Origin of the sequence: Vibrio sp. J2-3(2022), assembly GCF_021725735.1 — a bacterium.
Classification (GTDB): domain Bacteria; phylum Pseudomonadota; class Gammaproteobacteria; order Enterobacterales; family Vibrionaceae; genus Vibrio; species Vibrio diabolicus.
In genome coordinates this window covers 608,991-724,333 of the sequence record NZ_JAKKCK010000002.1, presented here as the reverse complement: position 1 = coordinate 724,333, position 115,343 = coordinate 608,991, and the positions used below count along the sequence as shown (strand labels likewise).

Annotated in this window: 108 protein-coding genes, 1 tRNA gene, 1 pseudogene, 2 riboswitches and 1 other annotated feature (1 of these 113 only partly in view); of the genes and pseudogenes, 76 read left to right on the top strand and 34 right to left on the bottom strand. The window is 44.5% G+C overall.

What is annotated here, in order from left to right:
* Nucleotides 1-97 precede the first annotated feature (97 nt).
* Nucleotides 98-187, bottom strand: a riboswitch (cyclic di-GMP riboswitch).
* Nucleotides 188-472: 285 nt separating this feature from the next.
* Together purR and torD are read right to left on the bottom strand one after the other, a co-directional pair.
* A complete protein-coding gene (gene purR, locus L3V27_RS11315; protein WP_005390722.1) occupies nt 473-1,477 on the bottom strand; it encodes an HTH-type transcriptional repressor PurR in 1,005 nt (334 codons plus the stop codon).
* A gap of 466 nt (nt 1,478-1,943) precedes the next feature.
* Nucleotides 1,944-2,591 (bottom strand): molecular chaperone TorD, encoded by a 648-nt coding sequence (gene torD, locus L3V27_RS11310; RefSeq protein WP_047008553.1) that lies wholly within the window; start codon nt 2,589-2,591, stop codon nt 1,944-1,946.
* 266 nt (nt 2,592-2,857) lie between these two features.
* Here torD and torR point away from each other — a divergent pair, with 266 nt between their 5' ends.
* Complete coding sequence (gene torR, locus L3V27_RS11305; RefSeq protein ID WP_005390726.1) at nt 2,858-3,568, top strand: two-component system response regulator TorR; 711 nt, start codon at nt 2,858-2,860, stop codon at nt 3,566-3,568.
* Nucleotides 3,569-3,640: 72 nt separating this feature from the next.
* On the opposite strand, the gene elyC is transcribed toward torR, so the two are convergent.
* Nucleotides 3,641-4,426 carry an envelope biogenesis factor ElyC gene (gene elyC, locus L3V27_RS11300; protein ID WP_006742121.1) on the bottom strand — a complete coding sequence of 262 codons (786 nt, stop codon included), beginning with the start codon at nt 4,424-4,426 and terminating at the stop codon, nt 3,641-3,643.
* 114 nt (nt 4,427-4,540) lie between these two features.
* Here elyC and cmoM point away from each other — a divergent pair, with 114 nt between their 5' ends.
* From cmoM to mukB, 4 genes are read left to right on the top strand one after another with little or no spacing between them, the layout of a single operon-like run.
* Nucleotides 4,541-5,332: a tRNA uridine 5-oxyacetic acid(34) methyltransferase CmoM gene (gene cmoM / locus L3V27_RS11295; RefSeq protein WP_012841987.1), complete on the top strand. Its 792-nt coding sequence runs from the start codon at nt 4,541-4,543 to the stop codon at nt 5,330-5,332.
* 2 nt (nt 5,333-5,334) lie between these two features.
* A complete protein-coding gene (gene mukF / locus L3V27_RS11290; protein ID WP_237311874.1) occupies nt 5,335-6,672 on the top strand; it encodes a chromosome partition protein MukF in 1,338 nt (445 codons plus the stop codon).
* Complete coding sequence (gene mukE / locus L3V27_RS11285) at nt 6,653-7,378, top strand: chromosome partition protein MukE (protein WP_005378379.1); 726 nt, start codon at nt 6,653-6,655, stop codon at nt 7,376-7,378. The genes mukF and mukE overlap by 20 nt, the downstream gene beginning before the upstream one ends.
* A 2-nt stretch (nt 7,379-7,380) precedes the next feature.
* Nucleotides 7,381-11,844: a chromosome partition protein MukB gene (gene mukB / locus L3V27_RS11280; protein WP_237311960.1), complete on the top strand. Its 4,464-nt coding sequence runs from the start codon at nt 7,381-7,383 to the stop codon at nt 11,842-11,844.
* 142 nt (nt 11,845-11,986) lie between these two features.
* Here mukB and L3V27_RS11275 read toward each other — a convergent pair whose 3' ends face one another.
* The 7 genes from L3V27_RS11275 to L3V27_RS11245 form a co-directional block, all read right to left on the bottom strand.
* Nucleotides 11,987-12,139 (bottom strand): hypothetical protein, encoded by a 153-nt coding sequence (locus L3V27_RS11275; RefSeq protein WP_005390736.1) that lies wholly within the window; start codon nt 12,137-12,139, stop codon nt 11,987-11,989.
* A 219-nt stretch (nt 12,140-12,358) separates the two neighbouring features.
* On the bottom strand, nt 12,359-13,327 hold the full coding sequence (locus L3V27_RS11270; protein WP_006742116.1) for an alpha-L-glutamate ligase-like protein: 969 nt from the start codon (nt 13,325-13,327) through the stop codon (nt 12,359-12,361).
* Between the two features lie 3 nt (nt 13,328-13,330).
* Nucleotides 13,331-14,836 (bottom strand): inactive transglutaminase family protein, encoded by a 1,506-nt coding sequence (locus tag L3V27_RS11265; RefSeq protein ID WP_005390741.1) that lies wholly within the window; start codon nt 14,834-14,836, stop codon nt 13,331-13,333.
* A gap of 11 nt (nt 14,837-14,847) precedes the next feature.
* Entirely contained in the window at nt 14,848-15,594 is a 747-nt protein-coding gene (locus L3V27_RS11260; RefSeq protein ID WP_012841986.1) for an ATP-dependent zinc protease, read from the bottom strand.
* A 276-nt stretch (nt 15,595-15,870) separates the two neighbouring features.
* Entirely contained in the window at nt 15,871-16,842 is a 972-nt protein-coding gene (gene cmoB / locus L3V27_RS11255; RefSeq protein ID WP_012841985.1) for a tRNA 5-methoxyuridine(34)/uridine 5-oxyacetic acid(34) synthase CmoB, read from the bottom strand.
* Between the two features lie 85 nt (nt 16,843-16,927).
* Nucleotides 16,928-17,665 carry a carboxy-S-adenosyl-L-methionine synthase CmoA gene (gene cmoA, locus L3V27_RS11250; protein WP_048626189.1) on the bottom strand — a complete coding sequence of 246 codons (738 nt, stop codon included), beginning with the start codon at nt 17,663-17,665 and terminating at the stop codon, nt 16,928-16,930.
* 93 nt (nt 17,666-17,758) lie between these two features.
* A complete protein-coding gene (locus tag L3V27_RS11245) occupies nt 17,759-18,592 on the bottom strand; it encodes a DUF72 domain-containing protein (protein ID WP_237311873.1) in 834 nt (277 codons plus the stop codon).
* Between the two features lie 306 nt (nt 18,593-18,898).
* Here L3V27_RS11245 and aspS point away from each other — a divergent pair, with 306 nt between their 5' ends.
* The 21 genes from aspS to L3V27_RS11140 all read left to right on the top strand — a co-directional run bounded on the left by aspS (nt 18,899) and on the right by L3V27_RS11140 (nt 37,911).
* Nucleotides 18,899-20,677, top strand: a complete 1,779-nt coding sequence (gene aspS / locus L3V27_RS11240; RefSeq protein ID WP_237311872.1) for an aspartate--tRNA ligase — start codon at nt 18,899-18,901, stop codon at nt 20,675-20,677.
* A 142-nt stretch (nt 20,678-20,819) separates the two neighbouring features.
* Nucleotides 20,820-21,566, top strand: coding sequence for a YebC/PmpR family DNA-binding transcriptional regulator (locus tag L3V27_RS11235; RefSeq protein ID WP_048626191.1), 747 nt, complete (start codon nt 20,820-20,822; stop codon nt 21,564-21,566).
* Between the two features lie 91 nt (nt 21,567-21,657).
* On the top strand, nt 21,658-22,179 hold the full coding sequence (gene ruvC / locus L3V27_RS11230) for a crossover junction endodeoxyribonuclease RuvC (protein WP_012841980.1): 522 nt from the start codon (nt 21,658-21,660) through the stop codon (nt 22,177-22,179).
* A 67-nt stretch (nt 22,180-22,246) separates the two neighbouring features.
* Nucleotides 22,247-22,861, top strand: coding sequence for a Holliday junction branch migration protein RuvA (ruvA, locus tag L3V27_RS11225; RefSeq protein ID WP_134646931.1), 615 nt, complete (start codon nt 22,247-22,249; stop codon nt 22,859-22,861).
* 286 nt (nt 22,862-23,147) lie between these two features.
* On the top strand, nt 23,148-24,152 hold the full coding sequence (gene ruvB / locus L3V27_RS11220; protein ID WP_031780162.1) for a Holliday junction branch migration DNA helicase RuvB: 1,005 nt from the start codon (nt 23,148-23,150) through the stop codon (nt 24,150-24,152).
* A gap of 461 nt (nt 24,153-24,613) precedes the next feature.
* Nucleotides 24,614-26,200, top strand: coding sequence for a cytochrome ubiquinol oxidase subunit I (cydA, locus tag L3V27_RS11215; RefSeq protein ID WP_104971476.1), 1,587 nt, complete (start codon nt 24,614-24,616; stop codon nt 26,198-26,200).
* Nucleotides 26,201-26,217: 17 nt separating this feature from the next.
* The gene (cydB, locus tag L3V27_RS11210) at nt 26,218-27,354 is read left to right on the top strand and encodes a cytochrome d ubiquinol oxidase subunit II (RefSeq protein WP_006742909.1); all 1,137 of its coding nucleotides are present in this window, start codon (nt 26,218-26,220) and stop codon (nt 27,352-27,354) included.
* A 12-nt stretch (nt 27,355-27,366) separates the two neighbouring features.
* On the top strand, nt 27,367-27,474 hold the full coding sequence (gene cydX / locus L3V27_RS11205; RefSeq protein ID WP_000270284.1) for a cytochrome bd-I oxidase subunit CydX: 108 nt from the start codon (nt 27,367-27,369) through the stop codon (nt 27,472-27,474).
* Complete coding sequence (ybgE, locus tag L3V27_RS11200; protein WP_237311870.1) at nt 27,467-27,769, top strand: cyd operon protein YbgE; 303 nt, start codon at nt 27,467-27,469, stop codon at nt 27,767-27,769. Before cydX ends, ybgE begins: the two co-directional genes overlap by 8 nt.
* A 172-nt stretch (nt 27,770-27,941) precedes the next feature.
* Complete coding sequence (gene ybgC, locus L3V27_RS11195; RefSeq protein ID WP_012841975.1) at nt 27,942-28,361, top strand: tol-pal system-associated acyl-CoA thioesterase; 420 nt, start codon at nt 27,942-27,944, stop codon at nt 28,359-28,361.
* Entirely contained in the window at nt 28,351-29,049 is a 699-nt protein-coding gene (tolQ, locus tag L3V27_RS11190) for a protein TolQ (RefSeq protein ID WP_005378301.1), read from the top strand. The genes ybgC and tolQ overlap by 11 nt, the downstream gene beginning before the upstream one ends.
* A 3-nt stretch (nt 29,050-29,052) precedes the next feature.
* Nucleotides 29,053-29,496, top strand: coding sequence for an ExbD/TolR family protein (locus tag L3V27_RS11185; protein ID WP_005378298.1), 444 nt, complete (start codon nt 29,053-29,055; stop codon nt 29,494-29,496).
* A 13-nt stretch (nt 29,497-29,509) separates the two neighbouring features.
* Nucleotides 29,510-30,577, top strand: a complete 1,068-nt coding sequence (gene tolA, locus L3V27_RS11180) for a cell envelope integrity protein TolA (RefSeq protein ID WP_053807177.1) — start codon at nt 29,510-29,512, stop codon at nt 30,575-30,577.
* Between the two features lie 12 nt (nt 30,578-30,589).
* Nucleotides 30,590-31,942 (top strand): Tol-Pal system beta propeller repeat protein TolB, encoded by a 1,353-nt coding sequence (gene tolB / locus L3V27_RS11175; protein ID WP_005390758.1) that lies wholly within the window; start codon nt 30,590-30,592, stop codon nt 31,940-31,942.
* Between the two features lie 30 nt (nt 31,943-31,972).
* A complete protein-coding gene (gene pal / locus L3V27_RS11170) occupies nt 31,973-32,497 on the top strand; it encodes a peptidoglycan-associated lipoprotein Pal (RefSeq protein ID WP_005378293.1) in 525 nt (174 codons plus the stop codon).
* Between the two features lie 15 nt (nt 32,498-32,512).
* Nucleotides 32,513-33,265 (top strand): tol-pal system protein YbgF, encoded by a 753-nt coding sequence (gene ybgF / locus L3V27_RS11165; protein WP_006742904.1) that lies wholly within the window; start codon nt 32,513-32,515, stop codon nt 33,263-33,265.
* Nucleotides 33,266-33,518: 253 nt separating this feature from the next.
* Complete coding sequence (nadA, locus tag L3V27_RS11160) at nt 33,519-34,580, top strand: quinolinate synthase NadA (RefSeq protein ID WP_005390762.1); 1,062 nt, start codon at nt 33,519-33,521, stop codon at nt 34,578-34,580.
* Between the two features lie 118 nt (nt 34,581-34,698).
* Nucleotides 34,699-35,742, top strand: a complete 1,044-nt coding sequence (locus L3V27_RS11155; protein ID WP_053807179.1) for a potassium channel family protein — start codon at nt 34,699-34,701, stop codon at nt 35,740-35,742.
* The gene (locus tag L3V27_RS11150) at nt 35,742-36,158 is read left to right on the top strand and encodes a DUF350 domain-containing protein (protein ID WP_005390766.1); all 417 of its coding nucleotides are present in this window, start codon (nt 35,742-35,744) and stop codon (nt 36,156-36,158) included. Before L3V27_RS11155 ends, L3V27_RS11150 begins: the two co-directional genes overlap by 1 nt.
* An 8-nt stretch (nt 36,159-36,166) precedes the next feature.
* Nucleotides 36,167-36,736 carry a DUF1190 domain-containing protein gene (locus L3V27_RS11145; RefSeq protein WP_237311869.1) on the top strand — a complete coding sequence of 190 codons (570 nt, stop codon included), beginning with the start codon at nt 36,167-36,169 and terminating at the stop codon, nt 36,734-36,736.
* 8 nt (nt 36,737-36,744) lie between these two features.
* On the top strand, nt 36,745-37,911 hold the full coding sequence (locus L3V27_RS11140; RefSeq protein ID WP_237311867.1) for a glutathionylspermidine synthase family protein: 1,167 nt from the start codon (nt 36,745-36,747) through the stop codon (nt 37,909-37,911).
* A gap of 73 nt (nt 37,912-37,984) precedes the next feature.
* Here the strand turns inward: L3V27_RS11140 and L3V27_RS11135 are convergent, their stop codons facing one another.
* Complete coding sequence (locus tag L3V27_RS11135) at nt 37,985-38,596, bottom strand: YecA family protein (protein ID WP_237311866.1); 612 nt, start codon at nt 38,594-38,596, stop codon at nt 37,985-37,987.
* Between the two features lie 53 nt (nt 38,597-38,649).
* Here L3V27_RS11135 and L3V27_RS11130 point away from each other — a divergent pair, with 53 nt between their 5' ends.
* From L3V27_RS11130 to L3V27_RS11100, 7 genes are all read left to right on the top strand, one after another.
* The gene (locus L3V27_RS11130) at nt 38,650-41,070 is read left to right on the top strand and encodes an ATP-binding protein (RefSeq protein WP_237311865.1); all 2,421 of its coding nucleotides are present in this window, start codon (nt 38,650-38,652) and stop codon (nt 41,068-41,070) included.
* A gap of 518 nt (nt 41,071-41,588) precedes the next feature.
* Nucleotides 41,589-42,038: an L-alanine exporter AlaE gene (locus tag L3V27_RS11125; protein ID WP_047008566.1), complete on the top strand. Its 450-nt coding sequence runs from the start codon at nt 41,589-41,591 to the stop codon at nt 42,036-42,038.
* A 143-nt stretch (nt 42,039-42,181) separates the two neighbouring features.
* Nucleotides 42,182-42,269 (top strand) — tRNA-Ser (locus L3V27_RS11120).
* Between the two features lie 358 nt (nt 42,270-42,627).
* Nucleotides 42,628-44,265 (top strand): methyl-accepting chemotaxis protein, encoded by a 1,638-nt coding sequence (locus tag L3V27_RS11115; protein WP_047008567.1) that lies wholly within the window; start codon nt 42,628-42,630, stop codon nt 44,263-44,265.
* Between the two features lie 462 nt (nt 44,266-44,727).
* A complete protein-coding gene (locus L3V27_RS11110; protein WP_053807186.1) occupies nt 44,728-45,867 on the top strand; it encodes an efflux RND transporter periplasmic adaptor subunit in 1,140 nt (379 codons plus the stop codon).
* 2 nt (nt 45,868-45,869) lie between these two features.
* Nucleotides 45,870-49,031, top strand: coding sequence for an efflux RND transporter permease subunit (locus tag L3V27_RS11105; protein WP_237311864.1), 3,162 nt, complete (start codon nt 45,870-45,872; stop codon nt 49,029-49,031).
* 192 nt (nt 49,032-49,223) lie between these two features.
* Nucleotides 49,224-49,679: a MarR family transcriptional regulator gene (locus L3V27_RS11100; protein ID WP_012841967.1), complete on the top strand. Its 456-nt coding sequence runs from the start codon at nt 49,224-49,226 to the stop codon at nt 49,677-49,679.
* Nucleotides 49,680-49,725: 46 nt separating this feature from the next.
* Here L3V27_RS11100 and L3V27_RS11095 read toward each other — a convergent pair whose 3' ends face one another.
* Nucleotides 49,726-50,682 (bottom strand): AEC family transporter, encoded by a 957-nt coding sequence (locus tag L3V27_RS11095; protein WP_237311863.1) that lies wholly within the window; start codon nt 50,680-50,682, stop codon nt 49,726-49,728.
* A 599-nt stretch (nt 50,683-51,281) separates the two neighbouring features.
* On the opposite strand from L3V27_RS11095, the gene trpS reads away from it, so the two are divergent.
* The gene (gene trpS / locus L3V27_RS11090; RefSeq protein ID WP_237311862.1) at nt 51,282-52,304 is read left to right on the top strand and encodes a tryptophan--tRNA ligase; all 1,023 of its coding nucleotides are present in this window, start codon (nt 51,282-51,284) and stop codon (nt 52,302-52,304) included.
* A 90-nt stretch (nt 52,305-52,394) separates the two neighbouring features.
* On the opposite strand, the gene L3V27_RS11085 is transcribed toward trpS, so the two are convergent.
* Both L3V27_RS11085 and L3V27_RS11080 read right to left on the bottom strand, forming a co-directional pair.
* Nucleotides 52,395-53,351, bottom strand: coding sequence for an ATP-dependent dsDNA exonuclease (locus L3V27_RS11085; protein WP_237311861.1), 957 nt, complete (start codon nt 53,349-53,351; stop codon nt 52,395-52,397).
* Nucleotides 53,348-54,676, bottom strand: coding sequence for a sphingomyelin phosphodiesterase (locus L3V27_RS11080; protein ID WP_085343592.1), 1,329 nt, complete (start codon nt 54,674-54,676; stop codon nt 53,348-53,350). Before L3V27_RS11080 ends, L3V27_RS11085 begins: the two co-directional genes overlap by 4 nt.
* A gap of 292 nt (nt 54,677-54,968) precedes the next feature.
* Here L3V27_RS11080 and L3V27_RS11075 point away from each other — a divergent pair, with 292 nt between their 5' ends.
* Entirely contained in the window at nt 54,969-55,235 is a 267-nt protein-coding gene (locus L3V27_RS11075) for a hypothetical protein (RefSeq protein ID WP_012841963.1), read from the top strand.
* Nucleotides 55,236-55,390: 155 nt separating this feature from the next.
* Entirely contained in the window at nt 55,391-57,019 is a 1,629-nt protein-coding gene (locus L3V27_RS11070; protein WP_005390805.1) for a methyl-accepting chemotaxis protein, read from the top strand.
* 129 nt (nt 57,020-57,148) lie between these two features.
* On the opposite strand, the gene L3V27_RS11065 is transcribed toward L3V27_RS11070, so the two are convergent.
* Together L3V27_RS11065 and L3V27_RS11060 are read right to left on the bottom strand one after the other, a co-directional pair.
* Entirely contained in the window at nt 57,149-57,919 is a 771-nt protein-coding gene (locus L3V27_RS11065; protein WP_005390807.1) for a tRNA isopentenyl-2-thiomethyl-A-37 hydroxylase MiaE, read from the bottom strand.
* Between the two features lie 97 nt (nt 57,920-58,016).
* Nucleotides 58,017-58,781 (bottom strand): hypothetical protein, encoded by a 765-nt coding sequence (locus tag L3V27_RS11060; RefSeq protein ID WP_005390808.1) that lies wholly within the window; start codon nt 58,779-58,781, stop codon nt 58,017-58,019.
* Nucleotides 58,782-59,094: 313 nt separating this feature from the next.
* Between L3V27_RS11060 and cysB the strand changes: the two genes are divergently transcribed.
* Nucleotides 59,095-60,069 (top strand): HTH-type transcriptional regulator CysB, encoded by a 975-nt coding sequence (gene cysB / locus L3V27_RS11055; RefSeq protein WP_006742885.1) that lies wholly within the window; start codon nt 59,095-59,097, stop codon nt 60,067-60,069.
* Nucleotides 60,070-60,122: 53 nt separating this feature from the next.
* Complete coding sequence (locus L3V27_RS11050) at nt 60,123-61,319, top strand: methyltransferase (RefSeq protein ID WP_193447976.1); 1,197 nt, start codon at nt 60,123-60,125, stop codon at nt 61,317-61,319.
* A 91-nt stretch (nt 61,320-61,410) separates the two neighbouring features.
* On the opposite strand, the gene ald is transcribed toward L3V27_RS11050, so the two are convergent.
* Nucleotides 61,411-62,535, bottom strand: a complete 1,125-nt coding sequence (gene ald, locus L3V27_RS11045; protein WP_005378241.1) for an alanine dehydrogenase — start codon at nt 62,533-62,535, stop codon at nt 61,411-61,413.
* A gap of 156 nt (nt 62,536-62,691) precedes the next feature.
* Between ald and lrp the strand changes: the two genes are divergently transcribed.
* From lrp to L3V27_RS11005, 8 genes and pseudogenes are all read left to right on the top strand, one after another.
* Nucleotides 62,692-63,186: a leucine-responsive transcriptional regulator Lrp gene (lrp, locus tag L3V27_RS11040; RefSeq protein WP_005378234.1), complete on the top strand. Its 495-nt coding sequence runs from the start codon at nt 62,692-62,694 to the stop codon at nt 63,184-63,186.
* Nucleotides 63,187-63,338: 152 nt separating this feature from the next.
* Entirely contained in the window at nt 63,339-66,383 is a 3,045-nt protein-coding gene (locus L3V27_RS11035; RefSeq protein ID WP_237311860.1) for a DNA translocase FtsK 4TM domain-containing protein, read from the top strand.
* A 74-nt stretch (nt 66,384-66,457) separates the two neighbouring features.
* On the top strand, nt 66,458-67,084 hold the full coding sequence (gene lolA, locus L3V27_RS11030) for an outer membrane lipoprotein chaperone LolA (RefSeq protein WP_012841960.1): 627 nt from the start codon (nt 66,458-66,460) through the stop codon (nt 67,082-67,084).
* Nucleotides 67,085-68,440, top strand: a complete 1,356-nt coding sequence (locus L3V27_RS11025; protein WP_267135714.1) for a replication-associated recombination protein A — start codon at nt 67,085-67,087, stop codon at nt 68,438-68,440.
* Between the two features lie 91 nt (nt 68,441-68,531).
* Nucleotides 68,532-69,839, top strand: a complete 1,308-nt coding sequence (serS, locus tag L3V27_RS11020) for a serine--tRNA ligase (protein ID WP_053807197.1) — start codon at nt 68,532-68,534, stop codon at nt 69,837-69,839.
* 206 nt (nt 69,840-70,045) lie between these two features.
* Nucleotides 70,046-70,777, top strand: a complete 732-nt coding sequence (locus L3V27_RS11015) for an ATPase (RefSeq protein WP_237311856.1) — start codon at nt 70,046-70,048, stop codon at nt 70,775-70,777.
* Nucleotides 70,771-71,211, top strand: coding sequence for a hypothetical protein (locus L3V27_RS11010; RefSeq protein WP_012841959.1), 441 nt, complete (start codon nt 70,771-70,773; stop codon nt 71,209-71,211). Before L3V27_RS11015 ends, L3V27_RS11010 begins: the two co-directional genes overlap by 7 nt.
* Nucleotides 71,212-71,349: 138 nt before the next feature.
* Nucleotides 71,350-71,616: pseudogene (locus tag L3V27_RS11005) on the top strand (DksA/TraR family C4-type zinc finger protein).
* A gap of 69 nt (nt 71,617-71,685) precedes the next feature.
* Here L3V27_RS11005 and bioA read toward each other — a convergent pair.
* Complete coding sequence (bioA, locus tag L3V27_RS11000; protein ID WP_237311855.1) at nt 71,686-72,966, bottom strand: adenosylmethionine--8-amino-7-oxononanoate transaminase; 1,281 nt, start codon at nt 72,964-72,966, stop codon at nt 71,686-71,688.
* Nucleotides 72,967-73,096: 130 nt separating this feature from the next.
* On the opposite strand from bioA, the gene bioB reads away from it, so the two are divergent.
* Genes bioB through bioD form a run of 4 tightly spaced genes read left to right on the top strand, consistent with a single transcriptional unit; the run spans nt 73,097 to nt 76,776 of the window.
* The gene (gene bioB / locus L3V27_RS10995; protein ID WP_005378222.1) at nt 73,097-74,149 is read left to right on the top strand and encodes a biotin synthase BioB; all 1,053 of its coding nucleotides are present in this window, start codon (nt 73,097-73,099) and stop codon (nt 74,147-74,149) included.
* The gene (bioF, locus tag L3V27_RS10990; protein WP_237311853.1) at nt 74,136-75,287 is read left to right on the top strand and encodes an 8-amino-7-oxononanoate synthase; all 1,152 of its coding nucleotides are present in this window, start codon (nt 74,136-74,138) and stop codon (nt 75,285-75,287) included. The genes bioB and bioF overlap by 14 nt, the downstream gene beginning before the upstream one ends.
* Nucleotides 75,287-76,093 (top strand): malonyl-ACP O-methyltransferase BioC, encoded by an 807-nt coding sequence (gene bioC, locus L3V27_RS10985; RefSeq protein WP_104971496.1) that lies wholly within the window; start codon nt 75,287-75,289, stop codon nt 76,091-76,093. The genes bioF and bioC overlap by 1 nt, the downstream gene beginning before the upstream one ends.
* Nucleotides 76,090-76,776 (top strand): dethiobiotin synthase, encoded by a 687-nt coding sequence (bioD, locus tag L3V27_RS10980; protein ID WP_005390831.1) that lies wholly within the window; start codon nt 76,090-76,092, stop codon nt 76,774-76,776. Before bioC ends, bioD begins: the two co-directional genes overlap by 4 nt.
* Before the next feature lie 75 nt (nt 76,777-76,851).
* Here the strand turns inward: bioD and L3V27_RS10975 are convergent, their stop codons facing one another.
* Entirely contained in the window at nt 76,852-77,055 is a 204-nt protein-coding gene (locus L3V27_RS10975) for a hypothetical protein (RefSeq protein ID WP_162860661.1), read from the bottom strand.
* A 472-nt stretch (nt 77,056-77,527) separates the two neighbouring features.
* On the opposite strand from L3V27_RS10975, the gene htpX reads away from it, so the two are divergent.
* The 9 genes from htpX (at nt 77,528) to L3V27_RS10930 (ending at nt 84,761) form a co-directional block, all read left to right on the top strand.
* The gene (htpX, locus tag L3V27_RS10970; protein ID WP_005390832.1) at nt 77,528-78,397 is read left to right on the top strand and encodes a protease HtpX; all 870 of its coding nucleotides are present in this window, start codon (nt 77,528-77,530) and stop codon (nt 78,395-78,397) included.
* A 224-nt stretch (nt 78,398-78,621) separates the two neighbouring features.
* Nucleotides 78,622-79,041 (top strand): nuclear transport factor 2 family protein, encoded by a 420-nt coding sequence (locus L3V27_RS10965; RefSeq protein WP_005390833.1) that lies wholly within the window; start codon nt 78,622-78,624, stop codon nt 79,039-79,041.
* Nucleotides 79,038-79,763 carry an SDR family oxidoreductase gene (locus L3V27_RS10960; RefSeq protein ID WP_237311851.1) on the top strand — a complete coding sequence of 242 codons (726 nt, stop codon included), beginning with the start codon at nt 79,038-79,040 and terminating at the stop codon, nt 79,761-79,763. Before L3V27_RS10965 ends, L3V27_RS10960 begins: the two co-directional genes overlap by 4 nt.
* Before the next feature lie 12 nt (nt 79,764-79,775).
* Nucleotides 79,776-81,086, top strand: a complete 1,311-nt coding sequence (locus L3V27_RS10955; RefSeq protein WP_074191108.1) for an NAD(P)/FAD-dependent oxidoreductase — start codon at nt 79,776-79,778, stop codon at nt 81,084-81,086.
* Nucleotide 81,087: 1 nt separating this feature from the next.
* On the top strand, nt 81,088-81,906 hold the full coding sequence (locus tag L3V27_RS10950; RefSeq protein ID WP_237311848.1) for a DUF1365 family protein: 819 nt from the start codon (nt 81,088-81,090) through the stop codon (nt 81,904-81,906).
* A complete protein-coding gene (locus tag L3V27_RS10945; protein WP_237311847.1) occupies nt 81,900-83,156 on the top strand; it encodes a cyclopropane-fatty-acyl-phospholipid synthase family protein in 1,257 nt (418 codons plus the stop codon). The genes L3V27_RS10950 and L3V27_RS10945 overlap by 7 nt, the downstream gene beginning before the upstream one ends.
* 6 nt (nt 83,157-83,162) lie before the next feature.
* On the top strand, nt 83,163-83,675 hold the full coding sequence (locus L3V27_RS10940) for a DUF2878 domain-containing protein (RefSeq protein WP_046874769.1): 513 nt from the start codon (nt 83,163-83,165) through the stop codon (nt 83,673-83,675).
* A complete protein-coding gene (locus L3V27_RS10935) occupies nt 83,635-84,228 on the top strand; it encodes a chalcone isomerase family protein (protein ID WP_237311845.1) in 594 nt (197 codons plus the stop codon). Before L3V27_RS10940 ends, L3V27_RS10935 begins: the two co-directional genes overlap by 41 nt.
* A gap of 11 nt (nt 84,229-84,239) precedes the next feature.
* Entirely contained in the window at nt 84,240-84,761 is a 522-nt protein-coding gene (locus tag L3V27_RS10930; protein WP_104975083.1) for a DUF3833 domain-containing protein, read from the top strand.
* 116 nt (nt 84,762-84,877) lie between these two features.
* Here the strand turns inward: L3V27_RS10930 and purB are convergent, their stop codons facing one another.
* From purB to mnmA, 3 genes are all read right to left on the bottom strand, one after another.
* Nucleotides 84,878-86,248, bottom strand: a complete 1,371-nt coding sequence (gene purB / locus L3V27_RS10925; protein WP_005390853.1) for an adenylosuccinate lyase — start codon at nt 86,246-86,248, stop codon at nt 84,878-84,880.
* Nucleotides 86,249-86,395: 147 nt separating this feature from the next.
* Entirely contained in the window at nt 86,396-87,013 is a 618-nt protein-coding gene (hflD, locus tag L3V27_RS10920) for a high frequency lysogenization protein HflD (protein ID WP_005390855.1), read from the bottom strand.
* A 10-nt stretch (nt 87,014-87,023) separates the two neighbouring features.
* The gene (mnmA, locus tag L3V27_RS10915) at nt 87,024-88,148 is read right to left on the bottom strand and encodes a tRNA 2-thiouridine(34) synthase MnmA (RefSeq protein WP_005390857.1); all 1,125 of its coding nucleotides are present in this window, start codon (nt 88,146-88,148) and stop codon (nt 87,024-87,026) included.
* A 188-nt stretch (nt 88,149-88,336) separates the two neighbouring features.
* Here mnmA and L3V27_RS10910 point away from each other — a divergent pair, with 188 nt between their 5' ends.
* A complete protein-coding gene (locus L3V27_RS10910) occupies nt 88,337-88,606 on the top strand; it encodes a hypothetical protein (protein ID WP_005390859.1) in 270 nt (89 codons plus the stop codon).
* Nucleotides 88,607-88,723: 117 nt separating this feature from the next.
* On the top strand, nt 88,724-90,028 hold the full coding sequence (locus tag L3V27_RS10905) for an inosine/guanosine kinase (RefSeq protein ID WP_005390861.1): 1,305 nt from the start codon (nt 88,724-88,726) through the stop codon (nt 90,026-90,028).
* A gap of 127 nt (nt 90,029-90,155) precedes the next feature.
* On the opposite strand, the gene L3V27_RS10900 is transcribed toward L3V27_RS10905, so the two are convergent.
* On the bottom strand, nt 90,156-90,563 hold the full coding sequence (locus L3V27_RS10900) for an H-NS family nucleoid-associated regulatory protein (protein ID WP_005390863.1): 408 nt from the start codon (nt 90,561-90,563) through the stop codon (nt 90,156-90,158).
* A 581-nt stretch (nt 90,564-91,144) separates the two neighbouring features.
* Nucleotides 91,145-91,327, top strand: a riboswitch (Lysine riboswitch).
* Nucleotides 91,328-91,436: 109 nt separating this feature from the next.
* On the opposite strand from L3V27_RS10900, the gene tet(35) reads away from it, so the two are divergent.
* On the top strand, nt 91,437-93,038 hold the full coding sequence (tet(35), locus tag L3V27_RS10895; RefSeq protein WP_046874775.1) for a tetracycline efflux Na+/H+ antiporter family transporter Tet(35): 1,602 nt from the start codon (nt 91,437-91,439) through the stop codon (nt 93,036-93,038).
* Nucleotides 93,039-93,364: 326 nt separating this feature from the next.
* Here the strand turns inward: tet(35) and L3V27_RS10890 are convergent, their stop codons facing one another.
* Nucleotides 93,365-94,318 (bottom strand): sigma-54 dependent transcriptional regulator, encoded by a 954-nt coding sequence (locus L3V27_RS10890; protein ID WP_005390867.1) that lies wholly within the window; start codon nt 94,316-94,318, stop codon nt 93,365-93,367.
* A 365-nt stretch (nt 94,319-94,683) separates the two neighbouring features.
* Nucleotides 94,684-94,821: a sequence feature (His leader region), on the top strand.
* Between the two features lie 53 nt (nt 94,822-94,874).
* Here L3V27_RS10890 and hisG point away from each other — a divergent pair.
* From hisG to hisIE, 8 genes are all read left to right on the top strand, one after another.
* Nucleotides 94,875-95,771, top strand: a complete 897-nt coding sequence (hisG, locus tag L3V27_RS10885) for an ATP phosphoribosyltransferase (RefSeq protein ID WP_005390869.1) — start codon at nt 94,875-94,877, stop codon at nt 95,769-95,771.
* Nucleotides 95,772-95,776: 5 nt separating this feature from the next.
* Complete coding sequence (hisD, locus tag L3V27_RS10880) at nt 95,777-97,069, top strand: histidinol dehydrogenase (RefSeq protein WP_005390871.1); 1,293 nt, start codon at nt 95,777-95,779, stop codon at nt 97,067-97,069.
* Nucleotides 97,070-97,087: 18 nt separating this feature from the next.
* Nucleotides 97,088-98,128: a histidinol-phosphate transaminase gene (hisC, locus tag L3V27_RS10875; protein WP_053807212.1), complete on the top strand. Its 1,041-nt coding sequence runs from the start codon at nt 97,088-97,090 to the stop codon at nt 98,126-98,128.
* A 65-nt stretch (nt 98,129-98,193) separates the two neighbouring features.
* A complete protein-coding gene (gene hisB, locus L3V27_RS10870; protein WP_109168490.1) occupies nt 98,194-99,267 on the top strand; it encodes a bifunctional histidinol-phosphatase/imidazoleglycerol-phosphate dehydratase HisB in 1,074 nt (357 codons plus the stop codon).
* A 26-nt stretch (nt 99,268-99,293) separates the two neighbouring features.
* A complete protein-coding gene (hisH, locus tag L3V27_RS10865) occupies nt 99,294-99,908 on the top strand; it encodes an imidazole glycerol phosphate synthase subunit HisH (protein ID WP_047008596.1) in 615 nt (204 codons plus the stop codon).
* A gap of 12 nt (nt 99,909-99,920) precedes the next feature.
* Nucleotides 99,921-100,658 (top strand): 1-(5-phosphoribosyl)-5-[(5-phosphoribosylamino)methylideneamino]imidazole-4-carboxamide isomerase, encoded by a 738-nt coding sequence (gene hisA, locus L3V27_RS10860; RefSeq protein WP_005470302.1) that lies wholly within the window; start codon nt 99,921-99,923, stop codon nt 100,656-100,658.
* The gene (gene hisF, locus L3V27_RS10855) at nt 100,640-101,413 is read left to right on the top strand and encodes an imidazole glycerol phosphate synthase subunit HisF (RefSeq protein ID WP_237311843.1); all 774 of its coding nucleotides are present in this window, start codon (nt 100,640-100,642) and stop codon (nt 101,411-101,413) included. Before hisA ends, hisF begins: the two co-directional genes overlap by 19 nt.
* Nucleotides 101,410-102,045 (top strand): bifunctional phosphoribosyl-AMP cyclohydrolase/phosphoribosyl-ATP diphosphatase HisIE, encoded by a 636-nt coding sequence (gene hisIE / locus L3V27_RS10850; RefSeq protein ID WP_048626222.1) that lies wholly within the window; start codon nt 101,410-101,412, stop codon nt 102,043-102,045. Before hisF ends, hisIE begins: the two co-directional genes overlap by 4 nt.
* A gap of 281 nt (nt 102,046-102,326) precedes the next feature.
* Here the strand turns inward: hisIE and L3V27_RS10845 are convergent, their stop codons facing one another.
* The 4 genes from L3V27_RS10845 to L3V27_RS10830 form a co-directional block, all read right to left on the bottom strand.
* Nucleotides 102,327-102,842 (bottom strand): YchJ family protein, encoded by a 516-nt coding sequence (locus L3V27_RS10845; RefSeq protein WP_237311841.1) that lies wholly within the window; start codon nt 102,840-102,842, stop codon nt 102,327-102,329.
* An 86-nt stretch (nt 102,843-102,928) separates the two neighbouring features.
* Entirely contained in the window at nt 102,929-104,143 is a 1,215-nt protein-coding gene (locus L3V27_RS10840; protein ID WP_005378158.1) for an EAL domain-containing protein, read from the bottom strand.
* A gap of 98 nt (nt 104,144-104,241) precedes the next feature.
* Nucleotides 104,242-104,979 (bottom strand): UDP-2,3-diacylglucosamine diphosphatase, encoded by a 738-nt coding sequence (gene lpxH, locus L3V27_RS10835; RefSeq protein ID WP_006743038.1) that lies wholly within the window; start codon nt 104,977-104,979, stop codon nt 104,242-104,244.
* A gap of 60 nt (nt 104,980-105,039) precedes the next feature.
* A complete protein-coding gene (locus L3V27_RS10830) occupies nt 105,040-105,534 on the bottom strand; it encodes a peptidylprolyl isomerase (RefSeq protein WP_005390900.1) in 495 nt (164 codons plus the stop codon).
* A gap of 203 nt (nt 105,535-105,737) precedes the next feature.
* On the opposite strand from L3V27_RS10830, the gene cysS reads away from it, so the two are divergent.
* Both cysS and L3V27_RS10820 read left to right on the top strand, forming a co-directional pair.
* Complete coding sequence (gene cysS / locus L3V27_RS10825) at nt 105,738-107,120, top strand: cysteine--tRNA ligase (protein ID WP_005390902.1); 1,383 nt, start codon at nt 105,738-105,740, stop codon at nt 107,118-107,120.
* A gap of 87 nt (nt 107,121-107,207) precedes the next feature.
* The gene (locus tag L3V27_RS10820; protein WP_005378154.1) at nt 107,208-107,786 is read left to right on the top strand and encodes a thymidine kinase; all 579 of its coding nucleotides are present in this window, start codon (nt 107,208-107,210) and stop codon (nt 107,784-107,786) included.
* 61 nt (nt 107,787-107,847) lie between these two features.
* On the opposite strand, the gene L3V27_RS10815 is transcribed toward L3V27_RS10820, so the two are convergent.
* Genes L3V27_RS10815 through L3V27_RS10805 form a run of 3 tightly spaced genes read right to left on the bottom strand, consistent with a single transcriptional unit; the run spans nt 107,848 to nt 110,211 of the window.
* Nucleotides 107,848-108,486, bottom strand: coding sequence for a YdcF family protein (locus tag L3V27_RS10815; RefSeq protein ID WP_005390904.1), 639 nt, complete (start codon nt 108,484-108,486; stop codon nt 107,848-107,850).
* Entirely contained in the window at nt 108,483-109,310 is an 828-nt protein-coding gene (locus tag L3V27_RS10810; protein WP_139059745.1) for an NAD-dependent epimerase/dehydratase family protein, read from the bottom strand. Before L3V27_RS10810 ends, L3V27_RS10815 begins: the two co-directional genes overlap by 4 nt.
* Before the next feature lie 22 nt (nt 109,311-109,332).
* Nucleotides 109,333-110,211 carry a LysR family transcriptional regulator gene (locus L3V27_RS10805; protein ID WP_104971509.1) on the bottom strand — a complete coding sequence of 293 codons (879 nt, stop codon included), beginning with the start codon at nt 110,209-110,211 and terminating at the stop codon, nt 109,333-109,335.
* Nucleotides 110,212-110,300: 89 nt separating this feature from the next.
* On the opposite strand from L3V27_RS10805, the gene L3V27_RS10800 reads away from it, so the two are divergent.
* Nucleotides 110,301-110,759: a PACE efflux transporter gene (locus L3V27_RS10800; RefSeq protein WP_237311839.1), complete on the top strand. Its 459-nt coding sequence runs from the start codon at nt 110,301-110,303 to the stop codon at nt 110,757-110,759.
* Between the two features lie 36 nt (nt 110,760-110,795).
* Here the strand turns inward: L3V27_RS10800 and L3V27_RS10795 are convergent, their stop codons facing one another.
* Nucleotides 110,796-111,029: a TIGR02647 family protein gene (locus tag L3V27_RS10795; protein ID WP_005378148.1), complete on the bottom strand. Its 234-nt coding sequence runs from the start codon at nt 111,027-111,029 to the stop codon at nt 110,796-110,798.
* Between the two features lie 299 nt (nt 111,030-111,328).
* Between L3V27_RS10795 and focA the strand changes: the two genes are divergently transcribed.
* The gene (gene focA, locus L3V27_RS10790) at nt 111,329-112,189 is read left to right on the top strand and encodes a formate transporter FocA (RefSeq protein ID WP_005393324.1); all 861 of its coding nucleotides are present in this window, start codon (nt 111,329-111,331) and stop codon (nt 112,187-112,189) included.
* Nucleotides 112,190-112,272: 83 nt separating this feature from the next.
* On the opposite strand, the gene L3V27_RS23330 is transcribed toward focA, so the two are convergent.
* Nucleotides 112,273-112,398, bottom strand: a complete 126-nt coding sequence (locus L3V27_RS23330) for a hypothetical protein (RefSeq protein WP_254903806.1) — start codon at nt 112,396-112,398, stop codon at nt 112,273-112,275.
* A gap of 366 nt (nt 112,399-112,764) precedes the next feature.
* The gene (locus L3V27_RS10785; RefSeq protein WP_065645351.1) at nt 112,765-113,577 is read right to left on the bottom strand and encodes an ABC transporter permease; all 813 of its coding nucleotides are present in this window, start codon (nt 113,575-113,577) and stop codon (nt 112,765-112,767) included.
* Between the two features lie 462 nt (nt 113,578-114,039).
* Between L3V27_RS10785 and torE the strand changes: the two genes are divergently transcribed.
* Both torE and torC read left to right on the top strand, forming a co-directional pair.
* Complete coding sequence (gene torE, locus L3V27_RS10780; RefSeq protein ID WP_005378141.1) at nt 114,040-114,219, top strand: trimethylamine N-oxide reductase system protein TorE; 180 nt, start codon at nt 114,040-114,042, stop codon at nt 114,217-114,219.
* A gap of 50 nt (nt 114,220-114,269) precedes the next feature.
* Nucleotides 114,270-115,343 carry the 5' portion of a pentaheme c-type cytochrome TorC gene (gene torC / locus L3V27_RS10775; RefSeq protein ID WP_006742852.1) on the top strand. It continues 111 nt past the right edge of the window, so only the first 1,074 of its 1,185 coding nucleotides appear in the window; the start codon lies at nt 114,270-114,272; the stop codon falls past the right edge of the window.

Below are 115,343 nucleotides of genomic sequence, written 5' to 3'. Positions count from 1 at the left end.
ATTAATATTACGCCACCAAAAGTCAGGTCCGAGAGAGTAGCAAACATGCGCAAAAGCAATGTCATTACAGGGTAAAGTCATCGCTTGCACACTTGCCATCGGTAACCCCGCTACCTTCCATATAGTACTATGGTTCAGGCCGGAGGCTTTGCGTCCCACCCTTTCGAATGGTTTGCCCTGTGCGTGACAGAATGAGCATACTTCGTATATTGAATTAACATCACGTTTTACCCGTAAAAGTGTGATTCTGGTTCAATAAAAAGTGTCGACAAGCGCATATTTGTGCATATTTGAGAATAAGGCGGGATGATCTCGAGGTTGTGAGGGAGTGTGATTTACCTACATATAAAACAGAGACTTAGAGATTCGAGATTTTTTGTCTAACAAACCTAAGTCAGGAAAAAGTTATTTAGAGATAAAAAATAAGCGCCCTTTTAGAGCGCTTATTTGACATCGTTATATTTGGCGAATTTTAGTTCATTTTCTTCACGGTGTTTCGAATTACAAGCTCAGGTTGCATTTCGAAAATTCGCTTTTCGTGTTCTTTATCTTTGATTCGCTCAAGTAAGATCTCGAACGCATTTTTACCCACACGACGTTTAGGTTGGTGGATAGTTGTTAACGGTGGAGAGAAGTATTCCGCAAGCTCGATGTTGTCGTAGCCGATCACTGAAATATCATCAGGAACTTTGATACCGTTTTGTTGTAGGCGGCTCATTAGGCCCAGAGCCATTGTGTCGTTAAAACAGAATACCGCTGTCGGACGTTTGTCCATTGCTGTAATTTTATCTGCGACTAATACGGCCGTATCACATTCAAAGTTACCTTCAAGGATCCAGTCCTCATTTACAGTTAGGTTCGCTTCGCTCATCGCGCGACGGAAACCTGCAATGCGCTCTTGGCAAGCAAGTTTTTCAAAATGACCGCTTAGACAAGCAATATCAGTATGGCCATTGTCGATCAGATGTTTGGTTGCGATGTAGCCACCTTCTTCTGAGTTATCCATGATCTTGTCCGCTTGTGAGCTTTCTGGACCCCAATCCATGACCACTTTAGGGATGTCGGCATGACGGTCAAGCATCTCTTTAAGCTCTTCGGTTAAGTCAGAACACATCACTAGGATGCCATCAACACGTTTTTCAGCCAGCATACGGATGTAATCGCGTTGTTTTTCGTAAATCCCACCCGTATTACACAGAATCAGAGTGTAGCCTTGGCGGTAACAGTAGCTCTCAACCCCGTCAATCACTTCTGAGAAGAATAGGTTGGTTGACTGCGTTACTAACATGCCAATCGTACGAGTTGAGTTGCACTTTAGGCTGCGTGCAACCGCACTTGGCGCGTAATTCAACTCGTCCACGGCTTTCATTACTTTTTCTTGCGTTGCTTCCGCAACGAAACGCGTTTTATTGATAACGTGCGAAACTGTCGTAGTGGAAACGCCGGCTAAGCGAGCAACGTCTTTTATAGTGGCCATAAATGGTGTCCTGTATCGAGCTACTGAAATATGTCGTGTTGGATGTACCTGATGCTCTAATGGTTTTACACCCAGCAATCTAAGGTTGGCGCTAAGTGTTTCGGCAGCGGTTGGTCCAAGTACGACAAAAGGGTACGTAGCAGCATCGGTCGATGAATTTTATCTTTTTTCTATCTGATGAGAAATTGCCATCAACCTGTTAAAAAACACAAAAACCGCTATATTTCAGCGGTTTACATATAAATCATATTTAATCGTTTGCGCTCACATTTTAGCCCTATGTGGACTGACTAGCAATGTTTTCAGCAAGAGATTTGTGTATTTGAAGTCACATTTTGACTGCTAAATAACCAAGCGTCTTTGAGCTAAGTTAAGGCAAACGAATAATATACCCAACTTACTTACATTCAGTTATTTCAGGTATACAGGAAGCCCGATAGGCGGGCTCCTTAAAAATAGGCGGCAATTATTCACCAAGAAGGTAAGCGCTGTCTAGTTTACAAAATGCAACTAATAGTTTCGCGACGCTCGAGTAGAACCCAAATTCGTCGAATTGTTTACATTTGTCTGCAAACTGAGGTAACCAAGACATTAACTGTTTCTGGATAAAGTCGTTTTGTTTAACGAAGGCTTCTTCCATGTGTTTTTCTTGCTCAAGTTCGTTTGAGCGGATAATCATGTTGCCGAGAAAGTCGAGTTCAACGGCTAAGTGGTCCGCAGGCTCTTTTAGATTTTCATCTACTTGAACGCCAAATTCTGCCATCAACTTTTCCATTTCCTCGGCTGGCTTGTCATTCAGCAAACCTGATTCACCGATGTACATCGATGCGTAAGGAAGAGCGCCGTATTTTTCTGTCTTCAAAAACAGTTCACAAAAGTCAGCAGCAAGCTCCAATTGAGCGTCTTCACGATCTTGCAATCGGTTTAGCGCATCAACGAGGCTATCAACGGCTGGTTTCAGCGACTCATTTTCACCTAAACCTGCTAGAAAACTGCGAATTTCAACACTGTGGTAGGCTTCCAGCTCTTTCTCTGTTAGCTCTTTTGCGAACAAGCTCGAAAACCACCAGTAAATTTCAGCGCGTTTTTCATTAAAAGCTTTCACTTCTTGCATTTTGGGCTCCTGAATGATGCTTTAAGTTGTGCATCACAAAGTCAATTAGGGATATCCCCTAAGTGTAATCAATTAAAATGAATAGCAGTAACTATAATTATTATGTTTTATGGTCAAAAATTAACGTTTATTAATAGCGATGGGTAAGCTTGTTTTGAATCAATAAAAACGCTAAATCTTGCTTTTTAATGTATCTATGACTAGAAATGTTACTAGTTATGAATAGAATACGTCTTGGATAATAAGAAGACAGAAAAGTGGTGTAAATGAGCTATCACGTATTAGTCGTAGAAGATGATGTTGTAACTCGCAGTAAGCTTGCGGGATATTTCCAAAATGAGGGTTACCAAGTCAGCGAAGCAGAGAGTGGCGCAGAAATGCGTGAGGTCCTGCAAGCGGGCGATGTAGACCTGATCATGCTGGATATCAACCTGCCGGGTGAAGACGGCCTGATGCTTACTCGTGAATTACGTAGCCAATCGGATATTGGTATCATATTAGTAACAGGACGCACGGATAGCATTGATAAAATCGTAGGCCTAGAAATGGGCGCTGACGATTATGTGACAAAACCTTTTGAACTGAGGGAATTGTTGGTTCGCGTTAAAAACTTGCTGTGGCGTATTTCAGCAGCGCGTAGCGGTAGCGCGAAAGCGAACGAAACCAGTGAAGAACATATTGTACGTTTTGGAGAGTGGACATTCGACATTCAACGTCGTGCGCTGAGCCGTAACGGCGAACCCGTAAAATTGACCAAAGCAGAATACGAACTTTTGGTGGCGTTATCGTCTTACCCTAACCAGGTGTTAAGTCGCGAGCGTATTTTGAATATGATCAGCCACCGAGTTGATGCTCCCAATGATCGTACTATTGATGTTCTTATTCGACGTATGCGCGCAAAAATGGAGTTTGATCCAAAGAACCCGCAAATTTTTGTGACGGTGCACGGCGAAGGCTATATGTTTGCTGGTGATTAAACTGAACAAACCTAAGTCTTAAAAAGAAAAAGGAGAGCTTCGGCTCTCCTTTTTTGTGGTTTCAAGATAGTACTACTTTGCTTCAACCATTGGTGTTTGGCCGACAGTATCACGCAATCTTTGCCAAATGCTGCCCAAGTACTCATGCCAATAAAGCTCCGTTTGTTCTAAGTAACGCGCTTTAGGTGAGTATTTATCCCAAGGTTGACTGATTTCGCTAATAGCTAAGAAGTTGGTCGGGGCTGGGATTGGTTTAATGCCTGCTGCGTTGAACTCATACAATGCACGGCTCATGTGGCTCGCAGAAGTGACTAACACAATCTCCTTTTGTTGAACGAATGCAGCCGCTTGACGCGCCTCTTCCCACGTATCTTTCGCATCTTCTAATAAAATGATATCGGATTTCGCGACTCCCAACGCAAGGGCAACGTTCGCCATCATTCTCGCATGGCTAATTTCAGAACCGCCAGCATAGCCAGACAAAATTAATTTAGCACCTGGATACATTCTTAAAATACGAATGCCTTCAGTTAAGCGCATTAATGCTGCACGGCTTAACTGCGAGGTGGGTGGAATTTCGTCATCGATAACATGACCATTCCCTAAAACCATCACGTAGTCGATGGTGCCAGAAACTGGCAAAAAGGCTTTATGCTCTCGCTCTAATGGCATAAGAAGCTTGGTTGAAACAGGTTGGAAGGCAACAAGAAAAATGCCAACAAAAGAGAATAGAACAACGAAGCAGCCAGTTTTACGTTTTGTGGTAAAACTAATGAGAGCAAGACCCAACAAGCCTATCAGCAGCAATGCCGGAAGTGGCATAAGCAAGGCTGACACTACTTTTTTCAGCTCAAACATACATAAATAGTCCGAAAAAACATCAATTGATAATAAAAATGAGGGTACCCCTCTTTATTCCTGCTTTCCTTGTGCCAGAATAGCGGCACAATCCGTTATGATAACTCAGCAGAAGTGACAGAAGACCGCAATTTCGACGATATCGCCCACAAATTTGCAAAAAATATTTACGGCTCCGACAAAGGGGAGATCCGCCAAATCATTGTGTGGGAAGATTTTCTACAGATTCTAAGTGAATTAGATGCTGACCAGCAACCCCTAGAGGTGTTGGATGCTGGTGGTGGTTTGGCACAAATGTCGCAAAAGCTTGCTAAGCTCGGACATCGAATCGCTTTATGTGATCTATCTTCGGAAATGCTGCAGTTGGCTAAGCAGGATATTGAAAAAAACGGTTTGCTTGAGCAGTATCGCCTGATTCATTCGCCTGTCCAATCCATTGGTGAGCATATGGATGAACAGGTGGATCTTGTTATGTTTCACGCCGTCATGGAGTGGTTGGTCGATCCTAAGGCCGCACTTGAAACGGTACTAGAACAAGTAAAACCGGGAGGCATCGCATCAGTGATGTTCTATAACCACCATGGTTTAGTCTATAAAAACGTGGTTTGTGGCAACATTCCTCATATATTAGACGGCATGCCTCACCGAAAAAGATTTAAACTACAGCCGCAAAAAGGCTTAAAACCTGAAGAAGTCTACCAATGGATAGAAGATTCAGGCTTTAGTATTTGTGGCAAATCTGGTATCCGCTCATTTAGTGATTACATAGGTAATATGCAATACATGGGCGATTACGAGTTTGAAGATGTGTTGGCGCTAGAAAAACAACTTTGTCGACAAGAGCCATACCTCTCATTAGGCCGCTACATTCATGTGTGGGCTAAAAAGAACGATAAACAGGAATAACAATGAGTGAGATGACTCTCAATGCTGCAGAGCAACCAATCGATGAGTTGGTTGGCTGGGTTAAGCAGCACGATTTCTCGTTGAACCTGACCACAGAGCGATTGGCATTCTTGATAGCCATTGCCGTACTGAGTAATGAAAGGTTCGATGAAGAATTGGGTGAAGGTGAATTGCATGATGCGTTTGCCATCGTCACTCGATTATTTGATGAGACTGGCGAAGCCTCCGCTTTTCGTGCGAACAACGCCATCAACGAGATGGTCAAGCAGCGCCTTATTAGCCGTTTTGTCAGTGAGATTACCGACGGAGCGAGCATTTACCGCTTGTCGCCTTTAGCGATAGGAATTACCGATTACTATGTGCGTCATCGTGAGTTCTCGAAACTGCGCCTTTCTATTCAACTGTCTATGGTGGCAGATGAAATGGCGAAAGCGATTGAGGCAGCACAAAAAGGTGGCACTCCGGGCCACTGGAAGAAAAACGTATACGGAGTTTTAAAATATTCTGTAGGCGAGATCTTCGATCAAATCGATCTTAACCAGCGTGTGATGGATGAGCAGCAGCAATCTGTAAAACAACAAATTGCCGACCTGCTAAATAAAGACTGGCGCGAAGCGATCAACAACTGTGAAGCGCTACTGTCAGAAACGTCGAGCACGTTGCGTGAACTTCAAGATACGCTGCAAGCCGCCAGTGATGAACTGCAAACTCAGATCCTAGATATTCAAGAAATTGTTTACGGCGATCCTGAGCTTGAGTTCATCGAAGAAGCGTTGTTTGGTCTGCAAATGAAGCTGGACCGAATCACAAGCTGGGGCCAGCAAGCGATCGACCTTTGGATTGGTTACGACCGACATGTGCACAAGTTCATCCGTACTGCAATTGATATGGATAAGAACCGTGCGTTTAGCTCACGTTTACGCCAATCAATTAAAGAGTATTTCGATATGCCTTGGTATCTGACTTATGCAGATGCGGAAAGGCTTTCTGACCTTCGTGATGAGGCGTTGGTGCTACGTGATGACGAAGTGACCGGCCAAGTTCCGATGGAAGTAGAGTATGAAGAATTTCAACAAGTCAATGATGAGTTGTCTGAACGAATTTGTGACATGCTAAAAGCGCATAAAGATCAAGGCACGCCAATCGACTTGAGTGTGGTATTGCGAGATTACCTTGCACAGCATCCTTACACTCATCATTTTGATTTAGCTCGCATTATCGTTGATCAAGCCGTACGTCTGGGGTATTCAGAATCGGATTACCAAGCGATTCAACCGGACTGGAAAGCAATCAACGAATTTGGGGCAAAGGTACAAGCGAATGTCATCGACCGATACTAATGAATACATGTCAGAGAATCTGGCAAAAGCAATTTCTAACCCTCTGTTCCCAGCGCTAGACAGCATGCTTCGAGCAGGGCGTCATATCTCAAGTGAAGATCTAGACAACCACGCGTTGCTGTCAGATTTCGAACTTGAGCTTTCTTCTTTCTACCAACGCTACAACACCGAATTGGTGAAAGCGCCAGAAGGTTTCTTCTACCTTCGTCCTCGTTCAACGTCTCTGATTGGCCGCAGTGTGCTTTCTGAGCTGGATATGCTGGTGGGTAAGGTACTGTGTTTCCTTTACCTAAGCCCAGAGCGTCTTGCGCACGAAGGCATCTTCACTAACCAAGAGTTGTACGACGAGCTACTTGCTCTGGCTGATGAAAACAAGCTGATGAAGCTAGTGACGAACCGTGCTACCGGTTCTGACCTTGATAAAGAGAAGCTGTTTGAAAAAGTACGTACGTCACTTCGTCGTCTACGCCGCCTAGGCATGATCATCAACATCGGTGAGACCGGTAAATTCAGCATCAGTGAAGCGGTATTCCGCTTTGGTGCCGATGTACGTATTGGCGATGATATGCGTGAAGCGCAGCTACGTCTGATCCGTGATGGTGAAGCGGTAGTGCACACCAAAGAGCCAAGCCAAGGCAGCCTATTGTCTGAAGAAGATCAAGACGACCAAGCCCAAGAAGAAACAACAGAAGAGGGTGAAGCATGAGCATGATTGAACGCGGTAAATACCAATCGCTGACCATGGTCAACTGGAACGGCTTCTTTGCCCGTACGTTTGACATCGATGGTCTGGTCACCACGCTATCAGGTGGTAACGGTGCAGGTAAATCAACCACAATGGCGGCGTTCATCACCGCATTGATTCCTGACCAAACGCTACTGCACTTCCGTAACACAACCGAAGCGGGCAGCAGCCAATCGTCTCGCGATAAAGGTTTATACGGTAAGCTGCAGCCGGGCGCATGTTATGCGGCGCTAGATGTGGTGAACTCACGTAACCAACGCCTACTGTTTGCAGTAAAAATGCAGCAAGTTGCGGGTCGTGATAAGAAAGTAGACATCAAACCGTTTGTTATCCAAGGTCTTCCTAGCCATGTGAAACCAACGGATATCTTGGTTGAAAGCGTATCTGCGACTCAAGCTCGTGTACGTCAAATCAACGAAGTAAAAGAATCGATCGCGGAATTTGAAGGCGTTCAGTTCAAAGCGTTCTCTTCTATCGTGGATTACCACGCACAAATGTTTGAATTCGGTGTGATTCCGAAGAAACTGCGCAACTCTGGTGACCGCTCTAAATTCTACCGCCTGATCGAAGCATCGCTTTACGGTGGTATTTCAAGTGCGATTACGCGCTCGCTACGTGACTACCTTCTGCCACAAAACGGCGGCGTGAAGAAAGCGTTCCAAGATATGGAATCGGCGCTGCGTGAAAACCGCATGACGCTAGAAGCGATCAAAACTACGCAAGCAGACCGTGACTTGTTCAAACACTTGATTACAGAGTCGACCAACTACGTGGCAGCAGACTATATGCGCCATGCCAACGAGCGTCGTAAAAAACTAGAACAGACACTGTCTTTGCGTTCAGAGTTATTTGGTTCTCGCGAGACCTTGATTGAGCAAAACAACCTGCTTAACCGCGTTCAAGAAGAGCTGGAACTGCTGATCGAATCAGAATCTTCTTTAGAGCAAGACTACCAAGCGGCTTCGGATCACTTGCAACTGGTGCAAAACGCGCTGCGTCAGCAAGAGAAGATAGAACGCTACCAAGAAGATCTTGAAGAGCTGAGCGAGCGTCTTGAAGAACAAATGATGGTAGTGGAAGAAGCGCAAGAACGCGTGATGATGGCTGAAGAGCAAGCGACCGTTGCAGAAGAAGAGGTGGACAGCCTTAAGACGCAACTTGCTGATTATCAGCAAGCTCTTGACGTTCAGCAAACTCGCGCGCTTCAATACCAACAAGCCGTTCAAGCGCTGGAGAAAGCGAAGCAGCTACTTGGCGATGACAGCCTAACGGCAGAATCCGCACAAGCGTTAGTGGCGGAGCTGAAAAACAAAGAGTCGGAAAATACCAATACGTTGTTGTCTGTGAAACATAAGCTCGATATGTTATCAGCTGCGGCAGAGCAGTTTGATACTGCATTGAAGCTTGTACAGAGCATCGTTGGCCCTGTTGAGCGCAAAGAAGCCTCTGAGCACGCAAAATTGGCAATCGCTAAAGCTCGAGAATCACAGCAAATTGCACAAAACGAACAGCAATGGCGAGCACAACACCGTGATCTCGAACGCAGCCTTAACCAGCAGCGTCAAGCACGTGAGCTGGTTGCTGAGTACAAAAAGCAATATCACGTTGAGCTAACCGATGAAGTTACGTTTGAACAAGAACGTGAACGTCATGCGATGCAAATCGAATCACTAGAGATAGCTCAAGAAGAAGTTCGTGATCAGCGTGGTGAACAGCGCCGTCTAGAGCAAAACGCGGCGGCAGAAATCAGTAAACTTGAAGCGATAGCGCCAGCTTGGATTGCGGCTAATGATGCGCTAGAGAAACTGAGAGAGCAGAGCGGGGCAGACCTTGAGGATCGCCATGCGGTAATGAACCACATGCAGGTTGTTCTTGAGCAAGAAAGGGAGCTGTCCTTAGCTAAAGATAAACTTGCTGAGCGTCGCAGTCAGCTTGACACTGAGATTGAACGTCTTGCTTCTCCTGGTGGTTCAAACGACCCTCGCCTGAAAGGTTTGGCTGATACTTTAGGAGGCGTATTACTGTCTGAGATCTACGATGACATCACGATTGATGACGCGCCTTACTTCAGTGCGATGTACGGTCCGGCTCGTCACGCTATCGTTGTTTCTGACCTGTCAGGCATCGAAGAGAAACTGGTAGAGCTAGACGACTGTCCAGAAGACTTATACATCATTGAAGGCGACATCGATGCCTTTGATGACAGCTCGTTCGATGCAGAAGAGTTAGAGGGCGCGGTTTGTGTTCGCATGAACGATCGCCAAATGCGTTACTCTCGCTTGCCTGAGATCCCATTGTTTGGTCGTGCGGCACGTGAGCAGCGTTTAGAGTTGCTGCGTAACGAACGAGAAGAAGTGGTAGAGAAGCACGCAAAAGCGGCGTTTGATTCTCAGAAAATGCAGCGTTTGTACCAAGCATTTAACCAATTTGTGTCTAACCATATTCAAGTGGCTTTTGATGCCGATCCAGAACAAGCGCTCGCAACCATTCGTGATAAGCGTAACCAAATCGCTCGCGTGCTGGCGGATCTGGATGCAAAAGAGCAGCAGCAACGCTCTCAGCTTCAAACTAGTAAGCAAGCACTGTCTTCTCTGGACAAGCTAGCATCACACATGGTGCTTGTTGAAGATGAATCATTGCAAGCGCGTTTTGATGAGCTAGAAGAGAAAATCGCTCAGCTTGCAGAGGCGAAAAACTTCTTAAACAATCATGCAAAAGCCGTCGCGCAACTAGAGAATATTGCGTCTGCGCTTGATGCTGACCCAGAGCAATTTGATGCACTAGAAGCAGAATACAAAGCGGCAGATGAACAGTTACAAGATCTTAAGAAGCAAATCTTTGCACTCTCGGATCTGGTTGAACGTCGTCACTACTTCGCTTACTCAGACTCGGTTGATCTTCTGAACAAAAGTAGCGAACTGAGTGAGCAGCTAAAAGCGAAGTTGGTTCAAGCTGAACAGACTCGTACTCGTTCTCGTGAAGAGTTGAAGCAAGCACAAGGACAAATGAACCAATACAACCAAGTATTGGCGTCTTTGAAGAGTTCGCATCAAGCTAAGCAAGAAACCGTACAAGAGTTCAAACAAGAGCTGCAAGAGTATGGCGTAAATGCCGACGAAGGTGCGGAAGAGCGTGCAATGCGCCGTCGTGACGAGCTGCACGAACGCTTACATACTTCACGTAGTCGTAAGAGTGAATACGAGCGCACGATAACGTCGACCGAGCTTGAGATGAAAGGCTTAGCGAAACGTCTGAAGAAAGTGCAGAAAGAATACGCAGAGCTGCGCAAATTTGTCGTTGCAGCGAAAGCGGGTTGGTGTTCAGTACTTCGCTTAGCGCGTGAAAACGATGTTGAGCGTCGTCTACACAAGCGCGAACTGGCTTACATGTCGGCGGATGAATTGCGTTCGATGTCGGATAAATCATTGGGTGCGCTGCGTCTTGCTGTTGCAAACAATGATGACTTGCGTGATGCACTCCGTTTGTCTGAAGACAACGCACGTCCAGAGCGTAAAGTTCTGTTCTACATTGCTGTATACCAACATCTTCGTGAGCGTATTCGTCAGGATATCATCCGTACTGATGACCCAGTTGAAGCAATCGAAGAGATGGAAGTCGAGCTGGCGCGTCTAACGGAAGAGCTAACGCAGCGTGAAAACCGTCTAGCGATCAGCTCTGAGTCGGTAGCGAGCATCATCAAGAAGACGATTCAGCGTGAGCAAAACCGTATTCGTATGTTGAACCAAGGCTTGTCGAACATCTCGTTTGGTCAGGTGAAGGGCGTACGTCTAAACGTGAAAATTCGTGAAAGTCACGAAGTGTTACTGAACGGTCTAGCGACACAGCAAGAGCAGCACAAAGACCTGTTTGAATCGACTCGCTTTACCTTCTCTGAAGCAATGGCGAAACTGTTCCAACGCGTGAACCCACACATCGATATGGGCCAACGTTCACCGCAAGTTCTGGGTGAAGAGCTACTGGATTACCGTAACTACCTAGAGCTAAGTGTAGAAGTGAACCGTGGTACAGACGGTTGGCTACAGGCTGAGTCTGGCGCGCTATCAACAGGTGAAGCGATCGGTACCGGTCAGTCAATTCTATTGATGGTCGTGCAAAGCTGGGAAGAAGAGTCTCGTCGTCTACGCAGCAAAGACATTGTGCCTTGTCGTTTGCTCTTCTTGGATGAAGCAGCGCGTCTGGATGCGAAATCGATCGCGACATTGTTCGAATTGTGTGACCGTCTAGATATGCAGCTTCTTATCGCGGCACCAGAAAACATCAGCCCAGAGAAGGGTACTACCTACAAGTTGGTGCGTAAGGTGTTTAAAGACCATGAGCACGTACACGTAGTTGGTCTACGAGGTTTTGGTCAAACGGATAAGCCTAAGACCGAAGCGCAAGAGATGATCGAAGAGTTTGAATCGTAAACTCCGAATCTAGTAAAACGCCCGCATTTATTGCGGGCGTTTTTGTATTCGTTAGCTGGAGGCTTCAAAGCGTATAAAATAAGCCGAGACTGTAGGACGACAGTCTCGGCTTATTAATAGAACTTAGCGGGGAGGCTAAGTTTTATTCCTCTGAAATATCGTCTCTGATATCGATCATTTCAGCAAGCTCTTCAAGTGCTTGGACAGAAAGCTCAGACAAGCGTTGTAAATGCTGGTCTAAGCTCTCTTGTTCTTCAAGCTCTGGTTCATCGTTATCTGTTTCTTTTGTTAGCATTTCTCAACCTCTCAAGTTGAGTAAGGGGAGACCTCATCATACTCAAAAGTTAAAGGAGAAAAGAAACGATCTATGTTGATTCTGTTAGCTCGATCATTGATTCAAGTTATAGGTGAGATGGGTTTGTTTAATAAGATGAGTAGGTAGACGGTTTTGGAAACGGAAACAAAAACGCCAGCAATCCGAACAATTACTGGCGAATGATATTGTGATTGGCGATTAGAACTGTGGTTTTACCCCAAACTGCTCTGCTGCGTAGGCGACACGTTCAATCGGCTTTGGATACTCGGCAGGTGTGCCGAGGCTCTCTATGTGTTTCAAACGAGGAAGCAAGCCTGCACCATTGGCGATTTGGATTGCCAAGCCAGGACGAGCGTTGAGCTCTAAAACCATAGGTCCTTCCTCTTTATCCAGCACCATATCCGTACCCATGTATCCCAACCCTGTCATCTCCCACGCACTAGACGCAAGCTCAAGCAAGCGCTCCCAGTGCGGGACTTGGAGGGTAGAAAGGTCTTTGCCTGTATCCGGATGGTGGGTGACTGGATGGTCGAATTGCACCGCTCGGATTGCTTTACCTGTGGCGATATCAATGCCCACGCCCACAGCGCCTTGGTGAAGGTTTGCTTTACCGTCCGACGCCGCCGTAGAACAGCGCATCATTGCCATAACAGGGTAGCCTTTAAATACGATGATTCGAACATCAGGCACACCTTCATAACTGAAGCCATCGAAACAATCATCAAACTTAATCAGGTTCTCAACGACTGCGACGTCGTTTTTACCACCAAGAGAGAAAAGGCCTGCAAGCGCATTACTGATATGACGTTCAACTTCGTCCTTACCAATTGTAGAGCCGGAAGGTTTGGTATAGACCCCATCTTTATGCGAGGTAATAACCAAAATACCCTTACCACCACTACCTTGAGCGGGCTTGATAACAAAACCAGGCCAATCTTGCACCATTCTATGGATTGTCTTTACTTCTGCTTGGTTATGAATAACGCCGATCAGGGCAGGGACTGTCGCCCCTGCAGCCTGCGCAATGATTTTAGTCTTGAGCTTGTCATCAACTAATGGGTACTTAGAACGATCATTGTAACGGCCGATATAACTGTGGTTACGTTTGTTCATCCCCATAATGCCTTTATGGCGAAGCTTAGCTGGCGAAGTAAAACTTTCGAACATCGTTTAGTCCTCCGCTAGTGGTTTGAAACGACGTAACTCAGTTAGACGGTAACCTGTGTAAGTACCTAGCAATAGAATACCGGCCAGAACAATCAACTGTAGACCTATGAAATTAAAGGTTAGGTGCTGAATGTATGAGTTCGTCATTGCTAAGTAAACCAATACTGCGGTGAGCAGTGAGCCCCCACCTTGCAAAGCGACTTCTTTCGCGCCTTCTTCTTCCCATAGGATAGACATACGTTCAATTGTCCAAGACAAGATGATCATAGGGAAGAACGTAATTGTTAAGCCTTCCGTTAAGCCCATCTTAAATGCGACTACTGTGAACACCGAAATGATCATAATAACGGTAATAATGACCGCTGATATCCGTGCTACAAGTAGTAAGTTCAACCTCGATAAGTAACTTCGAATAATCAAGCCTGTGCCAACGATTAGTAAGAAACCGACAATACCCGTTAATAGCTGGGTTTGAACAAACGCAACAGCAATCAGTACTGGCATGAAAGTACCGGATGTTTTTAGACCGATAATCACGCGCAAGAACACCACAATAAGGGCACCGATAGGGATCAGCATGATGGTCTTAAACATTGCTTGTTCTTCAAGAGGCAAGCTATGAATTGAAATATTCAGCAGCCCATCAGCTTCTATCTTGTTGTTTGTTGCTTGCTGTGGAGTCATTTCTTGCTTGATCATTGAGAAATGAACTTGGCTATTTTTACCACCAACAAGATCAAGCAGGGATACATTCGACTCATCCCAAACTAATAAGTTTGGTTTCACGGCTTTCTGTTCGGAATTTGGTGAGAACAGCACCCAATCTTTACCTGACCAAACTTGAACCATTGGTTGAATGGTTTGGCGTCGACGGCCATCTTCTAGTTCGATAACACCGACGGTTTTGCTCTGTATACCTGCGGTAAGCAAAATATTATGTAGTGCATCAGTACGGCTGAAGTCATTCAGTAGTAGCGATGAGTTTTGACTGTCTGGGTCATTAAGCGCTTTGATGAGTTCACGAGTAAAGGTCACATTGTCGGCAGAACGACTCATCGCACGCTCAACAAGGGCATTTGCCGCCGCAGCTTGTGGCGCTGATAGAGTTGGTGGCGTAATGTCTTCAGTTGGTGGTAGAGGCGTAACTTTAGCCTGAGGGTCCACTAAGAACTGCGCTTTGTAGTAAATGGTTTGAGGACCTTTGGCCTGACGAATTGACCACTCGGCACGACGTCCAGAATCAGAATTAATGTAGGAAACGCCATAACCAGAAGAGGAAGCGGATTCACCGATAAGCGTATAACCACTTTGTGTATGAGGTGCTGCGAGTGAAGCTTTGACTTCATTGCCGTTAGCATTGAACTCAATACGTGCCTCTACATCCCATACCTGACGAGTTTCGCCTGGTGTCCAAGGCACGCCGTAGTTTTCATGTCTGAAAACACTCAAAGCAATGCCCGCAATCACCAATAAGATGATTGAAAGGTAAAACGGTATTTTTGACGTCATAATCTACCTTATTATTTTTTATCTTCGTCCGTTTGGATATAGGTACGACTTACATCGACAAGTGCGATGTCGCGCATAAATTCTCTACCCAGTAAAATAGGATGGTTCATATGCGAGCGATCTGCCAACGTAAATTGCGCTTTTTCATGAATTTTTCCAACGCGCACCCAAAGTTCTACTACAGCGCGACGTTCCAGTTCTTCACTGGTAACTTGGCGAATTTTTACGTAACGAATGACAGGCGCTTCAATCCAAGTATTTTTTTCTTCTTCGGATTTACTGGTATCTGCCAGGTGGAATCGAACCCAGTTTTTGCCGTTTCTTTCGAACTCTTCAATATCAACTGCATTTAAAGATGAGGTTGCGGCACCGGTGTCGACACGTGCATCAAAAGTCTGCTTAATGGAGTCAATAGTGACCTTTTCAATTGAGCCAAGGACAATATCATGAGTTGGTGTTGGTTCCACAGGAGCAGGAGATTGGACAATAATCGGCTCTTTTGGCTTTTTCACTTCTGCCATTGCTTCATCACGAAATGTCAGAAGTTCAACCTGTAGTTTATCGACTTGTTCTTCAAGGCTGTCGATATAGTCCGATTGGTTGCTGAGCTGAAGCTCTAAGTTAGTAATGCGATTATTGACATTCGCTTCTGAAGTTTGAATAGCCGCTAACGTTTCTTGGTGGTACTGTTCGCCTTTGGTTAGTGAGCATCCAGATAGTAAGGCGATGGCAACAATCGGGGTCAATCGTAATAACATTGAAAACCTTGGGATTGGATTAAGTTGTTTATTTTTTAGGAGTTTAGCTCATATCGATAAAGCCTCACAAGTAAGAATGTTTCTCTATTACTTATTGTTTGAGGAATAGTGATGAAAAGCTAAAAATCAAGGACATAAAAGCGCATCCTTATTTAGAGCGTGCTTATGTTTTGATGTAACAAATGGACTCGAAAAACAAACACGCTCAGTACGAGGAAAGAGGGTAATGTCTTAACTCGTAAAATGAGTTAAGACAATGTCAGGAATCTCAGCGAATTATGGTTTGCGAGCGACAAGAACCGCGCGGCGAGGGGCAGGGTAACCTTCTACAGTCTTGCTTGGGTCGTTCGGATCTAGATAGTCTGGCAGAGAGTTATGCGTCATCCAATCTGTGGTACGTTGTTCATCAACCGAAGTGACGTTTTCATCAACGATGCGTACATCTTCAAATCCTACCAACTCTAACCACACTTTCAGCGCTTTTGCTGAAGGGAAGAAATAGACATTGCGCATTTGTGCGTAACGAGAAGTTGGAACCAACACTGAATTCTCATCACCTTCAATCACTAGTGTTTCTAGTACGAGTTCACCACCGGACACTAATTGATCTTTTAGCTGCACCAAGTGATCCAGTGGAGAGCGACGGTGGTAAAGCACGCCCATGCTGAATACCGTGTCGAACGCTTCTAACTTAGGTAGTTGTTCAATACCCAACGGCAGTAGGTGCGCACGTTGGTCATCTCCCATGAGTTTACGAATTGCTTCGAACTGAATTAGGAACAGGTGAGATGGATCGATACCGACGGTTAAGCGTGCACCTTCACCCAGCATACGCCACATGTGGTAGCCGTTACCACAACCAACATCGAGTACGCTGCGGTTCTTTAATGGAGAAATATGCGGAAGCACGCGGTCCCATTTCCAATCACTGCGCCACTCAGTATCAATATGAATGCCGTGTACGTGGTATGGCCCTTTGCGCCATGGGTGGAATGTACGAAGTAAGTTCTCTAATTTCTTCAGCTCACCTTCATGGAAAGGAGTGTCGTTGCTGATGGTCACGGAATTCTTGATGTCAATTTGATCCGGTGAGCCTTCTGGAATCTTGTTCAGTGCTTTCAACCAGCGACCAAAGTCACCGTGCTCTGCATTTTGCCAATCCGTTAGCTGTTGTGGTAGCACATTGAGCCAAGGTTGAAGACGTGTGTCTTGGGCAATCAATTGGTAGAAGTTTGCAAAGTTAAACATAGTTAGTTAATCGCTGAGTTGATGGTATTAAAATTATTAAATAACAGCCTAAATCGGCGTGATTCAGGGCATTTATATGCAAGGTTTATTTAATTGCGAACATAGAGCCAAAGTTAAAGCATTGGAACCAAACATCGTAGCTAGAAAAGCCAATTTTAGCGAAACGCTCTTTATGCTCTTTCTTTGAATCTGGGCGCATTACGTTTTCTATCGCGCTGCGCTTTTGGCTGATTTCTAGTTCGCTATAACCATTTGCACGTTTAAAGTCGTGGTGAAGGTCAATTAATAGCTCGTTTGACACTTCATCTTCGAAGACGAATTTCTCCGACAAAATCAAAATTCCGCCTGGACGTAGACCCGCGTAGATTCGTTCAAGCAGGGCGTAACGATCGTCTGGAGAAAGAAATTGCAGAGTAAAGTTCAGTACGACAACCGATGCGTTTTCAATATCGATATTACGGATATCCGCTTCAACCACATCTACAGGAGTATCGCTTCGGTACGCGTTTACATGTAATTTGCAACGCTCAACCATTGCAGGTGAATTGTCGACCGCAATGATTTTACAGCCTTCTTGTTTGATATGACGACGCATAGACAGCGTAGCAGCGCCCAAAGAGCAACCTAGGTCGTAGATGTTTGAGTGAGGTTTTACAAAACGTTCTGCCAGCATACCAATTGCAGAAATAATGTTGCTGTAACCCGGCACCGATCGTTGAATCATGTCAGGAAATACTTCCGCTACGCGTTCATCGAACGTGAAATCCCCAATTTTATCGATTGGAGCCGAAAAAATAGTATCTGGATTGCTCTTAGGGTTCATAACCAAGTCTCTGCATACAAGCCGCCTGAAAACGTCAGGCACCAAAAAAGGCGCGTATTTTATGGGAATTTCACGCCTCTGTCATGTGTTGCGTTAGAACATCTGCAACTGCGAGTTGCCATCGTTAGCCGGGAAAGAGGCTAAGTCAGGAAGTGTTATACGCTTTTGTATGTCTTTATACAGATTGGCTGCCAACTCCGGCGCAATTATATTGTCCGCAGTATGGATCATGACATACGGCTGTTTACCTTCTGCAATCCATTGCGGCAACTTGCTGAGCCATGGTGTAAAAAACTCGTAATTTTGCTGTTCTTCTGGATGACCAATAAAGCGAATCAAAGGGTGTGAAGCGGTAGCAATGGCGTGGACTGGTACTCTTGGTTTTTTCATTTGCGCATCAATGATCGCTTCATTGTTTGGCTTAGCGGCAAAGACAGGGCGGCTATCCATAATAATGCGGTCAATGTTATTTTCTACTAACCATTGGTTAAGCGCTCGCTCTTCTTCACCTTTGGAGAAAAATGCCATATGACGAACCTCAACACCAAGAGGGAAGTTAGGTGGAAAGCTCGCACAGAACTTTTTCAATCGATCAAGGTGCTCAGGACCAAAAGCGGCTGGCAATTGAATTGTCCATTGCCCCACACGGTCATGCAACGGCTCCATAACTTTCATGAAGTCTCTCAGTTGTTCGCTGCAACCTCTTAGCATTTGCTCATGAGTGATGGCTTTAGGAAGTTTGAAAGTAAAGCGAAAATCATCGTGGGTTGCTGCTCTCCAGTTTTGCACCGTGTTGAGCGTCGGCGTGGCATAAAATGTCGTGTTGCCTTCCACGGTATGGAACACCTGTGCATACTTTTCTAAACGTTCAGCGGGCTTTGTCCCGCTGCCGTAAAAGCTTTGTTGCCATTGATTGTGCGACCACATAGTCAATCCAAGTCGAAGAGGTAAGTTATCCATTATTCTTTACTGCTTGCTACTCGTGTGAATACTTTACGAGAGTTTTGCTGAAATAGGTAATTTCACGCTATAATCCCCACCAATTTTTTCGCTTTGGTGCGCTTTTGAACATTTGTTGTACTAAAAAGCACCAGTGAATGATAAAACACAATTAATTGTATGTTGAGTAGTCGATTTTCGTGGACATTCAGCGTATAACTGAATCTTTACTCTGCTTGGCAATGAGGCTGACAGAGCGTAGTTAACAACATTTGAGAGATTGGGAATTTCATTATGCGTACCCATTACTGTGGTCACCTGAACAAGTCCCTTGCAGGACAAACTGTAGAACTTTGCGGCTGGGTTAACCGTCGTCGTGATTTAGGCGGTCTTATTTTTATTGATATGCGAGATCGCGAAGGTATCGTTCAGGTAGTTGTTGATCCAGATATGGCGGATGCGTATGAAGTGGCTAACACACTTCGTAATGAATTCTGTATCAAACTAACGGGTGAAGTACGCGTTCGTCCAGAAAGCCAAGCAAACAAAGACATGGCAACAGGTGAAGTTGAGATCCTTGCGACAGGTCTTGAAATCATCAACCGCAGTGACGTTTTGCCTCTAGATTTCAACCAAAAGAACTCTGAAGAGCAACGTCTGAAGTACCGTTACTTAGACCTTCGTCGTCCTGAAATGAGTGACCGCATCAAGCTACGTGCTAAAGCATCTAGCTTTGTTCGTCGTTTCCTAGATGACAACGGCTTCCTAGATATCGAAACACCAGTACTAACGAAAGCGACACCAGAAGGCGCGCGTGACTACCTAGTACCTAGCCGTGTTCACAAAGGCAGCTTCTACGCGCTTCCTCAGTCTCCACAGCTATTCAAACAGCTTCTAATGATGTCTGGTTTTGACCGTTACTACCAAATCGTTAAGTGTTTCCGTGATGAAGACTTACGCGCTGACCGTCAACCAGAATTCACTCAAATCGATATCGAAACGTCATTCATGACGGCTGAGCAAGTACGTGAAGTGACGGAAAACATGGTTCGCGATATGTGGCAAGAGCTACTAAACGTAGACCTAGGTCAGTTCCCAGTAATGCCATTCAGCGAAGCGATTCGCCGTTTCGGTTCTGACAAGCCAGACCTACGTAACCCACTAGAGCTAGTAGACGTTGCTGACCTAGTGAAAGACGTTGAGTTCAAAGTATTCTCTGGCCCAGCAAACGACGAGAAAGGCCGCGTTGCCGTTATTCGCGTTCCAGGTGGTGCATCTTTGACTCGTAAGCAAATTGATGGCTACGGTGAATTCGTTGGTATCTACGGTGCGAAAGGTCTAGCTTGGATGAAGGTTAACGACCGTGCTGCAGGCATGGAAGGTATCCAATCTCCAGTAGCTAAATTCCTAAACGAAGACGTGATCAACGGCATCCTAGATCGCACTCAAGCGGAATCTGGCGATATCATCCTATTTGGCGCTGATAAAGCGGGCATCGTTGCAGAAGCTATGGGCGCACTGCGTCTGAAGCTAGGTAAAGATCTAGAGCTAACTGACGAATCAGCATGGGCTCCACTATGGGTTGTTGACTTCCCAATGTTCGAAGAAGATGACGAAGGCAACCTACACGCGATGCACCACCCATTCACGTCACCTCTAGGTGTGACTGCGGAAGAGTTAAAAGCGAACCCAGCTGCGGCAAACTCTAACGCTTACGATATGGTTCTAAATGGTTACGAAGTTGGCGGCGGTTCTGTTCGTATCCACAACGCAGATATGCAAGAAGCCGTATTTGATATTCTAGGCATCACACCTGAAGAGCAACAGCTTAAGTTTGGCTTCCTGCTTGATGCACTGAAATTCGGTACGCCTCCACACGCTGGTCTTGCATTCGGTCTTGACCGTCTAGTGATGCTACTATGTGGTACCGAGAACATCCGTGATGTTATTGCATTCCCGAAAACAACAGCAGCGGCGTGTCTACTAACAGACGCTCCAAGCATTGCGAATCCAGCAGCGCTAGAAGAGCTAGCAATCGCAGTGACTGCAGCGAAAGAAAAAGACGCAGAATAAGCGCACAACATGTGAAGAAAACTCCCGCAACTGCGGGAGTTTTTGTTTAAATAAACCCAAGAAACTTCCAAAGCAATTTCCCAAGCAACGCTTTTTAGATCATGTTTGCTATTAAGCGTCAAAATACATTAAAAGGTGAATTATGGCAGGTCATAGTAAATGGGCGAATATTCGTCACCGTAAAGCAGCGCAAGATGCGAAGCGCGGCAAAATCTTTACCAAATTAATCCGTGAAATCGTTGTTGCGGCAAAAGAGGGAGGCGGTGAGCCAGAAAATAACCCACGTTTGCGAGCTGCAATTGATAAAGCGTTGTCTAACAACATGACGCGTGACACTGTCAACCGCGCTGTCAGCCGAGGTGCTGGTGGTGAAGGCGATGACAATATGGAAACCGTAATCTATGAAGGTTATGGTCCGGGTGGCACTGCGGTCATGGTCGAATGTATGACGGATAACCGAAATCGCACAGTATCTGGCGTACGCCATGCGTTCTCGAAGTCAGGAGGCAATCTGGGTACGGATGGTAGTGTAAACTATCTTTTCGACAAGAAAGGCGTGATCTCATACGCCCCAGGTTTAGATGAAGATGCGGTGATGGAAGTGGCGTTAGAAAGTGGCGCTGATGACATCGAAACATCAGAAGATGGCTCGATTGATGTTTACACCGCGCCAAGCGATTTTGGACTCGTAAAAGATGCCCTTGATGCTGCAGGTTTTGAGGCGGAGAACGCCGAAGTGTCGCTTATCCCTTCAACGAAAGCAGAACTGGATGTGGGCACTGCGCCAAAACTGCTTCGTTTGATTGACGCTTTAGAAGATCTGGACGATGTTCAGGAGGTTTATCACAACGGTGACATCTCTGACGACGTTGCAGCCTCTCTAGAGTAAACTCAATGTGCAGTGAGCGGTATTCGCTCCGAAATTAGAAAGTAATAATAAGAAATTGAGGCCGCATTCGGCCTCATTTTTAGGAACATTCATGTCAATTATTTTGGGCATTGACCCAGGTTCACGCATTACCGGTTATGGGGTCATTCGTCAAAATGGACGCCATTTGCAATACCTTGGTAGTGGCTGTATTCGTACTTCAGAAAAAGAACTTCCGGGCCGTCTTAAGCAGATTTACGCTGGCGTCACGGAAATCATAACTCAGTTTCAACCGGACGTATTTGCGATTGAACAAGTGTTTATGGCTAAAAATGCGGATTCAGCATTAAAGCTTGGCCAGGCTCGTGGCAGCGCAATTGTTGCTGCTGTAAATGCAGAGTTGCCGGTATACGAATACGCCGCGCGTCTTATTAAGCAAGCAGTAGTCGGTACTGGTGGCGCGGACAAAGCGCAAGTTCAGCATATGGTTCAGCAGATGCTTAAACTGCCCGCCAAGCCTCAAGCGGATGCAGCCGATGCTTTAGGTGTGGCGATTTGTCATGCCAATACGAACAAAACCCTCGTTGCCTTAGCGGGCAAAGCAACCAGTGCCAGAAAAGGGCGCTACCGATAAAATTAACTGGATGTCTATCCAGTTCTTTATTATCCTGTCGCAAATTCATTTCCAAAGAGTATTTATAGTGATTGGACGTCTTCGTGGCACACTGATTGAAAAACAACCACCTGAAGTATTAATTGAAGTTAATGGCATTGGTTATGAAGTCCAGATGCCAATGAGCTGTTTTTACGAGCTGCCAAATGTTGGCGAAGAAGCCATTATTTATACTCACTTTGTCGTCCGTGAAGATGCGCAATTGCTATACGGTTTCAACACAGTAAAAGAACGGGCACTTTTCCGTGAAGTGATCAAAGCCAATGGCGTTGGTCCTAAACTCGGTCTTGGTATTCTCTCTGGTATGACAGCAAGCCAATTTGTTACTTGTGTGGAACATGAAGACGTTTCTACCCTAGTTAAGCTTCCAGGCGTTGGTAAGAAAACCGCAGAGCGTTTGGTTGTTGAAATGAAAGACCGCTTGAAAGGGTGGGGGGCTGGTGACTTGTTTACACCATTTACGGACGCGGCTCCTGCAGACTCTCGTGCGTCTGACTCAAACAGCGCTGAAGAAGAGGCAATCAGTGCGTTGCTTGCTTTGGGGTACAAGCCTACTCAGGCATCGAAAGTGGTGTCTCAAATTGCTAAACCGGACATGAGCAGTGAGCAAATGATCCGTGAAGCTCTAAAATCAATGGTGTAACGCTGGTTTCACAGTGAGCATTTGTTCAAGATAACTCATTCTCTAAGGTTAATGCCAATCGCTTAACGATGTTTTTTGTGTCATTCCAGCGAGCCTAGCGAGACTGGGAATCTAATAGCAGCACGCTGAGCGGTTAATGAAACAATTTGACCATAAACCGCTCGGATAGAAGATCCTATATCACGCTCCTTCGTCGCTGTACAGGATGACGAGATATAGAAATATGCCACTTGTTGTTAAACGAGCGGCATTATTCTCTCAGGTAACCATTTTTCAAGGTAAAAAGATGATTGAAGCCGATCGTTTAATCGCTCCAGAAAACCCTGCCTTTCGTGATGAAGATGTCATTGACCGTGCTATTCGACCAAAGAAGTTGGCGGATTACCAAGGTCAGGACCACGTTCGTGACCAAATGGAGATTTTCATCAAAGCCGCTCAGTTACGTAGTGAAGCTCTTGATCACCTTTTGATTTTTGGTCCTCCGGGTTTGGGTAAAACCACGCTAGCAAATATTGTCGCCAACGAGATGGAAGTAAACATCCGTACTACTTCAGGGCCAGTTCTTGAAAAAGCAGGCGATTTAGCCGCGTTACTAACCAACCTAGAAGAAAATGACGTTCTATTTATTGACGAAATTCACCGCTTAAGCCCGATGGTTGAAGAGGTTCTGTATCCGGCGATGGAAGATTATCAACTGGATATTATGATCGGTGAAGGTCCGGCCGCTCGTTCTATTAAGATCGATTTGCCACCGTTTACTTTGATTGGTGCAACGACCCGAGCTGGCTCTTTAACGTCACCATTACGCGATCGTTTTGGTATTACTCAGCGTCTTGAGTTTTATAAGATAAAAGACCTACAAGATATTGTGCAGCGCAGCGCGGATTGTTTAGGTTTGTCAATGGAACCTGAAGGCGCCTTGGAAGTGGCAAGACGTGCACGTGGCACACCACGTATTGCTAACCGTCTACTACGTCGTGTTCGCGATTATGCGGAAGTGAAAGGAAATGGTCACATTTGTGCAGAGGTTGCCGACAAAGCGCTGAATATGCTTGATGTGGATGCCGAAGGTTTCGATTATATGGACCGCAAACTGCTACTCGCAATTATGGAGAAATTTGGTGGTGGTCCGGTCGGACTCGATAACATGGCGGCAGCGATTGGTGAAGAAAAGGATACTATCGAAGACGTTCTTGAGCCTTATCTTATTCAGCAAGGTTATTTGCAACGCACTCCGCGTGGAAGAATCGCGACAGATCGTGCGTATTTGCATTTCGGAATTGAAAAATAAGATTCCCTCGCTGGGCCTTTGCTGCCCAGCGCTTCATTAAAGTTGACCAAACTCACATTTTTTGAATTTCTTCTCATACCAGTTTAGTAAGTAAAAAGCATTGATTGTTAACTCTATGTTTGCTCGCAACTGGTTAATTTCTCTCCTGATTACTCTCTCTTAACATCCGTATCTAATACTGGTTGATCTGGATCAATGTGATGGATTTTTGTGCAAATTCCGCGCATAAACATTGATGTATATCAAAGCGCATTCCGGCTATAAACCTTTTGAAACAATCTGTTTTTACAAGTAATATTAGCCCTGGCTATATTAGCTGATGCTTAACAATTAACTAACCAATGAAGCACATTTTTGCAACAATGAGTTGTGATAATTCAACATTTTTCAAGTGTAAATAACACTTGAATATGGATTGCAATATGTAGAGAGTGTCATTCAGCCGACACATAGGAGTTACCATGATTGACGTAGTTGATCTATCGCGGTTGCAGTTTGCACTGACAGCGATGTATCACTTCCTATTCGTACCATTGACCCTTGGTATGGCCTTCCTTCTGGCCATTATGGAATCGATGTACGTAATGACGAACAAGCAAATCTACAAGGACATGACCAAGTTCTGGGGTAAGCTATTCGGTATTAACTTTGCACTTGGTGTGGCGACAGGCCTTACCATGGAATTCCAGTTTGGTACGAACTGGTCTTACTACTCCCACTATGTAGGTGACATCTTCGGTGCGCCGCTAGCGATCGAAGCCCTTGTCGCATTCTTCCTGGAGTCAACTTTTGTTGGTCTATTCTTCTTTGGGTGGGATCGTCTATCTAAACGTCAGCACTTAGCGGTTACTTGGCTTGTGGCGCTGGGCTCTAACTTCTCTGCACTTTGGATTCTTATCGCAAACGGCTGGATGCAAAACCCAGTAGGCGCGGACTTCAACTTCGAAACTATGCGAATGGAAATGGTGAGCTTCTCTGAGGTTGTACTAAACCCAGTAGCTCAGGTTAAGTTCGTGCATACGGTTGCTTCTGGTTACACTTGTGGCGCAATGTTTATTCTAGGCATCAGTTCATACTACCTATTAAAAGGTCGTGACATTGCGTTTGCTCGTCGTTCATTTGCTATCGCTGCATCTTTCGGTATTGCAGCTATCTTATCTACCATCGTTCTTGGTGACGAATCTGGCTACGAGCTTGGTGAAGTTCAAAAAGTGAAGCTTGCTGCAATTGAAGCAGAATGGCACACAGAGCCAGCTCCAGCAGCGTTTACGTTGTTTGGTGTTCCTAACCAAGAAACCATGCACACAGATTACGCAATCAAGATCCCTTACGTAATGGGTATCATCGCGACACGTTCTTTTGATGAGCAAGTAACAGGTCTTCGTGACCTACGTGATGAGCACGTCGATCGTATTCGTGACGGTATGTACGCGTATGAACTTCTAGAGAAGCTTCGCGCAGGTGACAAGTCAGAAGAAAACATGACTGCGTTTGATGAAGTGAAGGGTGACCTAGGTTACGGTCTACTTCTAAAACGCTACACAGACAATGTTGTTGATGCGACAGAAGAGCAAATCCAAGCAGCTGCGGACGATTCAATCCCAACAGTATGGCCGCTATTCTGGTCATTCCGTATCATGGTTGCTTGTGGTTTCATCATGCTATTCGTTTTCGGTGCGGCATTTGTTCAAACGTGTCGTCAGAAGATCGAACAAAAACAATGGATTCTTAAAGCTGCACTATTCAGCATCCCACTACCGTGGATTGCGATTGAAGCGGGGTGGTTCGTCGCTGAGTACGGCCGTCAGCCTTGGGCTGTAGGTGAAATTTTACCAGTGCATGTTGCAGCTTCTGCACTAACTGCTGGCGAAATCTGGACTTCACTATTCGCAATTCTGGCGCTATACACGGTATTCCTGGTTGCAGAAGTTTACCTAATGTTGAAATTCGCTCGTAAAGGCCCAAGTAGCCTGAAAACGGGTCGCTACCACTTCGAGCAAAATGCTGACTCTGTTGAAGACAAAGTTAGTCGCCAAGTAGAAGCGTAAGGTAAGGAGATAACAAGATGTTTGATTACGAAATCTTGCGACTCATCTGGTGGGTACTAATCGGTGTTCTACTAGTTGGTTTTGCAGTAACAGACGGTTTCGATATGGGTGTAGGCGCGCTTGTACCTATTATCGGTAAAAACGACACGCAACGTCGCGTCATGATTAACTCAATTGCCCCTCACTGGGATGGTAACCAAGTTTGGCTTATCACTGCTGGTGGTGCATTGTTTGCAGCTTGGCCTTTGGTTTACGCAACGTCATTTTCAGGCTTCTACTTAGCGATGATTTTGACACTAGCAGCGCTATGGCTTCGTCCTCTGGGCCTAGACTACCGCTCTAAAATCGAAGATCCAAAGTGGCGGAATACCTGGGATATCTGTATCTCAATCAGTGGTTTTGTTCCACCAATCATCTTTGGTGTAGCGTTTGGCAACCTACTACAGGGTGTACCATTCCAATTGAGTGAGTTCTTGATGCCAACATACCATGGCTCATTCTTTGGTCTTCTAAACCCATTTGCACTGCTGTGTGGCCTAGTTAGCTTGTTCATGATTTTGATGCAAGGTTCGACTTGGCTACAAATGAAAACAACGGGCGAAGTGCATGTGCGTGCTCGCAACGTTGCTCAGTTGGCAGGTTTACTGACGGTTGCAGCGTTTGTAGCAGCTGGTTTCTGGATCCAAAATATCGATGGTTACGTCATTGTTGGCGGTATCGACACTAATGCAGCTTCTAACCCTCTAAACAAAGAGGTAATCCGTGAAGCTGGTGCGTGGATGAAGAATTTTGAAAACTACCCACTACTATGGGCTGCTCCTGTACTAGGTGTCGCAATGCCGCTTCTTGCCGTATTGGCATCTCGTCTTGAAAAATGTGCGATTTCGTTCATTACTTCAAGCTTGGGTGTTGCTGGCGTTATCTTTACTGCAGGTTTTGCGATGTTCCCATTCATCATGCCTTCAGACTTAATGCCAAGCCACAGCTTAACAATGTGGGATGCAACGTCATCTGAACTGACTCTGAACCTAATGACAGGCGTTGCGTTTGTTATGGTACCAATCATCCTTGGTTACACGTCTTGGACTTACTACAAGATGTTTGGTCGCCTTGATGATCAGTACATTGAAGACAACAAAAACTCACTTTACTAAGGAGCATTTACTATGTGGTATTTCGCATGGATTCTAGGTGTACTACTTGCTTGTGCATTCGGTATCATCAACGCTCTTTGGTTAGAGCACTCAGAAATGATGGACAAAGACAGTGAGTAATCTCGCTGATAAGGTAGCGCAACTTCACGCTCCGATGGATAAGACTCTGTTAAGAGTCTTATCTCTCATCCTTGGCTTTATGCATGTAGGATTGGTGATGTGGGATCCTGAAGCTTACCATCAAGCAATTGGTGGTTTTAACTCAATCATCGCACCAGCACTGATTTGGTCTGTATGCTCAAGCATGGTTTACGGTGTGGGCTTCAAACCGAGAAACTGGTACTGGCAAGTTTTGTTTAGTCCCTACTTTTCGTTAGCTATCTTAATTTATTTAACGGCACTTTATTTCTTATAGGCTGAAATACGCTGTAATAAAGTCGGTTACTAAATCATCGAATAAAAGCTAGGTATTTCGCCTAGCTTTTATTTTTTCTACAAATTTCAAAAATATTCCCTTAGCTCGGTACCAATTGCTGTCGCTTCAGTTATAGTAATTACTTTAAAGAATTGAATATATTGGGACTCCCTTGCAAGGCACATCAAATCTCTTTCGCTGGCCGATCACCGTGTACTATGAAGACACCGATGCGGGCGGCGTTGTATATCATTCTAATTATCTAAAATTCTTTGAGCGCGCGCGGACAGAAATGTTACGTGCCAAAGGCATTTCTCAACATGTGTTACTGGAACAAAATATCGGCTTTGTTGTCCGACACATGGATATTGATTTCAACCAAGGGGCAAGGCTGGACGAGCATTTGACAGTATTAACCCGAGTGTCAGAAATAAAACGTGCTTCCCTGCAATTCTGTCAAGAGTTGGTCAATGATCAAGGCAAGATATTGTGCAAGGCCTCTGTTAAGGTAGCATGTATCGATAATAAGAAAATGAAACCAATAGCTATTCCAACCTTTATAAATTCGGAGCTAACAAATAGTGACTGCTGATATTTCCATTTTAGATCTCTTTCTTCAGGCCAGTCTGTTGGTAAAGCTTGTGATGCTGACGTTGCTTGGCATGTCAATTGTGTCATGGGCAATGATCATCAAGCGCAGCAAAGTGCTTTCTCAAGCGTCAAAGAATGCAGAGCAGTTTGAAGACAAATTCTGGTCGGGTACTGATCTTTCTCAGCTTTACCAAAAAGTAAAAGCGCGTAAAGACGAAATTGAAGGCACAGAAGAAATTTTTTACGCAGGTTTCACGGAGTTTGCTCGTCTACGTAAGAGCAACGCAAACTCACCAGCGTACATCATGGAAGGCACTGGCCGCGCAATGCGCGTTGCTGTCTCTCGTGAAGTTGATGAACTAGAAACAAGCTTACCGTTCTTAGCGACAGTCGGTTCTATCAGTCCTTACATCGGCCTATTTGGTACCGTTTGGGGCATCATGCACGCTTTTATTGCGTTGGGTGAAGTAAAACAAGCTACGCTGTCTATGGTTGCACCGGGTATCGCCGAGGCATTGATCGCGACAGCGATGGGTCTATTTGCGGCTATCCCGGCTGTAATGGCCTACAACCGCCTAAGCAATAAAGTGAGCAAACTAGAGCACACTTACGCAACATTTTCTGAAGAATTCCACAGCATCCTTCATCGTCAAGCGATGGCTGGCCGAGACAGCGCGGATAAGGAATAAAGCATGGCGGGTTATCAACCTAAAAAGCGAAAAATGACAGCGGAGATCAACGTTGTTCCGTATATCGACGTAATGCTCGTACTGTTGATCATTTTTATGGCGACCGCTCCATTTGTGACTCAAGGCGTCGATGTTGATCTTCCGAAAACATCGACCGCTGAATCTATGCAAGACCTTGCTGGCGAAACTGACAGTAGTTTTATCATCATCGAAATTGATAGCGAGGGTAATTTAGGCCTAAGCGTAAACGATGAAGAAGTTCAACGAGGTTTGTCGTTGCAAGATGTTATTGTGCGAGTGAAAGCGGAGCGAGAGGTTAAGCCAGATTCACCAGTTGCGGTAGGTGGCGACGCGGCAACACCATATGCCGATGTTGTCCTATTACTGGATGAACTAAGTCGAGCTGGTATCCCTAAGGTAGGTCTAATGACCGATATCAGGGAATAGACATCAATTATCTATGAAAGATCACAAGAAGAAACCCAACCAATACGCCAAACCGATAGCAATATCGGTTGGTTTGCATGCAATTCTCGTTGCAGCCCTGCTTTGGGGGACGGACTTCAACATGTCTAAACCAGAGCCTACAGGGCAAATGGTTCAAGCTGTTGTCATCGATCCAAAACTTGTGCAGCAACAAGCGAAAGAAATTCGCCAGCAACGTGAAAAGGCAGCAAAAAAAGAACAAGAGCGTCTTGATAAATTGAGACGCGAAGCAGAGCAGCTAGAAAAAAACCGTAAAGCTGAAGAAGAGCAAATTCGCAAGTTGAAAGAACAGCAAGCGAAAGATGCTCAAGCGGCACGAGAAGCAGAAGCTGCACGTAAGAAAAAAGAACAAGAGCGCAAGCAGGAAGAAGAACGTGTTCGCAAAGAAAAAGAGCGAGCTGCTAAGCTAGAGAAAGAGCGTAAGGCAAAAGAAGAAGCTGTGCGTAAAGCTGAGCAGGAGCGTTTAGCGAAAGAAGCGGCTATAGCAAAAGCTGAGCAAGAACGTCTAGCTCGTGAAAAGGCGGCAAAAGAAGCGGAAGAAAAAGCACGTCGTGAGCGTGAAGCCGCTGAAAAAGCTGAACAAGAGCGCATCGCAAAAGAGAAAGCGGCAAAAGAGGCGGCAGAGCGAGAGCGCAAAGCGAGAGAAGCTGCGGAACGTGCAGAGCGCGAGCGTAAAGCGCAAGAAGCCGCGCTAGATGATATTTTTGCAGGCCTTGAGGATGAGGTTAGTAAAAATAGTGCTGCTCGAAATCAATTTATTGACGACGAACTTTCTCGAATGTCATCCATCTATACTCAAAATATTCAGCAAAAGTTGATTAAGGATGACTACTTGCTGGGAAAGGAGTGTAGGGTAAACATCAAATTGATTCCGACAGGAACTGATATGATGGTCTCTGGTGTTACCGTTTTGAGTGGCGATACTCGAGTATGTGCAGCGGCGAAGCGAGCGATAGCTCAGGTAGGGACGTTCCCTAAATCTTCAGAAGCTGCGGTAAACGAAAGACTAAAAGACATCAACATAACTGTTGCTTTGGACTAAAAGGAATAAGACGTGATTAGACGCCTTTTACTAGGAATGTTTGTACTGTTTAGCAGTATGACAAATGTGGCGAATGCCGCATTAGAGTTGGTCATTACCGATGGTATTGATTCAGCACGACCAATTGCTGTTGTTCCGTTTAAGTGGGAGGGCACTCAAGCGCTTCCAACGGATATTTCTGCTGTTATTGCCTCGGATTTGCAACGCAGTGGTAAGTTCAGCCCCGTTCCAACGAGCAAGATGCCACAAACTCCGTTCAGCGAATCAGAAGTCAATTTTGACGCCTGGACGAATTTAGGTGTAGATGCTCTGCTGACTGGCTCAATCAAACAAAACGCTCAAGGTGATTACGTTATCAACTATCAACTTGTTGATATTGTGCGTGGCCAGCTAACGGGTGGAAAAAGTAAAGCGCTTGGTAGCGATGGCGAATTAGTACTGTCAAAAGATCATGTGCTGTTCAATAAGGTCGCGACCGTTCAAGGCCCTCGCATGCGTGAGTACGCTCACCGCATCTCTGATTTGGTGTATGAGCAGTTAACGGGTGATCGTGGCGCCTTCATGACCCGTATTGCATACGTGGTGGTGAATGATAAAGACCGTTTCCCTTACCAACTTCGTGTGGCTGATTACGATGGTTACAACGAGCGCTTGGTTTTACGTTCTAAGCAACCATTAATGTCACCAGCATGGTCGCCAGATGGTAAAAAGCTTGCGTATGTTAGCTTCCAAAATGGTCAAGCAGAAATCTTTATCATGAACATCTACACCGGTGAGCGTGAGAAGATCACTTCATACCCACGTCATAATGGTGCGCCAAGATTTTCGCCTGACGGCAATAAGTTAGCGATTGTTCTCTCTAAAACAGGCTCGCTTCATGTTTACACGTTCGATCTTAACACTCGCAAGCTGACGCAAATTACGCGTGGCAGATCAAATAATACTGAACCGTTCTGGCATCCAGATGGAAAATCGTTGATTTTCACATCGGATAGGGGTGGTAAACCACAGATTTATCAAGTAAATTTGGGCAGCGGTTCTATTGACCGTTTGACTTGGCAAGGCAGCCAAAATTTGGGTGGCCAGATTACTCCTGATGGGCGATTCCTAGTAATGGTGAACCGCAGCAACGCAGGATTTAACTTGGCGAAACAAGATTTGGAAACTGGTGCTCTTCAAGTCTTAACTAAGACCTTGCTTGATGAGTCTCCTAGTATTGCCCCAAACGGTGGCATGGTTGTGTATAGCTCGATTTACAACAAGAAAAACGTACTATCGATGGTGTCAATTGATGGTCGATTCAAAGCTAGATTACCGGCAACAAATGGGCGTGTTAGAGCGCCTGCATGGTCACCGTTTTTGTAGTAATAAGTTTGATTAATAAAGGAAAATAAGATGCAACTGAACAAGGTTCTAAAAGGGCTACTAATCGCGCTTCCTGTAATGGCTGTTACAGCGTGTAGTTCAAGCGACGACGCTGCTTCTAACACTGGTGCAGCAACAAACAACAATGGCGCAGTTGAAACAACAGTAGCTACGCCAATTGATCAAAGCGGTCAGCTAACAGAGCAAGAGCTAAAAGAGCAAGCGCTACGTGAAACTCAAACAATCTACTTTGCTTTTGATAACTCAACAATTGCAGCAGATTACGAAGAGATGCTTGCAGCTCATGCTTCTTACTTAAGCAAGAACCCAGCTCTTAACGTAACTATCGAAGGTCACGCTGATGAGCGTGGTACTCCTGAGTACAACATCGCTCTTGGTGAGCGTCGTGCACAAGCAGTAGCGAACTACCTGCAAGCACTAGGTGTTCAAGCTGACCAAATCTCAATCGTTAGCTACGGTGAAGAGAAGCCACTTCTTCTAGGTCAATCAGATGAAGTTTACGCTAAGAACCGTCGCGCGGTTCTAGTATACTAATTCGAGGTAATCCTCATGTTCAGTAACACTAAGCGCGCTGTTGCGCTTACGTTACTGGCAAGTGCAGCGAACTTTGCGTTCGCTGCACCAGCTCCAGTATCCGATCTCAACAGCACATCATCCGTCTCTAAGAGCCGTTCATCTGAAACGGAAGTAGAGCGTCTAGAACGTTTGCTCCAAAACCGCAATCGCGTTCAGCTCCAAATGCAACAGCAAATTGACCAAATGTCACAAGAGATCAGTGAATTGCGTGGTCAATTAGAGCGAAATAGCTACGAAATGAAACAAATGTTGCAACGTCAACGTGAGTTGTTTGTCGAGCTAGATCGTGTGCGTGGAGAAATCAAATCCGCGCCTGCGCAAGAAGCGAAACCGGCTAAAACAGGTGGTCAGTACACACCAAATGTTGATGAGCAAACGGCATACCAAAATGCAGTCGACCTCATCCTCAAGAAACGTGACTACACTGGCGCAATTGCAGCGTTCCAGCAGTTCCAGAAAGATTATCCTGACTCCACATACTCAGCGAATTCTCACTATTGGCTAGGCCAATTGTACTTCGCTAAGAAGCAGGACAAAGATGCTGTAAAGAGCTTTGCTGCGGTGGTGTCTTATAAAGACTCCAATAAGCGAGCCGATGCTTTGCTCAAGTTAGGTGAAATCGCTGAGCGTAATAACAATGCAGCTCAAGCGAAAAAGTACTACCAACAAGTGGTTGATGAATACCCAGGTAGTGCATCTGCAAAACTTGCCAGCTCTAAGCTGTAAGACGTTATGTTTTAAAAAGGAAGCTTCGGCTTCCTTTTTCTTTTCCGTTTCTTTATCGGTGTTGATCGAATAAATCGAGAGGAATGGCATCGAGCCTTTTACCCCCATCTTGCAACGGATTCTTTCAATCAGAAATGCTACCTGTAACAAAGATATACGGCTAGATAGCTAGAAATCCCCGCGACAAGTTGGTTTTTGAAAATTAACGAGGTTACAATACTCGGATTAAAGGAAGTTGCGTAGAGCAAGAGCAATGAGCCATATATTAGATAAAATCGACACTGTTTACCCATTCCCACCGAAGCCAGTTCCATTAAGCGAAGAAGAAAAAGCGTCTTACATTGAGCGCATTAAAAAGCTGCTAAAAGAAAAGGATGCGGTACTTATCGCACACTATTATACCGATCCTGAGATTCAAGCCCTAGCGGAAGAAACGGGTGGTTTTGTTGGTGACTCGTTGGAAATGGCGAAGTTTGGTAATCGTCATCCTGCAAGCACACTGATCATTGGCGGTGTTCGCTTTATGGGCGAGTCGGCCAAAATCTTAACACCAGAAAAGCGAATTCTAATGCCAACGTTGGAAGCGGAATGTTCGCTCGATCTTGGCTGTCCAGCGGATAAGTTCAGTGAGTTCTGTGATGCTCACCCTGATCACACGGTTGTGGTTTATGCAAATACGTCTGCCGCAGTTAAAGCTCGTGCCGATTGGGTCGTTACATCAAGCATTGCGCTTGAAATCGTGGAACACTTAGACGCTGAAGACAAGCCAATCATCTGGGGACCAGACCGTCACCTAGGGTCGTACATCGCTAATAAAACTGGCGCAGACATGCTGCTATGGCAAGGTGAGTGTGTGGTTCATGATGAGTTTTCTGCTGATGCACTACGCAAAATGAAGAGCGTGTATCCAGATGCGGCTATTTTGGTTCACCCTGAATCACCAGCAAGTGTCGTAGAACTTGCCGATGCCGTTGGCTCGACGAGTCAGTTGATCAAAGCAGCGAAAGCGCTTCCTCATAAACAAATGATCGTTGCGACAGACAAAGGCATTTTCTTTAAAATGCAGCAACTTGTGCCAGAGAAAGAACTTATCGAAGCGCCAACCGCAGGTGCTGGCGCAACATGCCGTAGCTGCGCACACTGCCCTTGGATGGCAATGAACGGTTTGAAAGCGATAGAGAAAGCGCTTAGTGAAGGCGGTGAAGAACACGAGATCTTTGTTGATGAAGAATTGCGTGTTAAATCGCTCATTCCGTTAAATCGTATGTTGGACTTTGCTGAGCAGCTAAATATGCAAGTGAAAGGTAATGCTTAAAAAGTAGGCGTAACTGAAAGTAAATCTCAAAAACCAGCCGAATATGGCTGGTTTTTTTGTGTCTTACTATCAATGAGTTACTATTGATGCAATCAATGAATGTCGAGGTTATAAATTTATGGCGGTGTGGTTAGTAGTTAAAAAGTGGCTTAGTTCACACCTTTTTAAATTGAGCAACCGAAGTCTTCTCATCTTTAGTGGCTTATATGTGAGCCTTTCATGGGGACTGCTCGTTCTCGCTGGTGAAACCGCATTAACAGACAGCTTCTCTAACTTTATCTATTACCTTATGGTTACGGCGAGTACGGTTGGCTATGGTGATCATTCTCCAGTGACAGATTTGGGTAAATGGGTTGTTGTACTGTTTGTGATCCCAGGCGGCTTGAGCCTATTCGCTGCATTATTGGGACGTGTCGCTGGAGCAGCGATGGATTACTGGCGAGCGGGTATTTTAGGAAAACGGAGAGTAAGAGTGGAAAACCATATTGTATTGTTGGGTTGGAATGGATCGAGAACGATGCACCTTATTCGCATGTTACAACATGAAGAAGAGGGGAAGCGTCCGATTGTTTTATGCAGCCGTTCAGAAATAGAAAACCCGTTGCCAGGCGAGATCAGTTTTATCAAAGTGACCAGCTACACGGATTCACAAGAGATGAAAAACGCCAATATTGCTGAAGCAGCTTGCGTTATTGTTGATAACCTCTCGGACGATATCACGCTGTCAGCCGCGCTGTACTGTGCTTCTGTGAATCCTTCCGCACATTTGGTCGCTTACTTTAAAGATGAGGCGTTAGGCCGTCTTTTAAGTCAACACTGTCCTAAAGCGGAATGCATACCTGCAGTTGGCGCAGAAATGCTGGCAAAAGCGGCGGTAGATCCAGGCTCAAGTGCACTTCACCAAGAGCTATTAGCTTCAACACGGGGTATGACTCAATACTCGGTCATTTATCCTGAAAGGCTGCCAGTAACTACTGTTGAGAGTCTCTTCGTTTTTCTCAAAAGACGTCATCATGCCACGCTAATTGCTTTTGACATTGGCCATGGTATCCAACTCAACCCAGATTTAGATGCAGAAGTACCACCGAGTACCAAGCTGTTTTACATTGCAGATGAACGTATTGAAGATTTTGCATGGAAAGAAATGAACAAGGAACAATAATGCACATGATTGCTGACCTGTTAGCAGGTTTTCCCAATTTTTTACTCTATTTTTCTGTTTCTATTATTTTCGTTTTGGCGTTTAAGTTCATCTACGTCAAGCTTACGCCTTACGATGAATGGCACCTGATCAAAGAAAAGCAAAATACAGCGGCAGCGATTGCACTAAGTGGCGCATTTCTTGGTTATTGTATTGCGATTTCGGGGGCTGCAAAAAACTCAGTCAACATTGTCGATTTTATGGTGTGGGGCGTTGTTGCAATGCTGGCGCAGATCATTGCATTTGCGATTGTACGTTTTGTTTTACTTCCAAAAGTGACTGAGCGTATCGAAAAAGATGAGCTGCCTGCCGGTATTGTATTAGCGGCTGTTTCTATATCGGTCGGTGTATTAAATGCCGCTTGTATGACGTACTAGGAGGGACGATGAAGCGGAGTGCTAACGTTAAACGTTCTTCCATGGACAAAAGTTTAAAGCTTGGGAAAATTATTCCCTTTGCTGCTTTTGGCGGTATTTTCTTCTTTGCGACACAAGAATCGAAAACCGAAGGCTACATTTTTTCTGACGCTGATGAATGCAAATCAAACTCGCCAGAGTTCAGTGAGCAGTGTGACATTGCTTATCAAGAAGCTTTGGCTCGCGCCGAACGAAATGCCCCTCGCTACAACAATGAGTTCGAATGTGAAAATGATTTTTACGAAGACGATTGTTACTACAGTTCCAGTTCCCGAGCTTATGTGCCTCACTTTGGAGGCTTCTTTTACAGTCGAGCACTGAGCGGTTTGAAAGGTTACAACAAGAGCTATTACTCTGAACCAATGTATCGCTATAAATCCAAATTCTATAATGGTGCCGGACAATTTTTTGGTTCCTATCGTAATCAGCCGACGAAGGTTGCGACCAGTAACCTAAATAAACGTGGTGGCGGAACTATTGGTAGAGCAATGTCTCGAGGCGGGTTTGGTAAAGCGGTATCGGTCAGCCGAGGCGGTTAATAAGCACTATGTTTCGACGAGAAATACAAGAACGAGAAAACTGGCGTGATTTAGCACGCCAGTTTGGTTTTGGCTTCCATTCCATGTATGACCAACCGTATTGGGATGAGAGTGCTTACTATCAATTCACGCTTGAGCAAATAGAGAACGATATTGAAGCGCCCACTGAAGAGCTGCATCAGATGTGTCTGGCTATTGTGGATGAAGTAGTTCGGAGTGAGAGGTTGCTGACGCAATGTGCGATCCCTGAATTTATGTGGGAGCAGGTTGCTTCTTCGTGGCACCGAAATGAACCCTCACTCTATTCGCGTCTGGATTTTGCATACAACGGAACTTCGCCAGCTAAGTTATTGGAGAACAATGCGGATACGCCGACCAGCCTGTTTGAAACGGGTTTTTGGCAGTGGGTGTGGTTAGAGGATGTTGTAAATAAAGGTCTAATTCACCAGAGCGCGGATCAATTCAACATTCTTCAAGACTTTTTGATTGAGCGTTTTTCCGAGATAGCCAAATATCAACCCGGGCAAACCCTTCACTTTAGCTGCTGCAAATACACTGAAGAAGATAAAGGGACTGTCCAGTATTTAGAAGATTGCGCGCGCGAAGCTGGGTTAGCGACGGCGTTTGTTTATGTCGAAGATATTGGTGCGACGGAAGATGGTCAGTTCGTGGATGCAGATGACAGAGCGATTCGTTGGATGTTCAAGCTTTATCCGTGGGAGTTTATGTTTGAAGAGGAATATGCGAAATACTTAGCGACCGCGAAAGTGAATTGGTTAGAACCCATGTGGAAGTCGATTCTATCCAACAAAGCACTTTTACCGTTATTGTGGGAGCGCTTTCCGAATCATCCTAATCTTTTACCTGCCTATTTTGCTAACAATTCAAAAGCGAACGGTTTGAAAGACTATGTAATCAAACCACTATTCTCTCGAGAAGGCGCAAATATTGAGATCGTCAAAGGTGGGAAACGCATACTCAAAACGGCAGGGCCTTATGAATCTAAATTCAATATCGTCCAGCAGTATCGTCCGTTACCCAAGTTTGGGCAAAGCCATACGTTAATTGGCAGTTGGCTAGTCAACGATAGAGCCGCTGGGATTTCGATTCGGGAAGACACTAGCTTAGTCACGCAAGATATGGCGCGATATATTCCACATGTGATTTTAACATGATCAAAAAAGCTCTCCATCCAGAGAGCTTTTGTCTATTCAGCGGTTCAATCTTGATGGTCGACAGCGTTGTGTCTTATTGTTCTTCAGCTAATGAAACACCGCGCTGAGTAAGACCACATAGCATCACTGGCATGGCATTGAAGATCTCTTCAAACTGTTCTAAGCCTTCCATGCCTTGTTCTGCCAACGTTTCAATGGTCGTTTCTGGATCGTAAAGCATCGTAAGAGAAAGCAAAACACCGCCGAGCAGAGCATTATCTTCGCTGTCCTCTGGCATTAGCGTTTCCCAGTCATCACGAGCAAGTTGCCAACCTTGTAATACACCTTCACAGAAATCACGGGTCTGGCTTGTTACAATATCTTGTTCATCTAACGCGCATCCTTCAGGCCACTGCCAAGATCCTTCTAGAAGAGCAGGACGAGTTTGGTTCCACATTTGTACAATCTCATCAATGTATTGCTCTAATTGCTCACCGTCAGTAAATGGCGCTGTTTCTTCACCACCCCATAAGAATGGCAACCACTCTTGAGGCATTAATACGTTTGGCGCAGCAGCCATCGCTGTTACAAAGCCTTGAGTTTTTGCTAGGTTTAGTAGTTTACCGTCAAGTTCTGGGAGAGAAAGGATGTCTTGTAGTTTCAAAATAGAATACCATTTGTTAATGGGCTGGTTGATTGCGCTCATCTTACCAATCAATTTGTGATAAATCGATATTAGGGAATGATTCACAGACATCTATGGAAATTCGCTCATCACTTAGAAAAAAAAGCATTCTCGCCCTGACACTGTACCTGTGTTTCTTTATTGCAACGATTGGTTCTGTTGCCTATTTGGTTGTCGAGCCTCCGGTTAGGCAAAAGCTAGAGCAAAACCTAGAGTTACGCACCCAACTGCTTGCACTTGAGATTAAAGAGCCTCTCCTTAGCTCTACTGGTGTATTGAGCAGCCTAGCAGGACTCGCACAGGGGACTGAAAAAATTCAATCTCTCAACACGACAATTCCGCATATTCTCCAATTGAGTGATGAGATGCTCGTCAGTGGTGGCGTATGGCCTAAACCAGAACTCAAAGCTGAACAATGGCGATATAAAAGCCTATTCTTCAATAAAAACAGTGATGGCGGTATTGACCAAATTCACTCCTACAATAATCCTGAATCTGGCGGTTATGACAATGAACCATGGTATAAGGCAGCAGCTGACGCGCCAGTTGGTTCTGTGAGTTGGTCTACGGTTTATATCGACACTTTTACTCAGGTTCAGATGATTACTGCGTCTTCCCCATATTATCAAAACGGTCAATTCGCTGGCGTTGTAACGGTAGACTTATCACTTGATGCACTTTTTCAGTTTATTCGAGAGCACACGAACCTGCATTCTTTAGGTGTGGTGGTTCGCGATGCTGACTCGAACGTGATTATTGAGCACAACTTCCAACTAACAGACGAAATTTATGTCAGTGAGCTTGATTTTGGAGAGTTCGATTGGCGCATGGAAGTTGTCAACGCGAAAGCTAAAGTAGCCGATCAAGTGTTTGAACAAGTCATGAGTGTTGAGGGGAGGATCATTCCATTCTTACTCTTGTGTGTACTGGTCGGGTATTACTTGCTGAATCGTTACATTGTCGAACCGATTGTCCGTATTGCCGCTAAGATTGATGACTCGAAAACTGGCGGGATCATAGACATTGATTACGATAGCGAAGATGAAATTGGACAGCTCATCGAGAAGTTCAATGAAAAAACCATCTATCTAGAGCAAGAGAGAATAAAAGCCCAGGCTTCGACGAACGCTAAAACGGCATTTTTAGCCACATTATCCCATGAGATTCGTACGCCAATGAACGGTGTATTAGGAACCGCTCAGATATTGTTAAAAACACCACTCACCGATGATCAACGTAAGCACCTGAGAACACTTTATGACTCAGGTGATCATATGATGACGTTACTTAATGAGATTTTAGATTACTCAAAAATTGAGCAAGGGCATGTTGAATTCGAAAATACGCCTTTCCCAATTGAGTCGATCATCGGCAGCATAAAAAGTGTTTATCAAACACTATGTTCAGAAAAAGGCCTTCGTTTTAGAGTCGTGTCTCATTTACCAACAGGGCGCTGGTACAACAATGACAAAGCCCGTCTGCGCCAAGTATTGTTTAACCTACTAAACAACGCTGTCAAGTTCACCGACCGAGGCATCGTAGAGGTAGAGCTGACCGAGAAATCGAACAAGGCAGGTACCAAGCTTATTCTCGCGGTGAAAGATACGGGTATCGGTATTTCTCAAGAAGCGCAAAAACGCATTTTCCGTCCTTTTGAACAAGCGGAGTCCTCGACGACGAGGCGGTTTGGTGGGACAGGGCTTGGTTTAGCGATAGTAAAAGAAATTGCCGAGCATATGGGAGGGCATGTGATTGTGCAGAGTCAAGAGAATGTCGGGACAACCTTTACCGTCGAGATCGCGCTTACGCCTTGTGAGCCTGGGAAAGTGGAAGCAGTCAATGCACATAAGCTGAATTGCAAAGGTTTGAAAGCGCTCATTGTCGAAGACAACCGAACAAATGCGATCATTATGGAAACTTTCCTAAGAGCCAAAGGCTTTGAGTGCACAAGTGTTGAAAATGGTCAGCTTGCCGTCGATGAGGTGGCCGTTCAGTCATTTGATTTGATATTAATGGACAATCATATGCCTGTTCTTGATGGTGTTGGGGCGATATCAGCCATTCGAGCGATGAGTTCGCCTGTAAAGTCGGTACTGATCTTTGGCTGCACAGCGGATGTATTCAAAGAAACACAAGAGCGCATGATAAATGTAGGAGCCGACCACATAATTGCGAAACCAATTGTGGAGTCTGAATTAAATGATGCGTTGTATCTCCATGCAGCACGGTTATACCAATACCAGTCGGACTTTGGTGATAATACAACGGATATCCTTGATGCGGAAAAGTGGCTACTAAACTTCTATGTTGCTCTAGATAATGGTCATCTCAACGAAGCGTTAGAGGCTATTTCAGCGATTATTGCTCAAGTCACCCCTGATGCTAATAAAGACGTTTCTTTAGTTGCCGAGCGAATAAGGCGTAACTTAAAGCGTCAGCAGTCTCCAAACCAAGATGATATCGACACCTTAACGCTCTTGCTCGCATCATCATAGCTTAATCCATATAGCGCGATTCAACGCAATCATGAATTGTCTTTACGCTTCATACCTAACCTTAGCTGAATCGTCTATTTTTTCCTTACTTTCAATGAGCTTAGCTCTGCTGTTGGATCCTGTCATAAGAGAAACTGTGCGGCTCTCAGTTGCGCTCACATCGGGAATACTCTGAATTTTTACAACTCAGTAGCATAAGTTATTAGAATGATCGTTTATTCCCCGAACTTTATCCTAACCCTACATCCAAACAATCACTTATCCCACTTTTTGTGTAAGTTAAATCCGTATTTTTCTACCATTTTTACGTCATTTTAAGCGTGTTTAGTTGTTAGTGGTGAAAAAAACTACTTTCATTTTAAAAAATGGTTATAAATTTACAACTTGATTTCAAATACAGTGCCATGCGCTGCTTTTTATGTGATTTAATTGTCTTATTAACTGGTCATGTATTTGTTTGATGGTTGATAGTTTTATTTTGTTTATTGTTGGTAGTATTTAATTTTAGGGGTTAGTTAATGAAGTCTCGTGGACCATTTTGTATTCGTCACGCCGCAGCGGATACCTTTGCTATGGTTGTTTTTTGCTTTATCACAGGGATGATTGTCGAGATTTTGATTTCAGGGATGACGTTTGAGCAATCTTTAGCATCACGTACACTATCTATTCCAGTGAATATTGCTATTGCTTGGCCGTATGGCGTTTTTCGTGATTGGGTGCTACGTCAGGGCAACAAGGTATCGCCGTCTTCATTTATGAAAAACGTATCTGATCTGGTCGCTTATGTGCTATTTCAGTCTCCAGTTTATGCAGGAATTTTATTCGCAGTTGGTGCGTCTACAGACCAAATAGTGACCGCGGTGACAAGTAACGCCATTATTTCTTGCGGTATGGGTGTGTTGTATGGGTACTTCTTGGACATGTGCCGCCGTTGGTTCCGTGTTCCCGGCTATTCTCAAGGCATCTAAATGACCCAGTTTTGCTCAATTTAGTTACTTAGTGAGCAATCGAGTGGAAAAGGGCGCTTTTTTTTATGTTTAGCCTTGACCATCAGGCACATAATCATTAAATTAGCGCCTCGTTAGCCAATGATGCTAACAAAAATTGATTCGGTGAGTTGTCCGAGTGGCTGAAGGAGCACGCCTGGAAAGTGTGTATACGGCAACGTATCGAGAGTTCGAATCTCTCACTCACCGCCACATTTGAGCCCTAGCAGAAATGCTGGGGCTTTTTCGTATTACGCGACAAGTTCAATCCCAGAGCTGTATATCGTATTGATTCTCAATTACTCATTGAGTCGGCAAGCCCTTCAAAAAGCCTCCTTTTTATTCATCTTTTGTTACACATTTTCCGTGCAGGTCGTGCGTTTTTATTCGCATGTTGTGATGAGCGTTCCTTATTAAATTTTCCACAAAATCAATTAATTGTTGAAATTAGAACGCTTGTCAAAAAGTCATCAGATATCATGTTTAATAGAGTCTTTTACCTAATGGGATACTCTATTTGTTTGATATAATTTCTGGCAGTTTGTATACCATAATTAAAGAGAGTCTATTCATGTTCCAGAACTTAACGATCAAGCAGAAGATAGTGATTCCGCTGTCACTGATTATTGGATTGTTTATTGTGAGCTCTGTATTAAACGTTATGACAAGTTGGAAACAATCTGAGTTGAGTGAAACACTTAACGAACAGATAGTGCCGAACTTATTAACGATTGAGGATGCTTACCGCGATCTTTACCAAGCTACATCTGCAATTCAAGGTGTTGCTCTTTCTGATACTCAAACCGATATTGACCACCACATCGGTGAATACAAAGACAACGCATACAAAGCGCTGCCACGTATGGAGAAAATGATTGAGCTATCGCAAGCTGGCGTGATGCCTTCTTCACACGGTAATGAAGTGAGAAAGCTTGTCTCCCTAGGTGAAAAATGGTTGGCGAGTTATGAAGCGATGTTGCGTTTACCTCAATCACAATGGCTTGGTTACTACAACGAACACAAACACACCTTTGAAAATCAGTTTATCGAGGTAAGAGCGCAACTTAATGTTGTGAAAGATGTGATAGAAGAAAAACAAAGCTTATTGAAAGATGAAATCTCAGCAGCTGCATCAAGAGCAGAGTTAATTCTTGAAGCGGGCATTGTGATTGTTATTCTGGCCGCTATTGCGATGGCATTTTTGTTGTTGCAAACCGTCGTGAAGCCTATCAACGATATCAAAAATGCGATGACAGAAATTGCTTCTGGTGAAGGTGATTTAAGCCAGCGAATCGATGTGAAAACACAAGACGAAATTGGCAATTTAGCGAACGCGTTTAATCAGTTTGTGTCTAAAATCCAAGCGACAGTTTCTCAAGTAATTGAAAGTTCGAATACCTTGCGTAATGAGATGGAAAATCTTAGCTCGTTGACCACGACCATCGCGAACTCGACCGTTTCACAGCAAAAAGACAGCGAGGCGGTAGCGGCGGCAGTGCATGAAATGCAAGTCACCAGCAGAAATGTCAGCGATAGCGCTAACGAAGCTGCGGTTGCGAGCCAAACAGCAAATGATGAACTTACCAATACCAATATTATTTTGGATCAAACCGTTAGCTCAATTCGTAGCCTCGCAAGTGAAATCGAAAGTGCAAGCCACGTCATTAACACATTGGATCATGATGTGAGTAACATTGCTTCTGTATTGGATGTCATTCGTGGTATCGCAGAGCAAACGAACTTATTGGCGCTTAACGCAGCGATTGAAGCGGCTCGTGCAGGAGAACAAGGGCGAGGCTTTGCTGTTGTCGCAGATGAGGTCCGCTCGTTAGCCAGTCGCACACAACAGAGCACGGGTGAAATCCAAACCATGATTGAAAAGCTACAATCTGGTGCAGGACAAGCCGTAGAAGTGATGCGTGGTAGCCAAAATAGCAGTGATGAAACAATTCAATCGGCAGGGAGAGCGAGTCAATCCCTTTCTGAAATCTTGAACGCGATTTCACGTATGAACGAGATGAACACACACATTGCAACGGCTGCAAGCCAGCAAAGTACGGTAAGTGACGAAGTAAATAGCAACGTACAAGGCATTGCAGATAGCAGTACATCTATTGTGGAAATCGTCAACCAAGCGCAAGCATCTTTAGCCATGTTATCAGAGCAAACCCAGCGCTTAGATCATCAGGTTAGTCAGTTCAAAGTATAAGCTGAGAACTGCAGTCTCACTGACGAAATAACCCGCTTCTTAGCGGGTTATTTTTTAGATAAGGGTCGAACCTGATTTGTGAAGGCTCGACTATATTTACATTCCTCTTTTACTTAACTTTGTATACCAGAGGGGTAAATAATCCTAGACAGCGGTGACAAACTCTGTACAGCGTGATGATGCTTTTATCATCACTTTTGCTGCTTTTTAACCATTGCAATTGCTCACAGGAAAGTGTGATTTCCAACCCAAAATCTTCAAATTTGAGAACTTCATTACACCTTTACCATAAACGTTTTTCGTAAGCGTATAGAACTGTAAATTTTGTTGTATGTACAACACTGGGTAATTATCATCCTAATTAATTTGTTCTGGATATACATCCGTTAGTCATCATTAAGTCATTCTAGAAGTTTTTAGCAAGGAATCTTGAAGGCTTGTAGGTAAAAGAGAGAAAAATTCATGAGACGTAAAACCACGCTATCTCTGCTGATTGCGTCGAGCCTTTTTGTGGTTGGATGTCAACCTAGCGAAGAAGGATCGAGCCAAGGTAGTGGTCCTGCGCCCGCAACCGAAGTTGAAGTGTTAACGGTGGAGCCAACTCGCCAAGCGTTAACTGTCGAGTTGCCAGGTCGTAGCCGTGCATTCAAAGAAGCGGAAGTTCGTCCGCAAGTTACAGGCATTATTTCAGAGCGAAATTTTGTTGAAGGCGGCCTTGTTGAACAAGGACAGTCCCTATATCAAATTGATGATTCATCATTTCAAGCGGATTTGCTGAGCGCTGAAGCGGAATTAATCCGAGCTCAAGCAGCGGCAGAATCGACCCATGCCACAGTGAAGCGTTACAGAACCTTGATCACCAAAAAGTCCATCAGCCAACAAGATTTGGATGAAGCAGAAGCAGCATACAAGGAAGCGCAAGCACAGGTCCTAGTCGCAAAAGCTAAGATCAATACGGCAAAAATCAATTTAGATTACACGCAAGTGAAAGCTCCGATTAGCGGTGTGATCGGTAAATCGAGTGTGACGGCGGGTGCGTTGGTTACGGCTAACCAAGCAGCCAAATTAGCGACCATTCAGCAGCTTGATCCTATCAACGTTGATATTGTGCAATCATCCGCGCAACTGCTGCGTTTAAAAGCGGCTCTTTCCCAAGGTCATATGCAAGAAGATGACTCTGCGCAAGTTACATTGATGCTTGAAGATGGCAGCACGTACGAACATAAAGGCACGATGAAATTTACCGAGGTTAATGTGAACGAAAGTACGGGTAGCGTGACGCTTCGTGCTGAATTCCCAAACCCTGACGGTTTGTTACTACCAGGAATGTTTGTTCGTGCGACGGTTATTACTGGTGTTGACCCTGACGCGATTCTGATACCACAAAATACCGTTTCTCGTGATGCGACAGGCAAAGCAACAGTGATGATGGTGAATGGTGAGAACAAAGTGGAAGCGAGACCAGTGAAGACAGCTGAAGCGATCAATAATCAATGGCGTATTATTGATGGTTTAAACGCAGGCGATAAAGTCATTACTGCTGGGTTACAAAAGGTAGGTCCAGGCAGCCCTGTAACTATCCAAAACGGTGAGCAGGAGTAATCATGGCACGATTTTTTATCGATCGTCCGGTATTTGCTTGGGTTCTCGCGATTCTAACGATGTTGGCGGGGGTAATGTCATTATTCAATTTACCCGTCTCGCAATACCCAACGATTTCACCGACAACGATCACCATCAGTGCACGTTATCCAGGTGCATCAGCGAAAACCGTTGAAGACTCGGTAACGCAGGTTATCGAGCAAAATATGACGGGATTAGATTATCTTCGCTACCTATCATCGAGCAGTGATGCATTCGGTAATGCGACAATTACCCTGACGTTTGATAGCGAAGCTGATCCTGATATCGCGCAAGTACAGGTGCAGAACAAGCTGCAATTGGCATTGACATCATTGCCGATGGAAGTACAAAACCAAGGTATCGTCGTGAATAAATCCAACACGGCGTTTCTCATGGTGGTGGCAGTTTATTCTGAAGATCCTGACTTTACAGAAAACGATATCGGCGACTTTGTTGTAACGAATATTCAAGACCCGATAAGTCGTGTAACTGGCGTAGGACAAGTGCAGGCGTTTGGTGCGCAGTATGCGATGCGAGTCTGGCTGGACCCATTTAAGCTTACGCAGTTCAACTTGACCGCAATCGACGTAGCAAATGCGATCAGTGAACAGAACGCGCAAGTTTCTTCTGGTCAACTTGGTGCAGCACCTGCGCAGGAAGGCCAGCTGTTGAATGCAACGATTTCGTCTGCAAGTCGTTTGAGCAGTGTAGAAGAGTTCCAAGACATCATTCTTAAGTCTGACGCCAGCGGTTCGAATGTTTATTTGAAAGATGTGGCTCGTGTTGAACGTGGTGCAGAAAGTTATGACATTCGAGGCCAATATAATGGCTTCCCAGCATCGGGTTTAGGTATTTCATTAGGTACTGGTGCAAACGCGCTTGAGACAGCCAATGCGGTGAAAGAGCGTTTAGAACAACTGAGTGCTACGTTCCCAGAAGGGTTACAGATTGCTTACCCATTTGAAACGACGCCATTCGTCAAAGCCTCGATTCAAGAAGTGGTTAAAACGCTATTAGAAGCCATTCTTCTTGTGTTCTTAATCATGTATCTGTTCTTGCAGAACTTCCGTGCGACGATCATTCCAACGATCGCAGTGCCTGTCGTACTGCTCGGCACCTTCGCTATTTTGTACGCGACTGGATTTAGCGTAAACACGTTAACCATGTTCGCGATGGTTCTGGCTATCGGTTTGCTGGTGGACGATGCCATCGTTGTGGTGGAAAACGTCGAGCGTGTGATGCATGAGGATGGGTTAGAGCCCAAAGAAGCGACCAAAAAATCGATGGGGCAGATCACTGGTGCTCTGATTGGTGTAGGTCTGACGCTTTCTGCGGTATTCGTCCCTATGGCGTTTATGTCTGGTTCTACCGGGGTTATTTACCGTCAGTTCTCGATAACGATTGTGGCGGCGATGACACTTTCAGTTTTGGTGGCGATAATTCTGACTCCAGCATTATGTGCAACATTACTGAAAAAAGGCGATGCTGAGCTTCTAGAAAAGAAAGGCTTCTTTGGCTGGTTTAACCGCAAGTTTGATGCGATGACAGCTGGCTATGAAACCGGCGTTGCTAAACTCCTCAAGCGCACAGGTCGAATGTTGGTTGTATTTTTGGCAATGAGTGCAGGTGCGGGCTGGCTGTTTATGAACCTTCCGACGTCATTCTTGCCGGATGAAGACCAAGGCACGGTATTCTCAATGGCCATTTTGCCGCCTAACTCAACGCAAGAGCAGACGGAAAAAACACTTGAGAAAATGCGCGACTTTTACCTTGTGGATGAGAAAGACAACGTGAAATCCGTCTTCTCCGTTGCGGGCTTTAGTTTTGCAGGCCAAGGCCAAAACATGGGGATGGCCTTTATCGGTCTGAAAGATTGGTCAGAGCGTGAAGCGCCGGGTGCTGATGCAGCTTCCATTACGGGTCGAGCGATGGGGTACTTCTCAACCATCAAAGAAGCACTGGTGTTTGCATTTGCACCTCCTGCGATTCAAGAATTGGGTAACTCGACAGGCTTTGATTTCTATCTTCAAGATTCGTTGAACAAAGGTCACGACGCATTAGTCGCTGCGCAAGGTCAACTGCTTGGCATGGCTGCACAAAACCCGAAACTTGTCGGTGTTCGTCCGAACGGTCAAGCAGATGCGCCAATGTACAAAGTGAACATTGACCACGTTAAACTGCGTGCTCTGGATGTTAGCATTAATGATGTCAACCAAATCCTGTCAGCGGCATGGGGCGGAGCGTACATTAACGACTATATTGATCGCGGTCGAGTGAAAAAAGTCATGATGCAAAGTGATGCGGAATACCGTATGCAGCCAAAAGACTTCGATTCATGGTACGTGCGCAACTCAAAAGGTGAGATGGTGCCTTTCTCTGCCTTTGCGAGCGGAGAGTGGACGTATGGTTCACCTCTTTTGCAGCGTTTTGATGGTTTGCCAGCGATGAATATCCAAGGCGGCGCAGCTCCTGGCGTCAGTACTGGTGAAGCTATGGCAGAAATTGAAGCAATGGTAGAAAAGCTACCAGAAGGCTTCACGGTGAACTGGAATGGTATTTCGTATGAAGAGCGCCTTTCCGGAAACCAAGCGCCAATGTTATATGCGCTGTCTATCCTCGTCGTATTCTTAGTTCTCGCCGCTTTGTATGAAAGTTGGTCAGTACCTTTCGCCGTGGTGTTAGTTGTGCCTCTTGGTGTGCTTGGTGCTGTGCTCGCGGTAATGACGCGAAGTATGGACAACGATGTATTCTTCCAGGTGAGTTTATTAACGACGGTTGGCTTGGCAACTAAAAACGCCATTCTGATTGTTGAGTTTGCGAAAGATTACTACGAGAAAGGCGCTGGCCTTATCGAAGCAACCCTGCATGCCGTTCGTGTTCGTCTGCGCCCAATTATTATGACATCGCTTGCCTTTGGTCTAGGTGTAGTACCGCTTGCTATCAGCTCTGGCGTGGGCTCAGCAGGTCAAAATGCGGTAGGTACTGGTGTACTTGGTGGCATGATCAGTGCAACGATCTTAGGTATATTCTTTGTGCCAATCTTCTTTGTGGTGGTTGAGCGATTGTTTGATCGACGTGCGAGAAAAGAATCGGAGGCAGAGTTGTCTGAGATTAATCCTAAACCAGCTCAGCAAAGCGAGTAAGACTTGGTTGCTGTAACTAAGTTATACTGGTGAGAATAAACACGATAAAAGGGCGCTTCGGCGCTCTTTATTTTATGTTTTCACTTGGTGGTCACCGTCTTTGACGCAAACTTGAAGGGGGAGCGTTTTGCCTTATGCAGAATCTGTTTATTCCTTCCGACCGAATGAAAGCCTAAAGAAGAACAAACGACGATGAAAGATCAGAAAATCTCCCCAATTTCCGTTTTGGATCAAAGCCCTATGTTTGTCTGCGGTGTGATGCAGCGAATGTACCGCAATCGTGCTCAAGCCGAGCTCTCTCGGCAAAATTTAATGACACTCGAGATGGCAAGTGCACTGGCCGCTTTGGAAGAGTTTCAACCCATGAGTCAGCAAGCGTTGGCTGACGCGGTTCGAACTGAGCGAAGTGTAGCAAAGCGAATGGTGGATAATTTGGAAAAGCGAGGGTTTGTTCAAGTTTCTAAAAGCAAATCGAATCAGCGTCTTAAAATGCTCAGCATGACAAAAGAGGGGGCAAACGCTTTAAAGCAAGTGCATCAAATCATGACGAATTTACAGAAAGAATTTTTTGCTTGTTTGTCTGAATCAGAAGCGAGTGAGTTTTTTCGTCTGGTAAGAAAACTCACTTTTGCGAATCACGACCAGTAGCTTATCTTAATGCTATCTAGCGCGCCTTTACTTTATCGCTGGCCAATTATATTAAGTCGTAAAACTTAAGAAATAGAATGCCCAACGTACACGTGACGGTAGAAAGCACCGTAGTGAGTGCGATGATATTTGCGGCTAATGTGGCATTGCCTCCCATCGAACGTGCCATGACATAACTGGCTGCTGCCACTGGGGAAGCGTTCATAAAGAAAAGAATACCTAACTCAATTCCTCGAAAACCTACTAAGTAAGCACCAATAGTGATCATTACGGGTGCCACGATGAGCTTGTAACTGCTTGCAAACCAAGATGGACCTTTCTCTTTTCTCATCAAGCTAAAATCGAGTGAGCCGCCCGTACACAACAGCGCTAAAGGTAATGTCATTTTGGACAAGTAGTCCCCTGCATCAATAACAACATTCGGTACTGGAATAGAGAGCAAATAGAAAGCCATCCCTAGGACGATTGAGATTATCAGTGGATTCCTCGTCAGTGTTCGGCCCATCATTTTTGCGGCTTGTGGGACAGAAGTTGCGCCTTTGGGAGATAAGCAAATTACCGCTTGGACGTTGTAAATAAACGTGGTAACCGCGACATAAAGCGCTGCTAACGCCACACCTTGAGAACCATACGCATTGGCAACGTAAGCGATGCCAATAATACCTGTGTTTGCTCGGAACCCGCCTTGGATAAGAACACCTTGGTCAGGCGATGCTTTGAACAGAAGCTTGACCGAAAGGTAGGTGAAAATAAAAAAAGAAACACTAGCGATAACGCCGAAATTGACAAAGCCACTTGCCGCTGAAAAATCGTGTTCTGAAGCCACAATACTGACAAATAACATCGCAGGTAGCGTAACTTGAAACACCAGTTTGGAGCCCACTTCGATAAAATTATCGTTGATCAGCCCTATGCGTTTGAACATCACGCCAAGTATTAACATTAAGCAGATAGGGCCGGTTATCGACAAAGAGAATTGCAACTGATGTAGAACAGCTTCCATGTAAGTACCCGCAGCAAAAGAAAATATTCCTGCTGTCTATTAAGCCATAAACTCTGGGAGACAGGATAGAAAAGTGATGAAATTTTCCTCTTTTGTTGTTTCCAGAACCATTTGCATTCCAAGTTATGGACGAGGTCCCAGTTTAACAAAGCTGCACTGGTTCTATGCGCGATATGTTGGTTTACTACTTATCGTGATGCATCCACATGCGTATTAAATAAAAGGGTTGGTCATTGTGGTTATGGATAGGAGTTCATCGATGAAAAGGAAACACAACAAAACCGTACTTTGTGCATTTGTCTCAGGTTCGGTGTTTGGTGCAGCTTTAGTCATTGCGATGTCTTTACCAATGTAATCGTTTCTGTAGGCTCTTTGAATACTCACGCTAATTCAATACAAAAACAGATTGAGTTCAGCTTGATGTACTGTTAGTTTGAAAACATGAAAATACACGTTAGCCCTTCATCAACAACCTTCTTTTGGTGGCGCTCTAAATAGAGCGGCACGGAATAGTCACATTCTTAAGCTGCTGGATGGTAGCTAAGAGTGTTTGATCTTTTTATCTCCAGTAGCGATCTATTAAATACTTGGAGATAAATATGAACACCATTCAAAGTACATCGCAGCGCGAAATTATCCTTACCGGCGATCGAGCGACAGGTCCATTACATCTAGGGCACTATATTGGTTCATTGCAACAACGAGTCAAATTGCAAACGGAGCACGAGCAAACGATCTTAGTCGCAGACATGCAAGGTTTGACGGATAACGCCCACAACCCATCAAAGGTATCCTCCAATATTCTCAATGTCGTTGCGGATTATCTGGCCGTTGGTATCGACCCCACACAAACCACGATCACGTTGCAATCTCAAATACCAGCGTTAGCTGAGTTAACGATGTATTACAGCAATCTTGTCTCTATTGCGCGTTTAGAGCGTAATCCCACGGTTAAAAATGAGATTCAAAGTAAAGGCTTTGAACGCTCTATTCCCGCTGGTTTTTTAACGTATCCAATTTCTCAAGCTGCCGATATTACGGGGTTCCACGCGACGTTGCTTCCGGTAGGTGATGACCAACTGCCGATGTTGGAGCAAACTAATGAAATCGTAAGAAAAATAAACCACCTGGGTGGAAAAGATATTCTTAAAGAGTGCCGTCCATTACTTAGTGATGCCCCTCGTTTGCCGAGTACTGATGGCAAAAATAAGATGTCTAAAAGCATGGGGAATGCAATCAACCTAGGGGCGTCTGAAAAGGAGATTTCTGCGGCGGTGAAATCTATGTATACCGACCCCAATCACCTGAAAATTGAGGACCCTGGCCAAGTCGAAGGGAATATTGTATTTACCTACCTCGATGCTTTTCATCCTGATAAAAACTATGTCGAACAGCTAAAAGACCATTATCGACGAGGTGGGTTAGGTGATGGTTTGACCAAGAAAGTGTTAGAAGAATGCCTACAAGAGATGCTTCGCCCTATTCGAGAAAAGCGCGCTATGTATTTGAATGATAAAGCACAACTGATTGATATTTTAAAACATGGTAGTGAGCGTTCTCGCGAGAAAACCGAAAAAGTGCTATTTGATGTGAAAGATGTATTTGGTTTGAATTTGTTCTGAATTAAAAAACAAGGTTCTGAATAAAAGGCACGGCTGTTTATTCGTAACGTGCCTTTTGGACTTTCAATTCCCATCAATGAAAGCTGACATTTAAGAAGAAAAGAACTCGCGGCGAAAATCCGCTATTTCTTGTTGGTAATAACTGTGCCATTCCGGTTCTGATAAACTAGCATGGCTGGTGGCTCTCTCTTTTCTGAGTCTGGACTCAAGTTGTTGCAATGCTTGTTGGTAATCTCTGACTTGCTCTTTTTGCTGGGCAATTTGTTGCTGACGATCGTGAATCTCTTCGCTTTCGTCCTTCGTTAAGTAAGTTTTTTGCAGCTCTGCGATGATGGTTTGGCGATCTGGAAAGCTCATGCTATTGGGTATTAGGGCGACTGCACGCTCATATTTTGCTTGGTCGTTTGTAAGCCCGATAGCCTCTGCATTTTCTTGCCAGTCTATGATGAGTTGCTCGAAAGCTTGCAAAAAGCTTTCTGGACTTTGCGTGTTGAGCTGTTGGGCCTCTAAATTGAAATCGTATAGGGCGAACTCATCCGCGAAAATAACATCAGCCAACTCGCCCCAAATGCCTCTCGCCTCGGCTTTAAGTTGTGCAATACGTGAGGCTAGTGGTTGTTGCTCATCAAACAACAAATTACCCACACTTTCTTGCCATTGACTGTTGAGTTGATGGTAGCTCGCCAAAAGTTGAAATCGTGCTGAAGATAAATAAGGCTCGAGCAAGGCTAACTGTTCCTCACAGTCGCGGTTCGACATGCACTCATGCCAAAATGACTCAAGCTCTGCGACTAGTTCTCTCCCTTTGAGCAGAGTTAGTCTCTCAGTCGTTATTTGAGTCGCAGAAGGGAGCTCTGCGGTCTGTGGTGAAGCCTCTGCACTGGGAGCGATATTGCTTGTTTTTAGTGATGTACTGGGGACGTTCTTATTTTTTGTCTTTGGAGCAGAAGCGGACACGGCTGCTTCTTGCTGCCCATCTTGACTGAAAGTTAAAAACATCATGCCCGCCATAATGGCGGACATGATTATCAACGCGATTTTCTTCATGGCTTGATTGTTGCGCTAACTGGGAAATGGTCAGAAAGGTTGTAGTGTTTCCATAAACTTTCTGAAGTTGTACGCGGCACGTCCACACGGTTGTCATTGAATGATTTCACACCGTATTCGCTACTCACCATGACATAGTCAAGGTATTCCACGTTTTCGCCGCCTGATAACGCCTCACCTGCGAAGTTATTGATACGGGGATCAAAGGTTGACTCCGTGTAACCAGAATACTGAGGCTCTATGGCGCTTAAGTTAGCGATCATTTGTTGGTAGTCACCAGGGAACTTTCTTTTGTTTACGTTAAAGTCGCCGCTGTATACCACAGTTTCGCTTGAAGGAATGTTGAGAGATTTAGCGAGTGCGCGGATTTGTTTGAACTGGCGCTGACGATACTCGCGAGCGGTGTCTGTATCGAAAGATGCGGTATGGGTAGCAAATACATGGTAAGCCTGACCACCTTTAATAATTTCCGCATAATTCACGCCTTTGTCGGCAAAGCAGTCTGTGCCAGAGCAGTCGGGGAAGACATATTGCGCTTCATTCACGATAGGATAGCGACTGACAATGATCACCCCACCATCATGAATATTAACGCCTTCTTTATCTAACATTTTAGTTTGGTACGGATATTCCTTAGCTAACTCACGTAGGAATGCTTCACGACCGCTTGCAAACACTTCTTGCAGCGCTAATACATCATAACCTTTGACGTATTGAGGAATCAGTTCGTAACGATCACCGATGTGCGATGCAATAGCCGTAAGAGCCCAGATGTTGTATGTCATCAACTTAAGGTTTTGTTCTTCGTTATCGACAGATTCATTTACTTTGCTTGGTGTGATGGTGTAATAAAGATCGTCGTATCGAGCGGTACTGTCTGACTTAAATGCCAGTTCGGTTTCTCGGATGCCAAAAGCGTTAGTGTTGGCACGATGAATATTACGATCATCTTTAAGAGATAAATCTACATCGGCCGCCGATAAGCCATATTCAATGGTTGAATTATACCAATGACCTTCCATGACCTGATTGAGTGTTATGCTTTCACCTTTAGGGCTAGAAACCACAGTTTCAAAACGGTAAGTTTGGTTGGATTTCACGCCTTCCCAACGATTGAAGCTCAATACAGGTTTGGTTTCCCACGGACCAAGTACTTGTACATGTTGCTGCCACTCTTCTCCGTATTGAAGTAAATCACTGCCTTCGTGCTTTACTTGAATAGTTAAAGGCTGATCAGAGTTATTGGTTAGATAAACATCTGTATCTGCAATGCTTGGCAATGCCACCAAGCCACTTAATAAAAGACCCCACTGCGATAATTTCATCTTATTTTTCCATCATTTGAACTAGAGCAATCATTCTTGTTTATAAATATTACTTGCACGTTAAATATGGATGACATCGAAGCCAGTACTGAAAATTGTTATCAGAATGTGATCTTTATTCAATGGTGCGGAGTCGGGGTAGAGAGTTACTGGCTGCTTAAGCGGCTGTAAATAATAGCGATGGTTAACGAATCGTACTCACTGCAATCAAGTTGTCATCTTCGCTCTATAAGTTGTGCGGCGTCATTCATCCAGCCACATGGCTAGAACTTAAATTGATAGATGGAGCACCATGGCTAGAGCAGTAAATCCAATCGATGAAACCATCATTAAATTACTACAAGACCAAGGTTTGATTAGAAGCGAAGCAGAAGCTCGTTTAAAGAAAGAGGTATACCGCTTGCAGCCTAATGAGATTGAAAAAGTCAAAAATTATGCCCAGCACTTTGGCATCAACGCTAAAGAAAAACTCATCGATGAGATCTTAGAGTTGCGCCGGGAAGCGCTCATAAAAAAATGTAGACACAATACGGAGCATGCGAGCCTATCTCTAAAATAGCACGTGATAAAAATATCAATTACTGGTCAAGATTTGATCTCTCAGGCCGATGTATATAAGAGCGATCAATGATATCGAGCGCAAAAAACAGTGTGTTTTAGAGGTTAAGCTTTCACTTAAGTGAGAGGTTTGGAAAGGCTGCAGGGAGAAAGTGCATGCGTATTAAAGACTTAAGTGTCGTAAAGAAAATATCGGTTAGTTATTTAACCGTTTTTGCCGTGTTTGGTTTAGTGTCAGTAATGTTGGTACAAGGTTTGTTAACACTGAATAAAGACATCTCAGTGCTAACGGATAAAAGCTTACCTTCTGTTGCGATTTTGAAAGGTATCCAAGTTGATATTACTAAAGTGCGCAAAGATGAGTTCTCTTTATTGCCAAACGCAAATCATCCCAAAATTGGTGAGTGGTTAAAAGGCCTCGACCAATGGCGTTCTGATGTGCAGGCTGGTATTGCAGAATACGAAAAGCTCGACCTTAATCAGCGTGAAACGCAGTCTTTTAACGTTTTTAAAGAAACCTGGAATCAATACATCAAAGAAACGAAGACTTACAACGCACTGCTAAGCCAAGGTGATGCTGAAAGTGCAAATGATGTGATTTTATCGAGTTTCGATACTTACTCAAAAGCGTTGAGCAGCTTGGATGATACCCTCGCGTTGAACGATGAGTTGGTGAATTTGATTGGCGAAGAAGTACAAAATGAAGCGGCGTTTACACAATACAGCGCTGCTGTTGGTGCGCTTGTCGTCGCATTGGTCATGGTAATGTCTGCCATGTTGCTTTCTCGAGTCATTTGCGGGCCTGTTGATCGAGCATTGGAATTCGCTTCTAAAATCGCCAAGGGTCAATTGAATAATCAAATCGACGAAAGTGAATTGAGCAAAGACGAGTTAGGAACGTTGCTCAAAGAGCTTGTCGGTATGCAAACAAACTTACATTCGCTGGTTTCTGAGATTAATGACTCAACGATTCAGCTAACGGCAGCAGTAGAGGAAGTGAGTGCTATTTCTTCTCAGACCGCTTCTGGTATGCAAAATCAACAAATTGAACTTAGCTCGGTGGCTTCTGCGATGACAGAAATGCAAGCTGCTGTAAGTGAAGTGGCACAAAATACCGAAGTTGGCGCGACCTCTGCTTACTCGGCAACGGAAGTGGCTAAACAAGGAACGGCGACGTTACAACAAACTATCGCAGTAATTGAGCGTGTATCACATACGATCCAAGAGTCAGATGAACTGGCACGTGAGCTTGAATCTAGCTCAAACAATATCAATGTGGTCGTAGATGTGATCCGCGGGATTGCGGAGCAAACAAACTTGTTAGCACTGAACGCCGCAATTGAAGCTGCTCGGGCTGGTGAACAAGGACGTGGGTTTGCTGTTGTGGCAGATGAGGTTCGTTCTCTGGCGCAACGCACTCAAGACTCCACTTCACAAATTGTGGAAATTGTTAATCAACTACAAGAGAGCAGCAGCAAAATAGGGCATTCAAGCCGTGATTGTCAGGAGGGGATTTCTCAGTGTGTTGAGCAAGTCAATGACGCTGATAGCCAGATAAAAGAAATTGAACATTCTGTCGATAACATAGCGCAAATGAGCACACAAATCGCAACGGCGTGCAGCGAGCAGAATTCTGTATCCGAAGAACTGAATCGAAGTGTGGAGCATATTAATAGTGCTTCAACAGAGATGGCTGAGGGAGCTTCGCAAACGGCTGTAGCTTGCCAGCAGATCAGTAGCCTAGCGCACAACTTGAAAACTCGAATGGGTTCATTCCAGCTCTAGTTGTTGTGTTTCAGCTTTATTCCTAACCTCATTGCTACAAAAAATAAGCCGGACGAAATGTCCGGCTTATTTATTCTCTGTCTATATAAATAAGTTCAGAGCATGCTCAATCTTGGGAGAATATGCTCGCTAGGCTGGAATACCACTATGGAACTTAAAATCTGTATCTGGCGTAGAAATTAAATCCGCCTCAACTCGACCAAAATAGGCTATGCGTTCGCTGATGTCTTTGCCCGCGATTTGCTCTGCCAATACAAGATAATCTTGATAGTGGCGTGCTTCTGAGCGCAGTAAAGAAACGTAGAATTTTGCGATATCGTCATCCATATGTGGTGCTAGTTTGGCAAAACGCTCACAAGATCGGGCTTCGATGTACGCACCAATGATGAGCTTATCGATCAGCGTTTCCGGTTCATGAGTCTTCATATGCGAAATGAGCCCTTTAGCATAGCGACTTGCTGGAATATTTTTATACTCAATTCCACGACTTTCCATGATCTCTAAAACTTGATAAAAGTGGTGTAACTCCTCTTTAATCAAAAGCACCATTTTATCGATCAAATCTTGGCTGTACGGTGAGTTTGACTTAGCCATGATCGCTTTGGAAATATTGCTCTTACCTTTTAAAGTTTCTAGTGAGCCTACATTGCGATAAGCAAAATCTTCATAGGGTTTAAACCAGTCAAGCAGAGCATGTGAACTGGATTGGTCAACGGCATACTTACGAATTAAAAACATCGCAGATTGGCCAGCTTTTAGCTCACACATTAGGTGGTCTAATAAAATGGTTTGAAGGTTTTCTGGTTTCTTTGCTTCCTCTACCCATTCATCAGGTGTGCTGCATTGCAGAAATTGGTTAATGGGAGCAAGAAGATCTTGATAGGCGTCTAGATTCATCATTTTAGTTTTAGTACTTCACATTCTAATTGGGCATATCCGCTATCTTACGGATAGAAAAAAGGCTGCGATTGCAGCCTTTATTGACCTTAAGTGAATGTTACCACTTTTTCTTCTCGCCGAAGAGTGCTTCCATGTCATTGTCGCGCTCTTTATCGGCGATCTGCTGCATTTCGGCATCACTTTTATCTTGGCGTTTTTTATCTAGGTCGCCCAACATGTCTTCAAGCTTCTGTTTCGCTTGAATCGAGTAGGGATCGCTCTTTGTACTCAATGCATCGATACCTTTGCGTAGCAGTTGAAGTGCTGTGCCAGGTTGACCTCGAGCGATTGAGTCATTTGCTCTTTTAATGACGTTTTCGATGTTGATACGAATCTGCATCGTTTCTAAACGCGCATTTTCAGCGACATAAGTCTGGGTGTCGATACGGCCTTTATTGTGTTCGTTACGGATAGTATCGCGAAGGCGCTTCACCAACTTAAGCATGACGATGGCTTGTTTATCACTGCTTGGCATTTTGAACGTGGTACTCTCGCCAGTGGGACCATTCTCTTTCAGTTGATCAATCTGTTGCTTCATGTTTTCGATACGTTGAGCAAGCTGCTTATTCTTCGGGTCAAGCTCATGCATGCTTTCTAGCGCGTCAAGAATACGATTGTTTAGACATAGCAACAGCTCCTTGCTAAAAGGGATATGGTGCGCATGACCAATCAACTCTTCAGTGCCATCAATCAAGGCAACATAGCGTGCGGACTCCTGTCTTTTCGCAGTCTCTACCTTGACCTTATACTGCAACATAATGTTATAGCCTAGGATCAACACCAGTAGGATGGCTACCAAAGCGATTATTAAACCAATATTCATATCTTTGCGTCTGCTTTACTTTTCTACGGCTAGCGTTAAAGAATACATGAATCTTATCTTACTCGGCACCCTATTTGTTTGATTATTTTGTCTCTCCCACGTTTTAGCTACTGATAGAAGTCACATCATAGAACTTCAGTCATTTATTGGCTCAACTTTGTGCATATTGTTTCTATGTTGAGGATTATCAGTATGTGATTGAGGTATAAGTTAGAAATTACTGTTCATTTCGATTTGAACGCGTTATAACTAATTATTATATCGCTCGTCCGAGTGGCCAATAAATTATCTCATGAACAAGTAAGGGATTACGATGAAACTGCAGCAGCTGAAGTATATTGTTGAGGTTGTAAACCATAATCTGAATGTATCCGCGACGGCAGAAAGCTTGTATACCTCTCAGCCAGGTATCAGTAAGCAGGTTCGGTTGCTGGAAGATGAGTTAGGCATTCAGATTTTTGAACGTAGCGGTAAGCACTTAACACAGGTGACACCTGCTGGTGAAGAAATTGTACGTATCTCTCAAGAAATTCTCGCTCGTGTAGAAAGTATCAAAGCTGTAGCAGGGGAGCACACCCACCCAGAAATGGGGACGCTGAATATCACCACGACACATACGCAAGCGCGTTATGCTTTGCCGGATGTCATCAAAGGTTTCACTTCTCGCTACCCAAAAGTGTCATTACACATGCATCAAGGTACGCCGTCACAAATGTCTGAGGCAATTGCTAAAGGTACGGCGAACTTTGCGATTGCGACAGAAGCGCTTCACTTATATCAAGATGCCATCATGCTGCCTTGTTATCACTGGAACCGTTCAATTGTCGTGCCTAAAGATCATCCATTAGCGAAGAAAGATAAGGTAACGATCAGCGATCTTGCCGCTTATCCATTGGTCACTTATGTGTTTGGTTTTACGGGCCGTTCAGAGTTAGATACCGCATTTAATCGTGAAGGTTTAACCCCGAGAGTGGTGTTCACTGCAACTGATGCGGACGTTATTAAAACGTATGTTCGCATGGGTATTGGTGTTGGTGTGATTGCGAGCATGGCTGTGGATGAAGAGCAGGACAGCGATTTAGTCGCAATAGATGCGAGCCATTTATTCGGGGCTAGTACGACAAGTATTGGCTTCCGTCGCGGCACATTCCTGCGCTCATACATGTTCGATTTTATGGAACGCTTTGCTCCTCATTTAACTCGCCCAGTGGTAGAGCAGGCGATTTCGTTGAAATCTAATGCAGAAATCGAAGAGATGTTTAAAGACATCGAGCTCCCGGTGAGATAACACTTCATTGATGTTTCGATTCCCTCTACAATGCGCTCGTTGTAGGGGGAGTTATGAAAACGCAATTTCAATTTATTAATGACTGCTTATTGGAAAACGAATCGCTATGGCGGTTTGAACCATTTAAAAGTAGCATCCACATCTCATTACCTTGGCAAGAGCAACACCCTCAGTTGTGCCAGTGGTTAGTGTCTCTTTCTCCCTCTCAAATCGAAGAGTATAAAGCGGAACCTGAACTCGCCTTAAAAGCGATAAGCGCGTTCGTGCCTCAACTCGAACAACTCGCTTATCACACGCGTTTAGAGTCTTTAACCTTAAATGGTTTGGCACTCGCTCGTGGCTTAGACAACGGCATTCCCGGACGTAAGCTGGAGCAAATCAGTTCGATGGGTGAAGCTGCAATTCAACAACACTGTGGCGAAGAATGGTTAGAGTGGTGTTCAGGGAAAGGTTATTTAGGACGAATCCTGGCAACACAAACCGATCAGCCTGTGACCAGTTTCGAATATCAACAAGCACTGTGTGATTCAGGGCAACAAGCGGCGAATGAACACCATTGGAAGATGACGTTTATTCAAGGCGATGCGTTCGATAGCAAAGCGAGAGCGGTGTTTAAACCGACGCAACACGCGGTGGCACTGCATGCGTGTGGTGACCTCCATGTTCGTCTAATGCAGTACGGCAGTGAGAATGGGATTGCTGCGATGACCATCTCACCTTGTTGTTATCACTTGATTCAGTCGGAACAATACCAGCCGATGTCGAAACCGGGGAGGGCTTCTTCTCTCTCATTGTCTAAGCAAGAACTGCGTATCCCGTTACAGCAAACGGTGACAGGGGGAGAGCGTGTACGTCGCCATCGTCAGCAGGAAATGGTGTTTCGTCTTGGCTTCGATTTGATTACTCGACGAGCGTTAGGCATGGCAGAGTACCAACCTGTCCCCAGTATTCGGAAGTCGCAATTAAGTGAAGGCTTTGAATCTTTGTGTCGCTGGGCGGCGGAGCAGAAAGGTATCGTTCTTTCTCAAGAAATCGATTTCGATCATTTTGAAAAGTTAAGCGAACAACGCTTCTGGCAAATGGAGAGAATGAGCTTAGTGCAACTGGTTTTTCAACGTCCATTGGAGATCTGGCTCGCATTGGACAAAGCACTTTATCTTGAAGAACGTGGTTATCGTGTTAGATTGTCAGAGTTTTGCCCTAAATCAGTTACACCTAGAAATATTTTAATTTGCGCATATAAGAATTAGTTATTTTTTATAGCTAAACGCTCTATATGAAAAGCCCACTTATGCGTGGGCTTTTGTAAACAAAACGTGACAAATTGGTTTTATTTTGTCATTAATTGAACATAGCGATAGCTTGAGTTGGTTCAACGTATTCCAAGTCAAAGCTTTCTGCTACTTCTTTACATGTTACTTTTCCGTGAATAACGTTTAGACCTTCAAGGAAGCCTTTGTCTTCTAGAAGTGCCTCACGGTAGCCTTTGTTTGCGAGTTTCACAATGTAAGGGAGTGTTGCATTGTTCAATGCGAAAGTTGAAGTACGTGCAACCGCACCAGGCATATTTGCTACGCAGTAGTGAACCACTTCATCCACGATGTAAGTTGGATCTGCGTGGGTTGTTGCGTGAGATGTCTCGAAACAGCCACCTTGGTCAATAGCCACGTCAACCACTGCCGCACCAGGTTTCATCTTAGCAATGTGCTCTTTTGTTACCAGCTTAGGCGCTGCTGCTCCAGGAATTAGAACTGCACCGATAACAAGGTCAGCTTCTAGAACATGCTTCTCGATAGCGTCTTCAGTAGAATAAACCACTTTAGCGCGACCTTGGAATTCTTCGTCAAGCTTACGAAGTGTATCTACGTTGCGGTCTAGAATGGTTACGTCAGCGCGAAGACCAACAGCCATACGAGCTGCGTTTGCACCAACAACACCACCACCAACGATGACGACTTTCGCTGGCTCAACACCAGGTACGCCGCCTAGGAGCAGACCACGACCGCCGTGTGATTTTTCCAATGTTTGCGCGCCAGCTTGGATAGACATCCGACCTGCCACTTCTGACATTGGTGCTAACAGTGGCAAACGACCCATATTATCTGTTACAGTCTCATAGGCTATACAGACAGCTTTGCTCTTGATTAGCTCATCAGTTTGTGGAAAATCTGGTGCTAGGTGTAAATAAGTAAATAAAATTTGCCCTTCGCGGAGCATTGCTCTCTCTACTGCTTGGGGTTCTTTTACTTTTACAATCATGTCTGCTTGCGCGAATACGTCTGCAGCATGAGGGAGAATGGATGCGCCGACAGCGATGTAATCATCGTCTGAAAAACCAATGCCGGCACCTGCATTGGTCTCAACTAAAACTTGGTGACCATGTGAGATGAGTTCTCTCACGCTTGCTGGGATCATACCAACACGATATTCGTGGTTCTTGATTTCCTTAGGTACGCCAATGATCATCCTGTATCCTCTTTCTATAATGGTTGTATTAACTGTTTGTAGGGTGTTATTGTCGAATTAATAACTAGTATAGTTATAGATTTGTAAAATTTGGCACCAAATATTAAAAAGTTGTAGTATATTTTTTTGCAAGGAAGTAATAAGGTGGAATAAAAAATGGCAGACAACTATAAAAAGCCGTCCAAGGAACTAGACCGTATCGACCGCAACATTCTTAATGAACTGCAGAAAGACGGTCGTATTTCAAACGTTGAGCTTTCAAAACGTGTGGGACTTTCTCCAACGCCATGTTTGGAGCGTGTACGTCGCTTAGAGCGTCAGGGTTACATCACAGGATACACTGCATTATTGAATCCGCAGTTCCTGGATGCGTCACTATTAGTATTCGTTGAGATTACACTAAACCGTGGTGCGCCGGATGTATTTGAGCAGTTTAACTCAGCTGTTCAAAAGCTAGACGACATACAAGAGTGTCATCTTGTATCAGGTGACTTTGACTATCTTCTTAAAACCCGTGTATCAGATATGGGTGCTTACCGCCGACTATTGGGCGATACGTTACTACGTCTACCTGGCGTAAATGACACTCGCACATACGTTGTAATGGAAGAAGTGAAACAATCTAACCAGCTTGTGATCAAAACTCGTTAATTTCTTGCAAAGAAAGCGGTATATGCTTCCGCTTTCGCCAGAGAGTAATTGGGTTTTTCTCTTTGATATGGTTAAATCAATTTACCGAGCGGCTTGATGCCGCTCGGAATGTTTTGCAAATTCCTATTTCATTTCCATATTCAAGTTGATTTATGTTCAAAGAGAACGCAAAGAAAGTCGAAACCATTATCAAAACCAGTGAAGAGCCCCAGTCTTCACGCTTAAATGGCTTCCAACGCTTAAAAGAGTGCTGCTTTATCGTTGGCGTTCTTAGCTCGGTATTGCTTGCGGTTGCACTATTTACCTTCAGTCCGGCCGATCCTTCCTGGTCCCAAACCGCATGGGGAGGGGAGATCGATAATGCTGGTGGCCTTTTCGGCGCTTGGCTTGCGGACACACTATTCTTCACATTTGGCTCTCTCGCTTATCCCATCCCTTTCTTGCTAGCTGCGGCTGCATGGGTGATTTGCCGTAAACGAGGAGAAGATGAGCCAATTGATTTCATGTTATGGGGTACGAGGTTACTCGGCCTTGTCGTCCTTATAATGACTAGCTGTGGTCTAGCCGATATTAATTTTGATGATATTTGGTATTTCTCGTCCGGTGGTGTCGTCGGGGACGTGTTGTCTAGCCTAGCTTTACCTACATTGAATGTACTTGGCACGACATTGGTACTGCTGTTCTTATGGGGAGCGGGTTTTACTCTCTTTACTGGCATCTCATGGCTTAACATCGTTGAGTGGCTTGGAGATCGTGCATTAGCGCTAATTGCGGCGCTTGCAAATAAGATAAGAGGCTCTGAGCAAGAAGTTTTAGAACCTCAGCTAGATGAGTTCGTGGAAGATAAAGTCTCTACGCCTAGACATAACGTAGACCATGACATTGATGATGAGCCGCTTCCTCATTTAACGGCGTTCGATGTCGATGAGCCGAAAGAATCGGCGCCTGCACATGAGTATCCTATTTATATGCCGCAAGCTAAACCTGAGAAGCCAGCGGAACAAATGATGGTGGAACCAACGCCACCACAACGCAAGGCTACGGTTAATGCTGCGCCAGTTTATGCTCAACCTGAGCACCAAACGCAACCTGTCCATGCGGTGAATACTGATAACGTTGACCCGCTTCTGGAGCGTACCAAGCAGCTGAATGTCACGATAGAAGAGCTTGAAGCTGCAGCGCAACAAGCAGATGACTGGGGAACTGAAGAACAGGTAGCCCCATCATTTGCAGATACTTACTCTTCCTATGTAGAGCAACATACAGCTACAGAAGAACCGATCAGTGTTGAACCAGATTATGCAGAGTACGAACAATTTGAAGCAGAGCAAGTACAGCAGCCAAGTATTGAGCATCCTGTGCATGAAGAGCCTGTAATTGATTCCGCTGCGCTAGATAGCATCACGGAGCAAACAGAATCGAGTCAACACATTGAACCTACGATCTCTGATTTTGACGTGTTAGACGATGAAGACGAAGTGGAGTCACAGTCTGTACAACAAGTACAGCCAGCTCCAGCAACACCTCATCAGCAAGTGGCAACACCTTCAACAACATTTGAACCTGCACTTCAAAAAGCGGAGGTTCAAGACGGTGACGAAGATGTAGCGGCATTCCAAGACATGGTTTCTAGTGCGCAAGCCAAAGTAGCAGCGACACAGAACCCATTCTTGGTACAGAAAGAAGAAAACTTGCCTGTTCCAGAAGAGCCACTTCCAACGCTCGAGTTGCTTTACCATCCAGAAAAACGCGAAAACTTTATCGACCGAGATGCTCTAGAGCAGGTCGCTCGATTGGTTGAGAGCAAGCTAGCGGACTACAAAATCAAAGCCGACGTGGTGGGGATTTATCCTGGTCCAGTGATCACTCGCTTCGAGCTTGATTTGGCTCCGGGGGTAAAAGTAAGCCGTATTTCTGGTCTTTCAACTGACTTAGCGCGTGCATTGTCTGCAATGGCTGTACGTGTTGTAGAAGTAATCCCTGGCAAGCCTTACATCGGTTTGGAACTGCCAAACATGAGTCGTCAGACGGTCTATTTATCTGATGTAATCAGTAGTCCTCAGTTTGAGCAAGCAACGTCACCAACAACGGTTGTGTTAGGTCAAGACATTGCGGGCGAAGCTGTTGTGGCCGATCTCGCGAAGATGCCTCACGTGCTAGTAGCAGGTACAACTGGCTCTGGTAAGTCGGTGGGTGTGAACGTGATGATTTTGAGCATGCTATATAAAGCAGGTCCAGAAGATGTGCGCTTCATCATGATTGACCCGAAAATGCTAGAGCTTTCTATTTACGAAGGTATCCCTCATCTTCTTTCTGAAGTTGTGACTGATATGAAAGACGCATCAAACGCTCTACGTTGGTGTGTGGGTGAGATGGAACGTCGTTATAAGTTGATGTCGGCATTGGGCGTTCGTAATGTGAAAGGCTTTAACGAGAAGTTGAAGATGGCAGCAGAAGCAGGCCACCCAATTCATGACCCATTCTGGCAAGAAGGCGACAGTATGGATACGGAACCGCCATTGCTAGAAAAACTGCCGTATATCGTTGTTGTTGTCGATGAATTTGCTGACCTGATGATGGTGGTGGGTAAGAAGGTAGAAGAACTGATTGCACGCTTGGCACAAAAGGCGCGTGCGGCAGGTATTCATCTAATTCTTGCGACTCAACGTCCATCGGTGGATGTTATCACGGGTCTGATTAAAGCGAATATTCCAACTCGTGTTGCGTTTACGGTATCGACTAAAACGGACTCTCGTACAATCCTAGATCAAGGCGGTGCAGAATCACTGCTTGGTATGGGTGACATGTTGTACTTACCACCAGGCTCTAGCCATACGACCCGTGTTCATGGTGCGTTTGCATCAGATGACGATGTTCATGCGGTTGTAAACAACTGGAAAGCGCGTGGTAAACCGAACTACATTGAAGAGATCATCAGCGGAGATCAAAGTCCAGAAAGCTTATTGCCAGGTGAGCAAATGGAAGCGGATGAAGATGTGGATCCACTCTTCGATCAAGTCGTTGAGCACGTAGTTCAGTCACGTCGAGGCTCTGTTTCTGGCGTACAGCGTCGATTTAAGATCGGTTACAACCGTGCCGCCCGTATTGTTGAGCAACTCGAAGCGCAAGGTATCGTGAGTGCACCGGGTCACAACGGTAACCGCGAAGTTTTAGCTCCTGCGCCGCCAAAAGATTAATGAACTTGTTTTACTCACTTCAGTCCAACTGAGGTGAGTAACTTTAGGTCTTTGACCCTCTGATAGGTATCTGAATGAAAAAACGATTTTCAGCGAAACTTTTCTCAGCGCTAGTTTTAAGCGTTTCTTTCTTCTCAGCTGCGAATGCAGCATCTCCAAAAGATGAACTCAATAAACGTCTCGCAATGAACGAGGGTTTCAGTGCCGATTTCTCCCAGCAAGTGATCAGCCCTGAAGGTGAAACGGTAATGGAAGGTGAGGGCACGGTTGAAATCGCTCGTCCAAGTTTGTTCCGTTGGAGTACGACTTTCCCAGATGAAAACCTTTTAGTATCTGACGGTAAGACGTTGTGGTATTACAGCCCATTCATTGAACAAGTAAGCATTTACTGGCAAGAGCAAGCGACCGAGCAAACACCATTTGTGCTGTTAACTCGCAATAGAGCAAGCGATTGGGATAACTATAAGATTTCTCAGAAAGGTAATGAGTTTACGCTCATTCCAACGGCAATTGACTCTACTCAAGGCCAATTCCAGATTAATATTGATGCAAAAGGCGTAGTGAAAGGCTTTAACGTCATTGAGCAAGATGGTCAGAAAGGGCTGTTTACTTTTAGTAATGTTAAGCTTGGTAAACCAAAGGTAGACAGATTTACATTCACAATTCCAGATGGCGTGGAAGTGGATGACCAAAGGAATTAATTGGTAGTGAGTAATTACACGTTAGATTTCTCAGGGGACGAAGATTTTCGTCCCCTTGCTGCTCGTATGAGACCACAAACTATCGAACAGTATATTGGACAGCAGCATATTTTAGGTCCGGGTAAACCCCTACGCCGAGCGCTAGAGGCTGGACACATTCACTCGATGATTTTGTGGGGACCACCAGGCACAGGCAAAACGACATTAGCGGAAGTGGCAGCAAACTATGCCAACGCCGAAGTTGAGCGTGTATCTGCGGTGACGTCTGGCGTTAAAGAGATCCGAGCTGCGATCGACAAAGCGCGTGAGAACAAAATGGCAGGTCGTCGCACTATCTTATTCGTGGATGAGGTGCATCGCTTTAACAAATCACAGCAAGATGCGTTTTTACCGCATATTGAAGACGGTACGGTTACGTTTATCGGTGCGACCACAGAGAACCCTTCGTTTGAGTTAAACAACGCATTACTCTCGCGTGCTCGCGTTTACAAGTTGACTTCTCTTGGTCAGAGCGAAATATCGCTGGCGCTTGATCAAGCGATTAACGACAAAGAGCGCGGCTTGGGGAATATACCAGCACATTTCGCCGATAACGTACTAGATCGCTTAGCAGAGCTAGTTAACGGTGATGCTCGCATGTCTCTTAACTACCTTGAGCTGCTATACGATATGGCAGAAGACAACGCGCAGGGTGAAAAAGAAATCACGCTTAAGTTGCTTGCGGAAGTGGCGGGAGAAAAGGTCTCTCGCTTCGATAACAAAGGTGATATCTGGTACGACTTAATCTCTGCAGTTCACAAATCCATTCGTGGTTCAAATCCAGACGCCGCTTTGTATTGGGCTGCACGTATGATCGCTGCAGGTTGTGATCCGCTCTACATCGTTCGCCGATTACTTGCGATAGCATCGGAAGATGTTGGCAACGCGGACCCTAGAGCCATGCAAGTTGCACTCTCCGCGTGGGACTGTTTTACACGCGTTGGTCCAGCAGAAGGTGAGCGTGCGATTGCTCAAGCTATTGTTTATCTCGCGTGCGCTCCAAAGAGTAATGCGGTTTACGTTGCTTGGAAACAAGCGCTCACAGATGCTCATAACTTACCTGAATATGAAGTGCCGCATCACCTTCGAAATGCACCTACCAGTTTGATGAAAGACATGGGGTATGGGGCAGAGTATCGTTATGCTCACGATGAGCCGGGTGCCTATGCAGCCGGTGAGCAATATTTGCCACCAGAAATGGCAGATCGTAAGTATTATCAGCCAACAAATCGCGGTCTAGAAACCAAAATCGGCGAAAAGTTAGATTACTTGGCTAAATTAGACGCAAATAGCCAACAAAAGCGCTATGAAAAGTAGGCGTTTTTGGATACATTTGTTCAGTAAATTTTTTTAACGCGTACGCTTGGAAAGTGCGCGTGATTTCACAACAAAAAGCATAGGATTAACAATGCTGGATTCTAAATTACTTCGTACAGAGCTGGATGAAACAGCTGCTAAACTGGCGCGTCGTGGCTTTAAGCTAGACGTAGAGACTATTCGTAAACTTGAAGAACAACGTAAGTCCATTCAAGTAGAAGTAGAAAATTTACAATCCACGCGTAACTCCATCTCCAAACAAATCGGCCAAAAAATGGCGGCTGGCGACAAAGAAGGCGCAGAAGAGATCAAGAAACAAATCGGTACTCTAGGTAGCGATCTTGATGCGAAGAAAGTTGAACTTGAGCAAGTAATGGCTCAACTAGACGAATTCACGCTTTCTGTACCAAACATCCCGGCAGATGAAGTGCCAGATGGCAAAGACGAGAACGACAACGTTGAAATCTCTCGTTGGGGTGAACCAAAGACTTACGACTTCGAACTGAAAGATCACGTTGACCTAGGTGAAATGGGTGGCGGTCTAGACTTCGCAAGTGCAGTTAAGATCACTGGCGCACGTTTCATCGTGATGAAAGGCCAATTTGCTCGTCTACACCGTGCAATCGCTCAGTTCATGCTAGATCTTCACACAGAAGAACACGGCTACACAGAAATGTACGTACCTTACCTAGTAAACTCTGACAGCCTATTCGGTACTGGTCAGCTTCCTAAGTTCGGTAAAGACCTTTTCCACACAGAGCCTCTAGCGGAAAAAGTAAACGACGAAGAACCACGTAAACTGTCGCTAATTCCTACGGCAGAAGTACCTGTAACGAACCTAGTTCGTGACACGATTTCTGACGAAGCGGATCTACCAATTAAGATGACAGCTCACACGCCATGTTTCCGTTCTGAAGCAGGTTCTTATGGTCGTGATACTCGTGGTCTGATTCGTATGCACCAGTTCGACAAAGTTGAGCTAGTACAAATCACTAAGCCAGAAGATTCAATGAATGCGCTAGAAGAGCTAACAGGTCACGCTGAGAAAGTTCTACAACTTCTAGAGCTTCCTTACCGTAAAGTGGTTCTTTGTACAGGTGACATGGGCTTCGGCGCTCGTAAAACTTACGACCTAGAAGTTTGGGTTCCTGCTCAAGAAACTTACCGTGAAATCTCTTCATGTTCTAACATGTGGGACTTCCAAGCTCGTCGTATGCAAGCGCGTTTCCGTCGTAAAGGCGAGAAGAAACCTGAGCTTGTACACACGCTAAACGGTTCTGGTCTAGCAGTTGGTCGCACCATGGTTGCTATCCTAGAAAACAACCAAGAAGCAGATGGCCGTATTGCAATCCCTGCAGTACTTCAGAAGTACATGGGGGGCGCAACGCACATCGGTTAATTCATTAACCACTAGAACACCAAAACCCAGCTTCAGTGCTGGGTTTTTTGTTATTTGCGTCGAGTGAAAATACGTTGTTATGTAATTAGCACACGCAATAGTGAAGAGCTCGCCCAGAATCTGGCAGTACGAGACAAATGATATTTTTCTAAACGGTTTTTCACGTGACAAGCTAATGGCATCATTTGCCCTTGTTGTTAAACGTTATGCCAGTAAATCATCTTTCATTGCTTATTATTTTTGCGCTTACTTTGCTCGTTAGTAAGAGTGTTATCGCAAGTGAACTTATTCAGCCTCAATACTTAGATAGTGAGCGAACCGATCGCTTTTTCGCGCGCGAAATAGCGCAACCTTCCAAAGAAAATATGCAACTTCGTAACTCACTCGATTGGGGCTATGAACTTGAATTGAAACGTGCATCTGATGAAGAAAAACTAGTATCTAATTGCCAAGACTTAGCTACGGCAAACTCTACGGGCTTTACTGCGGCAAAAGCCTATGAATACGGCGCGTTTAAAGCATATTTAACTCAGTGCCAAACATGGAGTGAGATGGCAAAGTTAGCTGCCTCTAAGCGTTCATTTATATCAGACTTTAAGTTAGACGATACCTTTCCTAATTTCGCTCCAAGTGCACTTGCTTTTGTTATTTCTGACGAAAGTGCAGAGAAAGCAAAGACACTATCAACGTGGGATGAAGCAGACCATATCCAAAGAACTCAGGTCATCAGTGAAGTCAGAGCAGAGTATTACGATTCGACTGATGGCTTTCAGGTTATTACCGTTACCGCAAAAGGTGATTACAACGCTGACGGCATCGAGGATATCGTTATTGAGAAAGAGAATAGTGTACTCAGTGGCTCGTATTCATCTTCACACGGATATGTATTAACCCGTATGTCTGAACAAGCGCTATTTACAGTGTTGGCTGAATGGTAATGAAACGATTGGCGGTCACTTTGGGTTTAAGTGTTGCGATGATGAGCACGTTTGCTGTTGCTAACACCTCGCCCAGAAAAGTCTTTGAATGCTCAGTGAACCAAACTATGAACTTTAGTATTTTTATAGAGCAAGGCAAAGGTGGGATTATCTTTAATGAGTCCATTGAGAATCAAAGCTCTGTTTTACAGCGGATAAAACCTCAAGATTATCGTGTTGAACATTATCATCGAGCGTTGGTAGATGAGAAGTCTTTGGAATTTAGTATTGGTGAGCGCGTCATATTAGTCAGTGAGTACTTTAGTGAGGAGTTTAATGAGGCAGAGAAGATACTCAGTGTTACTTTGAGAGAGCCTGAGCAAACGCAGTATTTTGAATGTGAGGAAGGGAGTATGAGTAACCTTGCATTGCTTTTCCATGAGAGTGCCGAATAATCGATTACAGAGTGATTATTACCAAATCGTAATAGTGTTTTCGAATTTACCCTAATTATCTTGTTATTTGTAGGCGATATAGTCATCCACCTTAACACGGTAAGTAGATTTTTCTCATTCAAGTAACGAGGAGGGCTTGTGGCCGTAGGGTGGGCAAACGACGATAGCGTCAGCCAAGAAATTCAAAACACAATAGACGACGAAATTTCCCGTGTTCGTGGCAGTATCACAAAGGGTTAGAGCGCCCATTACTGCGATGAATGTGGTGATGAGATTCCGGAAGCGCGTCGTCTTGCAATGAAAGGCGCTCGTTTGTGTATCGCATGTCAGTCAACTATCGAATTGGTCTCTCAACGCCAAGTATTATTTAATCGACGAGCGAGTAAAGACAGTCAACTTCGATAGCTTTACTGCTCTAATAAATAACGAGACGGTTTGAGTCTCATACTCAAACCGTTTTCATGTTGAATTGAACTATGAAGCGAAGCAGTCTTTGCGTTGTAACGCAGCATCAATCGCATTCACTAACTTTTCAATATCTTCCGGCTTGCTGATGAACGGCGGCATCATATAAATCAGTTTGCCAAATGGACGAATCCAAACACCGTGCTCAACAAAGAGAGCCTGGATGGTTTCCATATTCACAGGTCGATGCGTCTCCACTACGCCAATAGCACCCAACCAACGGGTGTTTTTCACCAAGTCGTATTCTTCAAGTTTTGGTAGTAACTCAGAAAACAGCGTTTCAATTTGTTGGGTTTGTTGCTTCCAATCACCTTGCTCGATCAATTCCAAACTTGCAGTAGCTACAGCACAAGCGAGTGGATTCCCCATAAAAGTTGGACCGTGCATAAAACAACCAGCATCACCACCACAAACAGTGTCTGCTACGTGTTTGCTCGCGAGGGTCGCAGAGAGGGTCATGTAGCCGCCAGTGAGTGCTTTCCCGACACACAGAATGTCTGGTTGAATATCTGCATGTTCGCAGGCAAACAATTTGCCTGTGCGTCCAAAACCGGTAGCGATCTCATCTGCAATCAATAACAAACCGTATTTGTCGCAAAGTCTACGCACGCCTTTGAGAAATTCGGGATGGTAGATACGCATGCCACCTGCGCCTTGAACGATAGGCTCAAGGATCACCGCAGCAAGTTCTTGATGGTGCGTTTCAATCTTGTGCTCGAAGTCGGTAAGGTCTTCTGGCTTCCATTTATCCCAATAACCACAAGTTGGTGACTCCGCAAAGATATGCTCAGGCAAAAAGCCTTTGTAGAGAGAGTGCATTGAGTTGTCAGGATCGGTAACCGACATCGCCGCAAACGTATCGCCGTGATAACCGTGTCGCAAAGTAAGAAACTTCGGTCGGCGTTCGCCTTTTGCATGCCAATATTGCAGTGCCATTTTTAAGCTGACTTCTACGGCAACGGAGCCTGAATCGGCAAGGAATACATGTTCAAGATTACTTGGTGCTAAGGACAGCAACTTCTTACACAAATTGATTGCTGGCTGATGGGTAATCCCGCCAAACATCACATGAGAGACCTGATCGATTTGCTGGTGAGCCGCTTGATTTAAGTGCGGATGATTATAGCCGTGGATTGTCGACCACCAAGAAGACATGCCATCGACAAGCTCAGTACCGTCTTCCAATTTAATGTGAACACCACTTGCTGATTCTACTGGGTAGCAGGTCAGAGGTGTTAATGTCGAAGTGTAAGGATGCCAGATATGCTGGCGGTCGAAGGCGAGATCCATGTGCGATTCCAATAATAATTAAGATTAAAAAATAAACAAGTGTAAACTTTGTTGTTTTGTGTTGTGTTGACAGTTTATCGAGAGTCAGTAGACTGTCAACACAACAACAAAAGTGACTAAAGGAATACACGTGGAAGTTCGTCATAACTGGACGCATGCTGAAGTGCGCGATCTCATGGAAAAACCATTCATGGATCTCCTATTCGAAGCGCAGCTTGTACATCGTCAATATCAACAAACCAACCATGTTCAAGTAAGCACGCTTCTGTCGATTAAGACCGGTGCTTGTCCAGAAGATTGTAAGTACTGTCCTCAGAGTGCTCGTTACACCACAGACATCGAGAAAGAGCGTTTGATGGAAGTAGAACGCGTACTCGATGCTGCGCAAAAAGCCAAAAATGCTGGTTCTACTCGATTCTGTATGGGTGCAGCATGGAAAAACCCGAAAGAGCGTGACATGCCGCATTTGACCGACATGATCAAAGGCGTGAAGGGCATGGGTTTAGAAACGTGTATGACATTAGGCATGCTGACGCCAGATCAAGCAAAGCAATTGGCAACTGCTGGTCTGGATTACTACAACCACAACCTAGATACCTCACCTGAGTTTTACGGCAACATCATTACCACACGTACTTACCAAGACCGTTTAGATACTTTGTCTCACGTACGTGATGCTGGCATGAAGATCTGTTCCGGTGGCATTATCGGCATGGGTGAAAGTGCTAACGACCGAGCTGGTCTGTTGGTTGAATTGGCGAACTTACCGGTACACCCTGAAAGCGTTCCAATCAACATGCTCGTGAAGGTAAAGGGCACACCACTGGAAGAAGTGGATGATGTTGAGCCATTCGATTTCATTCGCCTGATTGCGATTGCACGAATCATGATGCCTCAATCAGCCGTTCGTTTATCCGCTGGCCGTGAAAATATGAACGAACAAATGCAAGCGCTGTGTTTTATGGCGGGTGCAAACTCCGTCTTCTACGGCTGCAAGCTTCTGACCACGCCAAACCCTTCAGAAGACAAAGACATGATGCTGTTCAACAAGCTCGGTATTAACAGCCAAGAGGTGTCTCAAAAACCTGATGAAATCGAAGAAAACGAGTTACTCGATCGCGTCGTAGAGCGCGTTGCTGCTCGTCCGACAAAAGACGACCTTTTCTACGATGCCAGCGTTTAAATCTCGTATCGAGTCCGCCCTTGCTGAGCGTAAGACGCAAGGGTTGAATCGTTCTATGAATGTGGTGTTTGCCGGTAACCAGTCCGTTTTGGAACACGAAGGCAGACGCTACATCAACTTCTCAAGTAATGATTATTTAGGCTTGGCCAATGACCAAGCGCTCGTTCGTGCTTGGCAGCAAGGCTTGAGTGTATACGGCAGCGGTAGCGGCGCGTCTCCAATGGTCACAGGTTTTAGTGCCGCGCACAGCAATTTAGAAGCCGCACTGACCGAATGGCTGGGCTACGACAGAGCAATTCTGTTTGGCTCTGGATTCAGTGCTAATCAAGCCTTGTTGTTCACCTTGTTAGAAAAATCAGACGTATTGATCCAAGACCGTTTGAACCATGCCTCACTAATGGAAGCGGGGGCGTTGTCACCAGCTAAGATGAAGCGCTTCAAGCACAATGACATCGAACACCTGAAGTCGCTGATTAATAGCGAAGACAACCATCTAGTTGTGACTGAAGGGGTATTCAGCATGGACGGGGATTGTGCCCCACTTGCTGATATCGCTGACGTCACCGGTAATCATGATGCATGGCTTGCTGTAGACGACGCTCATGGTATCGGTGTTCTAGGGGAATCTGGCGGTGGCTCATGTGAATTAGCGGCGGTTAAGCCTGAGATACTGATCGTTACTTTCGGCAAAGCGTTTGGTATGTCTGGCGCGGCTATTTTATGTGACCACGCAACGGGGGACTTTTTAACTCAGTTTGCTCGTCACCATGTGTATTCCACGGCGATGCCTCCGGCACAAGCCTATGCGCTCACGCATGCTGTCTCGATGGTTCAAGAACAGTCTTGGCGACGTGAAAAGCTCACAGAGTTAAGTGAAGTGTATCGAGATAGCCTCAGCGACGTTGAGGGCTTTGTTGAGACTCAAACTTCGATTAAGCCGTTTGTGATTGGTGAATCTGATTTGGCTTTGCGAGTAGCAGGTGCTTGTCGCCAAAACGGTATTTGGGTTACTGCTATTCGTCCTCCAACAGTTCCGAAAGGGACGTCTCGTCTGCGAATCACACTCACTGCTAATCACACTAACGAACAAGTTAAAACGCTTTCAATGGCATTGAAGCAAGCATTAGGAACGCAGTAATGGATAATGCAGAGCAAATGAAGTTGGATTGCTTACTGCCTAATAAACAAGCGATCGCCGCTTCCTTTAGTAAAGCAGCTAACACGTACGACAAACATGCCGCTTTCCAGCGTGATGTCGGCCATCGCTTACTAGACAAACTTCCGAATGACTTAACTCATAGACGTGTTTTGGATTTAGGATGTGGTACGGGCTATTTTTCTCAACTTCTTCAAGAGCGCGGCGCTGAAGTGTTTTGTGTGGACATCTCTCAAGAGATGTTAAGCAAAGCTATGGTGCGCTGTGGCCATGAGCGAATGAATTATGTGCTAGCCGACGCAGAAAACTTGCCTTTCGACGATACAATCTTCGACTACGTATTCTCTAGCTTGGCTTTGCAATGGTGTGCCGATTTAAGTTACCCCCTGAGAGAAGTTCGTCGTGTACTAAAAGCTAATGGGAAGGCGGCTTTTTCTACCCTAGCTGAAGGGTCACTGTGCGAGTTGCGTGCATCATGGAAAAAAATTGATGCATATCAACACGTCAATAACTTTCTATCGCTCAATCAGGTAAAAATTGCGTTAGCGCAATCTCGATGTGACAACCATCAACTAGACTTGACCACCATCACAGTTTGGTACGACTCAGCATTTTCAGTTATGCGTGACCTCAAAGGTATAGGTGCAAATCATGTAAGCGGGCGCTCACATGGTTTAACCAGTCGAGAGACTTTGTTGCAAGTTGAGCATGAGTACCAAGCGTTTAAAAATGATCAAGGTCTTCTACCTGCAAGTTATCAGGTTTGTTTTGGAGTAATACATCTATGATTGATGCTTTTTTTATTGCTGGTACGGATACTGATGTAGGAAAAACGGTAGCGTCTAAAGCCATTTTGCAAGCGTTGGCAGCAAAAGGACTAAACACTATTGGTTATAAACCAGTGGCAGCAGGGAGTGATAAGACTGAAGCTGGATGGCGTAACTCTGACGCCTTACATTTACAAGCGGCCGCGACACTTGATGTCGCTTATGATGATGTGAATCCATACGCTTTAGAATTGCCAGCTTCTCCTCACATCGCGGCAAAACATGAACATGTCGAAATAAAATACGAACTCCTCAGTGAAAAGCTGGCTCAACACAAGCAGCAAGCTGATGTCGTTCTCGTTGAGGGCGCTGGTGGTTGGCGTGTGCCTGTGTCAGATACCGACTGTTTATCTACTTGGGTACAAGCAGAGCAGTTACCCGTGGTCTTGGTGGTTGGTATTAAATTAGGTTGTTTGAGCCATGCTTTACTCACGGCTGAGAGTATTAAAGCGGATGGCTTGAATCTTGTTGGTTGGGTGGCAAACCGAGTTAACCCTGGCACCGAGCACTATGCTGATATTATCGAGATGCTTGAAGCGCGTATCGGTGCGCCTAAGCTTGGCGAAATCCCATACATTCCAAGTGCTAAGCGCAAAGAGCTGGGCAAGTACATTAATGTCGAGCCTTTGCTAAATACTGACTGATTGTGTTTAAAATACTAAAAACCAAAGGGCTGCGTAATGCAGCCCTTTTTTATTGGTGTAATCTATAACATCAGATTACTTATCTTGGCTAAGCCCCATCAATGCTTGCTGAGTTTCTGCAACACGCTGAGACATATGATGATCGGTTGAAATACCAAGTTGTTGCTTCGCCTCATCCTCTGAGATGCCTAGATGACAACGTAGTAAATCAATAGCCATTTGATAGTCGTTAGTTTCTACCATGGTTTTTCCCTCAATACATGGAAGTTTTGAGCTCACCTAATGTACCTTTTTAATGTACTTAGAGTGGCTCTGTTTTGTTCATCTCACTTGAATCTAGCATGTCCATGTCGCCGCACAATAAGACCAAAGTCTATAGCGGGGCTAACATACTGTTTTTGGTCTAGTAAAATATTTCTAGCTAACTTGCCTAGAGGTGATAGATTTAACATCAAGGTCATCCATTGATAGATGAGGTGCGATTCAAAGTACTTTTCATTACGGAAAGGAATGAATATGAATGGAAGTAATGGCTTTTATCAGCACGTGCCTAGAAATCGCTTGAACATAATCTTTCAGTCTCGAAAACAAATGTTGCAATTTATTGCTTAACCTTGTTTTTATCGCGGATAGACTATATCTATAACGCACGGAGCATGAAACTTAGCGGAATTGGCTTTTACAGCGATTACCACCTGTTCCTTATAACAATCCGTTTTAAAAAAACGATAAGCTTCCTCGGAGAAAAGTAATGAAGCGAATTATGTTATTCCTAGCAACTAACCTAGCTGTCGTGCTAGTGCTGAGTGTTGTTCTGAATATTGTTTACGCTACCACTGGAATGCAACCTGGCAGTCTTTCTGGTTTGCTAGTTATGGCCGCCATATTTGGTTTTGGTGGTGCACTTATTTCGTTGATGATGTCAAAGGGCATGGCACTGCGCTCGGTTGGCGGTATGGTCATTGAAAGTCCGCGTAACGAAACTGAGCATTGGTTAGTCGAAACTGTGGGTCGTCAAGCTCAGCAAGCGGGTATTGGTATGCCAACGGTGGCTATTTATGACTCACCAGATATCAATGCATTCGCGACGGGTGCAAAGCGAGATGACTCTCTTGTCGCGGTTTCCACTGGCCTTTTACATAATATGACTCGTGATGAAGCAGAAGCGGTACTGGCCCACGAAGTGAGCCATATTGCAAATGGTGACATGGTCACGATGACATTGATGCAAGGCGTTGTGAACACGTTTGTTATCTTCCTATCCCGTTTTATCGCCAATATTGTGGCATCGAACGATGATGAAGAAGGTCAAGGTACAAACATGATGGTTTACTTCGGTGTATCTATGGTGCTTGAGCTAGTGTTTGGTTTCTTAGCAAGCTTTATTACCATGTGGTACAGCCGTCATCGCGAATTCCATGCCGACGCAGGTGCTGCTCACTTAGTTGGTAAAGAGAAAATGATCGCGGCATTGGAACGTTTGAAGATGAGTCACGAATCTCAACTTGATGGCACAATGATGGCATTCGGTATCAATGGCAAGCAGTCATTGACTGAGCTACTGATGAGCCACCCTCCGCTAGATAAACGTATTGCAGCGTTACGTAGTCAGCAATACTAGTTGTAAAAACTGACAGCGCACACGAAAGTAATCGTTAATTTCCTGAAAAGGCTTGGTTTTGACCAAGCCTTTTTTTTGATCGATTGATCGCTTGCGAGATCCATCACGTATCTACCTACAGAAACAAAGTTATACAAAATAATTTTTGTACAACTTTTAAGGAATGAACTATCTTGTACATATAATAATTTTGTACAACTTGATGGGCATGTAGGAGTAAACACATGGACATACAGTCTGTTGGCAATATCTATCAAAAGCTGAATAAAGCGAACTTACATCTGCTTAAAGACGTATATCACCAAGATGTCGTTTTTGAAGATGCTGCTCATCGTTTAGAGGGGTGGCCTGCACTTTCAGATTACTTCACATCATTATATGCCAACGTCATAAGCTGTGACTTTGTTATCCACGAACATCAACAAGTCGGAGATACTGGCTTCCTAACGTGGACCATGGATCTTCAGCATCCCAAACTTCAAAAAGGTGCACCTATTCTCGTTAATGGTGTGTCGCATCTTAAATTCAGCGAAGGCCAAGTTATTTATCACCGAGATTACTTTGATCTCGGAGAAATGCTTTACGAAAACTTACCTTTACTTGGCTCCGTCGTAAAAACCATCAAGCAGAGGTTAGGACAATGAACAATACTATCTTAATCACTGGCGCTACCTCCGGAATAGGGAAGCAACTGGCTTTAGATTACGCGAACTCTGATTGGAGCGTTATTGCTTGTGGGCGAAACAAAGACGTTCTTGCTGAATTGGGGGCTGCTTCTTCTAATATCCATACATTGCAGTTTGACGTGACAAACCATGAACAAACTCAGCATGCGCTGTCCAGTTTGCCTTTCACGCCGAGTACCTGGGTTTTTAATGCAGGGGATTGTGAGTATATGGATAACGGTGTGGTTGACGCGAAACTCATGGCGCGTGTGATGAATGTAAACGTCGTTGGTGTTGCTAACTGCGTAGAAGGTTGCCAACCACACTTAGATAAAGGGCATCGCATCGTTATCGTGGGTTCTATTGCTTCAGAAGTTGCGTTGCCAAGGGCTGAAGCCTACGGCGCTTCTAAGGCTGCTGTGAGCTACTTTGCTCGCACATTAGCTGTTGATTTGAAGAAGAAGGGCATTCAAGTGGTGACCGTGTTCCCAGGCTTTGTGGAAACCCCGTTAACTGACAAAAATGACTTCGAAATGCCGATGATTATTTCTACGCGGCAAGCCTCGAACTCTATCAGAAAACAGTTGGCTGCCAACAAGACTCACATCTATTTCCCCGCGAGGTTTACCAGTATTTTACGTTTTATCTCGTTACTTCCATACAGTTGGCAAGCTCGCCTAACTGCTAAACTCGTGTCATAAGAAGGAATAAAAATGAAAACAGCAGGAAGAAAGAAGATAGCGATTGTGGGAACCGGAATTTCTGGCCTTACGTGTGGTTACTATCTACATAAAGAGCACGATGTCACCGTATTTGAAGCTAACGATTACATTGGTGGGCACACCGCGACGGTGGATGTAAAACTCGATGGTAAAGAATATGCGATTGATACGGGCTTTATCGTTTACAACGATCGCACTTATCCTAATTTCATCAAAATGATGAACGAGATTGGTGTCGAAGGATTGCCAACCCAGATGAGCTTCAGCGTAAGAAACGACGGCAATGGCTTGGAATATAACGGTCATACCGTGTCGACATTATTTGCTCAAAAGCGCAATTGGGTTAATCCTAAGTTCTATCGTTTTATCTTCGAGATCCTTCGTTTCAACAAACTTGCCAAAAGCGTCGCTAGCAAACAATCGAGTCATTCTCAGACGCTAGGTGAGTTTCTTGATGAGCACAACTTCAGTACTTTCTTTTCAGATAACTACATTTTGCCGATGGGCGCTGCAATTTGGTCTTCGACTCTAGCGGACATGCGCGCATTTCCGCTGATGTTTTTCCTTCGCTTTTTCTTAAATCACGGATTGCTTGATGTCACTAACAGACCGCAATGGTATGTAATTAAAGGTGGCTCTCGTGAGTACATTCCACCTTTGACTCAAGGTTTTATCGATAAAATTCGACTCAATAGTCCGGTAGAAAAAGTGCTCCGTAGTGAGAATGGTGTGGGTTTAAAAGTTAACGGTGAAATGCACTGGTTTGATGATGTCATCTTTGCTTGTCACAGTGATCAAGCGATGAACATGTTAGGTGACATTAGCCCAGTCGAGCAAGAGGTGCTGGGTAATATGGCTTATCAAGCGAATGAAGTGGTGCTTCACACTGATACGAGTTTACTTCCAAAGCGTAAAGCGGCGTGGGCTTCGTGGAACTACCTACTGGAGGGCAGTGAAGATGAACAGCAACGTCTCCCTTCGCTTACTTACAACATGAATATTCTCCAACATGTTCAATCTGAGCACACATTCTGTGTCACGCTAAATAGCACTGAGCAGATCGAACCGAGCAAAGTATTACGGACGTTTACCTATCACCATCCAGTGTTCTCCACCGACTCTATCGCTGCACAGCAACGTAAAGAAGAGGTGCAAGGGCTGAACAATACCTGGTTCTGCGGCGCTTATTGGTACAACGGTTTCCATGAGGATGGCGTTCGCAGCGCATTGGACGTAGTGAAAGGGCTTGAAGAGAAATATCGCGTTCAAACTGCTGTCAACTTAGAAAAAGGTGCAGCGTGATATGGATAGCCAAATGAACAGCCAGTTGTTTGTTGGCAACGTTCGACATCGCAGGTTCACGCCGATAAAACATGAATTGAACTACTCATTGTTTATGCCAGCTATTGACGTCGATGAGCTAAAAAAACTAGAGGAAAAAGTTTGGGGGTTTGGCTCTCGTTGGTGGAATTGGGCACGCTTTAAACGCAGTGACTATGTTGGTGAGGGCTGTTTAAAGGTGGCCGTACACGACAAAATTGAAGAGTTAACAGGCGTTCGTTGTACCGGCAAAGTCATCGCTGTTTGTCATTTACGCTATTTAGGACTTTATTTTAGTCCGGTGAATTTCTACTACGTTTATAACAAAGAAGGGGAATGGAAATACCTCTTAGCTGAAGTCAGCAATACACCTTGGAACGAGCGTCATTACTACGCAGTCGCTGCTGAGCAAAACGATGAAAACTTTGGATGGGAACAAGAGAAAGCCTTTCATGTTTCTCCGTTTAATCCAATTGACCAACAGTATCATTGGAAGATTAAACCACTGACGGACAAGTTAAGGATTCATCTTGAATGCCACAAAAGCGAAAAGCACTTTGATGCGACGATGACAATGAAAGCTCAAGTGTTTTCGAGCAAAAGCCTATTGAAGTGTTTGATCGTTACGCCAATACAGACGGTAAAAGTAATGGTTGGTATTTATTGGCACGCATTAAAACTTTGGGTGAAAGGCGCGCCTTTTTATTCTCATCCTAAATATTCAACACACGACGAAATAGAAGCCGACACAAAAAAAACAGACAAAAAAAATAAAAAGCACAAGGAGAATTCTGCATGTTAAATACCAGTTCTATGACATTGCCGCGCAAATTGACGACAACACAAAAGGCGGCTCGCGGAGTTATTTTTCAATGTCTGCAAAAAATGGAAATCGGCTGCTTAACTGTTATTGAAAGCTTTAAGACGGAAACGACAGAAAGAAGCGAGCGCTTTAATGCGCCCAACGGTGAATACAGCGGTCAGCCTGTTGTGGCGACGATTGAGGTAAAGCATCCTGGCTTTTACTCGCGAATCTTGCAAGGTGGCAGCATTGCGGCGGGTGAGGCTTATATGGATGGTTGGTGGGACAGCCCGGATCTAACCTCGTTAATGAAACTTATGGCTCTCAATATGCGAGCGCTAGATAAACTTGAAGAGAAAGGAAGTTGGCTGACTAAAATACTGTACAAGTTCAGTCATTGGACCAACCGCAATTCTCAAGAGAACTCTCGTAAAAACATTCATGCGCATTACGACTTGGGCAACAATTTGTACGAGTCATTTTTAGACGACAACATGCTGTACTCATCGGCCTTATATGTGCAAGACAACGATACTTTGGAACAAGCGCAAATCAACAAAATGGATCGTTTGTGCCAGCAACTTGAGCTTCAACCATCCGATCGAGTGATTGAGATCGGTACAGGGTGGGGGGCTATGGCCATTTACATGGCAGAGCAATATGGTTGTCATGTAACGACAACGACGATTTCTGAAGAGCAGCATGCTTACGCTGAACAAAAAATTAGAGAGCGAAATTTGGGCGACAAGATCACTCTATTAAAACAAGACTATCGAGACCTTTCGGGTCACTACGATAAGTTAGTCTCGATAGAAATGATCGAAGCGGTTGGAAAACAATTTTTGCCTTCCTACATCAAGCAATGCCAATCATTACTCAAGCCGGGTGGTTTAATGGCAATTCAAGCCATCACTATCGCTGACCAGCGTTATGATTACTACAGTAACAACGTTGACTTTATCCAGAAATACATCTTTCCAGGTGGGTTCTTACCTTCGGTTACATCTTTAACTCAAGCTGCGACCAAATACAGTGACTTGGTGGTGAGAGACTTATTTGATATTGGTCTGGGCTATGCGAAAACCTTGAGCGAGTGGCACTCTAGATTTAATCAAGCTGAAGATCACGTACGCTCTCTCGGTTATGACGACCGCTTTGTCCGCATGTGGCGCTACTACCTTAGTTATTGTGAAGGTGGGTTTTTAGCTCGAAGTATCAGTGCCGTTCACATGACATTCCAGCGACCTTAAACCGTTATGAAGTTGCTGATTGCCTCTACATGGTTCCAGCTCTGTTGGTTCTCTGCAGTGCTTGGGACCTATCAATGGCAGTGGCTAACACTGATCTTAACATTTATTACTCTTGTCTATTGTTGGAGGACGGACGCTTCTGCCTTGAAGCACATCGCGAGTATCGTTTTGGCGGGTGTAGTGCTCGATACGCTCAATCAACAGTTTTCTGTTTTTGTCTTTCCAACACAATGGTTACCCATTTGGTTGTTGTGCCTTTGGGTTCTGTTCTCTTGGTATGCCTATCAGCTCAAGCCTGTTTTGTACCGTTTCCCAAAAATCTACGTATCAATTGTAGGTGGCGTTGGAGGAACCGTCAGTTACTACGCCGGTTACAAGCTCCAAGTCGTTGAATATGGATTTAATACCAGCGTTACGTTGGTCATTCTATTTGCTGAATGGTTTGCCATGACGCTTTTAATACTCAAGGTATACGGATATGAAAAGCTTGAAGAGAGATTTAACCCAGAGGCTGATTAAGGTAGTTGCTTCTCTAGTAGTTATGGGCTCCTTTGCTCTACAAGCTCAGCCAGTTGGAAACAGTGAAAACGCAGATAAGATGTCGAGTTGGAAGGGGTGGAAAACCGTCGGTGAGGCACAACTCACATGGTTCATCTTCGATATATATCAGTCTCGACTAAGCGCACCTGATGGAAAGTTCATTGTAAATGGCGATGTATCACCACACCCTCTGGCATTGGAGATTAAGTATCAAAGAGACATCAGCAAGCAGCAGTTGCTTGATGTAACTGATGAGCAATGGGCAAAACTTGGTTTTACTGAACCATATCGAAAAAGTTGGATCAGTGAACTAAACCGTATGTTCCCTGATATAAAAAAAGGCGATGAGCTTACTTACTTAACCGATGGTAAAACTGGTCAGCTTCTTTACCGACAAGCTGGCATTGCACAAATCAAGACAGTCGGCTTCGTTCAAGATGAGCGAATGAACGATGCGTTTTTGTCTATATGGTTGTCACCTAATACAGAGTTCCCGAAACTTCGAAAACAATTAATAGGGCAGGTTAGATAGTGCTTAAACGAATTTTAAAATCAGTCGCCTTGGCCGCTGCGGCCTTACTTTCAGCATGCTCAGCAGATATCGATAATTATCAATCTTCTACACCGACTTTTGATTTATTCGGCTATTTTGAGGGCGATACAAAGGCGTGGGGGATGGTCCAAGATTACACTGAACAACAAACTCGTCGTTTTGAAGTCGACATAGTGGGTACTGTGGAAGGTAACACGTTGACGCTGGTGGAAGACTTTGTGTTTGATGATGGAGAGGTTGACCAGCGAATTTGGGTTATTACCAAATTAGAAGATGGACGCTATGAAGGTAAAGCAGAGGATATTATTGGTGTAGCAACAGGGGCTGAGCAAGGCAATGCGTTGCAGTGGCGGTATGACTTTGAGTTGCAAATGGATGACTCAACAGTAACGGTCGCTTTTGATGATTGGCTTTATCGTCAGGACGAGAAGCATGTTTTCAACCTCACCAAAATTAAAAAGTTTGGTATAGAGGTCGGGACAATAACCTTATTCTTCCAAAAACAGCCATAATAGTTGAGGGATTTATCCTCTTGCATTACTACCAAATAACCGAAATTATTTCTTCCTAACTAAAAAGGTTGACGCTTTCACGTCAACCTTTTCAATTGCAGATAATCAAGGTGTGATTACAGCTTATCTGTCAGCTCAACCGCTTGACCAATGTAGTTCGCTGGCGTCATCTCTTTCAGACGTGCTTTCTCGTGCTCAGGGAGCTCAAGACCGTCAATGAAGTTGCGCATTGCTTCGCCGTCTACACGCTTACCACGAGTTAGCTCTTTTAGCTTCTCGTATGGCTTTTCGATACCGTAGCGACGCATTACTGTTTGTACTGGCTCAGCGAGTACTTCCCAGTTTTTATCTAGTTCAGCAAGAAGCGCTTCACGGTTTACTTCTAGCTTGCTGATACCTTTTAGCGTAGAAGTGTAAGCGATGATTGCGTAGCCAACACCAACACCAAGGTTACGTAGAACCGTTGAATCAGTTAGGTCACGTTGCCAACGAGAGATAGGCAGTTTTTGTGCTAGGTGGCCAAATACTGCGTTCGCAAGACCTAGGTTACCTTCAGAGTTTTCAAAGTCGATTGGGTTAACTTTGTGCGGCATTGTTGAAGAACCGATCTCACCAGCAATGGTTTTTTGCTTGAAGTGGCCTAATGCAATGTAACCCCAAACGTCACGATCGAAGTCAATCAGGATAGTGTTGAAACGAGCGATAGCGTCGAACAGCTCAGCGATGTAATCATGCGGCTCGATTTGTGTTGTGTAAGGGTTCCAAGTTACGCCTAGAGACTCTGTAATGAATTCTTCAGAGAACTTGTGCCAATCTAGCTCTGGGTAAGCAGAAAGGTGTGCGTTGTAGTTACCTACTGCACCGTTGATTTTCGCTAGGATCTCAACGTTTTCGATTTGCTTGAATTGACGCTCCATACGGTACGCCACGTTTGCCATTTCTTTACCCATTGTAGATGGAGAAGCAGGCTGGCCGTGTGTACGAGATAGAAGAGGAATGTCGCGGTATTCAACTGCGAGTGCTTTGATAGCGTCAATTAGGTTACGGATTTCTGGAAGAATCACTTGCTCACGTGCTTCTTTTAGCATTAACGCATGAGAGGTGTTATTGATATCTTCAGAAGTACATGCAAAGTGGAAGAACTCATTAACAGCGTGCAGTTCAGGAACGTCTGCTACTTTCTCTTTTAAGAAGTACTCAACCGCTTTAACGTCGTGGTTAGTTGTACGCTCGATTTCTTTAATACGGCGTGCATCTTCTTCAGAGAAGTTAGCAGCAAGGTCGTCTAGGAATTGGTTAGCTTCTGCGCTGAATGCTGGCACTTCTGCAATTTCAGCAGTAGCCGCTAGCTTCTGTAGCCAACGAATTTCTACGATAGTACGGTATTTTAGTAGACCGTACTCGCTGAAAATTTCGCGTAACGCAATCGTCTTACTTCCGTAACGGCCGTCTACTGGTGAAACAGCAGTCAATGCTGACAGTTCCATGATGTTCTCCTGAATTGGGTTTCTAAATTTCGTGAGCGTTATACCAATAACTGTGGCAATTGTCACGAATATTGCGCAAACGTTTGCGCGGGATTTGTTTTATTCGAAAAAAAGTAGCTCGCGATAAACGCGAGCTAGCAGAGTATTCTACATTCTGGCTAACAGGATTTGAGCCTGTTCGACCATTTTCTTTCGGCCAAAAATTAGATGACGACGTTTACCGCCTACTTGGCGCCACAGAACAGCACTACGAATGCCAGATAGCAGTAGAGCACGGACTTTGTGTTGGCTGGCCGTTTGTTGCAGTACAGAAGGCGTGCCTGTTACTTGAATGCGTGGTCCAATAGGGCTAACAACATCCAAGTAGATGCTCGCTAAATTGCTGATCATTTGATCATCTAGCAGTTCAAAATGCTCTGACTGGCGCTTGGCCATCTGGATACGGTCACCAAGCTGGGACATGGCATCGTTGCGAGCGCTTAACTTACGTTCTAGCGCCATCAAGCTAATGATGTAACGAGTGATCTCACTGCCTGATGGGGTGCTATCAATCCCTTTAACCAGACACTCCAGACCGAGCTTTAGATCGGCTTCGCGACCGAATACGCCAACGGTGTTAGCAGGGTTTGTGCTCAAAATAGCTTTGATTGATGTTTCAAAAGCATCTTGATCACAATGCCCGTTTCTCGCAACTTGTTGAACCAAAGCGACAGCTTGGCAAATACCAGCGAAAGCGATAGTACGGTCATAAAGTGTATTCGCCACGTAACGACTCCTAAGCTTGAGAATATTTAATGCGTTGCTCGATGATGCCGCCACCTAGACATACGTCATCTTTATAAAACACTGCTGATTGACCAGGCGTCACTGCAATTTGTGGTTCATCAAAGATCACTTTAATGTTTTCATCATCGATCGGGATGATTGTACAAGGAATATCTTCCTGACGGTAACGAGTTTTCACTGTGCACTTCATAACATCGCGAATTGGCTCACGATCTACCCAGTGAAGTTGTGACGCAAGTAGACCTTCTGATTTTAGCATCGGGTGGTCTTTACCTTGGACTGCGATTAGCACGTTACGCTCTAGGTCTTTTTCACCAACAAACCACGGCTCTTCGTTACCACCGCCGCCTTTACGGCCACCGATGTGTAGACCTTTACGCTGACCTAGTGTGTGGTACATCAAACCTTGGTGTTGACCGATCACTTCGCCTTCTGGCGTTTCGATATTACCAGGCTGAGCAGGAAGGTAACGACCTAGAAAGTCGGTAAATTTACGCTCACCGATGAAACAAATACCTGTCGAGTCTTTCTTCTTCGCTGTTACTAAACCTTGCTCTTCCGCAATACGGCGTACTTCAGGTTTCTCTAAATCACCAACAGGGAAGAGGCTACGGCCAATTTGTTCGTGGCTTAGTGTATATAGAAAGTAGCTCTGGTCTTTGTTGCCATCTAGGCCACGCAACATCGCTGGTTTCTCACCGTTATCCGGGAAAGAGCGACGTACGTAGTGACCCATTGCAATGTAGTCAGCATCAAGCACTTCATCAGCGAATTCTAGGAATGCTTTGAACTTGATTTCTTTGTTACAAAGAATGTCAGGGTTCGGTGTACGACCCGCTTTGTATTCAGCAAGGAAGTACTCAAATACGTTATCCCAGTATTCGGCAGCAAAGTTGATGGTGTGTAGATGAATGCCTAGCTTGTCACATACTGCCTGAGCATCAGCAAGATCTTCTGCTGCTGTACAATATTCTTCGTTGTCATCTTCTTCCCAGTTCTTCATGAACAGGCCTTCTACTTGGTAGCCTTGTTGCTTGAGAAGATACGCAGAAACAGATGAATCAACGCCGCCGGACATACCGACGATGACTTTCTTTTGGCTGTTATCAGACATTACTAAACACCACTTAAATAAACGGGATGCAGATTCTATCAGAATCCACAGACCGGTGACAGATCCGAGATCGAAATCACAATTCGTTTCGCTGCATTTTTCTTCAACAGAAATTCGAACGGGCAATTTCGCAAGTATAGAAGAGGTATATATGGCATAGTTGGCAAAAATCCAAGAGGAAAGTCCAAATGACCGAAGAAAACCAGTTTATGCAAGAAGCCGAGTTGATTGAAATTGTTGAAAACCAACTTGAGGACGGCAATCCATTAAAAGTTAAAGAGACGCTAATGCGCTTAATGATGACAGGGACACCTAGAGAAGAAGCGGTTGCAATGATGGCATGTGCCATGTCGATTGAAATTTTCGATGTGATGAAAAATGAAGGTGAGTTCAACCTAAAGCGTTACTGCGAGCACCTTGAGCAACTGCCAGATCTAAGTTTTATGGAAGGTGAATAAGGAGTCTAGAAGAAAAAAGTGGCTAGCAAACGTTTGCTATAATTGCTTTTATTGCCGCTTTATTATTAGCGGTATAGAATCCGTTCTCCTTTTCATCCCCTTACTCAGACTGACAATATGAAATTTCCTGGACAACGCAAATCGAAGCACTATTTTCCTGTTCATGCTCGTGACCCGCTGGTGAGCCAAGCACAAGAAAGCAAGAAGATGACGCGCACTCACATCATTGGTATTGACCAAACTTTGGTGGATATTGAAGCTAAAGTTACAACGGATGTGATTGAAAAGTACGGTCTGAGTAAAGGTCACTCTTTGGTTATTGATGACGAAAGAGCAGAAGAGTTGTACCAGCAACTTAAAGAAGAGAACTTAATTACCAATGAGTATGCGGGTGGCACAATTGGTAACACGCTACACAACTACTCTGTGCTAGCAGATGATCGCTCTACGCTGCTTGGAGTGATGAGCCAGGATATCAAAATTGGCAGCTATGGCTACCGTTACCTTTGTAATACATCAAGCCGCATGGACTTGAACTATCTACAAGGTGTTGATGGCGCTATCGGTCGTTGTTTCGCTCTTATCACAGAAGATGGTGAACGTACTTTTGCGATCAGTGAAGGGCAAATGAACCAACTGCATCCTGATAGCATTCCAGAAAAAATCTTTAAAAATGCATCGGCGCTTGTACTAACGTCATATTTAGTACGTTGTAAAGAAGGCGACCCAATGCCTGAAGCAACAATGAAAGCGATTGAGTACGCGAAAAAGAATGATGTGCCCGTTGTTCTGACTCTTGGGACGAAGTTCGTTATTCAAGATGACCCGAAATATTGGCAAGAATTCATTCGAGATAACGTTTCAGTCGTTGCGATGAATGAAGATGAAGCAGAAGCTCTGACGGGTGAGTCAGACCCACTTGCTGCATCTGATAAAACACTGGAGTGGGCAGATCTAGTATTGTGCACCGCGGGGCCTGTAGGCCTATTTATGGCGGGTTATACGGAAGACAGCGCGAAGCGCGAAACTTCTTTGCCATTACTTCCGGGGTCAATCGCTGAATTTAATCGCTATGAATTTAGTCGTCCGGCGAAAAAAGACACATGTGAAACACCAATAAAAGTGTACTCACATATCTCGCCATATATGGGTGGTCCAGAAAAAATCAAGAATACCAATGGTGCAGGTGATGCTGCGTTATCTGCTGTTCTTCATGATATGGCGGCAAATAAATACCATAAAGAAAATGTGCCTAATTCAAGCAAGCACAGTAACGAATATTTAACTTACTCTTCTTTTTCTCAAGTATGTAAATACGCAAACCGTGCGAGCTACGAAGTTCTCGTGCAACATTCTCCACGTTTGTCACGTGGGCTTCCTGAGCGAGAAGATAGCCTAGAAGAAGCATACTGGGAACGTTAATACACAGTAGTTTAATTAACCATTCTATAACTAAAGTAAAAGGCGCATTAAAAAATGCGCCTTTTTTATTTGTAATGAACCAAATAAAAAAGGCTCCCATTGGGAGCCTTTTAAAAATAGCGCGGATTTAGATCAGGAAATCATCCAGAGATTTACCTGCATCAAGTTGCTCTTGAATTGCAGAAGGTGTACGACCTTGGCCTGTCCAAGTCTTCTCATTACCGTTTGAGTCTGTGTATTTGTATTTAGCTGGACGAGGTGCACGCTTCGCTTTGCCTTTCGTCTTAGTTTCGCCAGATAGCGCAGTAATAAGCGCTTCTACGTCAATACCGTCTTGAGCAATTTTCTCTGCGATCTCTGCTAGCTTAGCTTCTTGCTCAGCTTGTGCTGCACGTTCTGCTTCTTCTGCTTCACGACGCTCTTCTACAACAGTAGTTAGTTTATCTAGAGCTTCTTCCAATTGTTCTAGAGTCAGCTCACGAGAAAATGCACGAAGGCTACGGATATTTAGAAGGGTTTTAGTCAGCTCTGACATAACGATTCCTATTAAAAGGTTAATGTGTTGGGCACTTTTTATCGTTACGATTAAATAATGCCAATCTATAAATAAACAAAGAGTCCTTATATTTAACTTTATCTTTTCCTTATGTGCAAATACTAAATCAAGATTTTGTTTAAATTTAGCTATTTTTTTAAAGCAATAAATATTATTACACTCGAAATAAATCTTATTAGATGAGAATTGAAATCAACACTCGTTATTGTATAGAGATAGAGCCAGCTTGGTTTTTATAAAAAAGTTGAGTTATTACTTAAAAATATGAAGCGTCCATCTTTGATGGAGTGTCATATATCCTTAATTTATTGATACAAGATAAACCATGATATTTTTAAGGTAGTAATAATGTTTCATAAATAACAAAATTGATGTGATTTCAGTTGCACAAAACTAACTTGAAGTAGACAAGGTTTATAAATTATCTCAGTCATTATTTATTTGTTTAATTTAGTTTGATGTGTTGCATTGACTCTCATCATAAGTACAATGGCTGCTACCTGATGCAATATTGCAGACAATTTGTTGTTAATTTGTACAGTTAGTGGTTAATTGTTTGTTGTTGCCGTAGAGGCGCGGTCTCGAAGAGTAGCTATTATTGGGGTGATGCCAATGAATAATAGTGGAAGGCGAAGATTGCCGAAGTAAGTAACTCATCAAAGTTACTTGCTGGGGTTGTATCTGAAAGGAACAACACTGCCATAGTATATATTCACATTAAACTATGGAGCGCTACTGTAGGGTTGGGTGGAGTGTTCGCTTCCCTGTCGCTAAGTTCAACATGAGCACGTATCGTATGCTACGTGACTTGTCTGCAGTAGATCTCTAGCCAAACTTTGGTTTTTGAAGATCATGAATTTAATAGATTTTTCTAGTTCTCCTGTTTCATTATTGCCACCTATTGTCGCTTTGACTTTGGCGATTCTGACTCGACGTGTATTAGTTTCCTTAGGTGTAGGTATCGTGCTGGGTGCGGTTCTACTTAATAGCTGGTCTATCGGTGATACCGTTAGTTACGTGAGTTCTCAAGTTTCTTCTGTCTTTATTGAAGATGGCGGAATTAACACTTGGAACATGAGCATTGTTGGTTTCCTAATCTTATTAGGTATGACAACTGCATTATTAACGCTATCTGGTGGTACTCGTGCATTTGCCGAATGGGCACAATCTCGAGTAAAGAGTAAACGCGGCTCCAAACTTCTTGCTGCCTTTTTAGGCGTATTCATTTTTGTCGACGATTACTTTAACAGTCTTGCTGTTGGTGCCATTTCTCGTCCAGTAACCGATCGTTTTTATGTGTCTCGCGCGAAGCTTGCATACATTCTAGACTCAACTGCTGCACCAATGTGTGTGATCATGCCTGCTTCTAGCTGGGGTGCTTACATTATTACGATTATCGGCGGTATCTTAGTCTCACATGGGATCACTGAGTATTCGGCTCTTGGCGCGTACGTTCGTCTTATTCCAATGAACTTCTACGCAGTTTTTGCACTGCTTATGGTGTTTGCTGTGGCGTGGTTTGGCCTCGATATCGGTAAGATGCGTGAGCATGAAATCTCTGCATCTCAAGGCCGCGGCTTTGATAAAGACAAAGAAAACGACTCGCAAGAAGCGCATGATCTAAACGAAGAGCTAGATATCCGTGAAAGCGAAAAGGGTAAAGTGTCAGACTTGGTACTTCCTATCGTGACGCTGATTATTGCGACTATCGCTTCTATGCTTTACACGGGTGGCCAAGCATTGGTTGCTGACGGCAAAGAGTTTGCGCTTCTAGGTGCGTTTGAAAATACAGATGTAGGCACATCACTAATCTACGGTAGCTTGCTTGGCTTAGCAGTTGCACTGTTTACTGTTGTGAAGCAAGGTCTTCCAATGGGTGAAATTGCACGCACACTTTGGATTGGTGCGAAGTCTATGTTTGGCGCGATTCTAATCCTGGTATTTGCCTGGACTATCGGTTCGGTTATCGGTGACATGAAGACGGGTTCTTACCTTTCTACAATGGCGCAGGGCAATATCAATCCACATTGGCTACCGGTTATCCTATTCTTGTTGTCTGGTCTAATGGCATTTTCAACCGGTACTTCTTGGGGTACGTTCGGCATTATGCTTCCAATCGCGGGTGATATGGCTGGTGCAACCGATCTTGCGCTAATGCTCCCAATGCTAAGTGCAGTTTTAGCCGGTGCCGTTTTTGGTGACCATTGTTCACCTATCTCCGATACCACTATTCTGTCGTCGACTGGTGCACGTTGTAATCATATTGATCATGTATCGACCCAGTTGCCTTATGCATTGTCCGTGGCGCTAGTTTCCTGTGTTGGCTTCATTACTTTGGGGATGACTGCGTCAATTGCATTCTCATTCATCGCTGCATCAATCACATTTATTATTGTATGTGGAGCACTTTCTTGGTTGTCGAAGTCTAAAATGGCATCGTGTCAAAATGTCTAGTACAGCTCAGTGTTTTTAATAAAGAGGAAGCTCCGCTAAATTTAGCGGAGCTTTTTTTTAACGCGATTTAGGTGAGGGGGGCAATCGCGTTTTTGGGGATAATCGTTTCGTGTTAAAAGCGAGCTATTTGTGTTCTGAGCACTCCTTTCTGTGCTGTGATAGAAAATCTATCAACCGACTTCTTCTTAGCTCTAAGCAAAGACTATGCCTAGTTTAAGTTGTTGATTTTAAAGGCGGCAATATCAAGAGGTTTATGATGAGGGGCTAAGTAAATGATATATGATGAGTTGTCTGTTACACAGTGTCACGTTACACCTGTACAGCAACTAAACATTTAAGTTGTATTTCTTTATTAGACGATAAAGCGTTGTTCTTGAAATACCAAGATGACGTGCAGCCGCACTCATATTGTGCTTATTTTCTTCGATAGCTTGCAGTAGGTAGTCGAGATCAATTTGGTCCACTGAAGGGAGTAATTGCCTTTCATTATTATCAAGGCCCAAGTCAGCGACGAGAAGCGTGTGATCTTCACACATGACAATCGCTCGTTGAATTACATTTCGCAGTTCTCTTACGTTACCTGGCCAACGATGCTTGAGGAGCTTGGCTTTCACTTTATCCGACATTTTTTGTACCTGACCATGAGACAAATCTGTCAAGAAGTGTTCTGATAACATAAGGATATCTTTCCCACGCTTTCTCAGTGGAGGAATAGTTAATGGCAAGATATTAAGCCGATAGAATAAATCTTCACGGAATCCACCTTGTACAACCTCATTTTTCAAATCCACGTGGCTCGCAGCAATGACTCTACAGTCCACGTCAATGAATTTATCAGCGCCGACTTTATGGATTTGCTTACTCTCTAAAAAGTGCAGAAGGTGGATTTGTAGATCCGGCGGCATATCACCAATCTCATCTAGGAATAGGGTACCTTTATGTGCTTTTTGAATAAAACCGATACGATCTGAAATCGCTCCTGTAAATGCTCCTTTTTCGTGACCGAAAAGTTCGGACGCAATAAGACCACTTGGAATTGCGCCGCAGTTAACTTCAACAAAAGGTGCCGAGTGTCTGTTCGACAACTGATGAATAAGACGAGCACAGAGACCTTTGCCCACCCCTGTTTCACCCTGAATGAGTACTTCAGCATCACATTGAGCGTACTTTTGGATTGCCGTGCGAAGTTCTTGGATACATGCACTATTGCCGATTAATGGGTATAGTGTTGTATCGCTGAAATCCACAGCTTGTTTGTTACTACCGTTACGCAGTTTCATGGTTAATCACTATTTTTTGCCCCACTCAAATAATAGTTTTGAATGAGTCGTCTCAAACGTGAGTGGATGTCTCTTTATTGAGAATGATGTCAATTACTAAGGGCGGTGAGATCTAAATAGTTGTTTTGATGAAAATTCATACTATTCTTCTTTTTCTTTAAGAATAGGGTTGAATAGAAACCTAATTTCTACCCATATACTCAACTGAAATTAAATTTAAATCCTTTAAAATCAAGTAATTATAAAAAATAGTTAGAAAATGCTAAATTCAGTATTGAAAAATATAGAATCCTTGGTTAGTGTGGTTACTAACGAAGCAACTCAATAGAGCCTTAAATAAGTATGCGTAATTTTGTAATGAACATTCATCACCATCATCACCCAATCTAGTCTTTCGGGCGATGTACGCATACCCGGGAGGCAGGAAACTCCCGGAGGTGAAATCAAAGTAAAAGCAGATTTTAAACCCTCGGGAGACTCCAATCTCTCGAGGGTTTTTTAGTTTTATTAATTCAAAAATTACTTAGATATCAAAATCTTGCACAGGGAAAAAGCAATGCAAACACAACGCTTAAGAATCGCAATTCAGAAAAAAGGTCGCCTTAGCAAAGAGAGCCAAGCTCTGCTAAAACAGTGCGGCGTAAAATTTAATGTAATGGGGGAGCGTTTAGTGGTTCACTCGGAGAACATGCCAATTGATTTGCTTTTGGTTCGTGACGATGACATCCCTGGCTTGATCATGGATGGTGTTGTTGACTTAGGTTTCATTGGTGAAAATGAATTGGAAGAAGTTCGTCTAGATCGTAAAGCTCTGGGTGAACCATGTGAGTTTGTACAACTTCGTCGACTTGACTTTGGCGGTTGTCGCTTGTCTATCGCTATCGACAAGGATGAAGAGTACAACGGTCCACAAGACTTAGCCGGTAAGCGTATTGCCACAACTTACCCTCAACTCCTAAAAGCTTACATGGATGAAGCAGGCGTTCCATTCTCCACATGTATGCTAACTGGCTCTGTAGAAGTTGCACCTCGCGCAGGTCTAGCTGACGCTATTGCTGATTTGGTATCGACTGGCGCAACGTTAGAAGCGAATGGCTTAAAAGAAGCGGAAGTGATCTTTAAATCTAAAGCGACGCTGATTCAACGTATCGGTGAGTTTGATGCAGACAAAACAGCACTGATTGAAAAACTACTGACTCGCATGCAAGGCGTACAACAAGCGAAAGAGTCTAAGTACATCATGCTTCACGCGCCAGCTGAAAAGCTCGATCAAATCAAAGCACTACTTCCTGGTGCTGAGGATCCTACGGTTCTTCCTCTTTCTGCAGATAAGCAGAAAATGGCTGTTCACTTAGTGAGTTCTGAAAACCTGTTCTGGGAAACCATGGAACAGCTAAAAGAGTTAGGTGCTAGCTCAATCCTAGTGCTACCAATTGAAAAAATGATGGAGTAAACATCATGAGAACAGTCGTTTGGCAATCTTTAAGTGAAGAGCAGCAAGATTCGATCTTAGAACGTCCTGCTATTGCAGAAGGTGCAAATATCACTGCAGCAGTGTCTGAGGTTATCGCTAAAGTTAGAAATGAAGGCGACTCTGCTCTCAACGAGCTGACAGAAAAGTTTGATCGCGTTAAACCTGAGTCCATTCGTGTTTCTTCTCAGGAAATTAAAGCCGCTTCAGAGCGCTTGTCTGAATCAATGAAAAATGCATTAGAGCAAGCTTATGCCAATATTTCTAAATTCCACAAAGCGCAAAAGCCACAGCCAATTAAAGTCGAAACTCAACCGGGTGTGCTTTGTGAACAGGTAACACGTCCAATTCAAAAAGTGGGTTTGTACATTCCTGGTGGTAGCGCGCCATTGCCATCGACGGTTTTGATGCTGGGCGTGCCTGCGAAAATTGCCGGCTGTCGTAAAGTTGTGCTTTGCTCTCCGCCTCCAATCGCTGACGAGATCCTTTACGTAGCAAAATTGTGTGGCATTGATGAAGTGTACAACGTCGGTGGTGGTCAAGCTGTTGCTGCAATGGCATATGGTACAGAGACCGTATCAAAAGTTGATAAGATTTTTGGCCCGGGTAACGCTTATGTGACGGAAGCAAAGCGTCAGGTGAGCAATGATTTCCGTGGCGCAGCGATTGATATGCCAGCGGGTCCTTCGGAAGTTCTTGTGATTGCGGATGAAACAGCGGACCCAGATTTTATTGCGGCGGACCTTCTAAGTCAGGCAGAGCATGGACCTGACTCTCAAGTTGTACTTGTGACGCCATCAGCCATTATTGCAGATCAGGTGACAGATGCCGTTCGTCGTCAATTGAAAGAGTTGTCTCGTTCAGAGATTGCAGAAAAAGCGCTCGCATCGAGTTTAATCATTATTGCTGAATCGATCACCCAAGCGATCTCTATTTCTAATTATTATGGCCCTGAGCACTTAATTGTTCAGACTAAGAACCCACGCGAGCTTCTGCCTCTATTAGACAACGCAGGTTCGATCTTCCTTGGTGATTGGTCGCCTGAATCTGCAGGTGATTACGCATCGGGCACTAACCACGTTCTTCCTACTTACGGTTACACACGGACATATTCAAGCTTAGGTTTGGCTGATTTTTCTAAACGAATGACGGTTCAAGAGCTTTCAGCTGACGGTCTTAAAAATCTTGCGCCAACGGTTGTCACCATGGCTGAAGCAGAAGGTCTGGACGCTCACAAACGTGCTGTTACTATCCGTGTAGAAAAATTAGCAAGTAAGTAAGAATAAGAGAGTAAAGAGATGGAAAAGCTAGCGCGTAAACAAGTCCAACAACTAACACCTTATCTTTCGGCTCGCCGAATTGGTGGTACAGGTGACGTATGGCTGAACGCCAACGAATCGCCATTCAACAATGAATACAAAACAGACTTTGCTCGTCTTAATCGTTACAGCGAATGCCAGCCGAAAGAACTGATTTCTGCTTACGCCGCGTATGCTGGAGTGAAGCCAGAACAAACGCTGACTTCTCGCGGTGCAGATGAAGGTATTGAGTTATTGATCCGTGCTTTCTGTGAACCGGGTGAAGACGCGATTTTATACTGCCCACCGACTTACGGTATGTACGCCATCAGTGCAGAAACCATCGGTGTAGAGCGCAAAACGGTGCCGCTAACGTCAGATTGGCAACTAGACCTTGCAGGCATCGAAGCGAATCTAGATAACGTAAAACTGGTTTTCGTATGCTCGCCAAACAACCCAACGGGTAACTTAGTTAAGCGTGACGATATTGTCTCTCTGCTTGAGATGACAAAAGACCGCGCAATCGTGGTCATGGACGAAGCGTACATCGATTTTTGTCCAGAAGCTTCAACAGTAGATTTACTGGCAGAATATCCAAATCTAGCGATTCTGCGTACTCTGTCGAAAGCTTTCGCGCTTGCTGGTCTTCGTTGTGGATTTACGCTAGCAAACGAAGAACTGATTAACGTCCTTCTTAAAGTGATCGCACCATATCCAGTACCGGTGCCAGTTGCAGAAATTGCTACTCAAGCGCTCTCAGAAGCAGGATTAGCGCGAGCGAAGTTCCAAGTTCTCGATTTGAACGCGAACCGAGCTTACTTACAAGTTGGTTTGTCGATGATTCCGGGTCTGGAGGTTTTTGAAGGGTGGGGTAACTACTTATTGGTGAAATTCCCAGATGGCGATGCTCTTTTCAAAGCCGCTTGGGATACGGGCATTATCCTGCGTAACTCGCCAATTGAGAACTGCGTGCGTATCAGTGTTGGTAACCGCGACGAGTGTGAAAAGACACTGGGTTTCATTAGAAACTACTATTCATAAATAGAATTCTCAACGTTCTCGGTTTATGCCGAGAACGAAACAAGATTAGTAATAAGGAAGTTCGAGTGAGCAAGCAACAAAAAATCCTATTTATCGACCGAGATGGCACCTTAATTGTTGAGCCGCCGATTGATTTTCAAGTAGACCGTTTAGATAAGCTAAAACTAGAGCCATTTGTTATCCCAAGCCTGTTGTCGTTGCAGGATGCTGGATACCGTCTAGTGATGGTCACTAACCAAGATGGTTTGGGTACTGACAGCTACCCACAAGCTGATTTTGATGCACCGCACAACATGATGATGGAGATCTTCGAGTCTCAAGGTGTGAAGTTCGATGACGTGTTGATTTGTCCTCACTTTGAAGAAGATAACTGCTCTTGCCGTAAGCCTAAGCTAGGCATGGTGAAAGAGTTCCTTCAAGGTGGCAAAGTTGATTTTAAAAACTCTGTTGTGATTGGCGATCGTCAAACCGATCTTCAACTTGCAGAAAACATGGCAATTCGTGGTATTCAATACAACCCAGAAACCATGGGGTGGAAACAGATCTTGAAAGATCTAACGGTGAAGGCACGCGTTGCTGAAGTTATTCGTACCACGAAAGAAACGGACATCAAAGTTGCGGTTAATCTTGATGAGCAAGGCGGTAACGATATCTCAACGGGTCTTGGTTTCTTCGACCACATGTTGGATCAAATTGCGACGCACGGTGGATTCCAGATGGTGTGCAAAGTAGAAGGTGATCTACACATTGATGATCACCACACGGTCGAAGATACCGCTCTTGCGTTGGGTCAAGCATTGAAAGAAGCACTGGGTGACAAACGTGGTATTGGTCGCTTTGGTTTCAGCCTGCCAATGGATGAGTGCTTGGCACAATGTGCACTGGACCTATCTGGTCGTCCTTACCTTAAGTTCGACGCGCAGTTTAGCCGTGAGCAAGTGGGTGATCTTTCAACAGAGATGGTGGTTCACTTCTTCCGCTCTTTGACTGACACATTAGCATGTACGTTGCACCTTTCTTCTGCGGGCAACAATGATCACCACATCATTGAAAGTCTATTTAAAGCGTTTGGTCGTACTCTGCGCCAAGCAATCAAAGTAGAAGGCACTGAGCTACCAAGTAGTAAAGGCGTGCTTTAAGGCGAATCTTAGCAAGGAGAAAAACAGTGACAGAACAGAAAGTTGTCATTATCGATACTGGCTGTGCCAACGTCTCTTCGGTGAAGTTTGCTATTGAACGCCTAGGTTATGACGTAACGATTTCAAAAGATCCACAAGTTGTATTGGCGGCTGACAAGCTATTTCTACCGGGCGTGGGAACCGCCAGTGAAGCGATGAAGAACCTAGAAGAGCGTGACCTTATCAGCTTGGTAAAACAGGTAGAAAAGCCACTGCTAGGTATCTGTTTAGGCATGCAATTGCTGGGCAAAGTGTCTCAAGAAAAAGGCCAGAAAGCAGACGAGTTAGTTGAGTGTCTTGGACTTTGTGATGGCGAAGTGAAGCTGCTTCAAACCGGCGATTTGCCACTGCCGCACATGGGGTGGAATACCGTTTCTGCAAAAGCAGGCAATCCGTTATTCAAAGGTATTGAAGAGGGTGAGTACTTTTATTTTGTGCACAGCTTTGCGATGCCAGTTGGAGACTACACCATTGCCGAATGTGATTACGGAAATCCATTCACTGCTGCGGTTCAAAGCGGTAACTATTATGGTGTGCAATTCCACCCAGAGCGTTCTTCAAAAGCGGGCGCGAAGCTTATTCAAAACTTCTTAGAATTATAAAAGGGATTTAGTGTGATTATTCCAGCTCTTGATTTAATTGAAGGACAGGTGGTTCGCCTTTATCAAGGTGATTACGGCCAAGTAACCGAGTACAAAGTCGATCCAGCAGAGCAGTTTAATTTGTACCACCAAGCAGGTGCTAACTGGCTACACTTAGTGGATTTGACAGGTGCGAAAGACACAACAGCGCGCCAACTTGATTTGATTGCAAAACTACTCGCAAGCACGCCAGCGAACATCCAAATCGGTGGTGGAGTGCGTACAGAGCAAGACGTGATTGATCTGTTAGAAGCCGGTGCTCAACGTGTTGTGGTTGGTTCTACAGCAGTAAAACAACCAGAGCTTGTAAAAGGTTGGATGGAAAAATACGGCGCAGAGAAAATCGTTCTCGCACTAGACATCAACATCGATCAAGACGGCACGCGCAAAGTTGCCATTTCTGGCTGGCAAGAAGATTCAGGCGTGACTATCGAAGCTCTAATCAACGATTACCTGACGGTAGGTCTACAACACGTGCTTTGCACGGACATTTCTCGTGACGGTACGTTAGCGGGTTCAAACGTTGAGCTTTACGTCGACCTATGTAAACAGTACCCACAAGTGCAGTTCCAATCTTCAGGCGGCATCGGCTCATTAGCGGATATCGAAGCGCTAAAAGGCAGCGGTGTTGCTGGTGTGATTGTTGGTCGTGCATTGTTAGATGGTAAGTTCACAGCAGAGGAGGCGTTTGCATGTTGGCAAAGCGAATAATTCCATGTCTTGATGTTCGTGATGGACAAGTGGTGAAGGGCGTCCAGTTCCGCAACCACGAAATCATTGGTGACATCGTTCCTCTGGCGCAGCGTTATGCTGAAGAAGGCGCTGACGAGCTTGTGTTCTACGATATTACCGCTTCAAGTGATGGGCGTGTCGTTGATAAAAGTTGGGTCGCTCGCGTTGCAGAAGTGATTGATATTCCGTTCTGTGTGGCTGGTGGCATTAAATCAGCAGAGGACGCGGCGCGCATTCTTGAGTTTGGTGCAGATAAGGTATCTATTAACTCTCCTGCCTTGGCGAACCCTCAGTTGATTACTGACCTTGCTGATAAGTTTGGTGTGCAATGTATCGTCGTTGGTATAGATTCATACTACGACAAAGAGACAGGTAAGTATCAGGTTTACCAGTTTACTGGTGATGAAGAACGCACCAAAGCGACCCAATGGGAAACGCGTGATTGGGTGCAAGAAGTACAAAAACGCGGCGCTGGTGAAATCGTACTTAACATGATGAACCAAGACGGCGTGCGTAACGGCTACGATATTGAACAACTTAATATGGTGCGTGAAGTGTGTAACGTGCCATTGATTGCATCGGGTGGTGCAGGTGCCATGGAGCACTTCGCAGAAGCCTACCAAAAAGCAAATGTGGATGGCGCGCTTGCCGCATCGGTATTCCACAAGCAAGTCATCAATATTGGTGAACTAAAGCAGTATTTGAAACAACAAGGCACTGAGGTACGACTATGAGTGTGAAAGCCGCCGAAGTAAGTTCGCTAGCTGAGCGAATCAACTGGGAAAAAGTGGATGGTCTGGTACCTGCCATCGTACAAGATTTCCAATCAAGCCAAGTGCTGATGATGGGTTACATGAACCAAGATGCGTTGGCAAAAACGGGCGAAACGGGTCAAGTGACGTTTTTCTCTCGTACCAAAGAGCGTCTTTGGACCAAAGGGGAAACCTCAGGCAATGTATTACAATTGGTGAACATGCAGCTCGATTGCGACAACGATACGCTACTGGTGAAAGTGAATCCCATTGGCCCTACGTGTCACTTGGGTAACACAACTTGCTGGGATGTGGACCCTCAAGAGGAGTCACAAATGGTGTGGCTTCATCAACTTGAGCAGCTATTGGCTGCCCGCAAGAGTGCCGACCCAGATTCCTCTTATACTGCCAGTCTTTATGCCCGTGGCACCAAGCGTATTTCGCAAAAAGTGGGCGAAGAAGGCGTTGAAGTCGCGCTTGCGGCGACGTCGGGCGATAAGGCGGAGTTAGTGTGTGAATCAGCAGATTTGATTTATCACTTAATGGTATTGCTTCAAGACCAAGGCTTATCGATGAATGACGTAGTGAACAAACTGAAAGAGCGTCATAAGTAAGCTTGCTATAGATAAGTGAAAGCCCCTATGCTCTCGAGCCTAGGGGCTTTTTTAATTTAGTGTTCTTGGTTCGGGGGTAAAAACCGGCAACAGTGCTGGTGGCGATTAGATTCTGAATCACGCTCGTCCCTCGCTGTTCAGAATGACGGAATATTTTCTAATGGTATTTGAAGTCGCGTTATCTATTTCAAACGAAAGTACATATTCACGTTATTCCGACGAGCTTAGGTGAGATCATAAATCTCATTAAAGCGAGCTCAATAAGCTAAGCGTGGATGCCTTTACCCACAACACTTCTTAAACTTCTTACCGCTTCCGCAGATACACGGATCGTTACGACCTAGCTTTAGGCTACTAACTGGCTGGCTCAATCGTGGATCCTGTTCTGGTTCTTCTTCTGGCTCTTCTTCAGGAAATGTGCCGTCAATGTAGTACCAAAGCCCATTTTCTTTTACGAAGCGAGAAAGTTCTGTCATACAGTAGCGTTTGCCGTCTTCATCAAAATAAGCGCTAAACTCGACAAAGCCTTCATTGTCATTACTGCCAGCTTCTGTTTTTAATACTTCAAGTTTGCACCAATCGCTGTCGATAGATTGGGCAATGCCTTCTCGTTGTTCTTCTGCATTACAGCTTGGGTGGTACGTGTTCACCACGTAATCTACTAGACCTAACACATGCGCACTGTAACGAGAGCGCATTAACTGCTCCGGAGTGGTAACGTCAGCATGGTTATTGTGGGCAATTTCACAACACTGTTGGTAGGTGCGGTTAGAGCCGCAAGGACAAGAAGAAGCCATAAAATGAAATCTCGATTAATTAAGCGGTAAAAACAAACAACCTCACATAAGTGAGGCTGCAGTATTCTTTGGGGCATTATAGCGATTTAGGGCGTTTGAGACAGCAGTTCTTGAGCCCACTCGGTAGATTGATTAAAAGCGTCTGCTAATTGAGGCTCGGTTAATTTAAGAACGGTGCAATACCGCTCAGCTAATTCCCAGTCTGCTTGTTCGTAGGCGATCGTCATTGAAAGTAAGTGGCCAAGTACGCCTTTTCGACTGGTTAATGCGAGTTTTATATCTTCGTCAACGGGGATATCTTCAATGACATCCGAGAGCGGTTGATCGAGCAAAGATCCGAGTAAAGAAAACATGCCTGTCAAAAAAGCCTGCCCAGGGTCATACCTAGTGTTCATTTGACTAAGTAACAGTTCACACATTCTTGCACGCTGAATCGCCAAGGAGTAAAGAGAATCTGGTTTATCTTCTTGAACGGACGCAATGGCAACTAAGGAAATAAAGCGTCGTAGTCGCTCTTCACCCAGATAAATAAGCGCTTGTCTGAACGACTTAATCTTGGTCGTTAATGTATATCCTGAATTTACGTAAGTAAGCAACTTGTATGACAGCGTCACATCAATCGAAAACAGACGTTCAACCTCATTGAAGTCGATGGGCTTATCTGCAATCTCTTTACACAGCTGGATGACTGTCAGAAATGCGGGATTCAAACGTTTTTTCTGGATCATCTCAGGCTTGCTGAAAAAATATCCCTGAAAGTAGTTAAAACCTGCTTCTAAAGCTTGCTCAAATTCTTCATAGGTCTCAACTTTTTCAGCAAGAAAGTCGATTTTAAATGGGCTTAATGCCTGAATAAAAATAGCGGCTTTCTTGATCGGTACGAGTCGAATGTCAAACTTGATCATGGAAACATATGGAAGAAAACGTTTCCAAGCCTTCGTCGGCACAAAATCATCTAAAGCAATTTTGTATCCGCACTCATGCAGGTGCTTGATGGCCTCTAGCAGCTCCTCTGTCGGTTCACAATCTTCAAGGACTTCAATGACGAGAGACTCTTTGGGAAACAGAGTTGGGACCAGATTCACCAAGCTTTGATGCGGAAAGTTAACAAAGCCAAGTTTGTTCCCTAATGTGTTGTAATGCGTCGACAAAAAATGATCGGATAGCAGTCGACTAGTAGCCAGCTCTGGTTCTACTTCAGGGAAGGTATTTTTAGGACCGTCTCGAAAGAGAAGTTCGTAACCTATGGTTCGTTTTTCTCTATCCAGAATCGGTTGGCGAGCTACGTAAGAATACTTCAATTAGGTACTTCGTTCTGTTTAACTTAGTATTATGATAATAGCGATTTTTTACAAAATATCTACGACTTGAGCGTGAATCTTCTACACGCTCTACATGCTTAACGCAAATTCTGTATGAATGGTCTCGTTTGTAGGTCAAAGCCATCAGAATTTACTTGTAAAACTGAGCCTTGCGTATACCAATCCCCTAAAACTATCCGGGTCTTTTTAACGCCATCGACGTCAAAAAAATGTGTATTCGGGCGATGAGTGTGACCATGAATCATTAAGTTGACGCAATTCTGAGACATCACTTTCTCGACTTCATTTTGATTGACGTCCATGATGTCCAAAGGCTTGCTCATTTTATCATCACGAATATCGGATTGAACTTTTGAGACAATTTTCTTCTTAATAAACCAAGGAATGTGATTAAACAGCCATTGCAACCAAGGTTGATGAACAGTCTTACGGAATTTTTGATAATCAATGTCGTCAGTACACAGGGTGTCACCGTGGAGAATAACCGCTTTAGTACCATAAAGGTCTATGAGGCTAACTTCATCCAGTAATGTAATGCCTGTCTCTTTACAGAAGCGTTTTCCCAATAGGAAGTCGCGATTGCCCTGAATGAAATAAACAGGAACGCCAGTCTTTGTTAGTTGCTGGAACTCTGTACGGATTTGATTGGCAAAAGGAGTTTTGTCATCGTCTCCAACCCAAAACTCGAACAGATCGCCTAATACATAAAGTGCATCGGCTTTCGTTGCTTCTGTTCGCATGAACGTCACAAAACATTCCGTAATATCCGGACGCGATGGGGTGAGGTGAAGATCGGAAATAAATAATGTTGTCATAGAAATAAGGGGAAGCGATGCCTCCCCATTAACTTATCTCTTAGAAATAATTCTTACGAATTACTCTTCAATTGTTGTACCAGTGATTACTACGTCCTCTAGAGGTACGTCTTGGTGCATGCCGTAAGAACCAGTGCTAACGCCTTTGATCTTATTTACGATGTCCATGCCTTCTACAACTTCACCGAATACACAGTAACCCCAACCATCTAGGCTTTCGCTACGGAAATCTAGGAATGTGTTGTTGTTTACGTTGATAAAGAATTGAGAGCTTGCTGAATGCGGTTCCATAGTACGCGCCATAGCAAGTGTACCCACTTTGTTGCTTAGGCCGTTGTTTGCTTCGTTCTTGATAGGTGCACGTGATGCTTTTTCACGTAGACCAGGTTCCATGCCACCACCTTGGATCATGAAACCGTCAATAACACGGTGGAAAAGAGTGTTGTCGTAAAAGCCATCGCGGCAGTACTGAAGGAAGTTTGCGCTAGTCTCTGGCGCTTTCTCTTCGTTTAGTTGAATCTTGATGTCACCAAAATTAGTGTGAAGGGTGATCATGCTACTTTCCTTTACTGTGTTGTGTTGAGCCCGAGATTCTAGCCTAAGTTCTAGTGCATTAAAAACTCAGGAAGAGGAAATTCTTCGTTTTGTGCTTGAAGTTTAGCCGATTATCGTTTTATCGGTTAATTGCTATTACCTAACCAGGTCGGAGTTGATATACTCGACTTTCTTTTATTCATTCACAATCATAGATAGAGATCATGTTAAAGATATATAACACACTCACAAGACAGAAAGAGGAATTCAAACCAATTACAGCTGGCAAAGTCGGTATGTATGTCTGTGGAGTTACCATCTACGATCTCTGTCACATCGGTCACGGTCGCACTTTTGTCTCCTTTGACGTGGTATCACGTTACCTTCGTTACCTAGGTTACGATCTAACGTTTGTACGCAACATCACAGACATCGATGATAAGATCATTAAACGTGCGGCTGAAAATGGCGAGTCTTGTGACTCATTGACCGAGCGCTTGATCGGTGAAATGCACGCAGACTTCGACGCATTAAACATGAAGCGCCCAGATATTGAGCCTCGTGCAACCCAGTTTATTCCAGAAATCATCGAACTTGTTCAAAAACTGATTGAACGTGGTTTTGCTTACGTTGCCGATAATGGCGATGTAATGTTTGAGGTTCGCAAGTTTGACGAATACGGCAAACTGTCTAAACAAGATTTGGATCAGCTGCAAGCGGGCGCGCGCGTTGATGTCGAAACAGCCAAACGCAGCCCACTAGACTTCGTTCTTTGGAAGATGTCTAAACCAGGTGAACCTACGTGGGAATCACCATGGGGCCCTGGTCGTCCAGGCTGGCACATTGAATGTTCTGCTATGAACTCTTCAATCCTAGGCGATCACTTTGATATTCACGGTGGCGGCTCTGATCTTCAGTTCCCACACCACGAAAACGAAATCGCGCAATCATGCTGTGCACACGACACTAAGTACGTAAATACTTGGATGCACAGTGGCATGGTGATGGTAGATCGCGAGAAGATGTCTAAGTCTCTAGGCAACTTCTTTACTATCCGTGACGTACTTGGTCACTACGATGCAGAAACGGTTCGTTACTTCCTTATGTCTGGTCACTACCGTAGCCAGTTAAACTACAGCGAAGAGAACCTAAACCAAGCACGCGCTTCGCTTGAGCGTCTATACACTTCTCTACGTGGTTTGGATCTAAATGCTGCTCCTGCTGGTGGTGAAGAGTATGTATCTCGCTTTACAGCAGCGATGAACGATGACTTCAATACGCCAGAAGCGTACTCAGTTCTGTTCGACATGGCGCGCGAAGTTAACCGTCTGAAAACAGAAAACCTAGAGAAAGCGAGCGAGCTAGGTGCGCTAATGCGTGAACTAGCAGATGTGATCGGTATTCTTCACCAAGATCCAGAAGCCTTCCTAAAAGGTGATGCAGGTAACGATGATGAAGTGGCTGAAATCGAAGCTCTTATCAAGCTGCGTAACGACTCTCGCGCTGCGAAAGATTGGGCGAATGCAGATATGGCTCGTGACAAACTGACCGAAATGGGCATTGTTCTGGAAGATGGTCCAGAAGGCACAACGTGGCGTCGTAAGTAATTGAATTTTCAATTTTAAAGGGCTGATAATTCAGCCCTTTTATTTTCCATTTCCATAAATTAAAACTTTAACTTTAGGTAATGCTCTGTGGCTCAGATGTATTTCTATTACTCAGCAATGAATGCGGGTAAATCAACAACGCTTCTTCAATCCTCTTTCAACTATCAAGAACGCGGCATGACGCCAGTTATTTTTACGGCGGCACTAGATGATCGCTTTGGTGTCGGTAAAGTGAGCTCTCGTATTGGTCTTCAATCTGACGCACACTTGTTTCGTCAGGATACCAATTTATATCAAGAGATCGCAGCTCTGAATGAGGTTGAGAAACGTCACTGTATTCTTGTTGATGAGTGTCAGTTCTTGTCGAAAGAGCAGGTTTACCAACTTACTGAAGTTGTTGATAAACTACATATTCCAGTATTGTGTTACGGCCTTCGCACCGATTTTCTAGGCGAACTTTTTGAAGGCAGTAAGTACTTGTTATCTTGGGCAGACAAGTTGGTTGAGCTCAAAACGATCTGCCACTGCGGTCGCAAAGCGAATATGGTTATTCGTACCGATGAACATGGCGTGGCGATTAAAGAGGGCGATCAAGTTGCGATCGGCGGTAACGACAAATATGTCTCCGTGTGCCGTCAGCATTACAAAGAAGCACTCGGTAAATAATCCGTATTAATACAGAAAAGCCACCGTAATCGGTGGCTTTTTGTTGTCTGCTAGAAAGGGCTTAGACTAAGTCAAAACCAAATCTCTCTAGCAAAACCTGGTAAGACGATTCGACTTGCTGAGGGATGTTCTGCTCGGTTTGAAATCCTTTCTCTGGATAGCTTTTTACACGAGAGAAATCTTCCATTAGTGCTTCTAGCACCATCATTAATGGCATGTCTTCATTAATATACTCAAAAAACGGATGAGCCGTAGAGCTTACTTGGAGCTGGGAGTAGGGTGACTGCCACTGTTTTTCAAATGTCGCTATAGCTCTGCGTTCCATAAATGGTTTTTGCACCAGAATAAACGATGAGCAATTTTTTCCTTCCTCTTTCAATCGTTGCTCAGTAAAGCGAACGTTTTCTCCACTGTTGGTGGATTCAGTTTCGAGCAAAATTGCTTCACTGGGCACGCCTGACATCTTGGCAATTTCGGCAAAAGTTTCCGCTTCGCTTTTTTCAAACAGTCCATCGGTAAAACGACCTTCTCCCCCTGAAAATACAATCAAAGGCGCTAACTTTTGGTGGTACAGATTTGCTGCATGCTCTGCAACACGCACATCGTTACTGCACATCACAAACAAACAGTCTGCGGGTTTCAGCTCATGTTTGAGTTGCATGTAATCCCAAAGTGTTTCTATGTGTCGATAGAGTTTCATAGCGCGTCCAAAGTTGAGTTGAAATGAAATTGATAGCCAAGTGAGAGTAGTTTGTCTGCGAGAATGCGCTTATCTGTTTGTTCTGTGACTGGGGGAAGAGGTATCTCACTTTCGCTCTTATTTATAGCGGCTTGGTAGAACTCCGCCTTGCTGACGGTATGCGGTGTGGTCACGTTAATGACTTGGTTACTTAAATTATCTAAAGCAAATTTGACCGCCGATACCGCATCATCTTGATGAAGCATATTAGCAGGCGCTTTACGACTGACTTGTTTTAGTCTCATTGCAAAGCGAGAAGGGTGCCTGTCTGGCCCAATTAGCCCGCTACAACGCATAATGACGAAGCTAATATTAGAATCGATAACATGCTGCTCGGCTTGCAGCATAATACGTGCATTGTCAGAGAAATAAGGGCTGTCGGCTGCTAAAGAGAGTGACGCATCTGCTTCTTCCATATCAGAAGCTAGGTTGGGATACACCGTTGTAGAGCTAATCATAACGAGCTTTTCAACGTTGTTTTGCTTTGCTGCGTTTGCGAGCATTTGCCATTGTTGGGCGTATTCTTGTCCGCGTCCTTTACGAAAACCAGGGGGAAAAGCACCGACAACGTGAGTAATTTGATGTTGCTTAACCAACTCATCTAGCCGTTTCGCCGCGTTAAGTTGATTAAAATCGAATAATGCGGAGTGAGTTAATGAAGCGGGTAACTCGTTTAACCGAGCTTGGTTACGACGAGTAACGACAACGTGGTGTCCGTCTTTCATCAAAGTTTCTGCTAGCGGAGTTCCGAGCCAGCCTGCACCTACGATCAATGTATTTGCCATTTGGGTCTTCCTACTTACTTATTTATGTCTGCTCGAATAGATTGAGCAGCTCTGCTTTGGCTTGTTGATGGAGGGGATCTGAATGCCATTTCTGATGTTGAATAAGGTCAACATTGACTTGCCAAGCCAGCTTTGTGAAATCATCCCCAACTCTTGTCAGTGTGTTCGGTGAATACGCGACTAAATGCTCTGGAAGAAAGCACCAACCAAACCCTTTATTCGCTAATTCCAACAAAATATAGTAGTTATCAGCGTACCAGATATCCGGGCTGAATGCTTGATTGAGACCACATGGCTCTGCGTTTTTGGAGCGTATGACCAGTTGACGATGTTGTTTGAGTTGATCAATGTGAGTGACGCGTTGTTGTGCCAGAGCGTGTGTTGAAGAGACATAGACATCGAACGCAATGTTACCAAGATTAGTGAAATCGATATGTCTTGGCATTTGTAAGTCACTCAAAATAATCCCAGTAGTGGCGCGCTCCGATTTGACTAATTCAATGATATCCGGACTTGAAGCTGTTAAGCATTCAACTTGCAAATGTGGAAAGCATTGCTCTAAATTTTTTAGCACGTCGGGCAAGCGAGTCAGAGGAATCCCTTCATCAATGGCTAAAACCAATTTATTAGTTGGTGTTGAAAAAAGCTGTGATGCTCTGTTGTTCAATCGGTCTAGTTGGCTGATTGCCGCTTGTGCATAAGGTATGAGCGCGAGGCCACTCTCGGTTAATTTCGGATATCGACCAGAGCGATCAAATAGATCAACACCACAGTCGACCTCCATATTTATGATGTGTTGGCTGACTACGGATTGAGCTCGCCCCAGTTTTCTTGCCGCGCCTGAAAATGATCCGGTTTCTGATGTAGCAATGAAAGCTTGCAGTTGTTCGATGGTAAACATATCGCTTTTGCCGATGGTATCTAACTTTTTGTTATCTGAATAATAGATAAAATTCTAAGCATTGAGTAGAACTATTTGGACAGAGAAATATGACTCGTAACGAACGAATTTTTCATGCAGTACTTTTTGAGTTAATCGCACTCGCGATCATTGTGCCAGCGGCTTCATTGATCACCGGAAAGGGATCGAGTGATCTCGCGTTAGTTGGGATTGGGTTGAGCACGTATACCGTTGTGTGGAATTACATCTACAACTTGTACTTTGATAAGTGGTTTGGCAGCAATCGAACTGAGCGAAGTTTAGCGATGCGTTTTGGGCATACAATTGGATTCGAGGGAGGGTTGATCTTTATCTCTATACCCGTCATTGCTTGGTTCTTAGAAATTACGCTTCTCCAAGCTCTGGTGTTGGAAGCTGGCTTCCTAGTGTTCTTCCTATTTTATGCCACAGGCTTTAATTGGTTGTACGACAAGGTTCAGCCATTTAGCAAAATGAAAAAACGATTAGCACCGCAGGTTTCGGCAGGAACAAAATGCAGGGACCAATAAAAAACGCCACCGAATTCGGTGGCGTTTTTGTTCAAATTACACAGAAAGGACTCTTAAAATCTTATCCGCATGCTCTGCGACTTCAATACCTTCATCTGTTAAATAACCACCATCAGGCTGTGTACAAAGTTGCTTCTCGTATAGACGAGCAACGGCTGCCTGCATTTCTTCTGACGCGTCTGTATGAACTTTAATACCAGTTGCAGCACTACTTAAGTCGAACTGAAGAAGTAGGTTCAATTCGGCGATATGTTCAGCTGAATATTTCATAAATGATTCCTTTACGCTTTTTTTACCAAGCTAGTCTGAAAAGAAGAGTTGAGCAACATTAAACGATAAGAAGTGTTAAGTATGGCGCTATCAGGCTGATATAACGCAGGATCTTTGTTCGAAAGGCAGAATACTTGTTAAGTATCAATGATAGTTACGATTGCGAATGATAGTTGACCTTTATCGGTTGATCTCTCGATAACAACATTTTTAGTAAACATGTCAAATAGCGCTTGAAAAAGTAGGGAAATGGAGCGATTATCCGCGCCTCTTTAATTGTTTCTAAATGTTACACCACAATGAACTTCAATCAGTTTGACTCACTATTACCGCCTCAGGCTGCGGAACGCGCGGCTGAAGTGGGGGTAGGTAAAGCAACTAAAGCACCGATCAAATCTTTTTTATTGGCAATTTCTGCCGGACTTCATATTGGTATTGCGTTCATCTTTTACACCACGGTGACAACCGGTGCAGGCGACCTTCCATGGGGTATTACCAGGCTAATCGGTGGCCTAGCCTTCAGCCTTGGTTTGATTCTTGTTGTCGTTACAGGTGGTGAGCTTTTCACTAGCTCGGTATTAACATTGGTAGCGCGAGCCAGTGGAAAGATCTCGTGGCAAGCGCTCATCAAAAACTGGTTTGTGGTTTATTTCGGCAACATGGTTGGTGCTCTTTTGTTGGTAGCATGCATGTTGGTTACCAAGCAGTATATGTTTGATCACGGCCAAGTTGGCCTCAACGCGATGGCGATCTCTCAACATAAATTGCACCATGGTTTCTTTGCTGCTGTTGCGCTTGGCATCATGTGTAACGTGCTGGTGTGTATTGCTGTTTGGATGACGTTTAGTGGACGTACATTAACTGACAAAATAGCGGTCATGATTCTGCCAGTTGCTATGTTTGTATCGGCAGGTTTCGAGCACTGTATTGCGAACATGTTCCAAGTACCCATGGCGATTGGAATCAAATATTTTGCACCGGAAGCATTTTGGCAAATGACAGGGGCGGATATTGCAAACTATGCGGACTTAAACATGATGGGGTTCATCGTAAATAACCTTATCCCTGTAACGATAGGGAACATCATTGGTGGCGGTGTATTCGTTGGTATGTGGTATTGGATGATTTATCTACGTGATGAAGACAAGCATTTACGATAAATCTAAAAGAATAAAAGAAAGGCGAGCCAAATGGTTCGCCTTTCTTTTATTCATGTCGATAAGTTTCACACAAATCGAGTGAGTTAAATCAGCTCTTCATTGATGCCAAAATCGGTTGGGAGCCAATGAGAAGTCACTTCCTTTGGTTCTTGAACGAGCCAGTCCAGAGGTGCATCGGATAGGAGTTCATCGTAATTTTCTTTGATCATTAAGACATCCATGTACGTCTCTCCAAGTTTGTGGTCACTATCTTTACTCTAAAATTAGAATATGTCAGGCAAGTGATCAAAGCATGACGATTAGATTGATCACTTATGCTGCTATGTTTCTGGTTGCGTATGGGTTTAGGGTGTTTATCCACATTTTCTGTGGATAACCTGTCTCAAAGGCCGTGCGTATCTAAACTTGCAAAGAAAATTTCATAAAATTAGAGGCTTATACTCGAGAGAATTCTGTCTGACTTTTCTCCAGAAAGCGTCTTGATGAATGTTTAAAGAATGGATGAGTTACTCAGATAAAAGTGCGTTTGACTTGATAATACAAGCCCTTTCACTGGCTTTGTTCACACGCTTAAACTATCTATGAGTTTTGGTAGGTTCTGGTTGTTGGATTTTTATTTTGATCCGGCCTTCTTTCGTTTGTACCCAGCTCAGTGTCATCTCCAGCGTAATAGCGACGGAGGTACTCAACATGACGAAAATAGCCAGCATAATCACCAACTGATATTTAATCGCAACCATCGGGCTTGCGCCACCTAGAATTTGACCAGTCATCATGCCTGGCAAGGTAACCAGCCCTGTAGTGGCCATAGAGGCTAAAGTTGGAGCAAGTGACTTTCTAAGGGCCTCTTGAATGAAGGGGAATGATGCATAACGAGGAGAGGCACCAAGTGAGATAGCAGCCTCATATTCTGATTGTCTCTGTTCAAAAGCCGTAAATAAATTCTGCAGTGCGATGATGTTACTACTTAAGCTGTTACCCAATAGCATGCCCGCAAGTGGGATCATGTACTGGGCGTTGTAAATAGGGGATGGCTGCACTAGGCCTGCGGTAATCGCTATAAGAAGTGGAATTAGACCACAGGTTAAGCCTGTAAGAAGAGGAAGCATAAGTGGCTTTTTAGGCAGGCGAGCTTTTCCTGCAATTGAGCTTGCGCCAATCAGTAACATGATGGCAAGCCAAAGTATATTGACAAGTAAGCTGTTTAATTGAAAAAGATATTCTAAATACACGCCAATCAATATGAGCTGAAGTGTCATACGAATAACACTAATTATTGTGTCTTTCGCAATCCCTAATTTGTAGCGGGCATTAATAAAGAAGGGAACCAACAAAATCAGACCAAACAATGCCAGTTTGGTCCAACTTATATCCACCACGCTATCCATAATCGCTCCTCGAAAATCCGCGAATAATTGTAACTAAGCTCCTCCTTTATATGAACATCAATGTGCATTTTTTGATGTTCTCAACGTAAACCTTTAGCGCTATTCTTGTCATTATTTCGCATCATTTTATTCACAATTGATTATCTTTTGACGGGTTTTTAAGCCAATTTATGACCCGTTAATTACTATCCAAATGTAACTTATGTTTGGTAAATGTTGTCATTTTAACAATTAGTTAAAAGACTTATTTTGTCACATCTGTTCATGTTTTTTAATAAATAACATCAATCAATCACATCTCTGGATGAGCTCAAAAAAGTGTTGAATTACAAGGCCTGAGAGCTCTTATTTGATTGAACCTTACTATTAGTATGGTCTAACATTTTCCATTAGAGATTGTAAAAAACTTAAGCTTGGTTACGCGGGCTTTTCAATAACACTAGATACAAAATAGGCAAATGTATGAGTGATGTTAATAAAATTGAGAGTGGTGAAAAACGCTCCCTGGAGTGGAAGTCGTTCCTCTTCATTGCAGTTGTTCTCTTCCCAATTCTGAGTGTGGCTTTTGTCGGCGGTTACGGGTTCATCGTTTGGATGTTGCAAGTGTTCTTCTTTGGACCTCCAGGCGCGCACGGCATGTAAGCCTGTGAGCTCATAACCACACTTTTGAAAAGATTTTAAGAGAGCAAATAATGAAATCATTAATCATTAAACTGTGGCGTACCATGACGCGCCCAGCTGTACATATCAGCCTAGGTGTGCTGACTATGGGCGGCTTCATTGCTGGTGTTATCTTTTGGGGTGGCTTTAACACCGCTCTAGAAGCAACCAACACAGAAGAATTCTGTATTAGTTGTCACACAATGCGTGACAACGTGTACGTTGAGCTGCAAGAAACGGTTCACTGGAAAAACCATTCAGGCGTTCGTGCTACTTGCCCTGACTGTCACGTTCCTCATAACTGGACAGACAAAATTGCTCGTAAAATGCAGGCCTCTAAAGAGGTATTTGCACAGGTATTTGGCAACTACGATGAACCTGGTGTGTTCGAAGAGCGTCGTATCGAACTTGCGAAACACGAATGGGATCGTTTCTCGGCAAACAAATCTTTAGAGTGTAAGAACTGTCACAACTACGAATCGATGGATTTCGAGCAAATGTCCCCAACCGCTCGTATCCAAATGAAGCAAGCAGCAGAGAAAGATCAAAGCTGTGTTGACTGTCATAAAGGTATCGCGCATAACCTGCCAGCAGGTATGGACAGCATCGGCGGTATCGTGGGTGACCTAGAAGGTATGACTTCAAATACAGATTACTCTGTAGGTCAGCAACTAGTGAGTGTTCGTCACCTACCAATTTACTTTGATGCACAAGGCACTAAAGAAGCCGGTCTTCTTAACCCAGCATCGACCGTTAAAGTTCTTGAAGACAAAGGCGAGTTTGTTGAAATCGAAATCGATGGCTGGCGTAAAGCGAAAGGCTTTGGTCGCGTAATTCAAGAAGACTTCGGTAAGAACATTGCGACTGCGTCTCTGATGAAAGAAGCAGCGACAGATAGCAACATTGTGACGACTGGTGAGAAAAAAGTGGATGAGCTAACGGGTCTTCCATGGGAAAAAGTGGCAGCGAAAGTATGGATTAAGAAAGAGTCTATGCTGAACGACATCAATCCTGTTTGGGAAAAATCTCGTGAAGCGTACAAGACCAATTGTTCTGTATGTCACACTCAACCTGCGGAAGCGCACTTCGACGCGAACACCTGGCCA

Bases quoted from the DNA above. Each gene is read 5' to 3' on its own strand.
- purR (WP_005390722.1), bottom strand. From the start codon at position 1,477: ATGGCCACTATAAAAGACGTTGCTCGCTTAGCCGGCGTTTCCACTACG.
- torD (WP_047008553.1), bottom strand. From the start codon at position 2,591: ATGCAAGAAGTGAAAGCTTTTAATGAAAAACGCGCTGAAATTTACTGG.
- torR (WP_005390726.1), top strand. From the start codon at position 2,858: ATGAGCTATCACGTATTAGTCGTAGAAGATGATGTTGTAACTCGCAGT.
- elyC (WP_006742121.1), bottom strand. From the start codon at position 4,426: ATGTTTGAGCTGAAAAAAGTAGTGTCAGCCTTGCTTATGCCACTTCCG.
- mukF (WP_237311874.1), top strand. From the start codon at position 5,335: ATGAGTGAGATGACTCTCAATGCTGCAGAGCAACCAATCGATGAGTTG.
- mukE (WP_005378379.1), top strand. From the start codon at position 6,653: ATGTCATCGACCGATACTAATGAATACATGTCAGAGAATCTGGCAAAA.
- mukB (WP_237311960.1), top strand. From the start codon at position 7,381: ATGATTGAACGCGGTAAATACCAATCGCTGACCATGGTCAACTGGAAC.
- L3V27_RS11275 (WP_005390736.1), bottom strand. From the start codon at position 12,139: ATGCTAACAAAAGAAACAGATAACGATGAACCAGAGCTTGAAGAACAA.
- L3V27_RS11270 (WP_006742116.1), bottom strand. From the start codon at position 13,327: ATGTTCGAAAGTTTTACTTCGCCAGCTAAGCTTCGCCATAAAGGCATT.
- L3V27_RS11265 (WP_005390741.1), bottom strand. From the start codon at position 14,836: ATGACGTCAAAAATACCGTTTTACCTTTCAATCATCTTATTGGTGATT.
- L3V27_RS11260 (WP_012841986.1), bottom strand. From the start codon at position 15,594: ATGTTATTACGATTGACCCCGATTGTTGCCATCGCCTTACTATCTGGA.
- cmoB (WP_012841985.1), bottom strand. From the start codon at position 16,842: ATGTTTAACTTTGCAAACTTCTACCAATTGATTGCCCAAGACACACGT.
- cmoA (WP_048626189.1), bottom strand. From the start codon at position 17,665: ATGAACCCTAAGAGCAATCCAGATACTATTTTTTCGGCTCCAATCGAT.
- L3V27_RS11245 (WP_237311873.1), bottom strand. From the start codon at position 18,592: ATGTGGTCGCACAATCAATGGCAACAAAGCTTTTACGGCAGCGGGACA.
- aspS (WP_237311872.1), top strand. From the start codon at position 18,899: ATGCGTACCCATTACTGTGGTCACCTGAACAAGTCCCTTGCAGGACAA.
- L3V27_RS11235 (WP_048626191.1), top strand. From the start codon at position 20,820: ATGGCAGGTCATAGTAAATGGGCGAATATTCGTCACCGTAAAGCAGCG.
- ruvC (WP_012841980.1), top strand. From the start codon at position 21,658: ATGTCAATTATTTTGGGCATTGACCCAGGTTCACGCATTACCGGTTAT.
- ruvB (WP_031780162.1), top strand. From the start codon at position 23,148: ATGATTGAAGCCGATCGTTTAATCGCTCCAGAAAACCCTGCCTTTCGT.
- cydA (WP_104971476.1), top strand. From the start codon at position 24,614: ATGATTGACGTAGTTGATCTATCGCGGTTGCAGTTTGCACTGACAGCG.
- cydB (WP_006742909.1), top strand. From the start codon at position 26,218: ATGTTTGATTACGAAATCTTGCGACTCATCTGGTGGGTACTAATCGGT.
- cydX (WP_000270284.1), top strand. From the start codon at position 27,367: ATGTGGTATTTCGCATGGATTCTAGGTGTACTACTTGCTTGTGCATTC.
- L3V27_RS11185 (WP_005378298.1), top strand. From the start codon at position 29,053: ATGGCGGGTTATCAACCTAAAAAGCGAAAAATGACAGCGGAGATCAAC.
- tolA (WP_053807177.1), top strand. From the start codon at position 29,510: ATGAAAGATCACAAGAAGAAACCCAACCAATACGCCAAACCGATAGCA.
- pal (WP_005378293.1), top strand. From the start codon at position 31,973: ATGCAACTGAACAAGGTTCTAAAAGGGCTACTAATCGCGCTTCCTGTA.
- ybgF (WP_006742904.1), top strand. From the start codon at position 32,513: ATGTTCAGTAACACTAAGCGCGCTGTTGCGCTTACGTTACTGGCAAGT.
- nadA (WP_005390762.1), top strand. From the start codon at position 33,519: ATGAGCCATATATTAGATAAAATCGACACTGTTTACCCATTCCCACCG.
- L3V27_RS11155 (WP_053807179.1), top strand. From the start codon at position 34,699: ATGGCGGTGTGGTTAGTAGTTAAAAAGTGGCTTAGTTCACACCTTTTT.
- L3V27_RS11150 (WP_005390766.1), top strand. From the start codon at position 35,742: ATGCACATGATTGCTGACCTGTTAGCAGGTTTTCCCAATTTTTTACTC.
- L3V27_RS11145 (WP_237311869.1), top strand. From the start codon at position 36,167: ATGAAGCGGAGTGCTAACGTTAAACGTTCTTCCATGGACAAAAGTTTA.
- L3V27_RS11140 (WP_237311867.1), top strand. From the start codon at position 36,745: ATGTTTCGACGAGAAATACAAGAACGAGAAAACTGGCGTGATTTAGCA.
- L3V27_RS11135 (WP_237311866.1), bottom strand. From the start codon at position 38,596: ATGAGCGCAATCAACCAGCCCATTAACAAATGGTATTCTATTTTGAAA.
- L3V27_RS11130 (WP_237311865.1), top strand. From the start codon at position 38,650: ATGGAAATTCGCTCATCACTTAGAAAAAAAAGCATTCTCGCCCTGACA.
- L3V27_RS11125 (WP_047008566.1), top strand. From the start codon at position 41,589: ATGAAGTCTCGTGGACCATTTTGTATTCGTCACGCCGCAGCGGATACC.
- L3V27_RS11115 (WP_047008567.1), top strand. From the start codon at position 42,628: ATGTTCCAGAACTTAACGATCAAGCAGAAGATAGTGATTCCGCTGTCA.
- L3V27_RS11110 (WP_053807186.1), top strand. From the start codon at position 44,728: ATGAGACGTAAAACCACGCTATCTCTGCTGATTGCGTCGAGCCTTTTT.
- L3V27_RS11105 (WP_237311864.1), top strand. From the start codon at position 45,870: ATGGCACGATTTTTTATCGATCGTCCGGTATTTGCTTGGGTTCTCGCG.
- L3V27_RS11100 (WP_012841967.1), top strand. From the start codon at position 49,224: ATGAAAGATCAGAAAATCTCCCCAATTTCCGTTTTGGATCAAAGCCCT.
- L3V27_RS11095 (WP_237311863.1), bottom strand. From the start codon at position 50,682: ATGGAAGCTGTTCTACATCAGTTGCAATTCTCTTTGTCGATAACCGGC.
- trpS (WP_237311862.1), top strand. From the start codon at position 51,282: ATGAACACCATTCAAAGTACATCGCAGCGCGAAATTATCCTTACCGGC.
- L3V27_RS11085 (WP_237311861.1), bottom strand. From the start codon at position 53,351: ATGAAGAAAATCGCGTTGATAATCATGTCCGCCATTATGGCGGGCATG.
- L3V27_RS11080 (WP_085343592.1), bottom strand. From the start codon at position 54,676: ATGAAATTATCGCAGTGGGGTCTTTTATTAAGTGGCTTGGTGGCATTG.
- L3V27_RS11075 (WP_012841963.1), top strand. From the start codon at position 54,969: ATGGCTAGAGCAGTAAATCCAATCGATGAAACCATCATTAAATTACTA.
- L3V27_RS11070 (WP_005390805.1), top strand. From the start codon at position 55,391: ATGCGTATTAAAGACTTAAGTGTCGTAAAGAAAATATCGGTTAGTTAT.
- L3V27_RS11065 (WP_005390807.1), bottom strand. From the start codon at position 57,919: ATGATGAATCTAGACGCCTATCAAGATCTTCTTGCTCCCATTAACCAA.
- L3V27_RS11060 (WP_005390808.1), bottom strand. From the start codon at position 58,781: ATGAATATTGGTTTAATAATCGCTTTGGTAGCCATCCTACTGGTGTTG.
- cysB (WP_006742885.1), top strand. From the start codon at position 59,095: ATGAAACTGCAGCAGCTGAAGTATATTGTTGAGGTTGTAAACCATAAT.
- L3V27_RS11050 (WP_193447976.1), top strand. From the start codon at position 60,123: ATGAAAACGCAATTTCAATTTATTAATGACTGCTTATTGGAAAACGAA.
- ald (WP_005378241.1), bottom strand. From the start codon at position 62,535: ATGATCATTGGCGTACCTAAGGAAATCAAGAACCACGAATATCGTGTT.
- lrp (WP_005378234.1), top strand. From the start codon at position 62,692: ATGGCAGACAACTATAAAAAGCCGTCCAAGGAACTAGACCGTATCGAC.
- L3V27_RS11035 (WP_237311860.1), top strand. From the start codon at position 63,339: ATGTTCAAAGAGAACGCAAAGAAAGTCGAAACCATTATCAAAACCAGT.
- lolA (WP_012841960.1), top strand. From the start codon at position 66,458: ATGAAAAAACGATTTTCAGCGAAACTTTTCTCAGCGCTAGTTTTAAGC.
- serS (WP_053807197.1), top strand. From the start codon at position 68,532: ATGCTGGATTCTAAATTACTTCGTACAGAGCTGGATGAAACAGCTGCT.
- L3V27_RS11015 (WP_237311856.1), top strand. From the start codon at position 70,046: ATGCCAGTAAATCATCTTTCATTGCTTATTATTTTTGCGCTTACTTTG.
- L3V27_RS11010 (WP_012841959.1), top strand. From the start codon at position 70,771: ATGGTAATGAAACGATTGGCGGTCACTTTGGGTTTAAGTGTTGCGATG.
- bioA (WP_237311855.1), bottom strand. From the start codon at position 72,966: ATGGATCTCGCCTTCGACCGCCAGCATATCTGGCATCCTTACACTTCG.
- bioF (WP_237311853.1), top strand. From the start codon at position 74,136: ATGCCAGCGTTTAAATCTCGTATCGAGTCCGCCCTTGCTGAGCGTAAG.
- bioC (WP_104971496.1), top strand. From the start codon at position 75,287: ATGGATAATGCAGAGCAAATGAAGTTGGATTGCTTACTGCCTAATAAA.
- bioD (WP_005390831.1), top strand. From the start codon at position 76,090: ATGATTGATGCTTTTTTTATTGCTGGTACGGATACTGATGTAGGAAAA.
- htpX (WP_005390832.1), top strand. From the start codon at position 77,528: ATGAAGCGAATTATGTTATTCCTAGCAACTAACCTAGCTGTCGTGCTA.
- L3V27_RS10965 (WP_005390833.1), top strand. From the start codon at position 78,622: ATGGACATACAGTCTGTTGGCAATATCTATCAAAAGCTGAATAAAGCG.
- L3V27_RS10960 (WP_237311851.1), top strand. From the start codon at position 79,038: ATGAACAATACTATCTTAATCACTGGCGCTACCTCCGGAATAGGGAAG.
- L3V27_RS10955 (WP_074191108.1), top strand. From the start codon at position 79,776: ATGAAAACAGCAGGAAGAAAGAAGATAGCGATTGTGGGAACCGGAATT.
- L3V27_RS10950 (WP_237311848.1), top strand. From the start codon at position 81,088: ATGGATAGCCAAATGAACAGCCAGTTGTTTGTTGGCAACGTTCGACAT.
- L3V27_RS10945 (WP_237311847.1), top strand. From the start codon at position 81,900: ATGTTAAATACCAGTTCTATGACATTGCCGCGCAAATTGACGACAACA.
- L3V27_RS10940 (WP_046874769.1), top strand. From the start codon at position 83,163: ATGAAGTTGCTGATTGCCTCTACATGGTTCCAGCTCTGTTGGTTCTCT.
- L3V27_RS10935 (WP_237311845.1), top strand. From the start codon at position 83,635: ATGAAAAGCTTGAAGAGAGATTTAACCCAGAGGCTGATTAAGGTAGTT.
- purB (WP_005390853.1), bottom strand. From the start codon at position 86,248: ATGGAACTGTCAGCATTGACTGCTGTTTCACCAGTAGACGGCCGTTAC.
- mnmA (WP_005390857.1), bottom strand. From the start codon at position 88,148: ATGTCTGATAACAGCCAAAAGAAAGTCATCGTCGGTATGTCCGGCGGC.
- L3V27_RS10910 (WP_005390859.1), top strand. From the start codon at position 88,337: ATGACCGAAGAAAACCAGTTTATGCAAGAAGCCGAGTTGATTGAAATT.
- L3V27_RS10905 (WP_005390861.1), top strand. From the start codon at position 88,724: ATGAAATTTCCTGGACAACGCAAATCGAAGCACTATTTTCCTGTTCAT.
- L3V27_RS10900 (WP_005390863.1), bottom strand. From the start codon at position 90,563: ATGTCAGAGCTGACTAAAACCCTTCTAAATATCCGTAGCCTTCGTGCA.
- L3V27_RS10890 (WP_005390867.1), bottom strand. From the start codon at position 94,318: ATGAAACTGCGTAACGGTAGTAACAAACAAGCTGTGGATTTCAGCGAT.
- hisG (WP_005390869.1), top strand. From the start codon at position 94,875: ATGCAAACACAACGCTTAAGAATCGCAATTCAGAAAAAAGGTCGCCTT.
- hisD (WP_005390871.1), top strand. From the start codon at position 95,777: ATGAGAACAGTCGTTTGGCAATCTTTAAGTGAAGAGCAGCAAGATTCG.
- hisC (WP_053807212.1), top strand. From the start codon at position 97,088: ATGGAAAAGCTAGCGCGTAAACAAGTCCAACAACTAACACCTTATCTT.
- hisF (WP_237311843.1), top strand. From the start codon at position 100,640: ATGTTGGCAAAGCGAATAATTCCATGTCTTGATGTTCGTGATGGACAA.
- hisIE (WP_048626222.1), top strand. From the start codon at position 101,410: ATGAGTGTGAAAGCCGCCGAAGTAAGTTCGCTAGCTGAGCGAATCAAC.
- L3V27_RS10845 (WP_237311841.1), bottom strand. From the start codon at position 102,842: ATGGCTTCTTCTTGTCCTTGCGGCTCTAACCGCACCTACCAACAGTGT.
- lpxH (WP_006743038.1), bottom strand. From the start codon at position 104,979: ATGACAACATTATTTATTTCCGATCTTCACCTCACCCCATCGCGTCCG.
- L3V27_RS10830 (WP_005390900.1), bottom strand. From the start codon at position 105,534: ATGATCACCCTTCACACTAATTTTGGTGACATCAAGATTCAACTAAAC.
- cysS (WP_005390902.1), top strand. From the start codon at position 105,738: ATGTTAAAGATATATAACACACTCACAAGACAGAAAGAGGAATTCAAA.
- L3V27_RS10815 (WP_005390904.1), bottom strand. From the start codon at position 108,486: ATGAAACTCTATCGACACATAGAAACACTTTGGGATTACATGCAACTC.
- L3V27_RS10810 (WP_139059745.1), bottom strand. From the start codon at position 109,310: ATGGCAAATACATTGATCGTAGGTGCAGGCTGGCTCGGAACTCCGCTA.
- L3V27_RS10805 (WP_104971509.1), bottom strand. From the start codon at position 110,211: ATGTTTACCATCGAACAACTGCAAGCTTTCATTGCTACATCAGAAACC.
- L3V27_RS10800 (WP_237311839.1), top strand. From the start codon at position 110,301: ATGACTCGTAACGAACGAATTTTTCATGCAGTACTTTTTGAGTTAATC.
- L3V27_RS10795 (WP_005378148.1), bottom strand. From the start codon at position 111,029: ATGAAATATTCAGCTGAACATATCGCCGAATTGAACCTACTTCTTCAG.
- focA (WP_005393324.1), top strand. From the start codon at position 111,329: ATGAACTTCAATCAGTTTGACTCACTATTACCGCCTCAGGCTGCGGAA.
- L3V27_RS23330 (WP_254903806.1), bottom strand. From the start codon at position 112,398: ATGATCAAAGAAAATTACGATGAACTCCTATCCGATGCACCTCTGGAC.
- L3V27_RS10785 (WP_065645351.1), bottom strand. From the start codon at position 113,577: ATGGATAGCGTGGTGGATATAAGTTGGACCAAACTGGCATTGTTTGGT.
- torE (WP_005378141.1), top strand. From the start codon at position 114,040: ATGAGTGATGTTAATAAAATTGAGAGTGGTGAAAAACGCTCCCTGGAG.